The 115,343-nt window shown below is 45.0% G+C and carries 96 protein-coding genes and 1 other annotated feature (1 of these 97 running past the window's edge); of the genes, 71 read left to right on the top strand and 25 right to left on the bottom strand.

What is annotated here, in order from left to right:
- Nucleotides 1-157: 157 nt before the first annotated feature.
- Complete coding sequence (locus tag ACFQ0C_RS23260; protein WP_379370062.1) at nt 158-2,329, bottom strand: DNA topoisomerase III; 2,172 nt, start codon at nt 2,327-2,329, stop codon at nt 158-160.
- Nucleotides 2,330-2,437: 108 nt separating this feature from the next.
- Here ACFQ0C_RS23260 and ACFQ0C_RS23265 point away from each other — a divergent pair, with 108 nt between their 5' ends.
- The gene (locus ACFQ0C_RS23265) at nt 2,438-4,018 is read left to right on the top strand and encodes a diguanylate cyclase (RefSeq protein WP_379370064.1); all 1,581 of its coding nucleotides are present in this window, start codon (nt 2,438-2,440) and stop codon (nt 4,016-4,018) included.
- Here the strand turns inward: ACFQ0C_RS23265 and ACFQ0C_RS23270 are convergent.
- The gene (locus tag ACFQ0C_RS23270) at nt 4,001-4,840 is read right to left on the bottom strand and encodes an AraC family transcriptional regulator (protein WP_258213413.1); all 840 of its coding nucleotides are present in this window, start codon (nt 4,838-4,840) and stop codon (nt 4,001-4,003) included. The genes ACFQ0C_RS23265 and ACFQ0C_RS23270 overlap by 18 nt on opposite strands.
- Nucleotides 4,841-4,981: 141 nt before the next feature.
- Here ACFQ0C_RS23270 and ACFQ0C_RS23275 point away from each other — a divergent pair, with 141 nt between their 5' ends.
- Both ACFQ0C_RS23275 and ACFQ0C_RS23280 read left to right on the top strand, forming a co-directional pair.
- Entirely contained in the window at nt 4,982-5,983 is a 1,002-nt protein-coding gene (locus ACFQ0C_RS23275; protein ID WP_379370066.1) for a Gfo/Idh/MocA family protein, read from the top strand.
- A gap of 64 nt (nt 5,984-6,047) precedes the next feature.
- The gene (locus ACFQ0C_RS23280; protein ID WP_258213411.1) at nt 6,048-6,983 is read left to right on the top strand and encodes an aldo/keto reductase; all 936 of its coding nucleotides are present in this window, start codon (nt 6,048-6,050) and stop codon (nt 6,981-6,983) included.
- Between the two features lie 154 nt (nt 6,984-7,137).
- Here the strand turns inward: ACFQ0C_RS23280 and ACFQ0C_RS23285 are convergent, their stop codons facing one another.
- Complete coding sequence (locus tag ACFQ0C_RS23285; RefSeq protein WP_379370069.1) at nt 7,138-9,309, bottom strand: cellulose biosynthesis cyclic di-GMP-binding regulatory protein BcsB; 2,172 nt, start codon at nt 9,307-9,309, stop codon at nt 7,138-7,140.
- 64 nt (nt 9,310-9,373) lie between these two features.
- A complete protein-coding gene (locus ACFQ0C_RS23290) occupies nt 9,374-10,252 on the bottom strand; it encodes a GGDEF domain-containing protein (protein ID WP_379370071.1) in 879 nt (292 codons plus the stop codon).
- 239 nt (nt 10,253-10,491) lie between these two features.
- Here ACFQ0C_RS23290 and ACFQ0C_RS23295 point away from each other — a divergent pair, with 239 nt between their 5' ends.
- From ACFQ0C_RS23295 to ACFQ0C_RS23360, 14 genes are all read left to right on the top strand, one after another.
- Complete coding sequence (locus tag ACFQ0C_RS23295) at nt 10,492-12,048, top strand: response regulator (RefSeq protein WP_379370073.1); 1,557 nt, start codon at nt 10,492-10,494, stop codon at nt 12,046-12,048.
- Between the two features lie 5 nt (nt 12,049-12,053).
- Nucleotides 12,054-13,835: a sensor histidine kinase gene (locus ACFQ0C_RS23300; RefSeq protein WP_379370075.1), complete on the top strand. Its 1,782-nt coding sequence runs from the start codon at nt 12,054-12,056 to the stop codon at nt 13,833-13,835.
- 802 nt (nt 13,836-14,637) lie between these two features.
- Complete coding sequence (locus tag ACFQ0C_RS23305; protein WP_379370306.1) at nt 14,638-15,606, top strand: ABC transporter permease; 969 nt, start codon at nt 14,638-14,640, stop codon at nt 15,604-15,606.
- A complete protein-coding gene (locus tag ACFQ0C_RS23310) occupies nt 15,600-16,460 on the top strand; it encodes a carbohydrate ABC transporter permease (RefSeq protein WP_379370077.1) in 861 nt (286 codons plus the stop codon). The genes ACFQ0C_RS23305 and ACFQ0C_RS23310 overlap by 7 nt, the downstream gene beginning before the upstream one ends.
- An 84-nt stretch (nt 16,461-16,544) precedes the next feature.
- The gene (locus ACFQ0C_RS23315) at nt 16,545-18,116 is read left to right on the top strand and encodes an extracellular solute-binding protein (RefSeq protein WP_379370079.1); all 1,572 of its coding nucleotides are present in this window, start codon (nt 16,545-16,547) and stop codon (nt 18,114-18,116) included.
- Nucleotides 18,117-18,309: 193 nt separating this feature from the next.
- Nucleotides 18,310-19,146, top strand: coding sequence for a phytanoyl-CoA dioxygenase family protein (locus ACFQ0C_RS23320; protein ID WP_379370081.1), 837 nt, complete (start codon nt 18,310-18,312; stop codon nt 19,144-19,146).
- Nucleotides 19,147-19,229: 83 nt separating this feature from the next.
- Nucleotides 19,230-20,000, top strand: coding sequence for an SDR family oxidoreductase (locus tag ACFQ0C_RS23325; protein WP_379370083.1), 771 nt, complete (start codon nt 19,230-19,232; stop codon nt 19,998-20,000).
- Between the two features lie 21 nt (nt 20,001-20,021).
- A complete protein-coding gene (locus ACFQ0C_RS23330) occupies nt 20,022-21,044 on the top strand; it encodes a LacI family DNA-binding transcriptional regulator (RefSeq protein ID WP_379370085.1) in 1,023 nt (340 codons plus the stop codon).
- 289 nt (nt 21,045-21,333) lie between these two features.
- Complete coding sequence (locus ACFQ0C_RS23335; protein WP_379370087.1) at nt 21,334-22,056, top strand: class I SAM-dependent methyltransferase; 723 nt, start codon at nt 21,334-21,336, stop codon at nt 22,054-22,056.
- 53 nt (nt 22,057-22,109) lie between these two features.
- Nucleotides 22,110-22,973 (top strand): carbon-nitrogen hydrolase family protein, encoded by an 864-nt coding sequence (locus tag ACFQ0C_RS23340; protein ID WP_379370089.1) that lies wholly within the window; start codon nt 22,110-22,112, stop codon nt 22,971-22,973.
- 17 nt (nt 22,974-22,990) lie between these two features.
- Nucleotides 22,991-23,656 (top strand): GNAT family N-acetyltransferase, encoded by a 666-nt coding sequence (locus ACFQ0C_RS23345; protein ID WP_379370308.1) that lies wholly within the window; start codon nt 22,991-22,993, stop codon nt 23,654-23,656.
- 101 nt (nt 23,657-23,757) lie between these two features.
- The gene (locus tag ACFQ0C_RS23350; protein ID WP_379370091.1) at nt 23,758-24,408 is read left to right on the top strand and encodes a superoxide dismutase family protein; all 651 of its coding nucleotides are present in this window, start codon (nt 23,758-23,760) and stop codon (nt 24,406-24,408) included.
- 162 nt (nt 24,409-24,570) lie between these two features.
- Complete coding sequence (locus tag ACFQ0C_RS23355; RefSeq protein ID WP_379370093.1) at nt 24,571-25,641, top strand: DUF3900 domain-containing protein; 1,071 nt, start codon at nt 24,571-24,573, stop codon at nt 25,639-25,641.
- A gap of 87 nt (nt 25,642-25,728) precedes the next feature.
- A complete protein-coding gene (locus ACFQ0C_RS23360) occupies nt 25,729-26,226 on the top strand; it encodes a DUF1572 family protein (RefSeq protein WP_379370095.1) in 498 nt (165 codons plus the stop codon).
- Nucleotides 26,227-26,278: 52 nt separating this feature from the next.
- Here the strand turns inward: ACFQ0C_RS23360 and ACFQ0C_RS23365 are convergent, their stop codons facing one another.
- Nucleotides 26,279-27,988: a vWA domain-containing protein gene (locus tag ACFQ0C_RS23365; protein WP_379370097.1), complete on the bottom strand. Its 1,710-nt coding sequence runs from the start codon at nt 27,986-27,988 to the stop codon at nt 26,279-26,281.
- A 34-nt stretch (nt 27,989-28,022) separates the two neighbouring features.
- Nucleotides 28,023-29,324, bottom strand: a complete 1,302-nt coding sequence (locus ACFQ0C_RS23370; protein WP_379370099.1) for an AAA family ATPase — start codon at nt 29,322-29,324, stop codon at nt 28,023-28,025.
- Nucleotides 29,325-29,584: 260 nt separating this feature from the next.
- On the opposite strand from ACFQ0C_RS23370, the gene ACFQ0C_RS23375 reads away from it, so the two are divergent.
- The 6 genes from ACFQ0C_RS23375 (at nt 29,585) to rpiA (ending at nt 35,666) form a co-directional block, all read left to right on the top strand.
- Nucleotides 29,585-30,061, top strand: a complete 477-nt coding sequence (locus ACFQ0C_RS23375; RefSeq protein ID WP_379370101.1) for a glutathione peroxidase — start codon at nt 29,585-29,587, stop codon at nt 30,059-30,061.
- A gap of 255 nt (nt 30,062-30,316) precedes the next feature.
- Complete coding sequence (locus ACFQ0C_RS23380; RefSeq protein ID WP_258213393.1) at nt 30,317-31,996, top strand: sensor domain-containing protein; 1,680 nt, start codon at nt 30,317-30,319, stop codon at nt 31,994-31,996.
- A 121-nt stretch (nt 31,997-32,117) separates the two neighbouring features.
- Nucleotides 32,118-32,960: an ATP-dependent sacrificial sulfur transferase LarE gene (gene larE / locus ACFQ0C_RS23385; protein WP_258213392.1), complete on the top strand. Its 843-nt coding sequence runs from the start codon at nt 32,118-32,120 to the stop codon at nt 32,958-32,960.
- Between the two features lie 19 nt (nt 32,961-32,979).
- Complete coding sequence (locus tag ACFQ0C_RS23390) at nt 32,980-33,975, top strand: 2-hydroxyacid dehydrogenase (protein ID WP_379370310.1); 996 nt, start codon at nt 32,980-32,982, stop codon at nt 33,973-33,975.
- Between the two features lie 186 nt (nt 33,976-34,161).
- A complete protein-coding gene (locus tag ACFQ0C_RS23395; RefSeq protein WP_379370104.1) occupies nt 34,162-34,956 on the top strand; it encodes a class I SAM-dependent methyltransferase in 795 nt (264 codons plus the stop codon).
- A 26-nt stretch (nt 34,957-34,982) separates the two neighbouring features.
- The gene (gene rpiA, locus ACFQ0C_RS23400) at nt 34,983-35,666 is read left to right on the top strand and encodes a ribose-5-phosphate isomerase RpiA (RefSeq protein WP_379370106.1); all 684 of its coding nucleotides are present in this window, start codon (nt 34,983-34,985) and stop codon (nt 35,664-35,666) included.
- A 481-nt stretch (nt 35,667-36,147) separates the two neighbouring features.
- Here rpiA and ACFQ0C_RS23405 read toward each other — a convergent pair whose 3' ends face one another.
- Both ACFQ0C_RS23405 and ACFQ0C_RS23410 read right to left on the bottom strand, forming a co-directional pair.
- Nucleotides 36,148-36,498: a hypothetical protein gene (locus ACFQ0C_RS23405; protein WP_379370108.1), complete on the bottom strand. Its 351-nt coding sequence runs from the start codon at nt 36,496-36,498 to the stop codon at nt 36,148-36,150.
- A gap of 250 nt (nt 36,499-36,748) precedes the next feature.
- Nucleotides 36,749-38,911, bottom strand: a complete 2,163-nt coding sequence (locus tag ACFQ0C_RS23410; protein WP_379370110.1) for a HelD family protein — start codon at nt 38,909-38,911, stop codon at nt 36,749-36,751.
- 203 nt (nt 38,912-39,114) lie between these two features.
- On the opposite strand from ACFQ0C_RS23410, the gene ACFQ0C_RS23415 reads away from it, so the two are divergent.
- The 5 genes from ACFQ0C_RS23415 (at nt 39,115) to ACFQ0C_RS23435 (ending at nt 51,209) form a co-directional block, all read left to right on the top strand.
- Nucleotides 39,115-39,327, top strand: a complete 213-nt coding sequence (locus tag ACFQ0C_RS23415; RefSeq protein ID WP_379370112.1) for a hypothetical protein — start codon at nt 39,115-39,117, stop codon at nt 39,325-39,327.
- Nucleotides 39,328-39,355: 28 nt separating this feature from the next.
- A complete protein-coding gene (locus ACFQ0C_RS23420; protein ID WP_379370114.1) occupies nt 39,356-40,051 on the top strand; it encodes a response regulator in 696 nt (231 codons plus the stop codon).
- Between the two features lie 5 nt (nt 40,052-40,056).
- The gene (locus ACFQ0C_RS23425) at nt 40,057-41,520 is read left to right on the top strand and encodes a sensor histidine kinase (RefSeq protein ID WP_379370116.1); all 1,464 of its coding nucleotides are present in this window, start codon (nt 40,057-40,059) and stop codon (nt 41,518-41,520) included.
- Nucleotides 41,517-42,656 (top strand): hypothetical protein, encoded by a 1,140-nt coding sequence (locus tag ACFQ0C_RS23430; RefSeq protein WP_379370119.1) that lies wholly within the window; start codon nt 41,517-41,519, stop codon nt 42,654-42,656. The genes ACFQ0C_RS23425 and ACFQ0C_RS23430 overlap by 4 nt, the downstream gene beginning before the upstream one ends.
- 399 nt (nt 42,657-43,055) lie before the next feature.
- Nucleotides 43,056-51,209 (top strand): S-layer homology domain-containing protein, encoded by an 8,154-nt coding sequence (locus ACFQ0C_RS23435; RefSeq protein WP_379370121.1) that lies wholly within the window; start codon nt 43,056-43,058, stop codon nt 51,207-51,209.
- Between the two features lie 146 nt (nt 51,210-51,355).
- On the opposite strand, the gene ACFQ0C_RS23440 is transcribed toward ACFQ0C_RS23435, so the two are convergent.
- The gene (locus ACFQ0C_RS23440) at nt 51,356-52,036 is read right to left on the bottom strand and encodes a DUF1232 domain-containing protein (protein ID WP_379370123.1); all 681 of its coding nucleotides are present in this window, start codon (nt 52,034-52,036) and stop codon (nt 51,356-51,358) included.
- A gap of 132 nt (nt 52,037-52,168) precedes the next feature.
- On the opposite strand from ACFQ0C_RS23440, the gene ytaF reads away from it, so the two are divergent.
- The 6 genes from ytaF to ACFQ0C_RS23470 all read left to right on the top strand — a co-directional run bounded on the left by ytaF (nt 52,169) and on the right by ACFQ0C_RS23470 (nt 58,305).
- Nucleotides 52,169-52,804, top strand: coding sequence for a sporulation membrane protein YtaF (ytaF, locus tag ACFQ0C_RS23445; RefSeq protein ID WP_379370125.1), 636 nt, complete (start codon nt 52,169-52,171; stop codon nt 52,802-52,804).
- 290 nt (nt 52,805-53,094) lie between these two features.
- Nucleotides 53,095-53,679 carry a hypothetical protein gene (locus ACFQ0C_RS23450; RefSeq protein WP_379370127.1) on the top strand — a complete coding sequence of 195 codons (585 nt, stop codon included), beginning with the start codon at nt 53,095-53,097 and terminating at the stop codon, nt 53,677-53,679.
- Nucleotides 53,680-53,744: 65 nt separating this feature from the next.
- Nucleotides 53,745-54,527, top strand: coding sequence for an SDR family NAD(P)-dependent oxidoreductase (locus ACFQ0C_RS23455; protein WP_379370129.1), 783 nt, complete (start codon nt 53,745-53,747; stop codon nt 54,525-54,527).
- A gap of 283 nt (nt 54,528-54,810) precedes the next feature.
- Nucleotides 54,811-57,069, top strand: a complete 2,259-nt coding sequence (locus tag ACFQ0C_RS23460; RefSeq protein ID WP_379370131.1) for a DNA topoisomerase 3 — start codon at nt 54,811-54,813, stop codon at nt 57,067-57,069.
- Between the two features lie 310 nt (nt 57,070-57,379).
- Nucleotides 57,380-57,787, top strand: a complete 408-nt coding sequence (locus ACFQ0C_RS23465) for a DUF4395 domain-containing protein (protein WP_379370133.1) — start codon at nt 57,380-57,382, stop codon at nt 57,785-57,787.
- 32 nt (nt 57,788-57,819) lie between these two features.
- Nucleotides 57,820-58,305, top strand: a complete 486-nt coding sequence (locus ACFQ0C_RS23470) for an SRPBCC family protein (RefSeq protein WP_379370135.1) — start codon at nt 57,820-57,822, stop codon at nt 58,303-58,305.
- Nucleotides 58,306-58,614: 309 nt separating this feature from the next.
- Here the strand turns inward: ACFQ0C_RS23470 and ACFQ0C_RS23475 are convergent, their stop codons facing one another.
- From ACFQ0C_RS23475 to ACFQ0C_RS23495, 5 genes are all read right to left on the bottom strand, one after another.
- Nucleotides 58,615-58,842 carry a hypothetical protein gene (locus tag ACFQ0C_RS23475; RefSeq protein WP_379370137.1) on the bottom strand — a complete coding sequence of 76 codons (228 nt, stop codon included), beginning with the start codon at nt 58,840-58,842 and terminating at the stop codon, nt 58,615-58,617.
- Nucleotides 58,839-60,056, bottom strand: coding sequence for a Ger(x)C family spore germination protein (locus ACFQ0C_RS23480; protein ID WP_379370139.1), 1,218 nt, complete (start codon nt 60,054-60,056; stop codon nt 58,839-58,841). The genes ACFQ0C_RS23475 and ACFQ0C_RS23480 overlap by 4 nt, the downstream gene beginning before the upstream one ends.
- 189 nt (nt 60,057-60,245) lie before the next feature.
- Nucleotides 60,246-61,346 (bottom strand): GerAB/ArcD/ProY family transporter, encoded by a 1,101-nt coding sequence (locus ACFQ0C_RS23485; RefSeq protein WP_379370141.1) that lies wholly within the window; start codon nt 61,344-61,346, stop codon nt 60,246-60,248.
- Between the two features lie 49 nt (nt 61,347-61,395).
- The gene (locus ACFQ0C_RS23490; RefSeq protein ID WP_379370143.1) at nt 61,396-62,505 is read right to left on the bottom strand and encodes a GerAB/ArcD/ProY family transporter; all 1,110 of its coding nucleotides are present in this window, start codon (nt 62,503-62,505) and stop codon (nt 61,396-61,398) included.
- Nucleotides 62,502-64,085 carry a spore germination protein gene (locus tag ACFQ0C_RS23495; protein ID WP_379370145.1) on the bottom strand — a complete coding sequence of 528 codons (1,584 nt, stop codon included), beginning with the start codon at nt 64,083-64,085 and terminating at the stop codon, nt 62,502-62,504. Before ACFQ0C_RS23495 ends, ACFQ0C_RS23490 begins: the two co-directional genes overlap by 4 nt.
- Nucleotides 64,086-64,273: 188 nt before the next feature.
- On the opposite strand from ACFQ0C_RS23495, the gene ACFQ0C_RS23500 reads away from it, so the two are divergent.
- The gene (locus ACFQ0C_RS23500; protein WP_379370312.1) at nt 64,274-65,161 is read left to right on the top strand and encodes a GerAB/ArcD/ProY family transporter; all 888 of its coding nucleotides are present in this window, start codon (nt 64,274-64,276) and stop codon (nt 65,159-65,161) included.
- Nucleotides 65,162-65,587: 426 nt separating this feature from the next.
- Here ACFQ0C_RS23500 and ACFQ0C_RS23505 read toward each other — a convergent pair whose 3' ends face one another.
- Nucleotides 65,588-66,928: an N-acyl-D-glucosamine 2-epimerase gene (locus tag ACFQ0C_RS23505; RefSeq protein WP_379370147.1), complete on the bottom strand. Its 1,341-nt coding sequence runs from the start codon at nt 66,926-66,928 to the stop codon at nt 65,588-65,590.
- A 245-nt stretch (nt 66,929-67,173) separates the two neighbouring features.
- Between ACFQ0C_RS23505 and ACFQ0C_RS23510 the strand changes: the two genes are divergently transcribed.
- From ACFQ0C_RS23510 to ACFQ0C_RS23570, 13 genes are all read left to right on the top strand, one after another.
- On the top strand, nt 67,174-68,253 hold the full coding sequence (locus ACFQ0C_RS23510) for a CobW family GTP-binding protein (RefSeq protein ID WP_379370149.1): 1,080 nt from the start codon (nt 67,174-67,176) through the stop codon (nt 68,251-68,253).
- 59 nt (nt 68,254-68,312) lie between these two features.
- Nucleotides 68,313-68,783, top strand: coding sequence for a Fur family transcriptional regulator (locus tag ACFQ0C_RS23515; protein WP_379370314.1), 471 nt, complete (start codon nt 68,313-68,315; stop codon nt 68,781-68,783).
- 914 nt (nt 68,784-69,697) lie between these two features.
- A complete protein-coding gene (locus tag ACFQ0C_RS23520; RefSeq protein WP_379370151.1) occupies nt 69,698-70,795 on the top strand; it encodes a sulfate ABC transporter substrate-binding protein in 1,098 nt (365 codons plus the stop codon).
- Between the two features lie 20 nt (nt 70,796-70,815).
- Nucleotides 70,816-71,652: a sulfate ABC transporter permease subunit CysT gene (gene cysT / locus ACFQ0C_RS23525; RefSeq protein ID WP_258213371.1), complete on the top strand. Its 837-nt coding sequence runs from the start codon at nt 70,816-70,818 to the stop codon at nt 71,650-71,652.
- Between the two features lie 99 nt (nt 71,653-71,751).
- Nucleotides 71,752-72,639 carry a sulfate ABC transporter permease subunit CysW gene (cysW, locus tag ACFQ0C_RS23530; RefSeq protein ID WP_258213370.1) on the top strand — a complete coding sequence of 296 codons (888 nt, stop codon included), beginning with the start codon at nt 71,752-71,754 and terminating at the stop codon, nt 72,637-72,639.
- 6 nt (nt 72,640-72,645) lie between these two features.
- Nucleotides 72,646-73,707: a sulfate/molybdate ABC transporter ATP-binding protein gene (locus ACFQ0C_RS23535; RefSeq protein ID WP_258213369.1), complete on the top strand. Its 1,062-nt coding sequence runs from the start codon at nt 72,646-72,648 to the stop codon at nt 73,705-73,707.
- 92 nt (nt 73,708-73,799) lie between these two features.
- The gene (locus ACFQ0C_RS23540; RefSeq protein ID WP_258213368.1) at nt 73,800-74,609 is read left to right on the top strand and encodes an alpha/beta hydrolase; all 810 of its coding nucleotides are present in this window, start codon (nt 73,800-73,802) and stop codon (nt 74,607-74,609) included.
- Between the two features lie 82 nt (nt 74,610-74,691).
- Nucleotides 74,692-74,895: a YezD family protein gene (locus tag ACFQ0C_RS23545; RefSeq protein ID WP_379370155.1), complete on the top strand. Its 204-nt coding sequence runs from the start codon at nt 74,692-74,694 to the stop codon at nt 74,893-74,895.
- 29 nt (nt 74,896-74,924) lie between these two features.
- Nucleotides 74,925-75,506 (top strand): NADPH-dependent FMN reductase, encoded by a 582-nt coding sequence (gene ssuE, locus ACFQ0C_RS23550; protein ID WP_258213366.1) that lies wholly within the window; start codon nt 74,925-74,927, stop codon nt 75,504-75,506.
- Between the two features lie 183 nt (nt 75,507-75,689).
- Nucleotides 75,690-76,010 (top strand): RNA-binding protein, encoded by a 321-nt coding sequence (locus tag ACFQ0C_RS23555; RefSeq protein WP_379370158.1) that lies wholly within the window; start codon nt 75,690-75,692, stop codon nt 76,008-76,010.
- Nucleotides 76,011-76,047: 37 nt separating this feature from the next.
- Nucleotides 76,048-77,256, top strand: coding sequence for an LLM class flavin-dependent oxidoreductase (locus ACFQ0C_RS23560; protein ID WP_379370160.1), 1,209 nt, complete (start codon nt 76,048-76,050; stop codon nt 77,254-77,256).
- A 36-nt stretch (nt 77,257-77,292) separates the two neighbouring features.
- A complete protein-coding gene (locus ACFQ0C_RS23565) occupies nt 77,293-78,069 on the top strand; it encodes an ABC transporter ATP-binding protein (protein ID WP_258213363.1) in 777 nt (258 codons plus the stop codon).
- Between the two features lie 40 nt (nt 78,070-78,109).
- Nucleotides 78,110-78,973 carry an ABC transporter permease gene (locus tag ACFQ0C_RS23570; protein WP_258213362.1) on the top strand — a complete coding sequence of 288 codons (864 nt, stop codon included), beginning with the start codon at nt 78,110-78,112 and terminating at the stop codon, nt 78,971-78,973.
- A 62-nt stretch (nt 78,974-79,035) separates the two neighbouring features.
- Here the strand turns inward: ACFQ0C_RS23570 and ACFQ0C_RS23575 are convergent, their stop codons facing one another.
- The 6 genes from ACFQ0C_RS23575 to ACFQ0C_RS23600 form a co-directional block, all read right to left on the bottom strand.
- The gene (locus ACFQ0C_RS23575; RefSeq protein WP_379370163.1) at nt 79,036-80,253 is read right to left on the bottom strand and encodes an MFS transporter; all 1,218 of its coding nucleotides are present in this window, start codon (nt 80,251-80,253) and stop codon (nt 79,036-79,038) included.
- Between the two features lie 129 nt (nt 80,254-80,382).
- Complete coding sequence (gene pyrH / locus ACFQ0C_RS23580) at nt 80,383-81,165, bottom strand: UMP kinase (protein WP_379370165.1); 783 nt, start codon at nt 81,163-81,165, stop codon at nt 80,383-80,385.
- A 205-nt stretch (nt 81,166-81,370) separates the two neighbouring features.
- Nucleotides 81,371-82,360: a tryptophan--tRNA ligase gene (trpS, locus tag ACFQ0C_RS23585; protein WP_379370167.1), complete on the bottom strand. Its 990-nt coding sequence runs from the start codon at nt 82,358-82,360 to the stop codon at nt 81,371-81,373.
- A 112-nt stretch (nt 82,361-82,472) separates the two neighbouring features.
- Nucleotides 82,473-82,731 (bottom strand) — a binding site (T-box leader).
- Nucleotides 82,732-82,794: 63 nt separating this feature from the next.
- On the bottom strand, nt 82,795-83,958 hold the full coding sequence (locus ACFQ0C_RS23590) for a M20 family metallopeptidase (RefSeq protein ID WP_379370169.1): 1,164 nt from the start codon (nt 83,956-83,958) through the stop codon (nt 82,795-82,797).
- 100 nt (nt 83,959-84,058) lie between these two features.
- Nucleotides 84,059-84,247 carry a hypothetical protein gene (locus ACFQ0C_RS23595; RefSeq protein WP_258213357.1) on the bottom strand — a complete coding sequence of 63 codons (189 nt, stop codon included), beginning with the start codon at nt 84,245-84,247 and terminating at the stop codon, nt 84,059-84,061.
- A gap of 431 nt (nt 84,248-84,678) precedes the next feature.
- The gene (locus tag ACFQ0C_RS23600) at nt 84,679-84,864 is read right to left on the bottom strand and encodes an aspartyl-phosphate phosphatase Spo0E family protein (protein WP_258213356.1); all 186 of its coding nucleotides are present in this window, start codon (nt 84,862-84,864) and stop codon (nt 84,679-84,681) included.
- A gap of 168 nt (nt 84,865-85,032) precedes the next feature.
- Here ACFQ0C_RS23600 and ACFQ0C_RS23605 point away from each other — a divergent pair, with 168 nt between their 5' ends.
- The 4 genes from ACFQ0C_RS23605 to ACFQ0C_RS23620 all read left to right on the top strand — a co-directional run bounded on the left by ACFQ0C_RS23605 (nt 85,033) and on the right by ACFQ0C_RS23620 (nt 90,521).
- Nucleotides 85,033-85,179, top strand: coding sequence for a hypothetical protein (locus ACFQ0C_RS23605; protein WP_379370172.1), 147 nt, complete (start codon nt 85,033-85,035; stop codon nt 85,177-85,179).
- 169 nt (nt 85,180-85,348) lie between these two features.
- The gene (locus ACFQ0C_RS23610) at nt 85,349-87,139 is read left to right on the top strand and encodes a copper amine oxidase N-terminal domain-containing protein (RefSeq protein WP_379370174.1); all 1,791 of its coding nucleotides are present in this window, start codon (nt 85,349-85,351) and stop codon (nt 87,137-87,139) included.
- Between the two features lie 39 nt (nt 87,140-87,178).
- Nucleotides 87,179-88,951, top strand: a complete 1,773-nt coding sequence (locus ACFQ0C_RS23615; protein WP_379370176.1) for a stalk domain-containing protein — start codon at nt 87,179-87,181, stop codon at nt 88,949-88,951.
- 841 nt (nt 88,952-89,792) lie between these two features.
- Nucleotides 89,793-90,521: a phosphonate ABC transporter ATP-binding protein gene (locus ACFQ0C_RS23620; protein ID WP_258213350.1), complete on the top strand. Its 729-nt coding sequence runs from the start codon at nt 89,793-89,795 to the stop codon at nt 90,519-90,521.
- A gap of 183 nt (nt 90,522-90,704) precedes the next feature.
- Here the strand turns inward: ACFQ0C_RS23620 and ACFQ0C_RS23625 are convergent, their stop codons facing one another.
- Together ACFQ0C_RS23625 and ACFQ0C_RS23630 are read right to left on the bottom strand one after the other, a co-directional pair.
- On the bottom strand, nt 90,705-91,682 hold the full coding sequence (locus tag ACFQ0C_RS23625) for a YpdA family putative bacillithiol disulfide reductase (protein WP_379370178.1): 978 nt from the start codon (nt 91,680-91,682) through the stop codon (nt 90,705-90,707).
- A 99-nt stretch (nt 91,683-91,781) separates the two neighbouring features.
- Nucleotides 91,782-92,351 carry a class I SAM-dependent methyltransferase gene (locus tag ACFQ0C_RS23630; protein ID WP_379370316.1) on the bottom strand — a complete coding sequence of 190 codons (570 nt, stop codon included), beginning with the start codon at nt 92,349-92,351 and terminating at the stop codon, nt 91,782-91,784.
- 235 nt (nt 92,352-92,586) lie between these two features.
- On the opposite strand from ACFQ0C_RS23630, the gene ACFQ0C_RS23635 reads away from it, so the two are divergent.
- The 12 genes from ACFQ0C_RS23635 to ACFQ0C_RS23690 all read left to right on the top strand — a co-directional run bounded on the left by ACFQ0C_RS23635 (nt 92,587) and on the right by ACFQ0C_RS23690 (nt 106,212).
- Nucleotides 92,587-93,405: a phosphodiester glycosidase family protein gene (locus ACFQ0C_RS23635; protein ID WP_379370180.1), complete on the top strand. Its 819-nt coding sequence runs from the start codon at nt 92,587-92,589 to the stop codon at nt 93,403-93,405.
- Nucleotides 93,406-93,614: 209 nt separating this feature from the next.
- Nucleotides 93,615-94,148, top strand: coding sequence for an NfeD family membrane protein (locus ACFQ0C_RS23640; protein ID WP_379370182.1), 534 nt, complete (start codon nt 93,615-93,617; stop codon nt 94,146-94,148).
- Between the two features lie 48 nt (nt 94,149-94,196).
- On the top strand, nt 94,197-95,714 hold the full coding sequence (locus ACFQ0C_RS23645; RefSeq protein ID WP_379370184.1) for a flotillin lipid rafts scaffold protein FloT: 1,518 nt from the start codon (nt 94,197-94,199) through the stop codon (nt 95,712-95,714).
- 283 nt (nt 95,715-95,997) lie between these two features.
- On the top strand, nt 95,998-97,056 hold the full coding sequence (locus tag ACFQ0C_RS23650; protein ID WP_379370186.1) for a Bug family tripartite tricarboxylate transporter substrate binding protein: 1,059 nt from the start codon (nt 95,998-96,000) through the stop codon (nt 97,054-97,056).
- 74 nt (nt 97,057-97,130) lie between these two features.
- Nucleotides 97,131-97,592 carry a tripartite tricarboxylate transporter TctB family protein gene (locus ACFQ0C_RS23655; protein WP_379370188.1) on the top strand — a complete coding sequence of 154 codons (462 nt, stop codon included), beginning with the start codon at nt 97,131-97,133 and terminating at the stop codon, nt 97,590-97,592.
- A gap of 10 nt (nt 97,593-97,602) precedes the next feature.
- On the top strand, nt 97,603-99,129 hold the full coding sequence (locus ACFQ0C_RS23660) for a tripartite tricarboxylate transporter permease (protein ID WP_379370190.1): 1,527 nt from the start codon (nt 97,603-97,605) through the stop codon (nt 99,127-99,129).
- Between the two features lie 106 nt (nt 99,130-99,235).
- The gene (locus ACFQ0C_RS23665; protein ID WP_379370192.1) at nt 99,236-100,840 is read left to right on the top strand and encodes an ATP-binding protein; all 1,605 of its coding nucleotides are present in this window, start codon (nt 99,236-99,238) and stop codon (nt 100,838-100,840) included.
- A gap of 1 nt (nt 100,841) precedes the next feature.
- Complete coding sequence (locus ACFQ0C_RS23670) at nt 100,842-101,549, top strand: response regulator (protein ID WP_379370194.1); 708 nt, start codon at nt 100,842-100,844, stop codon at nt 101,547-101,549.
- Nucleotides 101,550-101,717: 168 nt separating this feature from the next.
- Nucleotides 101,718-102,278: an NUDIX hydrolase gene (locus ACFQ0C_RS23675; RefSeq protein ID WP_258213341.1), complete on the top strand. Its 561-nt coding sequence runs from the start codon at nt 101,718-101,720 to the stop codon at nt 102,276-102,278.
- A 169-nt stretch (nt 102,279-102,447) separates the two neighbouring features.
- Nucleotides 102,448-103,455: a 2-oxoacid:acceptor oxidoreductase family protein gene (locus ACFQ0C_RS23680; protein ID WP_258213340.1), complete on the top strand. Its 1,008-nt coding sequence runs from the start codon at nt 102,448-102,450 to the stop codon at nt 103,453-103,455.
- Between the two features lie 46 nt (nt 103,456-103,501).
- Complete coding sequence (locus ACFQ0C_RS23685) at nt 103,502-105,808, top strand: thiamine pyrophosphate-dependent enzyme (protein ID WP_379370197.1); 2,307 nt, start codon at nt 103,502-103,504, stop codon at nt 105,806-105,808.
- Between the two features lie 101 nt (nt 105,809-105,909).
- Nucleotides 105,910-106,212 carry a hypothetical protein gene (locus ACFQ0C_RS23690; protein WP_379370199.1) on the top strand — a complete coding sequence of 101 codons (303 nt, stop codon included), beginning with the start codon at nt 105,910-105,912 and terminating at the stop codon, nt 106,210-106,212.
- Here ACFQ0C_RS23690 and udk read toward each other — a convergent pair.
- Nucleotides 106,130-106,789: a uridine kinase gene (udk, locus tag ACFQ0C_RS23695; protein ID WP_379370201.1), complete on the bottom strand. Its 660-nt coding sequence runs from the start codon at nt 106,787-106,789 to the stop codon at nt 106,130-106,132. The genes ACFQ0C_RS23690 and udk overlap by 83 nt on opposite strands.
- A 243-nt stretch (nt 106,790-107,032) precedes the next feature.
- On the opposite strand from udk, the gene ACFQ0C_RS23700 reads away from it, so the two are divergent.
- The 3 genes from ACFQ0C_RS23700 to ACFQ0C_RS23710 all read left to right on the top strand — a co-directional run bounded on the left by ACFQ0C_RS23700 (nt 107,033) and on the right by ACFQ0C_RS23710 (nt 110,374).
- Nucleotides 107,033-107,425, top strand: a complete 393-nt coding sequence (locus ACFQ0C_RS23700; RefSeq protein WP_379370203.1) for a hypothetical protein — start codon at nt 107,033-107,035, stop codon at nt 107,423-107,425.
- Nucleotides 107,426-107,579: 154 nt separating this feature from the next.
- Nucleotides 107,580-108,920 (top strand): MFS transporter, encoded by a 1,341-nt coding sequence (locus ACFQ0C_RS23705; RefSeq protein ID WP_379370205.1) that lies wholly within the window; start codon nt 107,580-107,582, stop codon nt 108,918-108,920.
- A 56-nt stretch (nt 108,921-108,976) separates the two neighbouring features.
- Nucleotides 108,977-110,374 carry an MATE family efflux transporter gene (locus tag ACFQ0C_RS23710; RefSeq protein ID WP_379370207.1) on the top strand — a complete coding sequence of 466 codons (1,398 nt, stop codon included), beginning with the start codon at nt 108,977-108,979 and terminating at the stop codon, nt 110,372-110,374.
- 510 nt (nt 110,375-110,884) lie between these two features.
- On the opposite strand, the gene rarD is transcribed toward ACFQ0C_RS23710, so the two are convergent.
- On the bottom strand, nt 110,885-111,775 hold the full coding sequence (gene rarD / locus ACFQ0C_RS23715; protein ID WP_379370209.1) for an EamA family transporter RarD: 891 nt from the start codon (nt 111,773-111,775) through the stop codon (nt 110,885-110,887).
- Nucleotides 111,776-112,071: 296 nt separating this feature from the next.
- Here rarD and ACFQ0C_RS23720 point away from each other — a divergent pair, with 296 nt between their 5' ends.
- The 4 genes from ACFQ0C_RS23720 to ACFQ0C_RS23735 form a co-directional block, all read left to right on the top strand.
- Nucleotides 112,072-113,409 carry an ABC transporter substrate-binding protein gene (locus ACFQ0C_RS23720; RefSeq protein WP_379370211.1) on the top strand — a complete coding sequence of 446 codons (1,338 nt, stop codon included), beginning with the start codon at nt 112,072-112,074 and terminating at the stop codon, nt 113,407-113,409.
- 85 nt (nt 113,410-113,494) lie between these two features.
- Nucleotides 113,495-114,373: a carbohydrate ABC transporter permease gene (locus ACFQ0C_RS23725; RefSeq protein WP_379370213.1), complete on the top strand. Its 879-nt coding sequence runs from the start codon at nt 113,495-113,497 to the stop codon at nt 114,371-114,373.
- 4 nt (nt 114,374-114,377) lie between these two features.
- Nucleotides 114,378-115,193, top strand: a complete 816-nt coding sequence (locus ACFQ0C_RS23730; RefSeq protein WP_379370215.1) for a carbohydrate ABC transporter permease — start codon at nt 114,378-114,380, stop codon at nt 115,191-115,193.
- A 53-nt stretch (nt 115,194-115,246) separates the two neighbouring features.
- Nucleotides 115,247-115,343, top strand: partial view of a sensor histidine kinase gene (locus ACFQ0C_RS23735; protein WP_379370217.1) — the start only. Its footprint extends 1,649 nt past the window's final position; the window shows 97 of its 1,746 coding nt (coding positions 1-97); it begins with the start codon at nt 115,247-115,249; the stop codon falls past the right edge of the window.

A 115,343-nucleotide genomic window follows, 5' to 3' on the forward strand; every position in this document is an offset into this window, starting at 1 on the left:
ATGGTTCTTTGGGCTATGTTTCACCGGATCAATACGAGGCCATGTATTACAAAAAGGTTGTGTGATATCTCTTATTTGAGTGTCTACTTTCTTGACAGAGATCCACAATTGTTGTTAACTACCAGCTTAAAGAAAAGAGGAGCGGGCGAAATTCGCCTCACTCCTCTTTTTGTTTTTGCAGCGCTGCCTTTAATGCTTCTTCCAAGCTCGAGCCAATAGTAGCGTTATCGCTAAATTGCTTGATCATCTGGGCGGAGTTTCGTTTGGCGGCTTTTCCGCCCTCCCGCGGCCCGTCGGTAAGCATTTCTATAACATTACAATGGCGGCATTGCGCGTATTTGCCTGCCTTGCCTGTGTGTATTTCCATCTTTTTATGGCACTGAGCACAACGTTTGTTAGACAGCTGAGGCTCAGACGCTCGCTTGTAGCTGCATTCACGATCAATACAAACCAGCATTTTTCCCCGTTTGCCTTTGATCTCCTGCAAGTTTTTGCCGCATTCCGGACATTTGGAATGAGTCAGATTATGCGGCTTATATTCGATGCTGCTTTGCTTCACAAGCCGTACCATATCGGTGGTTTGTCCGCGGATGGCTTGAATGAAATCCTTCATGCTGCCTTTGCCTTTGGAGATGCGTTCCAACTCTTGCTCCCACTTGGCGGTTAACTCCGGGGAACGCAGTGCGGGTACTACAAGCTCTATTAACTGCGCACCTTTGCCTGTTGGCTGAAGTGTGTTCATTTTCCGTTCAATGGTATCGGTAGACAGCAGCTTTTCAATGATATCCGCACGAGTTGCTGGAGTACCTAGACTATTCTTTTCCATAACTGACAACAGAGCAGCTTCTGTATAGCGTGACGGCGGCTTAGTTGCGCGCTTGTCCAGGCTGCAGCGGGCTTCACGAAGCACATCACCAACCTTTAGAACGGGCAGCGCTTGCGTACCGTGTAGCTCATCCTCAGATTGTCCGTCAGCATCGCTATCGGCCGAATCCGATAAGCTGGAAGCAGATGAACTATCCTGCCCGTACACAGCCTTCCAGCCGGTATCTTTTGTAACGCGGCCCTTGGCATAGAAGCTTTCTCCAGCAAGCTCAACCGTAACAGATGTTTCATCGTAGCGGAAAGCGGGGTAGAACAAAGCGATAAATCTGCGAGCTATCAAGTCGTACAGCTTGCGCTCATCAGCGCTTAAAGTATGGAGCAACGGTGCCTGCTCAGTAGGGATGATGGCATGGTGATCCGATACTTTGCTGTCATCGGCGATCCGCTTGGTGACGGACAAAGGCTTGCGCAGCAGCGGTTTAACAAGGGCCGCATAAGGCTGTACACTGATGCTGTCCAGTCGTCCCTTTAAGGTAGGAATCATATCCGTGGTCAGGTACCTGGAGTCCGTTCTTGGATAGGTGACCAGCTTGTGCTGCTCATACAGCTTTTGCAGTACATTGGATGTCTGCTTGGCAGAAAAGCCATATTTGCGGTTGGCATCCCTCTGCAGCTCCGTCAAGTCGTAGGCGAGTGGATGCGGTTCGCTTTTCTCTGTAACTCTCAGCTGTGTAACTTTAGCTTGGGCACCCTGAATCTTCGCAAGCAGTGTATCGGCAGCCGCTTTGTCGAACAAACGACCGTCCGTCTGCTGCTTGCCTCTCCACATCGCTTGAAAGCCTCCTAATTGTGCCTTGAGAAGCCAATAATCTTGCGATTGAAATGATCTGATTTCCTTCTCGCGCTCCATCATCATGGCAAGCGTAGGAGTCTGTACTCTGCCGGCAGCAAGCTGCGCATTGTATTTGCAGGTTAGTGCACGAGTAATGTTCAAACCGATCAGCCAGTCGGCTTCCGCACGACACACAGCGGCTTGGTACAAGGCATCATAGTCTCGACCTGGCTTGAGCTTGGCAAATCCATCCAGAATGGCTTTGTCCGTCTGTGAGGAGATCCAGAGCCGCTGGAATGGCTTGCGCCACCGGATCAGCTCCATAATCCAGCGTGCAACAAGCTCGCCTTCACGTCCGGCATCAGTAGCGATTATCAGCTTGTCTAAATCGCTTCGCTGGGCAAGCTGTGAAATGGCGCGAAATTGAGGTGTTGTTTCTTTAATAATTTTAAGCTTCATTCGTTCTGGCAACAGTGGAAGATCTTCAAGCTCCCAAGTTTTATATTTTGTATCATAATCTTCGGGCTCCGCTAATGTGACTAAATGGCCGAGAGCCCAAGTGACGACATATTTAGGTCCTTCTATAAAGTGCTTTGACTTCTGATGGCAGCCGAGCACGCGTGCTATTTCCTTGGCAACACTCGGTTTTTCTGCAAGTACTAGTGATTTCATACATACTCCTTATATGGTTTTATTTAACATTGTTAAGATCTTTGTCTAAAACTTTTCTAATAAGTTTTTGCTATGATGAGGCTTATATACAGGAGAAGAGGTGGTTCTATGCTGTGGGGATTATTTGTTAATCTTATTGCAAATTTAGCGTTAGTTACAGCGTTTTTATTTTTCTCAGACCGTTTTTTAAAACACAGTGAATCGAACCGGGTCCTATCCAAATATAAGCTGACGGTGGGGGCTGCGCATGGTTTATTCGGTATTTTGTTAATGTTTTTCAGCGTCCCCATCGATTCAAACACTTTTCTGGATTTCAGGCAAATTGCCATTATTGCAGCAGCACATTTTGGAGGCTTTTACGCTTCATTAATATCAGGAATCCTCATTGCAGCAGGCAGAATTTCATTGTTTGGAGGCGTAAATGTATCATCCATGACTGCAACAACAACGGCTCTAATAATGGGCATCGGGAGTGGACTGATCTCACAATATGTTCAAGATTACTGGAAAAAGTGGTATTTGTCCATTTCCTTATGCGTTATCGTTATTTGCGGCAGCATGGTATTCCTTCTGGGGAATGATCGTGTATTGCAAATAGCGCCCTTTTTTATAGCGTTAATCGTTGTCGGAGGTCTGTTCACGGCTTATTTAATTCGCTATTTATGGAAGGCCAATCAGCTTGTGCAGCAGGTGGAGCAGAGTGAAGCACGCTATCGTCAATTGCATATTTTACATGAAGCCATCTTACATTCGGCTACTGAAATGGCGATTGTAGTTACGGATGTGCAGGGGCGAATTACGATATTTAATAGTGGTGCTGAACGGATGCTTGGATACCAGGCTGAAGAACTGATTGGTAAGCATACGCCGGCCCTGTTCCATCTGGCAGACGACCTTCAAGAGCAAGTGGAAGAACGGAACATGAGTATGCAACAGGAGGCAAATGCTTTTGAAGTACTTATTGCAGAAGCCAGACATGGACAAACAACAGAGCGTGAGTGGACCTATGTACTAAAAAATGGAGATCCCATTAAAGTTGACTTAATCATCAGTCCGGTGAAGGAAAACCATGATCATATCCTCGGGTTTATGTTTATGGCAACCGATATCACATTAAAGAAACAGTCGGAGGAGCGGCTCTTGAGAGCGAACGAAATGCTTCACCAATTAACGCTTTTGGATGGATTAACCCAAATCCCGAACCGCAGATCCATGGATGAAAGCTTGTCAGCTTGCTGGGAGATGGCAACTCGCAGCTCACAGCCGATATCGCTCATTATGATCGATATCGATTGCTTTAAAAGCTATAACGATACATATGGACATCTTGGTGGAGACCAATGTCTAAAGCAGGTGGCAAAGACTATCCAAAGTACAATTCGAATAAATGATTTGGTTGCACGTTATGGTGGAGAAGAATTTGCCGTAGTGTTACCGTCAACCACCTTGGAGGAAGCAGAAAAGCTGGCGGAAGAAATCCGTGCCCGCGTTGAACAGCTGCATATTCCACACAGCGGCTCTGTATCCTGCGGCTGGGTCACAGTTAGTCTTGGGGTCAGTTCGATTCTTCCTCACTCAGGTGTTCAGTCCGAGCAGCTCATTTGTACGGCGGACAAAGCTCTTTACCAGGCCAAACTGGAGGGAAGAAACCGGGTGGCCAAGGAACATACGTTAATTTTTCCAGTATAAATCCCTGTAGTCGGAAGGTGTCATGCCTTCCTGCTCCAGAAACCTCTTGTTAAAATAGCTTGTGCTAGGGTAGCCGGAATCCAGTGCAATCTGTCGGATCGTAAGCTCCCGCTTCTCCAGAAGCCATTGTTTGGCTAATTGCAGCCTGCATAGGGTGACGAAGGTCATGGGAGACATTTGAGTTACTTTACGAAAGAGCTTGCAAAAATAATAGGTGCTGACCTCCGCTTTCCCCGCCCAATACTCCAATTCAAAAGGCTTGCAAGCATCCTGCTGGATTTGTGGAAGCAAATGCAGAATTCGATTGAAGGTTTCTTCATTTTTATTGGTAGACAATGGCTCTGCTTGATTGACGAACTCGGCAATGACAGAATAGGTAAGCGTTGAGAGTCGTGTCAGCCTGTAGAACGTGTTCTCCTCCGCCTCCAACAACAGCTCATGATACGCTTGCACCAATGGCTTCCACTGACGAACGGTCCACAAATGGGATCGGTGAAGTCCTCTCTCCAGCAAATAATCCTTCAGCTTTGAGCCGTAAAAATGCATCCACCGAACCTCCCAAGGATCATCCTGACTGGAATAATAACGCTGCTTTTGCAGTGGGAAATATAAAAAGGCATCTCCAGCTTGCAGGCTGTAGGTTTGATTTTCTGCGACTAAAAAGCCTTTGCCTTTTACAACCATATGAAGGCTGAAGTTGTTCAAAGCATTTTCCTGACGGTCCACTGAATGCCAAGGAGCATCCTGATACCAACCAACGGATTCCGGCAAACAAAAAAAGGCATGATCAGCCAAGGTCGGGAGTGTGCGCTGGCGCTGCATGATCAAAAGAACCTCCTCCGTAAAATGATGACAATATTGTTATATCCTTGCGCAAAAAGCTTCTATATTCATATTAAATATTGTTTTCTATAATAGCAATATAGTCTTACTTAATATATTTCATAAGGAGTTGGAGTTGTAATGGAACAACGGAAGATACGCTGGGGGGTCCTTGGCTGCGCAGGAATCGCGAAACGTGCGGTAATCCCGGGTACCAAGCAGTCGGAGACAGGCGAGGTTGCGGCTATTGCGAGCCGAGATGAGAGCAAAGCGATCCAGACGGCACAAGAATTAGACATTCCGGTTGCTTATGGAAGCTATGAAGCGCTGTTAAACGATGACAGTATTGATGCCATTTATATCCCTTTGCCTAATCACTTACATAAAGAATGGACAATTAAAGCAGCGGAAGCTGGCAAACATGTGTTATGCGAAAAACCGATTGGCTTAAACGCTGCGGAAGCTGAAGAGATGAAAGCAGCTTGTGAGAAGGCGGGTGTTAAGCTTGCAGAGGCGTTCATGCACCGTCATCATCCCAGGTATGCCATGATTAAAGAAATTATTAAGTCTGGCGAAATAGGCCAAATTCGCGGAATTCACGGAGCATTTACATTTAACAGCTCACAAAATCATGGCAATGTCAGATTTAACGAGTCCATGGGTGGAGGCTCGCTCTATGATGTTGGTGTATATCCGATCAGTGCAGCACGGTTTCTGCTTGAACAAGAGCCGGAAGCTGCTACTGTACACGCCTTTTTCTCACCGAAACATGATAATGTCGACATGATGGCTTCCGGTCTGCTGGAATTTCCAGGCGGTGTAGCGCTGACTTTCGACTGCGGTATGTGGGCCGCGAGCCGCAATGTACTTGAGGTTCTTGGCACAGAAGGGCGTATTGAATTGCCATGTGCGTATGTATCCCGATTGAATGAGGAAGATCATTTCTTTGTAACTGTGAAAGGTGAACGCAGGGAAGTAAAGGTGCCTTATATTAATCAATACTCTCTGCAGGCGGATAATTTTGGACGCAGCATTTTGGAAGGTACTCCACAGCTATTTGACGGGTCCGATGCAATTCTTAATATGAAGGTAATTGATGCTTGCCTTAAATCCGCTAAAGAACGCAAACGTGTAGAAATCTAAGAATCTTGTGGGCATATAGAACGCTCGCTAATATACCAACCCAACTTAAAGGAGTGTTGAAACAATGAATACAATTCGTGTACAAGGCTTGGAAAAAACGGTAAGCTGTCTTATTCAAGGCTCAGACTTCTTTACACATGAGGTTTATGACAAAGTATGTACGGTATTGGATCAATTTTTTGCAATGGGTGGAAATACCATTGATACTGCGTTTAATTACCGCGGAGGCCAGAGTGAAGAGACAATCGGAAGATGGATGCAGGAGCGGGGCAATCGCAAGGATGTAGTCATCTTGACCAAAGGCGCGCATCACGATGCAACCGGACCGCGTGTTAATCCAACAGCGATCGCAAGCGATCTTGCAACAAGTTTAGGTAGGCTGCAAACCGATTATGTGGATTTGTATGCCCTGCACCGCGATGACGTCAATATTCCGGTAAGTGTCATTATAGATGCGCTGAATGAACATATCCGCGCTGGCCGCATTATTGCAATTGGAGCTTCCAATTGGTCACATACAAGATTGCAGGAAGCTAATGACTATGCAGCAGCGAATGGGTTAACCGGCTTCTCCTTCAGCAGCCCTAACTTAAGCTTGGCGAAACCAAATGAGGCAAGATGGGCAGGCTGCATATCTGCTGATACAGAAACCTGCGCATGGCATGAGAAAACTCAATTGCCGCTGCTTTCATGGTCATCACAAGCAGGCGGCTTTTTCACCGGCAACTTTGCCCCGGATAAGCTGGAGAATGCAGAAATGGTTCGTGTATACTACAGTGACGCTAACTGGGAGCGCTTGCGCCGCGCTGAAGAGCTTGCCAAGAAGAAGGGAGTCAGCCCTATTCAGATCGCGCTTGCTTATGTGTTGAATCAGTCATTCCCTAGCGCTGCCTTGATTGGTGCCCAGAACAAAGCAGAGCAGGAGTCCTGCCTGGAGGGCTCTCAAATTAAGCTTAGCCCTGAAGAGGTGCAATGGTTGGAAAATGTACAGCTCGTTTAAACCTTATTCGTATTGGGGATAACGAAAAGTTATAAGCTGCTGAACGCTCATTCTTAATGCAAAACGCCACTCTCAACTATAGACTGCATGATGCAGTTTAGAATTGAAAATGGCGTTTTTTTTGGATGGATTCTAACTTGTTGAATTCCAGCTATTAGCGGCGTTTACGATTCAGCCATAATAAACTAATGGTGAGAACCACTATTAGCAGAAACGTGATGGGAAATACATAGGGATTAAAGCTGCCGCCACTGTTGTTGAAGAAGATTCCCGTGTTTGGATTTTGAGACTTAGGAGGAAGAGGTTCTTCTTTGACTGGAAATGCATGCACTTTATTTTGATTATCGATTATTACAAAATTACCGGTTATTTTGTTGCTTTCGACTGGGCTTGTAAGAGCAGTGGTAATGGATGCTTCACGCTCAGCAGATGCAGCAGACATAATCAATAAGCTGTTGTTCGGATTAAGTGGTGAATGTGTTATTTGAATAACCGCTGAGTTGTTTTGCAGCTCACTTAATAATTGGACATCACTCTCATGAGAAAGTATCTGATCATCCTTAAATTGAACCTGGCTGCCAGAAAAGCCATTCATAAAGTCAGGCAAGCTTTTGGATGTACCCAAGTAAATAATGTTAAGGTCTTTAAGAAGTTCTTTTAGACCGGGTGTCGAGGTTTTAATCAACACTAATTGATTATTATTTATTTGTGCATTTCTGCCAATCATTCCAGCCAGCGTCAAGGCCATGCTTAATTCGTTCGTTCCTGCTTGATCCGGCAGCAGCAGAGCTGTTTGATCCCAGTGTCCATTTACAACAAATGGGTAAGGGAGTGATTCCAGTCTCGGGGTTTGCCTCTGAGCCGGGATATAAGTCAAGGTAGAGTTCTTATCAATTACTGCCCAGTTTCCAAGGTAGCTAGTACTGTTGCAGTAATTTTTAACGTTTTGATTTTGCGCATCATCACTATTATTTTTGGCTTTTATAAATTGAAACACTACGTCAATTTCGAGTGTCCTGCTAGAGCCGATTATGCTTGGCTCCAATACCAACTCAAGCAGCCCTGAATCAGCTGTAGTTTCGGACAGACGCTGACTTTCAACAGGAATGCCATTGAGTTTCACCGATACAACGGATTGTTTCAAATCAATGGATTTGGAATGTTTGAACAGCAGCTTAAGCCCGGCTCCATTATCAATGTCCCAATTACCTGGAATGGGATAATAGATCCGCACATTTCCTTGCTCTGCTCCTTCTATCGTAATATTGTTATAACCCATCTTCTCCAAGGTTACAGTGTATGGATTTCCAATTTTCCAATCAGCAGGAGCTTCTTTTTTGCTCACCTTTGCTGGAATGACAGAAACATTGCCTTGTAGTTGAGAAAATAAGGTTTCGTCTGTCAAGATGGTTGCAGCATTGGATAGTTCCTCAGCATTTCCTGTAACTGTCAGCTGCGTATTTGCGGCATTCCAAGGAGAAGGCGCTACACCGATTACCCCTTGCCATTGGTTTGCTGGAGAGCCAGTGAGCTTGCGTAATGCTTCTATTGCAGCTTGCCCTCGATCCTTCCAGTGGTCCGAACGTCCATACCAGATCACATTATTATCGCGTAAAAGCGTGTCTGTAAGCTCTGATTCGGAATATACAGGAAACTTAATCCGTTTGTCCGATGCTAAGGAGGAGAAATACTGCGCTAGCTGGGCGACTGAGGTGAACTCGTTCTGATCTATATTATCAGGCACTGCAATAATGGACTGCAGCGGGTTCGTGCTCCCCTTTTCCAAGAAAGGACTTGGGTATGTAGTCAGGTCTGCTTTATCATAGCTTGGAATTAAATTCAGGTTGACTCTGCTGTTTTTAAGGATAACCGTCCAATTTGCTGTATTTTGAGGATCCACACAAACATTATTGGCTATTTCCATGTGCGTCTGTAAAGTTACTTTGTGAATGCCCGATTTAAGTCCCAGCTTGGAAAAATCAACCCGCCAAAGCGTTTGTTCTTTATTAGACTCATCGAGGGTAACACTGCCGATTGGAAGATCATTAATCAATACGGTTAAGGAGGAAGCTTTAGGAAGAAGTGTTGGTGAATGGCCATAATATAAATCCAAGTAGGAGCCCGCGGCAGCGGCACGCCCTTTGCCAATTTCAAAATAGGATTCGTCCCGGGCATTCTCTCCTCTTATGACTCGATCGTCAGCAAATAGGGGGAAGTTTTCCGGGGTGGCCTGTGCTTGTCCATATACACTAATCGCATGAATAGGAGTAGCGAGCATCACACAAGCCATAAGAATACATAAGCGTGCTAGCAGCTTTAGCTTCATTTATAAGTCCCTTCCTTATAGCTTTTTACGAAATGGGTACGGTCCAGGCCGCTGTATTGTAACACTAAACACTTATTATTAAATCAAGCTTGGCCTTATCGTAAATCTCTTGAAAGTTCATACCGTCCTGCGGACAAACGGATCGCCCATAGCGCAGTCTGGCTCTGACTGTTCCTTCGCGTCGAGGTCTGGACAACAGTAAGGAATTAAATTTATCATCCATCCATTCAATAGAGATACTTATATTCATCTGCTCGGATCCGGTTAAGATAACTCCGAACAGGCCATCACCCAAATACCCTTTACAATCAACATCGCGCATGACATCACGGATCAGCTCAGCAATTCTGTGTACCAGCATCTGTGATTGCTCATGGCCGTATTCATTTTTGAACTCTTGAAAGTATTGAACTTCAATAAGCATTAAAGTTAACGGTCGCTTAGCGCGCAACCCGCGAAATACTTCTTCTTGCAGCTTTCCCATAAACCTGGTGGAGTCTGCAAAGCCCATCACCGTATCCAATTCAATGGTTCCGTCAAAGGGGTGCTGCTCATCGAATTCGCCTTCAGTATGGTTGGCCCCGATAGTTCTCATCGCATTTGATTTCGAGCGGACATCATTCCTGCTAATTCCACCCACAAGCGCGTAGAAAGGAAAGATGATTAGCCAGACGATATCATTCCATCCGATTTGGTAATGAGTTTTGCCCATGTAAAGCAAGTACAAGGTGTAGCACCCGTATAGGAGAACTACTACCAGACAAGCGATCAAAGCTTCATTGATTATACGGAGATAACCGAATACTCCTAAGGATAAAGCTAGTATAAACCACACGTAGTTGACCGGGTATAAATGGCGTGTGAAGTATACATAAAGAGTCAGAAATATAACAGCCAGCAGTTGAACAAAAATATTCGCATACATCCGCCCCGACAAATTCATCTTTGTTGATCCTCTCCACTTATAATAACTTTTTCTCCATAGTTATTCCTATTTCGACATAACTAATATTCCCCGTTATCTTATCAATTCCTTTTTATAGAAATCAAGCTATAGTCAAATTTATTAGTCAATTTTCGTACTTTTTAACATGTTTTATGTATAGGTGCCCATTAAATGCCTATGGTATGATAATTGAACAAATAATGAAAACGGTTACTCTATATCAGGGGGCTGAAAAAATGAAAATGAATCCTTTGACCGTGTTGGTTGTTGACGATGAACTGCCTCTGAGGGAGGAACTGCGTTTATTTCCGTGGTCTGCTTGTTCGGCTGAGCTCGTTGGAGAGGCGGAGAACGGGGCGGAAGCATTGGAGCTGTGCCGCAAGCTGTCTCCTGATGTGGTCATTACAGACATAACCATGCCCATAATGGATGGAATGGAACTGTTCAGGAGCATTAAGAGTGAATTTCCGCAAACCCAGGTCATTCTGCTTACTTGTCACAGCGATTTCGAATACGCGAGGGATGCAATAAAGCTTGGAGCTTTGGAGTATCTCATTAAAATTTCACTGTTGGACAGTGAGCTGGAGCAAGCACTGAATAGAGCCAGGCAGGCGATTGACCGTGACAGGAACCATCGCCGAAGCGAATTGGATAAGCAGCGCTGGCAGCTGTCTATGCTGCTTTCGCAGCCTGGAGCAGGGGCTTTGGTACTCGATGTATTGGGTCCACTATTTAAAAGCTGGAAACTTGAATTTCCGCTGCGTTTTATTCGCATTCATCTCAATGTAAGAGCAGAGAACGAGATGTATGTACATCATGAGCTGCAGCTTGCATTAAGTGAGTGGGAGACCGCTTCACGTACTTTTTATCGCTGGATTCCTTTAGGAAATACGGATTATTTGTTATTGTGTCATTCACCTATTCACGAGCAAGCTCCTCTCCTGCATGAACAAGTTAAAAGCATACTTGCAAGTTTACAAGACGAATTGGATCACCGGCTAACCTTTGTAAGCGAAGCGGTACGCTTGTTTGCAGTAATTAGTGAGGTGATACAGGAACCGTCGAGTTTATTGCCAGAAATAAACCGTGTCCGGCTGCCTTCAGCAGCATTTTTCTATGATAGTACTGAAATTTTGTATAACGATACGTTGGAGGGAAGCGGAGCCAATGCTCCAATGAGCGAGCAGATAAAGAACATGCTGCTGGCCCAAATTCGCGAAGCTGCAGCCTGCGGGAGAGATGAGCTTATTCATTTTGTGCGGACCGGGTTCACCGATTGGGCCAATGGATATCGTCCTGATCCCAAGGAACTGAAGCAATGGTTATTGGAATCATCGAAAGAACTGTTTAAGAATAAGGGAACTGAGCAAGGGACTTATGACAAGGTACTGCAAAGGATTGCTGTGTCGAGAACTCTGGCTGAGTTGACGGCAAGCATGATCCGTGAGCTGGAGACGGCTGATGGTGCGAAGAGCAGATGCCGCAAGGAGGTTGCGATGGCCAAACAGATGATTGCCCAGCGGCTAGCGGAGCCGATAACTTTGACCTTGATTTCCGAGGAAGTTGGGCTGAGTTCCTTCTATCTTAGCCGGTTGTTTCGTGAGGAAGTAGGGGAATCGTTTAACGAATACATTACTCGTCTGAGGATAGATAAAGCGATAAGCCTTCTGCAAACAACTTCAATGAAGGTTTATGAGGTCGCAGAGCAGGTAGGAATACCAAGCTACCGTTACTTTTCCGTGTTGTTCCGCAATCGAACTGGTGTCTCGCCAACTGATTTCAAGAAAGGTTGAACGGTATGATAAAAAAAGCTTCCAAATGGTTTAAGAGCCGCAGTATTGCGATCAAATATTTTATATTTTTATTTACGGGCTCACTTGTTTTATTCGGTCTGCTGGCTTGGAATAATTTGCAGGATGCCGAGCAGCTGTTCCGTAAGCAGGTGCTTACAGATGCAAAAGTCATAATTGATCGCACAAACTTATATTTGGATGCCTATCTGGATAATGTTCAAAATATATTGCTGCTTCTATCAACTCGGGATGATTTGCTGGACGAAGGGAAGGAGCAGGAAGCTATCGAAGTGCTCCGCAAATATGCAGAGAAAAACAGTACTTTGTATAAAACCTTATATTTGGTCCGGGCGGACGGCAAGGTTATGTCTAATACTCAGGTTTACTTTGATATCATTGGAAATCCTCACTTATCAGCGCTATATAAGCAAGCTAAGAGCAGTTACGGCATTATAATCAGTGAGCCCTATGACTCTCCCCTCTCAGGAAAAACCGTTGCTTTCATATTACCTATAACATCCAAATCAGACGATGAAGTAAAAGGAATGGCTGTCATAGAAATCGATTTGATCAGGCTTACTAATATGTTGGCACAATTTATGAATACGCGGAATCAGACGTTCGCCATTGTCACCAATAAAAACAATGTTGTCAACACGTTCGATGCAAGCTGGCCGCTTTATTATTATGCACTGCTGCCTTATAATACGGCCGTGTTTCCTCCTGAATTGGAAAGCAGCTTTGTTTCCCGGATCAGTGAACTGCCTGTTGGCATTACCGAGTTGAATGGAGCTAAGGGGAAGCTTGTTGCAGTAAAATCTGGAATGAACAAGCTGGGCTGGTACTTCATTGCATTTATTGAGGATGGTTATTTTTATCAAAATATTATTAGTCTGTACAACAACTACAAGACAGCTGCATTTGTGTGGGTAGTCATATTGTTGATCAGCACTTATATGATGAGTCGCTATGTTACGTATCCGGTGCGTACGCTGGTTGCTAAAATGGACCGAGTGCGCGATATGGAGGTACTCCCAAGCATTTCGGTTCAACGTGAGGATGAGATTGGCCGTCTGGCCAAAAGCTATAACGCCATGATGGAGCGTATTCATCATCTGCTTACTGAAACGAAGGAAATGGAGATGCGCAAAAATCAGTATGAGCTAAAAATGCTGCAAAGCCAGATTGCGCCTCATTTTCTATACAATACGTTAGCATGCATAAGCAGTTTGGCGAAACAGCATAAAACAGATGCGGTCCGGGATACTATTCGCTCGCTTGTCGGACTGTTGTCATTCAGCTTCGACAAAAGCAGCGAATTTGTCACATTGGAGGATGAGCTTGAAGGCTTGAAGATGTATACACATATTCAAAAGGTGCGTTATGGCGATAAATTCAATATTGAAATGGACGTGGCTCCAGATGCATTGTCATGCAAAATATTAAAGCTCACCTTGCAGCCATTAGTGGAAAATGCAATTTTTCATGGTTTGGCGCCTCAAAAGGTTCAGGGACTCATTCGTATCCGCGCCTTTGTACGCCGCGGAAAATTAATGATAATAATTCGGGACAATGGCCTTGGGATGAGCTCTCTACAGCTGGAGAGCGTATTCTCCGAACGAAGAAAGGCGCCAAGCAAACATCGGTTCACAGGTATCGGTATTATGAACGTGCAGGAGCGTATCCGCCTTCATTTTGGCGCAGAATATGGGCTTCGTATTGCCAGTGTACCGGGGGTTGGTACCCTGATTCGTATTGAACTGCCTGAACTCTCATTCAAAGAATAAAGCGTTTACAATAATTGATACACTTTCGCAAGATCACTGTATAGAACCTTGTGAGAGCGCTTGCTAAAATAAAGTTATCCCTCTTACACTAACCCACCCAAACCCTCCCTGAGAGGGAGGGCCCCAAGGGCTACCGCCCTCTGGACACCCGGAAAGATTGGGGGGAGAGTTACGTGATATGCTCCTTGGGTACGTTAGTGTAGGATCGCTTCCGTCCCTGCGGGACACACTTTCAGTTGATGCTCCAGCCTTTTAGATGTTCTTATCTCCCGAGATGCGTCAGCGATTCGATTGAATAAGCTTCATGGCGCACTATTTCTTTGCTAGTGGTGACATCCTATCGGTCTCAGGTGCTTATGAACACTATCCCTATGACTCAGTGACTTCTATGCACTATCCCAATAGCTCAGTGACTTATGGACATTATCCCAATGAGTCAGTGACTTATGAGCACTATCCCAATAGCTCAGTGACCTGTGGACACTATCCCAATGAGTCAGTAACTTATGAGCACTATCCCAATGACTCAGGATAAGAGGATCAATTGTTCCGGAAAACCCAAGGTAAAGTGTGTCCCGCAGGGACGAAAACGCTGTACGTAATTCGTTTGCAAAGGAGCGTCAACCGAAATTCCATCCCCAGCACTTAGAGGGTGTCCAGAGGGCAGAGCCCTTGGAGCCCTCCCTATAGGGAGGGTTTGGGAGGGTAAAAAAGAAAGGGTGTCCAGAGGGCAGAGCCCTTGGAGCCCTCCCTATAGGGAGGGTTTGGGTGGGTAAAAAGAAAGGGGAGCAAACCAGTGAGAATGAATCAGCAGTTGACGATGGATAGTTTATCGGCAGCAAAGCATAAGGAATCGAAATATAAGCTCCTCGGCAAAAATGTTTGGGCACATCGAGCTTTTTATTTCATGCTGTTGCCTGGTGTTCTGTATTACATTCTATTCCGTTACCTACCCATGTATGGGGTCATTATTGCCTTTAAAGATTTTAGTATATTGGATGGAATTTTAAGCAGCCCGTGGGCAGATCCTTGGTATAAGCATTTCACAACTTTTTTTAACTCACCTTATTTTGGCCAACTAATGATCAACACCTGTTTAATCTCGATCTACAAATTGGTTTTTGGCATGGTGCCGCCGATTGTAATGGCCTTACTTCTTAATGAATGCCGCAATCGTTGGTTCAAAACAGTGATTCAAACGTTGACTTACATGCCGCATTTCCTCTCTTGGGTCATTATTTACGGTATTTTGATTGCCTTGCTGTCCCAAAGCTCTGGGTTATTCAATCGGTGGATTGAAGAAAGCGGTGGCACCTCCATTGGCTTTATGACCTCTTTGGATTATTTTCGGGGCATTCTGGTCGGCTCGGAAATCTGGAAGGATCTCGGTTGGGGAGCTATCATTTACTTGGCTGCTATGACTGGAATTGATCCGACCCTATATGAGGCGGCAAGAGTGGATGGGGCAAGCCGCGTGAGAATGATTTGGCATATCACTTTGCCAGGAATTCGTAATGTCATCGTGCTGCTGCTGATTTTAAAGCTTGGTCACATCATGGATGCGGGCTTCGATCAAATCTATATTTTGTACAATATTCAAGTGTATCAAGTAGCGGATATTTTAGACACATGGGTGTTCCGTACCGGTCTGCAGCAGTTGAACTTCAGTCTGGGTGCGGCAGTAGGCTTGTTCAAGTCGGCAATAGGCTTATTCCTGGTGTTAGGCTCTAATCATCTGTCTAAAAGATGGGGGGATGAGGGAGTATGGTAAGAGGAATGGAAGACCGTTTAATAAATACGGTTGTTTATATAGTACTAGGAATAGCGGGGTTAGCTGCAATTTTTCCACTGATGTATGTTGTATCCGTTTCCATCACACCTTTTTCCGAGGTGTTAAAAAATGGCGGCTTCATATTGATACCGAAATCTGTGACATTTACTGCTTACCAAAAGCTGTTTAGCGAATCGAACATTCCACAAGCGTTCTGGATTACCATTTTCATTACGATCGTTGGAACAATAATCAATCTGATATTGACAGCGCTGATGGCTTATCCGCTTAGTCGCAAGAAACTGCCGGGGCGTAAAGGGTTCCTTCTCCTTGTAGTGTTTACGATGTTGTTTAGTGGCGGCATTATTCCGACTTATTTAATTGTTAAAGCTTTAGGATTAATTGACTCGGTCTGGGCGATGATTTTACCTAATGCAGTGTGGAGCTTTAATGTGCTCATTATGAAAAGCTTTTTTGAAAATCTGCCTGACGAGTTGTTCGAATCCGCAAGAATGGACGGTGCGAAGGAGTTTCGCATATTGCTGCAAATTGTTATTCCATTGTCTGTACCTTCTTTGCTAACGATAGGCTTGTTTTATTTGGTTGGGCATTGGAATGAATTTTTTCAAGCCGTTATGTATGTGACAGACCGAACTTTGTTCCCGCTTCAGGTTGTTATTCGTGAGATATTAATGCTCACCCAGCAGCCAATGGATAATGCGGAGAATATGCTGCCCACCGAGACGATGCAGATGGCATCCGTAGTTATCGCCAGCTTGCCGGTCATAATGATCTATCCGTTTATTCAGAAGCATTTTACAAAAGGTATGCTGTTAGGCTCTGTGAAGGGTTGAACGACGGAACCGTCGCTCCGGACTGCAGCTGGAGCCAAGGCACCGCTTCAATATATAAAATGAAATATAGGGAAGGGGATTCCAATGAAACAAAGAAAAGCAATTACGCTTTCAATGGCGTTTCTTATGATTGGGGGTACAGTGCTTGCAGGCTGTGGCGGCGCAAGCACTGGGACTACGCCTGGACCTGCGGCAGCACCTGCTTCCAAGGATGCACCGGCTCCAGCTCCAGCTCCAGCTGCTGCCAAAAGCACAGGCCCCGTGAAGCTGAACATTATCGAAACCGGAGGTGGCCTGCCTTCACCGGATCAAGATATTATTAAGCAAGAGCTGGACAAAGCACTGGGAACGGATATTAATCTGACTGTGTATGCGTCTCAGGATGACTACAAAAATCAATTGAACGTCCGCATGGCTTCAGCCAATTTCCCTGATCTGTTTGCTGTCGACAGACAACAATTGAAGCAATTTACCGATCAGGGGCTTCTATTAGATCTTACAACCTATATGGATAAACTGAAGCCCGTTAAGGATTTTATCGGTGAGGATAGCTTGAAAAAAGGGACGATGAACGGTAAAGTGTATGCCATAGCGAAGTCCCCGCAAATCCCTTATGATACGTATTTTATACGCAAGGATTGGTTGGATAAGTTGGGTATGAAGGTTCCTGCTACAACCGACGAGCTTCTGGAAGTGGCCAAAGCATTTGCTGACAAGGACCCGGACGGTAATGGCAAGAAGGATACATTCGGTATTACAGGAGGCAAGTTAGGCGCGTTCTATACGATTTTCGGCGCTTACGGGGTTGGCTTCGATGCAGGCTACCCGAGTCTTTATGTAAGAGATAACAAGCTGGTTAACGCCTTATTCGATCCGGGCATGAAGGATGCACTCGCATTTATTAAAAAGCTGACCGATTCAGGTGCAGTCGACCCTGAGCTATTGGCCAACTCTGGGCTGCAGCATCAGCAAAAAGCTATTAAAGGGCAAGCAGGCATCATTTATATTGACTGGCCGAACATGACCAAAGAGCAGTTTGATGAGCAGATTAAAGCCGTTAATCCGAAGGCTGAATGGATTCAAGTGGATGCAGTTAAAGGTCCGGGAGGGCTGAAGTTCGCAAGCGCTTGGGATATTGGTAAGACGCCTGCTTTATATGCCATTCCAAAGGCTTTGGAGAAAAATCCTGAAAAGCTGCAAAAAGTGTTCGAGCTGCTAAATTACGTTTCTGGTAAAGACGGCTCTCCATTGGTGCAGTATGGAGTGAAAGGCAAGCATTATAATCTGGACGGAAATAAAGTGATTCCAACAGATTTAATGGGAAAAGAAGGCGGATATTTCTGGCTGTACCAATTTACTGGACGCCCGGAAATGGAGTATTTGCAAGTGAAGTTCGCGAAGCAGACGCCGTTCATTGAATTTGCTAACAAGCAGCCAAGGATTCAAGCTTTAAACGGATTTGTCGATTATCCTAACGGGTATAACGCAGCCGACGCTACCCGATATATCGAAGAAGAGCTGGCTAAGTTCATTTATGGCAAGCGGCCCTTGTCCGAGTACGACAGCTTCTTGAAAACATTGGAGACCTCGATGAATTATAAAGCTTATTTGGACGCAGCTGAGAAGCAATTGAAGGATCTGGGTTATTTAAAATAAGTATGTAAACGAAGATGAAATTCAATCATACAATGATAGCAAAGGGGAGGTTACCTCCCCTTACTCAGAAAGTATAGAAGGCAGAAGCGGGAATTAGGGTAAGAATGGAAGAATATTTATGAGGAAGTCAAATTTTTTTGGAAGTTATTTTACACGAGTAAATTATTAATATTAACAGAGGAGAGATGTTCCTATGTCCAAAGAAACACCTGGATTCAATATCCCTGAATTAATGAAAGAGTTTAATGAGCAAGGCTATCTACTGCTTCGTAATGTATTGACTCCAGAGAAGGTGGATCGGCTTAATGCGGCTATTGATGAGGTTATAGAACAGGAGCAGGAATCGTTGGCGCATAATATTTACAACAGTGTGGAGCGTCATGAGGAGATTGCTTCTTTAATTGATGAACCGACGCTGTTGCCGCTGATGGTGAACCTGCTTGGGTTTAACATTCAACTGCATATTTCCCATCTTACGATCCGCAAACCTAACCCGCAGGATGTTGCTACTGAATCGCATAGCTTTATTAATTGGCATCAGGATGGACCGCACCCGCAATTCCCGCGCATTCATGATATTACCTCAACCTATTATATCAAGACCTGCTACATTTTAAGTGATATGTCTGAGCCGAACCGCGGCAATACGAAAATTATTCCGGGCTCCCATAATAAGCCTTTTACGCCTGACAAACAGGATGTACGAGATTCGGTATCAGGGGAGGTGCAGGTGTGCGGCAAGCCTGGTGACGTGTTTGTATTCGCTCAAAATTTATGGCATGCCGGAGCGCCTAATCATTCAAGCTTCACCCGCAGGCAGCTGTTTCTCGGCTACAGCCCAATATGGATGCGTCCAATTGACTACCGAACTGCTTCAGAAAACTTGTTAAAGAATGCGACTCCTATTCGCAAGCAGTTATTAGGTGTGATAGATGACAATCCGTTTAAATATTATGTTCCGAATGAATCTATGGTACCATTAAAGCAGTTGTATCTCGGGGATGCAGGTAAAGGTGGCTATGCACATTAACATCTGATAAAGGCTGCTTTTTCGTCCCGTCCTGCCAATTTATGAAGTATTGTAAGAGCTTACTAAAGGAGCGTATTAGAGGAATGGGCAATCATAATGAAAAAGCTGGAAAATGTGTCGGCAAGCTGGCATTGGTTACAGGGGGTTCACGAGGTTTGGGGCGCTGGATATGTGTTGAGCTGGCACGGCAGGGAGCGCTAGTGGCGGTGAATTATGCCAATAACAGTAAGGATGCTGAAGATACGGTACGGCTAATTGCCGAAGCAGGTGGTATCGCACAGGCATTTCGCGCCGACATAACCGATGAGACAGAAGTAGACCGGCTTATAAAGCATGCTGAGGAGCAATTTGGCCGCTCTGTTGATGTGCTGGTGAACAACGCGACAGGACCCCAGCCGATGGTTCCAATCGAAGAGGAATCTTGGGAAACTTATTTGGCTCAGCTGGAGTTTTTCGTTAAGGCTCCGCTGCTGTTAACCAAGGCTGTGCTTCCTGGCATGAAAGCTAAGGCGGCAGGCAGTATCATTAACATCGGAAGTGAGGTGGTACAGCTGGGAAATGCACGGTTCTCCAGCTATGTTACCGCCAAATCCGCGATGATCGGTATGACACGCTCATGGTCTAATGAGCTGGGCTCCTTCGGCATTCGCGTCAACCTGGTAGCGCCCGGCTGGATTCCGGTCGAACGCCATGAAGGAGCAGATACGGAAGACTACCAAAGCAGCGTGCCGTTAAAACGAATGGGTGAGCCCTCCGACATCGCTGCAGCCGTAGCCTTCCTGGCATCTGACGAGGCTAAATTTATAACCGGGCAATGCTTGTCTGTCAATGGCGGTAAAACGTTCGGAATTTAAAAAAGTCAGGTGGCAATAAGTATGGCAACCAGGCAGCAGGTGGCAGACCGCGCCGGAGTATCCGTCGCGGTTGTATCTTATGTATTGAACAACAAGAAGCTGGTCAAGGAAGAAACCAGGCAGAGGGTTCTGGAAGCAGTCCGCGAGCTTGGCTATCGGCCTAATCTGGTAGCGCGAAGCTTGAAAACGAAGAAGTCCAACCAAATTGCTGTGCTTGTACGTTTTCTGGGCAATCCGTTTGAGGCAGGCATTCTTCTCGCTATCGAATCAACAGCTAAAGCTAGCGGGTATTTCGTGTTTTTTCAAACTTATGAGGAAGCTCAGGAAGAACAGCTGAAGGAGCTGTTTATGGGGCGGGTCGATGGAATTATTTTGTTAGGTCAATTTCTTAGTTCAGAGACATTGGATTATTTTATCTCTAGAGGAATTCCTATCGTATCTATTACTCGTCCGTATACGGAACTAAATGATCGGGATATGGATATCCGCAGCCAATGGATTGATATTGATTGGCATGGAGCGATGCGTGAGCTAGTTCAGCATTTACGGCAGCAGGGTCATGAACGGATTGCTTTCATGGCTGACAGCGCCGGCATACATCATTATGAATGGCGCTTTAGGGCGTGTATCGAGGCATTGAACAGCGCAGGCCTTAGATTCGAGCCAGCCGACAGGCTGAACGGCGGGGGACGCTTTGAGCAGGCCTATGCCGAATTGGCGCAGCGACTCTCGCTCACAGGCAGCGTTAAGCAGCTGCCTTTCACCGCGCTCATATGCGCCAATGATTTGATGGCCGCAGGCTCCTTAGCTGCATGCCGCGACCATGGCATAGCGGTGCCTGAGCAGCTGGCGATTGCAGGCTGCGAGGACATCTTGATGTCAGCGCAAACGAATCCGCCGCTGACCGTGCTCCGCTATCCCCGTCCGGAAGCAGCTGAGGCCGCCACGCGGCACTTGCTAGAGCTGATGGATGGGAAGAACAGCTGTTCATCATCAACGCTGTTGAAAGCTGAGCTGGTTATCAGAGGCTCAACAGCCCCATAGATTTATACAATCGGAACAAACCTTTAACCTTACTCTAAAAGGCTGATTCACAAAGTCAAAGCAGGCTTTATGAACATTTCCTTTTAGCTCGTGGAATAAAGGTTTGTTTTGCTTTGTGCGCGCTTGTGCTTATTTCGCTGATATCCGTTCATTGCCGGAAGCTTGGCGGAGAAAAACTGCGTTGTTGTCCTGTAATTAAGGCAGCAGCATAGTTTTATTCGATTATTGATGGTATACTAGCTGCACAAAATAGTTATGATTTGTAATTGGAAAAGAGCTGATACGCAAGATGAATCCTCGTGAGCTGTTTGGCAATATCGATATTTATTTATTCGATCAGCTGCTTAAAGGTCGAATGAATCCGGAGCAGCGAATCCTTGATGCGGGCTGTGGTACAGGTCGCAATCTTGTTTATTTTTTGCGCAGCGGCTATAAGGTGTACGCTGTTGATCACTCCGAAGAAGCCATATTGGAAGTGAGAAAGCTGGGAGCGAAACTAGCGCCTGAATGGTCAGATGAGCAGGCTCAGGTGGAAAACGTGGAGAAGATGAGCTTTGCTAACGACAGCTTTGATGTTGTAATAAGCAATGCTGTTTTGCATTTTGCAGAGAACGAAGCGAAATTTCAACTAATGGTTCATGAGCTTTGGCGCGTGCTTCGCCCCGGAGGTCTATTGTTCGCAAGGCTGGCTTCGACTATCGGCATTGAGGATAAAGTGGAACCGCTAGGAAATCAACGTTTTAAGCTGCCGGATGGGAGCGAACGTTTTCTTGTGGATGAAGAAAGATTGATGCGAATGACGGATAAGCTTCAAGGTATTTTTCTGGAGCCACTTAAGACAGTGAACGTCAGTAATCAAAGGTGCATGACTACCTGGTGTTTGAAAAAACCGCATATTTTATTTTTTGAACCGATTGAAGAACTGCGCACAGATGTTCATAAGGAACAGGGAATAAATCCGGAGAAGGATGACGCGAAGGAGCAAGAAGTGGAAGGAGAAACAGTTTCGTAAAAAAATATTCAATCAACTTAATCCATACTAGCGATGATAGCAGGAGGCCAAATATGAAATTAAGGGTATCGGCAGTCCAGTACCATTTACATACTATTCAAAGCTTTGAGGAGTTTGCAGCTCAAGTCACTCATTATGTAAAAACCGCAGAGGAATTCGAAACTGATTTTGTGCTGTTTCCTGAGCTGTTTACGACTCAATTGATGTCCATTGGCGGTGGGAGAAATCATCCGGACGCATTAACTATTGAGGAATTACCGGAATTTACGGAGCGTTATAAGCAGCTGTTTACTGGCCTTGCTCAAAGCACGGGCATTCACTTAATTGGCGGGACGCATATTATTGAAGATCAAGGCAGCTTGTATAATACTGCTTTTCTGTTTTATCCCGATGGTACGGTCGCCGAGCAGCGGAAGCTGCATATTACGCCTGCGGAAGTTAAGGGATGGAATATGGCTGCTGGAGAAGCGCTTCAAATATTCGATACAGTCAAAGGTCGAATTGCGATTCTTATTTGCTATGATATTGAATTTCCTGAGATTGTTCGTATGGCAAGGGCTCGCGGCGCAGACGTCATTTTCTGCCCGTCTTGTACGGATGACCGCCATGGCTTTCATCGAGTCCGGTATACTTGTCATGCACGGACGATTGAAAATCAAGTATATGTGGTGACGACAGGCACGATAGGCTCTTTGCCAACGGTTGATTTTATGAGAGGCAACTATGGTCAAGCGGCTGTCATTACGCCCAATGATGTTCCGTTTCCTCCAGGCGGTATTCTGGCAGCAGGTGAAATCAATCATGATATGATTATTACCGCGGATCTGGATATAAGCTTGCTGCATCAGGTGCGGGATAAAGGCTCTGTTACTACCTGGCGCGATCGCCGGACGGATTTATATACAGATTGGAGCTAAGTCCAGTGTCTGAATATATGTATAGCAAGGAATTGTATGTATTTGAGCTGGATCAGCCTGTAAAAGCACGGGTCAGATCGTATACAAGGGAAGATTTTCCTGATCTTATATCCATTCAGCAGCAAAGCTTTCCGCCTCCATTTCCATCGGAGCTTTGGTGGAACGAAGAACAATTGAACAACCATATCACCCTTTTCCCCGAGGGGGCTTTATGTGTGGAGATCGCTGGCAAGCCGGTTGCCTCCATCACAGGGCTGCTGGTGAATTTTGACCCTGGACATACGGAGCATACTTGGGAGGAAATAACAGATAGCGGTTATATTCGGAATCATAATCCAGCTGGCGATACGCTGTACATCGTAGATATTTGCGCGATCCCCGCTTACCGGAAGCTGGGACTAGGCAAGCTGCTCATGCAGTCTATGTATGAAGTGGTGATTGCGTTGAATTTGAAGCGTTTGTTGGGTGGCGGGAGAATTCCGGGTTTCAGTAAATATGCCGATACGATGACGGCCGAACAATATACAGCTGCTGTAGTAGGAGGAAGTCTCAAGGATCCTGTGCTTACTTTCCTGCTGAGATGCGGTCGAATGCCAGTTAAACTGGTACGAGGTTATCTCGATGATGAAGAATCATTGAATTATGCGATGCTTATGGAATGGCGCAATCCTTTTTACAAATGAACTTCGAAGTCAATATTAATTCCAATGAGGTTTAACTCTTCTTCAAAAGGAAACAATGGTAGTTGTTAGTTTGAACCATTACCTTTTGGAGGATCGAACAGATGAACAAATTGATTAGTCAAGGAGCTCTAGGCATCAGCTTCATGCTGCTGCTATCTTCATGTGAGTGGGGAGCCACTCAGCCTACAGTAGTAACTCGTGGTTCTTCAGCTACAGCACAGCAGCCACAGCATCATGTAAGCGATAGTCAAGGAACTCCAGCACCCACAGCTTCAGCCGAAGCTGCTGCGAAAGAACCTGCACCCGTTGTGAAACGGATTGACATTATGGACAGCAAGGGAGCCAAGGTGGGTACAGCAGCATTGTCTGAAGCAGTTGAGGGAGTTAGGCTGCAGGTTGAGGTATCGGGTCTCCCGCCAGGTGTTCACGGTATCCACATTCATCAGACGGGTGTTTGCACTGCGCCGGATTTCAAATCGGCCGGAGAACATTTTAACCCGGAAGGGAAAAAGCATGGCTTTGAAAATCCCGAAGGCTACCATGCCGGAGATCTTCTTAATCTGGAGATCGGCTCCGACGGCAAGGGAAAGGCGGAATTGATCGACAAGAAAGTTACGGTGGTCAAGGACAAAGCCAATTCACTATTGAAGCCGGGCGGTACCGCTTTGGTTATTCATGCAGATCCTGACGACTACAAAACAGATCCTGCCGGAAACTCCGGAGCGCGGATTGCCTGCGGTGTGATTTTGTAGGTCTGAGGGGTAAACCCGTTTTTGCCACCAGCGAATCATTGCCGCTTTTTTGAACCTGTGTTACGATGAAAGAGAACCCACCTTGGAGGCTGTTCGTGGCCTATGGGGTGGGTTTTTACTGTCATTCCAGATATTTTCATACGCATAGGGGAGCTATAAATAATGAAGTTCGCAGTTGAATACATTTCATTTTTCGTTATTCAGGTTGATGGGGAGGAAGGGCAGGGAGGCAAGCGCTGCAAGCATTACCAGACCTTGGATGGGGATGACTATACTGAAAGCGAGTTAAGCTCGTTTCTTGGCGGAGAGTTTACGAAGACCGCTAAGCGCGCGGCAGAGCGCAATCCTAAGGCGGAGCAGGTTCCGACCAAGATCGGACGATTTGCCGTTGAGCCGGGCTATGAGCTGGACAGCAATCCTAACTACAATTTATTTGCGCGTTTGCGCACCGCGGAAACCATGGACTTATACATGGAGTATGCTGATTCGTTAGTACAAGCCTATATGGACACAAGCGCGATACGCGGCGGAGCGGTATTTATCGTTCGGGCCAAGCATGAGAAGCTGTTTGATGAACCTTTTATTTTCGTGCTGAAATGCGACTTTGAACAAAAAATTGCCCGGATCACCGATGAACGAAGTCTGTTAAATAAAGTGGAAATGGCGATTAATGCCAAAAATATGAAATCGATAATGTACCCTCATATGCCAGAAGAAGGCACACTGGAGCCTTGGGAAATCAAAATTCACCAATCTTCGCATGCGCGCTATTTTGAAGACTTTTTGAAATATGTAGAGTATGAAAAATCGATGCCTGAGATCATGAATGAGCAGGTTCTCGGCTTTGTTCATCAATATATTGAGGAAGTTTATGAGAATAATGCGGAAGGGCGGGAGAAGGAGCTAGAGGAAGTGGAGCTGTGGGCTTGCAGCGAGCAGCGGCAGCTTCAAGAAAAGTGGTCTCATGAGCAGGTTATGGAAGCTTCATCCGTAATGATTGAGCAGAAGCCTGATATTGAAATGAAGCTGAAGGTCGGACATATGTCCGTAAAAGCTCTATTGGCGGACTTTGGAGACCGGCTGCATATTGCCAAAGTTGACGATCGTTATGTAGTTGTAATTGAAGGCGAAGATTTAATGTTTGACAAGGGAATTTTGCCCGTAGAGCTGCTTCAACCGGAGCCCTTACAGCAGATTGTGGACAAAATAGTTCGAAAATCCGATGAGGCTTAAAAAGGATTCCTTCCAAGATAAGTGGAATTTGTATATGGTTAACCAATTGTCCATTTGATCGATTTTACGTTGAGAGGGATGACTTGTGTGGGAAATTTATTTGAAGTGGTAAAAGCGAATTGGGAAACTAAACTGAATGATATTCAGCAACGGATGATTGCGGCAATCAGCCAGTTGAACGATGAGCAGCTGAATTGGCGTCCAAATGAAGAAAGCAACAGCATTGCAAATCTTATTTTGCATATAGAAGGAAACATCCAGCAAAGGATCGAAGCTACCGTGTTGGGTGGTGTGGACCGTCGTGACAGGGATGCGGAATTTGATATTGGTGTTCATGCTAGTGGAGAAGAATTGCTTCAACGGTTTAACAAGTCCTTCGATTTATTGAAGCAGACTGTTTCAACTATTAGCGAAGAGCGGCTGTTGGAGACCGTAGAGGTTCGAGCCAGACAAGTGACGGTGTTCGATGTGCTGAACGGATGTGCGACTCATTTCTTGGAGCATTTGGGTCAGGTGATTTATTTGGCGAAAATCCAACTAGGCGAGCGATACCAGACGAGTTCAATCCCCAGGAAAAAGAGTTAATGCGGAATAAAAAACAGGTGCCTATCCCTTGCAGGGATCTGCACCTGTTTTTCTATCTTTTGCGAAAAACATCAAGCAAAAGCCCATTCTTGTCTGTATCCTGCGACTCCCATGTGGCAGCGAAGCGAACTTGATGAGATACGCCAAGGATGTCGTATTGATTTACCAAGTGTCTGCGAGCGCTGCCGATAATAAGCGAGTGCAGCCGCACTTGCTTGCGCGCACCGAGTTCGGCCAATTGCTGCCGAACTGCGGCGCTTATGGTCCCGATGCCATCGGTGACCATTACGAAATCGGCATCCGCGAAGCGGGGATGCCCCTCCACAAGCTCGATGCCGCGGCGTATCGGCGCATCGAAGTGAGTGCCGCCGCCGAAGGCGAGCTGCGTGAGCGCGTAGAACGCGGGCCAGTCCGGCTTGCGCCAGTAGAGCGGCTGCTCTACGAGCTCACCGCGCGCGCCGAACAGCAGCAGTACGAAGTCGCGGCGCTCCAGTAAGCTGAAAGCGGCGAAGGTGGCAACAAAGATTTGCGCGACCCGCAGCTTGCTGCCGCGCATGGAATGGGAAGTATCGAGCATACAGATAACCGGACCTCTTTGAGGTTCGTCTGTAAAGCCCGATATGTTGTAAGTGAGCAGCTTGCGGTCCAGCCATTTTACCGCAAAATACATCTCATAGTCTTCATCAGCCAGCAGACTAGCCTCGCTTGCCAGCATATGCGAGATGTCGCCGGATTGGCGAAGATCATCGTAGGCTTCCGGAATATGAGGGGAGCGCATTTTTTTGCTCTGCACCTTTAAGTGCTGCAAGTTGCGGCCAACCTCCTGCAGAAAGGCGATCAGCTCCGGATGCCTCTTCAGCTTGTCTATCCATTGCAAGTAGTTATTGAATTCCTGCCGGTGCAGCCTGCCTAAATCACTTCCCCATTTGCGGTTAGCTATACGCTGGCTCGCTTGCAGCAGCTCATGAACGTTTAAGCTTTCGTGATCCTCACGGCTTAAGCTTTCCTTCAGGGAGCGGCTGAGCCATTGCCCCAGCTGCTCCTCCAGCTGGCGGAATGTTTCCCGCTCGCGCTTCGTAAAGCGTTCAAGCTGCCGCTCGCGCTGCTCCAGCTCGGCCTCCGCTTTCTTCAGCTTCTGCTTCGCTTTATCCCGCTTGAGGAAATCCGTACGCACCTCCTCCCGGAGAACCTGGATTCGCTCCTTCAGCTGGATGATCTCCGCCTCAACGAGAGGACGAGAATCCAGTCCAGCCTGCTTATCTTCGACATTCTGCTTTCCCTGCTGGAGAGTATAGCCGACCAGCTTCAGCTTCTCAATCTGCTTCTCTGTCAGATGCTCGTTAATTTGCGAGCTATCCTGGCCCTGCATCTGTTTTTTCTCATTCAAGCCAATAGTTAGCAGCTGCTCATCCTGCTTGCGCCGCGTTACTTCTTCAGAATAGCTGGCAGTCAGCCACATCAATGCCTTTAAAGCTGTTTTAAAGGAGGCATTAACTTCTCCTATGGTTCTAGGGTGAATGGTTAAGTAAAAAAACTGTTTGCGCAGCTGCCCAATCAACCACCGGTGGAAGGGAGCGGCATCCTTCGAACGGTCAATTTCCGGCTTAGGCAAATAGAAGCACATGAAAAAGTCGGCAAATAGCTCTACAGAAAACCAAGCCGTGGATGCTTGCACCTCACGGACCCACTCCTGTGCGGTACGGGAGGAATGGACATAGCCGTCAAAAATGTAGCGGTCAATTCTCGCGCATTGTATGATCATTTTCGTTCACCGCCACTATACTGGATGGGTTCAATTAAAGGGTGTAATCGTAGTGTATGCCTGGTATCTCCCGGTCAAATAGCGTTCGGTACAGCCCTTGAATAGTTTGCAAAATACGCTCGCCCTGGATACGAAGATGGGTGTATTTAACCGCATATTGGTCCGTGTGCATCAATAAGAAGTTTTGATTACGTATATATCCAGGCAAATCCTTCTCTCGCTGCTGCCACTGTACTAGCTTGCCGCGCAGCTGTCTGGCGGATTCCTCAAGCTCAGTCCGGCAATCCTCCAAACGCTCCTTGGTCTGTTCTTGTGTGTCCTTGCTCATCCTGGCGCCGACTTCCTTCTTGAATTGAAAGGAATGAAGCTCATCCTCCATATCCAACCATCGTTTGGCAGTCTGATCATAAGTACTTAAAGGAAGCTCTCGCTCCGATTCCTGTTTTAATGCGTCTTGAAACCGTTTCTGAAACATTTCTTGAAGTACGGTCAGGTCCTCTGGAAAATCCCATAGCATATGCGGGGTGTAAACGGTATCCCACACATTCACAATATTGCGTCCATTTAGAGCTGCAGAAGTTTTCCAGACATGCCCAATCTTGCGCCAGCGGCGATCGGAGAGTGCAAATTCCTTGGCTTCCATCTCTGTTTTCAGTTGGTAGAGCATATAAATGAGCGGTTCAGGAATAGTTACCTGTTCAGCTGCCAAACGGACCGCCTGTACATCCTTTGTAGAGATCAGAGCGGGGAGCGGTTCTGTGGGAAGCTGGAACATCCGTTCATAGCTGGACATTTGCTTCAAAACGCCGACCTCATAGCGGATAAGAAAGCGGTCATAGAGTGCGGTCAACTGTTCGTTTTCCTCAGGCAGCTCATTAGATGCAGCCATGAGGAATACAAGGGGGACGTTTTCCTTTTCACGGCCATTGAAGAAAATGCGTTCATTAAGAATAGACAGTAGGGCGTTGAGGATGGCACTGTTCGCCTTGAAAATTTCGTCCAAAAAAGCAAAGTCTGCCGAAGGCAAATAACCGCTTGTTTTCCGAACATATTGATCCTGTTTAAGCTGCTGCAAGGATACCGGACCGAATAGCTCATCAGGCGTTGTGAAGCGGGTCAGTAAATAGTCGTACCATTGTCCGCCTCCGCATAGCTGGGAAACGGCTCTTGCCAGCTGGGATTTTGCCGTGCCTGGAGGTCCGATTAACAATACATTCTCATTGCTCATCAAGCCAAGCAGCAAAAGTCTGATCAGCTCTTCGCGCTCAAGAAAACGGCTTTCCAGCAGCTTGAAGGCTTGCTCTAATTTATTTTGTATGGTTTGAATTTCATTCATCACATGTAATCGCGTAAGCCGGTTCTATATATAAACCGATACGCTAACCCCCTGGTTTCAAAATGAGTAATTTTTAAAGCTATTGTATCAAAATTGATCTGCATATACGAATCGAGGGGGCATTTTTATTACAAACACTTCCATGGTATGCTTAGGAAGCTAAAGGATAGCTTATCTTTCACAAGTCCTTTTTGTTAAGTTGACTCAAATGGCAGTGCAGTGTTAGTTTCATTCCAGCAAAACACGAAGGAGGTTTTTTGATGTCATCTATTTATGATATTTCTGTGCAAACCGCAGACGGTAGAACCAAGGCTTTAAACGACTTTAAAGGGAAGGTTCTGCTGATTGTGAACGTTGCGTCCAAATGCGGCTTTACCCCTCAGTATGCAGGTCTGGAAAAGCTGAATCAGCAGTATAAGGACCAAGGTCTTGTCATTCTGGGAGTTCCTTGCAATGATTTTGGTGGTCAAGAGCCTGGCACAGCCGAAGAGATCCAGCAGTTTTGCAGCATGAATTACGGCGTAACCTTTCAGGTTGTAGCCAAGGTTGATATTTTGGGAGACAACAAGCATCCATTGTACAAGCTGTTGACTGAACAGTCAGAGCCTCAAGGCGATGTGAAATGGAATTTTGAGAAATTCCTCATTGCCAAGGATGGTTCGATTGCTGGGCGCTTTTCGAGCAAAGTCACACCTGAGGATGCAGAATTAACAAATGCGATCGAGAAGCTTTTGTAATTGAACGCTGCTATTCATTCTGGGAAAATCCAATAATTTTACAAGTCATTCCAATTAAAAGAACCGTCCGATGAGTAATTGTCGGGCGGTTTTATTCAGTTCAATTAGTTTTAAGTTTAATATGCCATAATTCGACATTTTACTAAATTTTAATTATAAGTTGTGGTATAATATACCAAACAATTATATACTCGTAAACTTAGCATTGCACTTATTGGAGTTGCCACCTTTCGGAGCAGTTGGGGAGAGAACATCATGGATGAATCAGTAATGTTGGCAGCGGTTGCGTCACACCCTTTGTTTATGTTCAGTGGTGATGGTGTCATACTGCTCGACTCACAAGGAAACATACGTCAAATGAATGAAGAATGCTGCAGATTAACAGGAGTGGAGTCAGGTTATTGGTTGAACCATTCGATCAATGAGCTGTTGGATATGCAATATATGGATTCCTTCTCACGTCATCTTGACGGAGCTTTACAAGGGAGATCCAGCAATATGGAAGCGGATATTCGCCATCGCGCCGGGCATACCATTCAATTAAGCCTGCGGTTTATTCCAGAACAGACGGAACAATCGAATTTAGCTTATGTTGTCTTGAGGGATGTTACTGAACTTAAACGATCGGTGCAGCTTATTGAACATATGGCATACCATGATACATTGACAGGCTTACCTAACCGGACGTTGTTTCAAATTCAACTGGCTCAGATGCTTGCTGCCGCGAACGCAAATTCAGAGTCAGCGTCTTTTGCTATTCTGTTGATTGGATTGGATCGGCTTCACATCGTTAATGACTCGCTTGGGCATAACTGGGGGGACCTTCTGCTTAAGCAGGTTGGGGAGCGGCTTCAGCTGATGTTAGGCAGAGACCACTCCGTCAGCCGTATTGGAAACCATGAGTTTGCCGTTATATATAAGCGCTTTGCGGATACATCGGAAATTGTCGAAAAGACGAGGCTGCTTCATCAGCATTTAATGTCGCCTTTTACTGTTAGAGACCGGGAATTTGTTGTTGTCGGCAGCATTGGCCTGGCTGTGTTCCCAACAGATGGCACGGACATGGATAGCCTCATGAGACATGCGGCGTTAGTTCAAACAGCAGAGAAAGAAAATGGGCAAGGCATCTACCAATTGCAGCAAGATGATGTTACTACGGATTCGCTCCAGCGACTTGAGCTGGAATATGATTTGCGAAAAGCTTTGAAGCGTGATGAATTTGAACTGTACTATCAGCCTCAATATAATATTCAGACCAATCAGTTGATTGGCATGGAGGCGCTGATTCGTTGGCATCATCCTGAGCAGGGAATGGTGCCGCCTGGGAAATTCATACCACTCGCCGAAGAGACGGGACTTATCGTCCCTATTGGCGATTGGGTGCTTCGCACAGCCTGCTTGCAAAATAAACAGTGGCAGGACGCAGGAATGCCGCCGCTCACGGTCTCTGTTAATTTATCTTTGCGTCAGTTTCAGAAGCATAATTTAATTGGCGATATCGTAAAGACGCTTAAGGAAACAGGACTGGATCCACGTTATTTGGAGCTAGAGATTACAGAAAGCATGGCGATGGATAATATCGAAAGGGTTATTCGTAAGCTGAACGAACTTAAGGATTTGGGTATTCGCATATCGATGGATGACTTTGGAACTGGCTACAGCTCCTTGCAATATTTAAGGAAAATACCGATACATAAGCTCAAAATCGACCAATCTTTTATTCGCGACATAACTAAAGACCCTGATAACGCAGCAATCGTAAGCACAATCATTGCAATGGCCAATCATCTGAAGCTAGAGGTTGTGGCAGAAGGCGTGGAAACATTGGAGGATTTGCGGTTTTTACTCAATAAGGATTGCCGGCATGCACAAGGCTACTACTTTAGCAAACCTTTGCCCAAAAATCTATTTGAAGAACATTTTAGACAACAATGATTGTGAGTAATTACTATTTTAGGTTGTTTGGCGAACAGCCTCTTTTTCTATCGGGAAAAAAGGACTATAATGAAAACGTCAATGAAGCAGCACTTAGAAGAAAGCTTCAGGAGGGATATATATGGAAAGTATTGAACAGAAGTATGAAAAGCTAGGCAGCATCCTGAAGTCAATGGACCGGGTTGTCGTTGCTTTTTCAGGCGGAGTGGACAGCGCTTTCCTGTTAAAGGCAGCGTTAGAGTTTCTGGGACCTGAGCGAGTATTGGCCATTACGGCCGATTCGGAAACTTATCCTGTACGGGAAAAGGAAGAAGCTATCGCTCTGGCAAAAGAGCTGGAAGCTCCACATGTGGTCATTCATACCAGCGAGTTGGACATTCCGGGTTATGCGGAGAATCCAACGAATCGTTGTTATTTTTGTAAAAATTCGCTGTTTGATCATTTGATTCCCATTGCCAAAGAACGCGGCTTCGAGCATGTAATATTTGGCGCCATTGCGGATGATCTCGGTGAGCATCGTCCAGGTTTGCAGGCTGCACATGAGCAAGGTGTTCGTGCGCCTCTGCTTGAGGCTGGTATTAAAAAATCGGAAATCCGTCATTTGTCCCGCCAATTTGGATTGCGGACTTGGGATAAGCCGTCATTTGCTTGTTTATCATCAAGAATACCTTATGGCGAAGCGATCACTGCTTTAAAATTATCGATGATCGATCAAGCTGAAGATTTCCTTATTCAGCTAGGGTTCCGTCAAGTCCGTGTACGTCAGCATGATAACCTGGCTCGGATCGAAGTTCCTGCAGCAGAGCTGGCGGAAGTTATTGCCGTAGCTGAAACCATACATGCCAAGCTCAAAGAGATTGGATATGCTTACGTTACGATGGATTTAAAGGGTTATCGTTCAGGCAGTCTCAATGAGGTGTTGAGTGCCGAACAGCAAGCGATTAGTGCTGAAGCGGTAAAATAATCATCTACTAGTTGGAGGAATAGACGTGTCGAGTAAACCGAAAGTACTCATTAACCGAAAGTTGCCGGAAGCTATTATTTCTTATTTAAATGAACATTGCGAGTGCACGGTTTGGGATGGCGAGGGAGTGCTTCCACGTCCTCAATTGCTGGAAATGATCAAGGATTATGAAGGTTTGTTTGTAAACAATGAGCAGATTAACGCTGAATTGCTGGAAAGAGCCCCTAAGCTTCGCGCAGTAAGTTCTTCTTCCGTGGGTTATAACCATTTTCACATTGAAGATATGAAAGCAAGAGGGGTAATCGGAACACATACTCCTTATGTTTTGGACGATACGGTTGCAGATCTCGTATTCTCATTAATACTAAGCTCAGCCAGAAGAGTAGCAGAGCTGGATGCCAAAGTGAAGCAGGGTAAATGGCAGCGCGGCACGCTTAAGGAAGATGAATGGTTCGGTATGGACGTTCATCATGCTACTCTCGGGATTATTGGGATGGGCAGAATCGGAGAAGCGATTGCTAAACGCGCGGTACATGGCTTTGATATGAATCTTGTCTATTACAACCGCAGCCGTAAACCGGAGGCGGAGGAGCGCTATGGTGCCCAGTTCCGTTCACTGGAGGATGTGCTTAAGGAATCCGACTTCGTCGTCCTTATGACACCGCTCACTCCTGAGACTGTGCAGTACATACGCAAAGAACATTTTGAACTGATGAAGCCGACGGCGTTCTTTATCAACGCTTCACGCGGCCAAACGGTTGACGAGCAAGCGATGATCGAGGCGCTGCAGAATGGAACGATTCGCGGAGCTGGCCTTGATGTTTTCGAGCAGGAGCCGGTTTCACCCGATAATCCGTTGCTTAAGCTGCCAAACGTTGTTACGCTCCCGCATATCGGTTCGGCTACAACGAAAACCCGCTATGACATGGCGATGCTAGCAGCACAAAACCTGGTAGGCGCATTAACAGGCGGCAAAGCTTATGTTGTACAGGAATTGAAGGAATTAGTTAGGTAGATTCTCTTTTAATAAACCCTCGTCTAACGCAAAAGTCTATAACGGACTTGCGGCAGACGGGGGATTTTTCGTATATATATCCATAAAAAGGATATGGCAAGCGGTTCACGAATATATAGGTTAATTTTATAAAATAATGTAAGAAAACATAATAATCAAAGATAATCAAAGTGGAGGTGTATACTCATGGAGGAAAATAAATATAAAAATACGGTGCATCTGTATGATCTTGACCCACGTAATATAGTGAATGATGACATAAACTTCTATATTAACTATGCACATCGAATTAATGGAGAAATTCTTGAAATTGCTTGTGGGACGGGTAGAGTAACTTTGCCGTTAGCTCGCGCCGGATATAAAATTACAGGTATAGATTTATCTGAAAATATGATAGATGTATTGAACGAGAAGCTGTTGAAGGAAGAGATAGGTACAAGAGAGCTAGTCGAGGTATTTATTGCTGACATGACCAACTTTGATCTCGGCAAAAAATTTCCGTTAATTATCATACCATTTCGAGCATTCCAATTACTAACTGAAATGGATCAGCAAAATAGTTTTTTTGATAGGGTTAAGGAACACTTGACAATGGACGGTATATTTATAATCAATACCTATAAACTGTCAGGACGATTAGATGATAGCTGGGTACGACCAGAGAAAGAGGACTGGGTGGTTGAAGATCCAAAATCCAATACAAGAGTAAGGAGGACTCATATACAACGAGCTATCGATGTGAGTAAACAAATAAATTACCCAGAATTGATTTATTACGTTGAAGAAGCCAGTGGAAGAATTAATAAATACGTTGAAAAGCTGGCTATGAAATATTATTACGAAGACCAATTAAGAGAACTGCTTCAATTACAAGGATTCAAAATAGAAGAGGAACTTGGATACTATGATGAACGTTCTATAAACGAAGGACCTGAGTTAATTTTTGTATGTAGCCAGGCACTCACTGAAAGCCGTACATAATAAGTAATAATAAGGATGTGAATATTATGAACTCCAAAAAACTTGCCGCTGAGAAAGCTGTTGAATTTATTGAAGACGGCATGACCGTGGGGCTGGGTACGGGATCAACAGCCTATTGGGCGATTCAAAAAATCGGCGAAAGAATTAAGGAAGGGCTAAGTATCCAGGCAGCAGCTAGCTCAGTCGGTTCTGAGGACTTAGCCAAGCAATTAGGAATTCCTTTAATCCCACTGGCTAATCTAGATTTAATTGATATAACTATTGATGGTGCGGATGAGGTAGATAATAACTTGAACTTAATTAAAGGTGGGGGAGGGGCTTTACTAAGAGAGAAGATTATCGCTTCAAACAGCAAGAAATTTATAGTTATAATTGACGAATCCAAACAAGTAGATCAACTGGGGCGATTTCGATTACCTGTTGAAATAGTCCCGTTTGCGTCCAATTTGACAATAAACAAATTAAGAGAATTGGAATGCGATCCACAAGTACGAAGTCTTAACAACAAACCCTATATTACCGATAATGGAAACCTAATTATTGATTGCGACTTTGGTAAAATACCGAATCCCGAAGCATTAAATGGTCAAATCAACCTGATTCCAGGTGTTGTTGAGAATGGGCTGTTTATTCAAATGGCAAGCTTAGTTGTAGTGGGATTTAACGATGGGTCCGTAAAAGCTTATCCTGGCCAGGCAGCTCGAACTTAAGGCGTGAGTATTTCAGGCGCTTATAATGGTGAAAGGGCTGTTCCAAAGTAGCTTTAGCTGCTTGAACTGCACCTTGTCAATTAGACAGTATATAAAATGAAGTCAGTTAAGCGGTCTTTGTCCTGAATTCCGTGGGACTGAGGCCGTTTAGTTTAGTTTTGCCTGCAATCGTTCGTAATTGTAAAAATGAATGGTAGTCATCAATGTCGCTCTGCCAGCTTGCATTGGTTTCCTCTGCCTGCAAGAACAGATCTTCAAAGTTTGCTTTCATTCCAGAGGAGAATAGAATTTTTGGACGGATATCAGTGAGAAAGGAAATAGATGGAAATCCTCACGTTAATTCAGCCTGGATATCGTTTGAAAGCAATTTAACTGGAAAAAGTACATCTAAAATAGGTAATATTGGAGGTATTAGCATAAATACTTAGAATTAGCATGAGAAATTCCAGTTATAGGGCTGGAAACGCTATTTTCGGAGCAATTAACGTGACATTTTCCTTATAAATGCGGTGGAGTTCGCTAGGCTGCCCTGCAATGCTGTAACAGAACCGCGAACCCCGAACCATGAACCGCAAACCGCAAACCGCAAACCGCAAACCGCAAACCGCAAACCGCAAACCGCAAACCGCAAACCGCAAACCGCAAACCGCGAACCGCGAACCGCGAACCGCGAACCCCAACCCCAACCCCGAACCCCGAACCCCGAACCCCGAACCGCAAACCGCAAACCGCAAACCGCAAACCGCAAACCGCAAACCGCAAACCCCGAACCGCGAACCGCGAACCGTGAACCGTGAACCGTGAACCGCAAACCCCAAACCCCGAACCCCAAACCCCAAACCCCAAACCCAGGATTAGCACGTAAAAGTGACCTTATCTCTGCATTTCACTGTGCATACCCGAGAAGGGGCTGCCTCATAGGGGTAAACCCTATGTAAATCCCATAAAATGTGCAAAAGAACCCTCACCATAAAAAATGCACCCCTAGAATTTCATCGGATAAACCATAGGATAACCATGGGCTTATTCCAATGTCTATTCTAAGGGTGCACTCATGGATTGGGCTCGAATAGAAGGCTCTCTTAATGGCCGTGTAAACTAACGAAGTCGCCTTCAATTGAAGCAATTAATGGGGACGGCGTATCATCGTACCATAGCTGAAGCGAATGCAAGGCTCGGGTACAGCCCACATACAGCAGCTTCGCATCCTGCTCAGTTGCTGTGTAGTTATTCGCGTCAACGTCGGCAACGATTACCGCGTCGAATTCGAGACCCTTGGCCATGAAAGCCGGCACAATGGAGATCCCGCCTTTATAATGCTGCTGGCCCGCAGCAATCAAGTTGACCTGCATCCCTTGGCTGCTCAGCTGCTTATAGAGCGCTTCACAACGCGCTTCTGTGCGGGCAAGAACTGCAACAGTCGAAGCAACGCCAGACTGAAGCTGTTCAACAGCCGCTTTCAGCGAAGAGATCAGCTCGGCTTCTTTCACCTGCACAAGCTGAACAGGATCGCCGCTGCGGAATACCGGGACTGCCAAAGTTGCAGGCTCCTGTATGCCATTCTTCAGCACTTCATTGGCGAAGTATATAATTTCCATCGTTGAGCGGTAGCTGCGGTTTAACTGGAAATAAGCTGTTTTGCCATCCTCGAATACGTCGGTAAATTCCGACCAATCGCGAATTCCTTGATAATCGTGAATGCCTTGGGATAAGTCGCCTAATATTGTAAATGATTGATTCCTCGTATGCTGGCTTAACAAGGCAATTTGAAAAGGAGAGAAATCCTGAGCTTCATCAATAACGGTATGATCGAAGGTCAGATCGCCATGGATGCCATGAAATTTGGAACGAATATAAAGCAGTGGAGCCATATCCTCAGGCTGGACCAGTTTCTTCTTCAAGTAAACCTCTGTAGAAGCTATCAGCTCAGGAGGGAGCTCTGCATGAAGCTGCTCGGACAGAAATGATGGCCGGGCGCTACTTTTGAACAGCTCCTTGTAAAAGCTGAATGGCGTATATTCCGTCCATAGCTTGCCAAAGTCGCGGAGCCGTGCGGAGCCTTTCTTTTTATACTCTTTTTTCACATGCGCTTCCCATACTTTATCCATTTCCATTTCCATCCAACGTTTGATCCGCGCTATTACTCGCTCACGGCGTTTCATTAAGGGCTCGTGTTTATTTTCTACATCATGCCATTGACGTATCGTTTGTTTACTTAGCTTGGCTCCGTCCCATGGGCTAAAGTCCGAATTGGGAACTGCCGTAGCTTCATATTGCACTAGAGCCTCGTTCAGCCAGTGCATGAACTTGATGGAGCCTTTCCAGCGTCCTGGTGCATGATCATCCATTAGTGGGCGGGAGCTCCCGGTTTGAAACCAGTAACGAAGCCTTTCGGCCGGGTCGGCGAGCTTCATTTCGTGATCCAGCAGATCAAGCGCCCAATCGGAGAAGGTTGTTTGTTGAATATGCCCGACACCAAGCTCAGGTAGAACACCGGAAATATAATCAAGGAACATCCGGTTTGGCGCAAATATGATCATTCGTTCAGCCTTAACCTGATCCCGGTATTGATAAAGCAAAAAGGCGAGTCTATGCAGCGCCACTGTCGTTTTACCGCTTCCGGCTACACCTTGAATAATGATGGCGCTGTTCTTGACCGCCCGAATAATAGCATCCTGCTCAGACTGTATCGTGGATACAATATCGCGCAGCTTGTTGTCCTTATTTTCGCCTAAACGATACAGCAAGAACTCATCAGTGACGGCCATGCTATCGCTGTCCCGGTTAAACGTGTCAACGACACGCTGTAATATTTGCTTGCGGATAACCAAATTTCGTTTTAAATAAACAAGCCCCTCAACTAAACCGTCGGGGGAATCATATTCAACAGGGGCCATGCCACCTGTAAAGGAGTAGAATAAGCTCGCTACAGGCGCGCGCCAATCAATAACCATGAGTTCAAGGGAGGGATCTTTCTCAACGCCAACCTTTCCGATGTAAAGAGGGGAAGGCGCGTTTTGACCTGTTTCATGAAAATCCAGTCTGCCGAAGTAAGGTTCAACTTGTGCTACTGCTAGATTGTGGCGTCGGGTCTCACGAATCGAATCAAGCACCTGTTCGGTATGATCGGTTCCTGTGTAGGGCGGAATGTCTCTAAGCACGGTCAGCTGTCGGTCAATTTCCGAGAACGTTTCTTCTAATCGTTGCATTTCTTCCTTATATGCGGTTTGCACACTGGTTTCCAAGAATAGTACCTCCGTTCATTCTTTAGGTATTAGATTTTGCAGAAGAATAAATATATCATAACAGGATTGGGAATTGCAACCATAAAAAGGGTGTGGAAAGCTTATGAGTCCTGTGGCGTTTATAAATTGTCCTCTGGAGTGCTATTATATTACTATAGGTACTATAGAGAGACTGATATGTCCAATAAGGAGTGTTTGATATTATGAGAACAGAGAACCAGATTAAAAGAAAGCTGAATGAATTGATCATGTCGAAAAAGTCGTTGGAATCGAGAATGACGGCTTTACTGGAGTCAGAAGAGCAGCAAAATTCAGAGGCGGCTAAATCACTTCGTGTGCAAGCTGAGCAGGTGGAAGAATCCATTACTTTACTGGAGTGGGTATTGGATGAGCCAATAGGGAAATATCACGCATAGGCTGCTGGAATGGAGAGAAGTGGAATTTATGGATAAGAAGAAAATTCTGATCATCGAAGATGAAGAAGCCATTGCGGATCTTCTTGCCTATGGTCTGAATAAAGAAGGTTTTCATACGGTAACAGCGAGCAATGGAGCAGAAGGGCTCCGAAGCCTGGAGCAGTTCAAACCAGATCTGCTGCTGCTGGATTGGATGCTTCCCGATTCAAGCGGGCTCGAAATTTGTAAGAAAGTTACGTCGACAAACAATATTCCAATCATTATGATAACTGCAAAGTCGGACATTACGGACAAAATATTAGGTTTAGAGTTTGGAGCCGATGATTACATAACCAAACCGTTCGACTTACGGGAAGTCATCGCCAGAATTCGAACCATCTTCAGAAGAATAACCCAGGCTAACAGCCCTTCTCAGGAGCAGCTAGACAATAAAATCCGGTTTCTTGATATTGAAATTACAAAGGATGAACGAGTAGTCAAGAAAAATGAAGAAATCATTGAGCTTACCCCCAAAGAATTTGATCTCCTAATCACTCTTTACTCATATAAAGGTAAAATTTTTACCAGAACCGAGCTGTTGGATTTTGTTTGGGGCTATGAATATGCGGGAGATACAAGAACCGTTGATATTCATGTCCAAAGATTGCGTAAGAAATTAGATGCCAATGACTGGATCACAACGGTTTTTGGTGTTGGCTATAAATTTGAAAAACAGGTGGATTAACTTACATGATCCCGACAATTAAAGTTAAATTTCTAGTAGGTTTCTTCATCATTTTTTCCGTATCTCTCCTTCTGCTGAACCATTTCGTCGTCCAAATCATTGAAACGAGCAACGAAAAAATCATTACACAGGACCTGGTTAGTTTAAAGAAGAACAGCAGTGTGTATGTTAAGCAAACTTTTATGATTAATCATTACAATAATGATGAGATCTATTTTCAGCAAATGGCCAAAGAAATGGTCGAGGACTTACATCATGTAAGTTCCAGTGAAGTCAGTGCTTATACCGTAAGCGGTGATAGGATATATACGTCCAATGACCAGAAATTTATGAGTGGAATTGATGAAGATTTAAAGAATGCTCTCAACGGAAAGACGGCCTATACGATCTACTATACGAACAGCGCGGCTGAAGTTTATTATTCGTATCCTGTTGTGATGGATGGGAAAAAAGTGGGTATATTGCGGTTTGCCAAAGACTTCTCATTACTTCACGAGCAAAGTAAACATATATTAGATTTTACATTTTATGTCACTATAGCGATCTTTGCTGTCGCATTTATATTTTCCTATATTTTATCAAGAAACATTACCATACCTATCGTTAAGCTTACCCAGGCATCCACCGAAGTGACCAATGGAAATCTGAACATACGTATCGCATTTAAACGAAAAGATGAAATAGGCAAGCTCGCAAATAACTTTAGTAAAATGATTGAAAAAATCAAGATGCAGATTGGAAAAATTGAAAATGACAGGGACCGATTGGAAGAGCTAAACCGCCACCGAAAGCAGTTTTATGACAATGTTACTCACGAATTAAAAACGCCGCTCACCTCGATATTGGGATACGCAGAGATGATCCAAGAAAATGGACAGGATGACAAGGTTTTTTTCGACAAAGGAATGAATCACATCGTAGACGAGAGTAAAAGGCTGCATGAAATGGTAGTGAGCCTGTTGGAGCTTTCCAAGGAAACGACGGCTCAGGAAGCATTTGAATGTATCGAGGTTGGTCGAATTTTGCAAGATGTATGCGAGGGCATGTCCTTTAAGGCCGAGAGGTATAAAAAGACCATTCAATCCACGGTGGAAGAGTCTCTGTACGTTTACGGCAATGCGGACAAGCTTAGACAGGTTTTTATCAACGTTATCGATAATGCTATCAAATACGGTTATTCCCAATCGGATATCTCTGTACAGGCTCATCTTTTGCATGATTTCGTTCAAATAACAGTCATCAATAAGGGGGAGGAAATGAAGTCGGAAGACCTGATTAACGTTTTTGAACCGTTTTATCGGGTGGATAGACGTTTGTCCAAGGAAACGGGCAGCCGCGGTTTAGGTCTTTGCATTTGCAAGGCGATCGTTATCGAGCATGGAGGAAGTATTCATATCATGAGTGAAAATCAGGAAACGAGTGTTCATATACAATTACCGTACAGGGTGCTAAAGAGGGATCCGGTATGATCAAACAGATACTCAAGTTCATTGTACCTTATGTTATTTTCGGCTTAGTGGTGTCAGGTTGTTCTGGAGAGCTAAAAACTAAAACGATTATCATTCCTGATTCACAGGAAAGCAACCCGATTCAGACGGTAAACGAAGATTTTGTGGTGAATAAAATATATAAGCTTATGGAAGAAGATACTTCTAATGGAGACATACTTGGATGGGCGGATAAGGAACAGGTGCTGGGGGTATTCGGGAGAAAGGATAAGGAGCGCAGCCTGGAGCGTATAGATTATTCCTATAATTCTCGTCAAAAGCTGATCAATATAGCAGCAAATACGGAAGTTGAAAATGTATCTCCGAATGGAGTGTATCTTGTTAAGACAGTTGCAAATGAAGACGGCCAACGAAAGCTATTGCTCCATAATCTCACGGATAACAAAGAGGATGTAATAACTGAAATTGTAAAAACCAATATAAGAACGAATCCAGTTACCTGGTCGAATAACAGCAGATTTGTTGCCTCCCTGCAGTGGGATCGGAATAAAGCAGAAACTAAGCTGATAATTTATGATGTGATCAGTCGGAGTGCAAATGAATTATTATTTCCCAATCGTAACGAAAGGGATATGATATACAATGTTAAAGTTTCCGATGATGGAAAAAGCGTATTGCTGATGAAATTTGCGGATGGGCAGACTTATGTTGTATATGGAAAATTGGTCGGCAACGAAATGGCAAATCAATACGAGCAGCCTGTAAATAGTGAGGGAAGCTTTGATTTTATCAATGATGATCAGATCATGTTTGTCGGGCAAAAGGGTACTCTTTATTTGTATGATATCCGCAATGCCAATACCACGATTTTACTAGATCAAATTGGCAGCTTTGGACTCTCAAGCGACAGGAAATATATCGCTTTTTCCAAGGGTAGGGAAAGTATTTATGTTGCTAAATTACAAGGGAATACGGTCGTAAATGAAATAGAGATTTATAAAGGAATGATTCCGTTTCAAATGAATTGGAGTAAGGATAACAAGAAGATTTTAATATACGGCTGGAGATCCTATGGACCTCTTCCTGTTGCAGTGCCTCGTCCCGCATTAACGTCTACGCCGGAAAGAAATGGACCTTTCATCATTGAATTTAAATGAACCAAAGGTTGTGATGACTTGGAAATCATAGCCACATTTCACATCCGAAGGCAGCCGCTGTAGGCAGCTATAGTTGTTGATGTAATTACAATTACAGGACTTATTCTACCGTAATGGCTAGAATAAGTCCTTTTTCCTATTTGTGGAAAATAGAGTCACTGGAAAGTCATCATTACCATTCTTGTTAGCCGTATGACTGAGTCATGATTTTATATGTCTTACAGCTCAATTCAGTCCAAACAGGAAGGTAACGAATACTCCTTCACGAATACGAAGCGAATAAAGGAATATATAAAGACGTAGAAAGTTCCGAATCAAAGGAGGGATGAGAACTTAGGAATCTTGTATGGCTAGTTCTAATCGTTTGTTTTTCGCTATTTTCAAAGAAAGAGGGATAGAATGATGAAACAATTGACTGCCTTTTTACTTGTCGTTAGTCTGCTGCTGCAGCTCGCCGTTCCGCCTGGTCAATCCTTTGCAGCAGCTCCTTATAGTGAGCCTAAGGATAGCCTGATTGCTGCAAATGGAAGAAGCATAACGGAAAAAGTGGGAGAGCTAGTTTCAGCTGTAACCGGCAGCGTGTACGGAGGAGCATCCATGCCGGATAAAGCTCCTGCAATAGAGGCAAGTGTGATGAAGGCGGTATACCTTCAATCCGGGCCCTTGCCGCCTGTTTTATTTCCCTTAACGCCGTATGTGACTACTGAATCCGTTGAGGTTGCCGGAACGGCTGCATTGAACGGCATTGTCAGGCTGTTTGCAAGCTATGAGGGCACAACTTCCGTGGAGATTGGGGATACGGTTGCATCTGAAGTTTATGGACCGAATATAGGTCGCTTCAAGCTGAAGATTCCGTTTCCGCAGGAGGGTAATTATGAATTGACGGCATCCGTTGAGGTGAATGGGGAAGTGAGCGCAGCTTCAGGAGCGCAGCGATTTATTGTTGACCGAACCCCGCCGGCAGATCCATGGTCAATTGAATGGTCCAATGTGACATACAACTCTATTGAGCTGAAGTGGGATCACCCGATGATCAATGACCCTAACCAGCCCGGCTCCTATATCGAGGATCCTACTGTTGACCATTACATAATCGAGAAAGATGGGCAGGAGGTAAAAACGACTTCGGAACGCAACTATTTTGAAGGTAATCTGGGAGAAATGGAAAAGCTCCTATACAGAGTCCGCTCTGTAGATAAGGCTGGAAACAAGTCTCCAGGAACAGACCAATGGGTGGCAACGTTCCATAAAAATGCGGTGCGAATTGCTAAAAGGCCTGATCATGCAGAATATTCGCACATGTTTTGGAAACCAACCATTAGCAAGGACGGGAGCACAGTTGCTTATATTGGATCATTAAATCCTCAGTTTCGCGAACATGAATTGTTCGTGTACGATATGAAATCGGGTGAAACGGAACGGATTGCCGCTATGCAAGAATACTTGGTCGAAACGGAGCAGCTGTTTGATCTAAGTCCGGACGGACGGTATATTGCTTATTCCGAGTTTTTCGAAAAGGAAGATGGAGCAACAGCTTATACCATTGTAATCTATGACCGTGTCACCAAAAGCAAGGAGAGACTGCCTAAATCATTTAGCGGCTCAGCAACCTCTATTTCCATGAGTGACGACATGCAATGGATCACGTTCTCCTCCACAGCTGACGACATTGTAAGCCAAGATACGAATGAATACGGCGATGTGTTTCTTTATAACCGCTTCAGCGCAGATAAGAAGATTGTACGGATTTCGGTATCGGCTGATGGAATTCAAGGGAATGATTACAGCACAGGATCTGTCATTACTGACAATGGCCGGTATGCTATGTTCCTCTCTTACGCGAATAATTTAACTCCGGAAGCAACTAAAAGTATGGTGAAGCTGTTTATTTATGATACATCAACAGGGAAGCTAGAATATGCCCCTTTCATTAATAATGGACAAGAAAGTATGGTTTGGGATGTGAGTCCTTCTGCGGACGGCAGATACATCGTGTTCACTTCCGCTTGGCAGACGGAAGATATGAGACTGTATTTCATGGATCGGCAAACCGGAAACAGTGAGATCGTAATTTCATTTCCGAGGAATGAAGATATCGGGATAAGAAATCCTCGACTGAGCAGTGATAACCGTTATATAAGCATGAACTATTACAACTATAACCCTGAGAGCAGACCAGGACCTTATGAAGCGTTCGACTCTCAATGGGGCTCCGTTCGTTATGACCTTACTAACAAGGAGTTTAAACGAGTGGGCAATCGAGCAGGATCTACATACGATACTAGTATGTCCGGCAACGGCTCTATTGTGGCATTCACATCCAGCCACTCTGATGTATATGCGGTATGTCTGGAGGCTGAGGAGTTATGCAAAACCAAGCCGCAGCAGGAGGATGAGATACTCAGGCCAGGCTGGTCAGCCACGCCGTCAGTCCATGGCTTGCCTGTCATGGGCGGCAGCTTTACTGTACGTGCTTACAGTCAGGCAGGTAAACAGCTTGAAGCTCTTGTCGACTATAAAGTCGAGAACGGCAGCAGCATAGAAACGAAACAATTGACACTTCCGATGAACGAGACTGTTGGAACTCCAGAGCAATATACGGCCAATGTTCAGATTCCGGCTGGTACGATGGAGCTGTCAGCGATACAAATCAGGTTGAAACAGCAGCCTTCTGTATCTGTCCAGCTTGATTCATTGCCGCAGAAAGTGGCCGGCAGGTTGAAGGTAACGGTAAACTCGGAGTTTTTGGATGCACTTCAAGGAGCTTCGGTGCTGCTTTGGAGTAAAGGGAAAAACGTGGGCAACAGCAGCAAACTGACCAAGCCATCGGGGCAATCCGGGTATTTGGAGGCAGATGTTGATTTGGCCGAAGGTTCCGATTACCGTTTAACGATCGTAGATCCCGCCGGACAGAGCTTGCTTTCACAAGAAGGTGTAGCTGTGGTTAGCGGTAAGGAGATTCGTAAAGAAGTGACGGTAAACCCGCAAGCGGAAGTAAAGGTAAAGCTGCTTTCGGGACAATTAGAGGTTTCCAATCAATATGTTGAATTTTATAATTCGCAGGATCAATTATTATTTACAGGACTAACTGAATATCACGGACATGTAAGTTTGAGAGGGAATTATTATGCAGGCGACATCATTAAAATACGGCCTGCGGTTCGACCGCCTTATGCAGTGCCGCAAACGGCTTCCGTGCGCCTTCAACCGGGTTTAAATGAACAAACTATCCAGATTGAGAAGCTGACTAAAGGAAGCTTGGCTGGGATCGTTACCGACGCCAAAGGAGCTCCTCTAAGTGGAGTGAAGGTGTTACTGCAAGGGAATAATGCCCAATTCGAAGTGGAAACGGACGAATCGGGAACATACGCAATCGAGGCGGATGTAGGGAGCTATGCGAGCAGCGCCCATACAACAAAAGGCATACCGTTGAAAACGTTGGAGATCAGTTACTTTTATGTAGGAGCAGGAGAACAATTAAGGTATAGTCCGATTCTTTATAATAATGATGCCGGTATGTTGACTATTGATGCAAAGATGAAGCCTGTGGATGGAGATTGGCAGACTATCAATATTTCCGATTGGAGAGAGTCTGTTCATTACGGCTTTACAATTGAGGGATCAGGCAAAAATACATTCCATTCAGTCGGTCAGGTAGAAGGAAACCGCGTTAAAGTAAAAGGTTCGGGAGGCTCGGTTGCGAATGTTTGCTTGTCTGGCAATGAGGCTGGACTCTCCAGGTCTTGTGATGAAGTTGTACTGGATGAGCAGGTAAGCGGAACAGCGGAGCTACGATTGGTGGAGAAAGGAAGAATCCAAGGTGCGATTGCCGGAGCAACCTCAACTTCCAATTACCGGGGTGAACTTTATCAAAAGCTGGATGGCGGGTATATGAGTTTCCGTCGTTACATCAATTTGGATCGGAACGGGAATTTCTGGACTTCGGTACCGCAAAGCGGCGATTATAGGATCACCCTTGCAGGAGCTAAAACCAATCTTGAGCCGTGGCAAACTTATTCGATCGATGTCACTGTCAAGGAAGGTGAGCTCAAGGACCTTGGTCCTGTAGCGATCCCACGGTCCGACGATTTATTTCAAGGAAAGAAGGGCAACGGATTAAGTACAGAAGAGCTGAAGGCTATGCCTGGCGATACAGTCACGCTGCGTGGAAGCTACAGCCTTACGGGCATTAACTCCGTGGACGATGCTGTTCTTGCCATAGGGATTCCTGCTGGAACTCAGCTTTTGACGGACAGCGTTATGCTAAACGGTATCCAAGTAACGCCAGCAGTGAATGGTGGGACAGCAGATGTAAGGATAGGAAGTATCGTAAATGGCAAGGAAGGCTCGTTCAGTTATAGACTTAAAATTGACAATACCGCAGCTTTCGATGTGCACGCAATGGTTCGTATAAATTACAAGCGGGCTGGCAAAGCCGCGGATGAGCAACTCGGAGCCTCATTTATAAGAATAGGAGACGTGTCGTTGGAAGCGCCTGAACGGTCTGTGGGGAACTCCATCAAAGTAACTGGGCGTGCTCCGGCTGGACAAAAGGTAACGGTTCATACAGATGAACAGCTAGTCGGATACGCGGAAGCGACACCGGGCGGGATCTGGTATGCCAACATAACCTTACCGACAAAAGCAGTCGATAAAGTATGGGGAGAAAGCAGCAGGTACAGACTGACCGCACAAATTGAATCGCCTCAAGGTATCAAACAATCCCAACCGGTTATTGTATCGGTTGATTCAAATTATGCCGCCATCACGAAGTTCACAATGAGACAAACCGATGGCAGAGTGCTGAGCTTCAACCCAGGCCAAGGAGTCGCCAGATTTCCCTATGTTATTGTTCCGGGCATGACGATGTATTTTTCGATTGACTTTAATCAGCCGCAGAATGTGTCTAACGTTAAAGTTACAGTGGGAACGATAGAGGCGAAGGCAGCCTGGAATGAATCAACCCAAGCCTTCGAAGCGTTGTTCGTTCCGCCCTATTCACTAGGCACGGGCATTTTCGTCACTTATGATGAGAAACCGAAGGAATATCAAACAGGACCGGTTCCTTCCCAATCGGACTGGGAGACTTCACGCAGCAATCTTCCGGATGTTTGGCGCAATGCTACTTACGAAGTTATCGAAGATGAAGAAGTCCCGCAATGGAAAGGGGCTGCCGGTAGCGATGATGGATTCTATCATTCCAAGCCGATGAAAGTGACGTTGGATAATGAAGGGAAGGATACGCTGTTTGTTCGTTGGAAGATGAAGCCGGTTGCTAAGCCGGATCGTGGAAATACGGGACGAATTCCCTATTATGATTATTCGATGGATTGGAATGAAGCGGCTGGCATGATTACCATCAATGCTACAGTGCCTGTATCGCTGTTAAGTCCGCAGCAGCAGAACGAGTTCGCTCAACAATTCGGCTCCAAAGGCAGCCAGGATTATGTCGTTAACTCTCTGCAGTTCATCGTTTCCAATGGAAAAGCTGCAAAAGCACTCCCGATTGGTCCGTTGAACGGTCTAAGGACTTACGTAATGGACGGCCTGTCTTTAGCCAAGTACGCGGACGAATTGATTAAATTTCAGGATTACGTAATCAATAGTGAGTGTCATGTACCGACCGTTAATAATTATATTAAAGCAACCGATCTTCTTTTTGAGCAAGCTTCCAGAAATTTGGTTGTCAAAAATACGATGACGGGTCTAGGATTAATTGCCGGAACGTTAACGTTGGCAATACCGCCTGTAGGTGCTTTTGTGCTGGGAAGTACATTCAAGCTTATCGGTGATATCGGCATGAACAGTTGGAAAGAGAATTTAGACCAATTAAAGGCGGATTTTGAGAAGGACAAAAAATGGCGCGACGACATGGCTGCTGCTGGTGCCATCGATCGCTGCAAGAAGAAAGATGATGACGATAATAAAAAGAAACGTAAAGAAGATGATAAAGTTGCAGAACCGACATGGATTTGGGATCCAAGCGGCTATGTATACGAAACGCTGTCTGAAAACAGAGTGGAAGGTGTGACAGCTACACTGCTGCAGCAGGATGATGACAGCAAGCAGTGGCAAGTATGGGATTCAGCATGGTTTGGCCAGCAAAATCCTCTTGTTACCGACCGTCAAGGCCGGTATGGGTGGGATGTTCCGGAAGGCAAATGGAAGGTGCTCTATGAGAAGGAAGGCTATTTACCTGCAGAAAGCGCGGAGCTAACCGTATTGCCTCCACACTTGGATGTGAATATTCCTATGGTATCGTTGCAGGCTCCACAGGTTACCGTTATAGATGCGGTGTACGGGGATGGGGTTCAAGTGGGCTTTACGAAGTATATGTTAGACGATACTCTAACCGATGCTTCAATCCGAGTGCAGACGGCTGACGGGGACATTATTGCCGGTACAGTCGTTCCTGTCGATCCGAAGACAGATGGCATGCAGCAAACCGTGGCCAAACGATTCCGCTTCATCCCGGATCCCAATGACATTAAGTTCAAACAGGGCAATTCCTACAAGGTTGTCATTGCCGCACAATCGCTAAGCTATGCACAAGTGGCGATGAAAGAGGATTACATTGCGGATGCGGTTGTTGTAAAAGCGGCCAACACAGCCCCAACAGAAGCGACTTCTGGCTTGAGGGCAGCTGGCGGAAGCAGGCAAATAGCGCTGGAATGGCAGGCTATAGACGGAACTGATTTCAAAGCCTATAAGCTTTATTGGCAGCCCAAAGCAGGTGGGGCAGCAGGCTCGAAGGTAATTGCTGCGAATCAAACCTTTGCCGTTCTAGATGGATTGGAGCGCAGCAAAGCCTATGAACTGAAGCTTGTGACGGTTGGCCGCAACGATGTGGAATCTGCCGGTGTAAGGGTAACAGCTGAAACGGCTCAGGAGGAAGCAGTGGTAGTGGATACTACCGCACCTGCTACAGTAATGGGGGCCCGAGTAACGGCCGAGTTGACGGCCCTGACTCTTACATGGGCGGATCCCGCAGATAACGATCTGCGTAAGGTGCTTGTTTCATGGAAGAAGGACGACGATACTGGCTTTAGTATTCCGGAATATGTAGATAAAGGTGTTCAATCGATCCGTATCAGCGGTCTACTCCCAGGTACCGTGTATAAAATCCATTTAACAGCTGCGGATACGTATTGGAATGAATCGGATGTAGTGGAGCTTACAGCCCGTACCATGGATACTATAGCTCCTGGCAATATTACTGCGCCTTCAGGTGTTGGAGGAGCTAAATCTATTGCACTTAGCTGGAATGATCCGTCCGATGTTGATTTTAAGCAAATTCTTGTTTCCTGGAGAAAGCAGGGGACAACTGAGGCGTTTAGCAGTCCGGTTGTTATAGCCAAAGGTGTTAACAGCTACATCATTACAGGGCTCGGTGCGGCAACTGAGTATGAAGTCAAGCTTGTGGCTGTCGATGAGAGCGGCAATCAAGCTTCAGGTGTGACAGTAACCGCGCGTACACTTAGCGAAAATAGTTCAAGCTCCGGACGAGGCGGCGGTGGCGGCAGCGCAGTCCCGGTTGATACGACAAATCCGGGTACAACGGAAAATACAATAATGGTTGATGTTACGGCTGATCCTCAGCAGTGGAAAGGTTTCGACGGCCGTATCGGGTTGGATATTCCTGCGGGTGCATTTGCTAATGGACATAAGCTGACAGTTCAACAGGCCGGTGAAAATGAAATTGCGAAGCCGGAAATGAATAATCAATACAGCGGCGTATTTCGGTTGATGTTGGATTCTGGAAGCTTGGCGGAGCCGCTTAAGCTGACATTGAAATATGATGCCAATAAGCATCGTGACTTTGATGAACGTAAGCTGGGACTGTACCGTCAGGACGAAGCTGATCCAACGAAGTGGCACTATGCGGGTGGAATATTCGATTCCAGATCCAGTTCGATTTCAGCAACGATCGGTCGGCTTGGTACCTATGCGGTCATGGATTATAATAAGTCATTTGCCGATCTCGTCGGACATTGGTCGAAGCGGGATACCGATGTTCTCATATCCCGCCATATTGTTGATGGAATGACGGCAGATGAATTCCAGCCGGATCGTCCGGTCACGAGAGCACAATTTACGAAGCTTCTCGTAGAGATGACTATGTCCCAAGAGATAGTCACTCCTTCTGTCGGAAGCTCTGTCGAACAAGAGTCATTCGCTGATGTACCGGTTGGCGCATGGCACTATCCATACATTACAGCAGCGAAGAAACAAGGACTTGTGCAGGGTGGTGAGGACGGCATGTTCCGTCCCGAAGATCCATTAACAAGAGAAGAGCTTGCAGTACTGGTTGTACGCGCATTAGGTCTTGAGGCGCAAGTGAAGGAGCTCGAAGCATCGGGTTCATTGCCGGGCTTCACTGACGGAAGAGATATCGCATCATGGGCCGCAGCTTATGTCGAGACAGCACGCAGCCACAAGCTGATCGACGGTGTAGCGGATGGTGTATTCGGACCGCAAGCTACGGCATCACGTGCTCAAGGCAGCGTTCTGATCCTACGGGCTATGAGCAAGCTAGGATTGATAGGTCAATAATACATTTCGAACGGAGACATCCTCTTTCTAAAAGGAGATGTCTCCGTTTGTTTATTTTCTTGTCTGCAAGCTGTCTAATAGGTTGCAGTAAAAAAGAAGCCAAGATAAACGGATCTCGTTGTTTATCTTGACTTCTTTCTTCCATATCAAACGTTATTTTCGTGAGACTGTTCTTTATCATCCATAAGTGCAAGCCGATTTAATACAATTTGAACTGCAATGGCATCGTCCAGATAGCCTATCGGAAATACGTAATCAGGTATGATGTCAGTGGATAAAATAAAATAAAGCAAGGCACTTCCGATTATGGCTTGTCTTTCCGATGTAAGCTCACTTTCGCAAAACAATACATACATTTGCCTCAGCCTGTCAATAAAAGGACCGGCACTGTTCACACTTTCCACTTTCGTTCTAAAGTCCTCAAGAATGGTTCTCCGTCCTTCCTCCGTCAACGCATATTGCTCGTATTTGATCAGCTCTTTCCGAACAAGCTCAGTTGTAAACTGAGCATCGAACAGGTTGTAAGAAAGGAGAACCTCGTTGATGCTGTCTACGGATGCATGAAAGTCCGAATGCTGATCAACCTGTCTGGTACCGATGTCATATCCTGCGATCTGAAATAATTGTTCCGTTGAAATGCCAAGATGAACAGCAAAAAGCTGTAAATGGTCCAGTTTGGCGTTTTGCTTCCCGCTAATAATTCGTGAAATTGTTGCTGTATCAATTCCGGTAAGCGAGCTCAATTTACGCATTGACAATGAACGTTCTTTTAGTAATGACTTTAGGGTAGCACCAAGGTCTCTTTGCTTTTGATTCTCATATATCATCTATTATTCACTCCTTGTTAGTTATTGTTGATCAAGGGTGTTGAGTTTTCTCAACAATTCTTGAGATGGATATGCACTTTTTCTCAACATCGTCAATACAATGACAGTAACAATACAGAGGAGTGAACAATTATGGCATGGTTTCTGATTCTGGGTTTTGCGGTTTCATCGAGCCTGGATAATCTTGGTGTTGGCATATCCTATGGAATTAGGGAAATGCGCATCCGTTTTTTATCAAATCTGGTTATGGCTATCATTTGCTTTCTTTTTAGCGAAATAGGGATTTTAGGCGGGCAATGGCTTTCCAATGTTCTGCCAGGAATATTTCCAGTCTTGGTAGGGGCGTTGTTATTATTCATCATAGGAATTCGTATCATTTTATTAGCAGTTCCACGTAAGAAGAAGATATCCCTCACCAATGGCTTGGGACAGTCCGAAAGCAAATCATTAAAGGACATTTTACAAAACCCTGAAACGGCCGATACTGATAAATCTGGAGAAATCGGAATAGGTGAAGCTCTGATTCTCGGTGTCGTACTATCTGCGAATGCTGTCACAAATGGTTTAGGAGCCGGACTGCTTGGATTGTCACCATTGGCGATCTCCTTAACCGCTGCTATCGGCAGTTTCATAACCGTGTGGTTTGGTGTTGCTGTAGGCCGTAAAGTGGCGGGAATTCATATTGGTTCTTTCAACTTGGGCCAATTTGGTACGATGTTGAGCGGCATCATCCTTTTATTAATCGCATGCAATTCATTTTTTAATTGAGGCAAGTTCTGTAGTTACTTGTCTAGATATTTTACGATGCTAGGGTGCTCGTTATGACAAAATAGAAGGTGCTCCTCTTGTGGGCACCTTTTTTATTTCTGGATCATTATAAATACTTTCATGAATTCAATGAGCAACGAGGCCTGCAATTACGAATCCATTTGGCTTGAAGCCTTTTAGATACAATTTGTTTACAAGTTAGAGAAGTTTTATTAACATCTATGATCAAAAATAAAAGATGTTCACAAGGAACAAAGAGCTGGATCAATGATAAGGAGAGAGATGAGCAAATGAGAAGAGCAGTGATTACATTATTGAGTTTTACTTTGGTTATGACTATGGCCGCTTGCAGCAGCAATCCAACTAACAGCAGCGGTGAAAAAGGAGGCAAGGGGAGCGGAAGCTCTGAGATAACGGAACAGCAGAAAGGCGCTCAATCCCAAGCAGACGAAAAGATTTCATCAAGCGGAGCCCAGAATGATCTATCTTCAAAAGATAAAGCATCGCTTGAAGACAAAGCTTCACAATCCGTTGGAGCTGCGACTGAGAGCAAATCGCAACCGGAATTAAAGGGTGAAGCAGCTGAGAACAAACAACAATCTCAAGCTGCAGGTGTAACTAATGAAAGCACGGTCCGAACACCGCAACCTGTAGAAGCAGCGACACCTAATAAGGCTAGACCAATGCCAGCCGTAGAACCTGTACCGGAGAGCAGGCCTCGTCAAGCACAAGTAGTTGAACCTTCAACGGTGGCCAAGCCTCAGCCCCAGGCGTCTAGAGTGGAAGCTGTGACTCCAGAGATCAAGCTGCTGCCAACTTCACCTGGTGACCAGCCTGCACCCGAAGTTAAACCACAGCTACAGCCTTCACAGTAAGAGACTCTCGCCTTTCTGATGAAAATGGAGTAATCTAGAGGTAAATCAGGAGGGAGTGAGTATATTTGGATTTAGGGTTAAAAGGAAAGGTTGCTCTTATTACCGGAGGAAGTAAAGGGATTGGATTTCACACGGCTCTAACATTAGCGAAGGAAGGTGCCAATGTAGCCATTTGCGCCCGCAATGAGGATGATTTGCAGAAAGCTGCCGCGTACATTACCGAGAATACAGGTAAGGAGGCATTGGTTATTCAGGCGGATATGACCTCGCAGGAGGAATGTGAGCGGGCCGTAGCCGAGACTGCAGCTAGGTTTGGCCGATTGGATATTTTGGTCAACAATGCAGGAACCGCTGCCGCTGATTCGTTTGAAAAAGTAGAAACAGGAACATGGACACATGATCTTGACTTGAAATTATTCGGTGCGATCCATTGTTCTCGTGCAGCTATCCCTCATTTTCGTAAAGCAGGTGGAGGGGCTATTGTTAACTTGGCTACTTCTGCAGCCAAAACACCATCGGCCTCATCCTTACCTACTTCTGTAAGCCGTGCTGCCGGTTTGGCGCTTACCAATGCTATGAGCAAAGATTTGGCGGCTGACGGTATAAGAGTTAATGCAGTATGTATAGGTACGATACGTAGTGATCAGATTGAGAAAATGTGGAAGAAGATGGCGCCGGATATGACTTGGGAGCAATTCGCCACGGATCCGAAGCATGCTATTCCGCTTGGTCGAATAGGAAATACAGAGGAAGCGGCTAATGTTATCGCTTTTCTAGTATCTGATGCAGCTTCCTATGTAACAGGAACCTCAGTGAATGTTGATGGAGGAAAAGGCGCGGCTCTTTAAGCTGGATGAATTTATTGCTGGCAGACTTTTCTGCTAGAGGTTACATATAAACAGACAAAAACCTTGCCGTTTGACGACAGGGTTTTTGTCTGTTTATATGTAACAAGCAAGGTAATTAAATCGGCAAGCTTTCTTGGATTGAACAGTTCAAGTACTGCTGATATGATTGAGATAGACCAGACTACCCATTGACATAACCGGGGATTAGATTAAGCTATAGCATACATGGATTGAATTGAAATCAAATAAGCGGTATTTTTATGTATGAGGGGCGAACGTATTATTGAAGACATTAATTATTGCTGAAAAGCCTGATATGGGGCGCAATATTGCGGCCGCTATTGATCCTAAGGCCAAAAATTTCCGGACATATATAGAAGGAGAGCAATACATTATTACATGGGCCATTGGGCATCTGATTGGCTTGGCCGAGCCGGATGCTTATGCCGAGAAGTATAAGAAATGGAATTTTCAAGATTTACCGATCATTCCAGATCACTTCAAGCTGGTGCCCAATGCCAAAACGAAGGATCAATTGAAAGTCATTGCCGATTTGGCCAAGCGCAGTGAAAGGCTTGTTAATGCCTGTGATGCGGGACGAGAGGGGCAGCATATTTTTTCGCTCATTCAGAGGCATTTGAAATTGCCGCAACCGGTAAAAAGGCTGTGGATTTCCGATTTGACACCGGAGACTATTCGCAAAGGCTTTGCCGAGCTTCGGGAAGGTGCGGAGTACGAGAATTTAACTAAAGCGGCCCGTGCCAGGAGCGAAGCAGATTGGCTAATTGGGATGAATGGCTCGCGGGCTTTTACTACCAAGCATCAGGTGCTGCTGTCAGTTGGCCGTGTGCAAACACCGGTACTGGCGATATTGTATGATCGTCAAAAGGAAGTCGAAGCGTTTAGCTCCAACAAATTTTATGATGTAGAAGCGATTTTTACACAAGAAGAAACCGAATATAAAGGGATGTGGCAGGGGGATAGATTGACGGATCCTGAGAAGGCCCAGGCCCTTGTAGATAAATGCAAGAAAAAGCCTGGCACCATCGCCAGCTACGAAGTAAAGGATACGAAGGAATATCCTTTTAAGCTGTATGATTTGACACTTTTGCAGCGGGAAGCGAATGCGAAATTCGGGTTTTCAGCAAAAAAGACGCTGGATGTAGCGCAGGCGTTGTATGAGAAGCATAAAGTTATCAGCTACCCGCGGACCAATTCAAATTACGTTAATGAACAAAACATTCCCGAGATGCATCGAGCGTTGGATCAGCTTCGCGGTACCTCTTATGACGAGCTGGTGGCTGGGGCGGAGAAACGTTTTGTGCATAAAAATAATAAAGCGGTTTGCAATCCGGCCAAGGTCGAAGATCACCATGCTATACTTCCTACGCATAAAAAGGCTGGCGGATTATCGGCGGACGAGCAGCATATTTATGACTTGGTTGTAAGAAGGTTTTTATCCCATTTCTATCCAGCAGCGGAATATAAGGTGCATACCGTACTAACTTCTGTTGAAGAGGAGTCGTTCAAAAGCACGATCAAACAGCTGCTCTCTATCGGATGGAAAGTAATATATGCCGATCAAAAGAAGGATAAGCCTAAAGCAAAGGGCAAGGCTGAAAAAAATGAGGATGATGACCAAGCCGCCGAAGAGGAGATTAGTACGCCCTTTAGCCTGAAGGAAGATGAAGGTGTACAATGCTCTAAAATAGCTGCCAAAGAAAAGGAGACGCAGCCGCCTAAGTCATATACGGAAGGAACTCTGCTGAAAGCTATGGAGGGCGCAGGCAAGCAGGTTGAAGATGAGGAGCTTCGCGATGCGATGAAGGATTCCGGTCTTGGCACACCTGCAACGCGCGCTTCGGTTATCGAGCGGCTCAAGCATGTAGGCTATATTGTGATGCAGGGGAAACGAATTGTCATTACGCAGAAGGGGCGCATGGCAGTGGAGCTGATCCGCCAAGCAGGCGTCGATCTGTTGACATCGCCGGAAATGACCGGCCATTGGGAGCGCAGGCTTAATGAAATTGCGCGTGGTTTGGCTTCGGATGACACGTTCATGGCTAACGTGAAGAAGTTCACGAATCTGATCATCGACAAGGTTCGCATCCAGTCGAGGGCGGCGAAGCAAGCCTTCGAAAGCGAGGCGCAGCCGGCGGCAGCTGCGGCTAAGCGTGCGCCGCGTAAGCGCAGCGCTGCTTCGGGGGATGCCGAAGCAAGCGAGGGCGACGCAGCCGCGCCCGCGAAGCGCACGCGCGCCAAGCGTAGCAGCGAAGCTGCGGAGGCGCCAGCCGCAGCCGTGCGCACGCGGCGAGGCGCCGCTGACGCCGGCGAAGCCGCCACCGCGGCAGCGCCGCAGCTGCGCAGCGCCGGGCGCGTGCCTGAGCCGGGCGGCGCTGCGCGCGTCGGCATCGCGGCCTGCCCGCGGGCGGGCTGCGCGGGCAGGATCATAGCCGGCAAGCGCGGCTATGGCTGTACGGNGGCGCTGCGCGCGTCGGCATCGCGGCCTGCCCGCGGGCGGGCTGCGCGGGCAGGATCATAGCCGGCAAGCGCGGCTATGGCTGTACGGAATACAAAGCCGGCTGCGGCTTTGTAATCTGGAAGGACAGCTTCGGCGCAGACCTGTCGGAGCGAGATGCCCGTCAATTGGTAGAGCAAGGAAGCAGCTCTGCAATGACCTTGACCGACGATGGAGGCGGCGTTGTGCAGGGAAGGCTTATCTTAATAGATAAGAGCACCGGGAAGGTTGCGCTTGAGCAGGCATAAGCGCAGTGATGGACAATCTCTTCATTTAAGATGAAGGTTTCAAATCTATAGCGTTTGATCATAATGAAGGAGGAGGCTAAGCAAAAATGCGTGAAATTCCTGTACCGTATGTTCGGGCGAATCAAGCTGGAATTGTGCTTTTTGTTGTTCTGGCCATCGTATTGCAGCAACCGGTGTTTATCGCCGCAATATGGGCAATTCAAGCAATTGGATTATGGAGAGGCTTTCGAGCTAACTTGATTGTCAGATTGGCAACACCGTTTTTAGCCTCACGTGTGGCAGGAGCCCAAACGGAATCAGCAGAGCTGCTGCGATTTAACAATTCCATTGCCGTTATCCTATTAACCATTTCCTTATTTTGTTTTTGGGTGATTCATTCTGCTGTTGCTGGATACATTGCTGCCGCTATGGTGGCTATTGCCGCACTGATTGCAATTTGTGGCTTCTGTGTCGGCTGTTTTCTTTACTACCAGTTTAAAAAACGTTTGCGTTGAAAATTCACTAATCGGGAAGGATTGACGATCTGATGACATCACCGATTTGTTCTCCAGACCTTTCATCTAGACCATTTACTCTGAAAGTAGAGCGTCTGATGGCTGCGTCGCCTGACGTACTCTTCAAGGCATGGACCAAGCAATTCGACCGTTGGTTTGCAGCACCGGGTTCAGTGATCATGCAGGGTGAAGTCAATACGGTCTTCTTCTTTGAGACCATTTACAAACATGAGGCGCAAAGCGAGGCACAACGTCATCCCCACTATGGAAGATTTCTTAGACTTGAACAAGATCGTCTTGTTGAAATAACATGGGTTACAGGAGCTGGAGGAACAAAGGGAGCTGAGACGGTAGTCACCGTTGAGCTGGAGCCTAATAGCACCGGTACGCTGCTGCGTCTTACACATGCAGGATTCCCGGATGAGGAATCGAGGGACGGTCACGAATATGCTTGGCCGTTTGTGCTTGAGCAATTAGATAAGCAAATGATCGCAAGTACGAAACGAAAATCGTCTTGAATTGATGCTGCCTTTTATGAGAGAAGGAGTTACTTTGCGATTTATTGACCAAACGGCACGAGTAATGATAAACATCATTCGAAGCAAATCGAAGAGTTTATAAAGGAGCACATATTTCATACGACTTACGCTTGGGTTTAAAGTATTTGATCTTTTGATCGAGTACTTTTTTTATTTTCCGAAGGAGGTACAAAGATGGAATGCTTTAAAGAGTTTACCGCCAATGTTAATTGGATTGAGGGTATTGTTCGATTTTTTCGTGATACTGCAATGTAACAAGGTAGTGCTGCTTCATTCGCAATCACCGGTTTATTTTTCAAGAAACTTTCCCAGTGGCTTATAAATCGCGTCCACCATCTGGGTGGGTCCCGGCATGTCCGGATTGAAAACAAGCAGGATGGCAAGCAGCCATCCGATTATCGTTATTGCTGCAAAGGTCACTTTCTCCTTTTTCAGATGTTGATTCATTTTCGGCCATTCATACATAGCAATGAGAACCGCGATGACCGTTATCACCATTATGGTTGCCCATCTCACTTTTTCTTCACCTCTTTTTCTGGTCTAATCGCTCCCTCGGTGGACAAGCCCGGTCGGAGTATTTTCGCTTTCGCTTCAATGTTCACTTCAATTTCAGGGAATATTTCGTCCCAGCGTTCCTTTGCCTCTTCCCATTGCTTCGGGTATTTACGATGAAAAGCGTCTGCAAAACCGAAGATGTCCGCCTTGAACTTTTTTTGTCCTTGATCAAGAGCCATCTTAATGCGCTTTTCGATATCTTCTTTCAAATCATTTTCTATTTTATTTACAAATTTTGGATTCATCAAGTTCAGATTGGTTGTATTTTGGATCACATCGTCTTCCGTTTCAATTCTGACCGTCATGGTCCATTTTTCATCCTTAATTTCCGGAATCAGCTCCGTTTTACTGTGCAGCAATCTCGTGGATACATGACCATCTGCCTCCTTTGGCGTAACGGTAACGATGGCTGATTTGATCTCGTTCCTCAGCCACAGCAATCCCCTGGTCACCTTATCATCGATCCGTCCGACCATTTTATCTTTCTTAAACACGGCAGTTCCAATAATGTAGGGAATCGTTTGTTTTTCCTTCTTATCCGGCATCGGCGGCAATATTTCAACCCAAGGCAGGGCAATTGTACCCGCATCACCTGCCAGCATTTGCGCCAAATCTTTGACCGTTGTTTGCACCCCGATTCGGGTTTTCGCCATTTCCCGAAGCACTTCCGACGAGCTTCGTTCAAGCGGGGGGAACAATCCCATTACAGCCTTTGCTTTTCCTTTGCAGACAAGCACATCAGCGCGTTCGCGGGGTTCCGGATCCCGCATCAAAAAATCAATATGCTCACGAATTCCTTCCTTCGCCATTTTCTCGCCGATGACGAATACTTCGCCATGCCCCCAGAAGATTTTGCGCGGAAGCTTCTCTTGTAGCTTGGCAATCGCATCAGCAATCGTAGTTCCTTCCTCGGATCTTACCAACGTTTGTTCTGTACTGCCACCACCGCCACTGCCACTACCACTACCTGCCATGCCCCCCCCGCCCCCCGACGCTCTCGGAATAAACACTTGAACGGAAAGTTCGATGGTCTTATCATCCTTTTTATCAATCCCTGTTGCCAAAACCAGTGCCAAATCATTGACTTCTGTTCTGTCCCAGCAGCCAGTGAGCATCATCAGGATGATTAAGAGCGAAACTATGAGGAGCACTTTTCTTGAAAAAGAGGCATTCATCTTTTAGCTCTCCCTTTTTTATTGAATTTATTTTGTATGGAAGCGATGAATAATAGTAACGTTGGAACGGCTAATTACATGGATAATATATAAAAGGTTATGGACGTAACTTATGCAACTGGTAGGCTTAAACACGACAAGAAATCCAACCCTTGGTTGGACCTCGGATCTACCAACTGGTTACCGGTGCTAGTTAGCTCTTTTTCTGTTGAACTTTTGTTGTACGAAAACGATGAGTAACAGCAACATTGGAATAACTGCTTTTATAGAGATAAGATAAAAAAATGCTGACGTACGGAAAAAATAGGACAGCTCCTGCAAGTTGGGTGCTACCCAAATACTGATTGGCACCAATAGAAAACCGAGTGGAAATACAATCGGTCGGTAGTCGGACAGATTCAACCATTGCGAGGTGATAAGAACAAGCACATAATAAAACATTGAAATTTTAACAAACGCACCCAGCACCCAAAACGCCATCACGAGCGACTCCATATGTTCAAGAAAGTCGGCAAGGCTGATGTATCGTGCCGCGATCATCACCGGATAATTGAAACTACCTATAATTGTTCCGAATAAGAAAAGAGCTACAATACTTGTAACCACCATAGTAAGCATCACTGCAAACACCGAAATCATTCCCCACTTCATTCCTTTTTCCCGATCGGTCAAGAATGGGAGCAGGAAAGTAATGTCAATGAATTCAACGAACCAGCTTTGTGCTGGAATAGAACCCATGAGGGAGGGTTTAATTCCCTTCTCCATCACCGGAAACATATGGTTCGGTTTCAGGTCCGGAATGAGCAGAATACACATCAATAGGAGAAAAATAATGATAACCGGAACGAACATCTGGGCGGACCTTCCCAGCACTTCTACACCGCCCCGCACAGCAAAAGCGCAGACCAGTACCATACTACTTGTGACCACGACGATCGGGGTTTCAGGAAGAAAAGTACCAACTAGGAACTCCCCGTATTGCCTGATGACGAAACCATTATCATGCACATAGACGAAAAAGTAGACGAACCCAAGAATCTTTCCTGGGATCTGACCGAGGATATGTCCACTGTATCCGATGATGCTCTCCTTCGGGTACAGCTTATTCAACTGATAGGCGATAAACACCATAAGAATCCCCATTAAAGAAGCCCAAATTGGCGATAGCCACATATCTCGCCCGGCATGTGTCGCCATGATCGTCGGCACCGAGATAATAGCTGTTGCGATTATCGTCGGATACATCATGATCGCCATCTGGAATGCGGAAATTTTGCCTTTTTCGATCATCTTTTTTTCAACCCCTAAGTTAATCTGAATCCCAGCAAACGAGACGTGGTCATCCCTTTTGTTTCCCTTTTTTCTGTTGAGCTTTTTTTTGTGCGAAAGAGCTGAATAACAGCAACAGGGGGATAACGGTTTGTATGGATATTAAATAAAGTGCGCCTGAAGTACTGAGAAAATGGGTCAGTTCCTGCAGGTTGGGTGCTACCCAGAGGCTGAACAGGACCAACAAAAAACCGACTGGAAATACGATTGGTCGATAGTTGGGGAGATTCAACCATTGTGAGGTGCCAAGAACAAGCGCATAATAGAACACTGAGATTTTGACGAACGCACTCGTCACCCAAATTGCCATTACGATCGACTCCAAATGTTCAAAAAAGTCAGCAAGGCTGATATACCTTGCCGCAGTTATCACCGGATAAACCAAAGCGCCTGTAACTCCTCCGAATAAAAAGAGTATGGCAAAATTGGTAAGCACCATGAGAAGCATTACAGTAACCACCGAGATCATTCCCCATTTCATTCCTTTTTCCTGGTCAGAGAGAAATGGGAGCAGGAAAGAGATGAGCATGAATTCACTGAACCAGCCCTGCGGTACAACAGAACCTAGAAAAGAGGGTTTCAGTCCATGCTCCATCATCGGAAACATATTTTTCGGATCTAAGTCCGGAATGAGCAGAACAATAAGTAATAAAAAAAGAATCGTCACACCTGGCATGAAAAACTGGGCACACCTTCCCAATACTTCCACGCCGCCCCGTACCGCGAAAGCACAAACCAGAACCATACTTCCCAGAACCATGACCATTGGGGTTTGAAAAAGAGTCGTGCTCACGATGAGCTCTCCATATTCTCTGATAATGATGCCATTAATGTGCAGATAAAAAACCAAGTAGATAAATCCGATGAGCTTTCCCGGAATCCGGCCGAGGATATGTTCACTGTATTCAACGATGCTCTCCTTCGGGTAGAGCTTATTCAACTGATAGACGATATACACGATCAGAAATCCGATAGAAGAAGCCCAAATCGGTGATAGCCACAGATCCCTCTCCGAATGTTTTGCCGTGATAGACGGCACCATGAGAAGAGCTGTTGCCAGTACTGTCGGATACATCATAATACCCATCTGGAATGCGGAGATTCTCCCTTTTTCAATCATCCTTTTTCATCCCCTTTGGTCGGATCCGGTTTCTGCCCGGGAGATTGCCGATACTTGTTACCTTCTCCTGTTAAGTGCGGACGGGTGTTTAGCATCCATAACGGAGCACGAATCAGCACATCTTTCATATCGCGGCCTTTCATCGGGGCTAACGGACTCAGATACGGAACACCAAAAGAACGCAGCAAACAAAGATGAATGACGATTACAATGACCCCGAGCATCAGGCCAAGCAATCCCAGCACACCCGCAAGGAGCATAATGGGGAAACGCAGCATCCTTAATGCGATTCCTGCTGTGTAGTGAGGGATCATGAAGGAGGCGGTCCCGGTAATTGCTACCACCATGACCATCGGCGATGAAACGAGACCGGCTGAGGTTGCCGCTTGACCGATAACAAGGGCGCCAACGATGCTAACGGCTGCGCCAATTTGCTTGGGGATTCTGGCACCTGCTTCACGCAGAGCCTCAAAAGTAATCTCCATCAGCAAAGCCTCAACGAGTGCCGGAAATGGAATCTCTTCCCGTGACTTTGCAATGCTGAGCAGGAGAGTGGTCGGAACCATCTCTTGATGGTACGTAAGGATAGCAACATAAGCCGAAGGAACCAGTATGGCAACTAAAAAGAACAAGTAACGCAACCAACGAATAGCGGTCCCAATCATGAATCTTTGGTAATAATCATCAGGTGTTTGCATTAACGAAAAGAGGGTAGTCGGTGCAACCAGGATAAAGGGAGTACCGTCCACCAAAATGACTACTCGACCTTCCAGTAAGCCCGCAGTGGCTACATCAGGCCGTTCTGACGTCAGGAGCTGAGGAAAAGGGGAATAAGGATTATCCTCAATCAGTTCCTCAATATACCCGCTTTCGAGCACACCATCGATATCAATTTGCTGCAGCCGATTCGTAACTTCTTCGATCAACGTATAGTCTGCAATTCCCTCTATATAGGCAATGACGACCTGTGTTTGGGAATAGCGACCGATTTTCAACGATTTCATTTTTAGCATCGGACTCTTAATCTTTCTTCTTAAGAGAGAGGTATTAACCGCTAAGGTTTCCGTGAACCCTTCGCGTGGTCCCCGAACGGACGATTCGGCCATCGGCTCTTCAACCCCGCGCTTTTCCCACTTGGCCAAACCTAAAGCGATACCCTGCTGTTCCTGATCGACGAGGAGCACTGGGTTTCCGTTTGAAATTTGTTCAATCACATCGACAACCGTTTTTACTTCCTTCTTGTTGGAAACAGAAATCTTCGTTCGAAGAATCATATTCGTATTGCCTTGTTCCGCGGTTATCTCCTGCATGAGCGGGGCAAGTACATGCTGATCGATCAAATCTATGTTGGATAGACCTTCTATATAAATAAGTACTGCTTTTGTTTTCCCCGCGATCAAAAAGTTGTGGATGATGACATCCGTACAATTCGCATAGATGGAATACAAAACTTGCAAGTTTTCATTCAAATCCGTGGAGAGAATTATTTGTTCTTGGCTAGAGGCCTGTAGTTCGTTATTCGATGGTTTATGCGAACTAGATCTCAATAGACTTTTTATTAATGTATTGACAAAGCGCATGGCTTATCCCCTTACCTCATTTCAATCCATTTTCACCCAAATACGCATCTTCTATAACCTCCTGAACTTAACTTTTTATTAATGATACTCCTGAATTTTATTGTAAATTATGGGAATACTCTTAAAATTATCCTGGAGAGGAGGTGAGAAAGTTGAATGAGAAAGGTAAAATATCCGGTTAAGAGACGATTGTTGAATACAGTCAACACATTATCGGGGTGATACCTGGAAAAATCCTCGGAATCATATTTCTATTATTTTATTTGCATATAAATGGCACGATTATTAGGGAGTACGGGGAATTTATTAGTTCTTCTTTTCTTGTTAAAACCCCGATGGTGGTGATTTTAGGAGGTATGGTTTTAGTCTGTTCCTTCGCAGTACGAGGCGGTTTAGAAGTGATTGCAAGGTGTGCTGAACTCGTAGAACAATTTCTTTTTATACCCTTGGCAGCAACCATCATGATGCTTATTCCTGATTTGAAAATAAAAAACATGTTACCTGTTATGGAGCATGGCATCATGCCTTCCATCAAGGGGGCGATTTTATCAAGCAGCTTTTACAGTGATTTTCTGCTTATCACATTCTTACTACCCTTTTTAAATGATCAAAATAGAGGTATAAAATGGGGGTTATATGCTGTGCATCTTGTAGTCCCTACTTTTATACTGTTCGATATTATCCCTCTTTTATTATTCGGTGGAATTACTGGTAGTATAACTTACCCAATGGTAAGTGCTATACGGTATATAAGTACTGCCCAATTTTTTGAACATCTTGAGGCGATTGTAATGGCTATTTATGTTGGAGGTATATTTATAAAAATTTCAGTATCCTTTTATGCCGTCACTCTCGGGACCGCCCAATGGTTAAATATTTCTGAGTACCGTCCTATTGTATTACCCATTGGCTTTTTGCTGATAGTGATCAGTATTTGGTCTGCCGCTAGTTTACAGGAATTAGCATGTTTTTCCGCAACAACAAGTCCTTTTTACATGCTTTCCGTACAAACGATGGTGCCGTTATTGTTACTAACAACTGCTCTGATACAAAAAAAGAATAAGCATGGGTTATGAACGTCAAATCCTCAACTTTTTTCGTCCCATAGCGATTACCTTTACAGGCTATGCTTGGCCACATTGCTCCCAATTATGGAGACAATTATTTATGATTTGAGTGATGTGAGTTAGACAAACAACCGAATTCGGTTGAAAATGGTGGCATTTAACTGTGTTATTGCAGCCAAATCCGCTGTTTACAGTTGCGCGCAATGAAAGCGGAACGTGAATGCCTTATTTGTATGAAAAGACCCTCCATCGTAGCAGCTACGGAACGACGATGCCTTATTCTGCTATTTTTAGCTTTATAGACCCTGATTTGCTGAAATATGGTACTGTTTGTTCCGCTAAGGTCACGTTTCCATGCCAAAAACCAAAAATAGCGCATCGTCGTTCCGCCTACAGACGGCTCCCCGGTTCCTTTTCAGCCTATAAAGGAGTCACCTAGGAATCCTCAGCGGCTTCTACCGCAATATAACAAGGCTGTGCTGCCTCATTGGCATGTTTACTTGGAAATAACCATAAATTCGGCGTATCCTCAATATTAGAGATAGAAAGCTGAAATCTCTCAGGGGGGAAATGACTGCTGCGCAGCAGTATGTTGCTTCCATCAACTCGGATTACTTCAACAGGCAGTGCGTTATCTGGCTTCCCGTTGCGAATAATTTGAACAGCTTTTACTGTATCTGAAACTTTAACGCGCTTTTGAAAATAAATGATAATTTGCTCTGCTCCAATACGTTTGGCACATAATGGAACGGGAGCCTCGTCATACATATATTTGCCCAAATGATATTCGTAAGCAGTCCACGTTGAATAACCCAGCTTGACTGCATTGGAGGCAAAATCATTTAACCAGGTCCGACTGCGCCTCATTCGTTGAAGAGAGCCAATATCTGCCTGCACCCCAATCGGAATATGCGGATGAATGGCTCTAATTTTCGCGGCAAACGGCTCGTAATGCTTGCAGTAATCGGGTTTAAGAAACGGTCGCATCCAATCCGGCCAATGGGTTTGAATAAAATGTACATCAGGTCTTACCGTTGAGATCATTGCTGCAGCATCAAGTCCCTGAAATTCCCGCAGCTTTTCGACCGAATCAGGACCAGCGTGAATACCAAGTGACCAGGTTGCAATTCTAATGTCGGGGCGGGCCTCGCGAGCTCCACCTGGAGCATTAAATAGCTCAAACAAGAATCGGTTTACAGTCCAAACTCTGAATTCGATCCATTGACGATACAGAATGGGATTGTTTTTATAATAATTCGGATTGGAGCGATGTTTGAAATCCGGTATCTCGGAGCCATATTGCTGTTTAAAAGCGGCTCTGGCGTAGGGACCCACGTCTCCGTAAACTCCGTTGGCAAGGCCGTTCCACTCAGGAAAATAAGGCTCCGCCACTTCCAGGCCATCAAAGGGATACTTCCGTATCAGCTCTGCAAGAGCCAGTTTCTTCCAAGCAGTATATTTATAGCTGAATGGTGAAAAGCGGAAGTAGCCATCGTTTACAGGCTTAAGCAGCGCCATCTGCCAGTCCGGCCAGTCCTTTGGCAAATGATCAGTTGTATAAGCGCCATTGCCTAATACCATCGCCCACACAGCCATACCTCTATTTTGCAGCTGTTCAATCAGCTTCTGATTTACCTTCGTCTCATCGGTCACAAAGTAATGGATTACCCGGTACCCTGCGAGCTCCAGCTCATCAGCAATGCTTTGCTCAGAACGGTTTAGATAATAGGGGAACGACGGGTCGATTTGAATTGAGGGTCCTAGAAGACGGTTCATGGTATCCTCCTGCAATAGTTCATTAATAAAAGCCATTAGAGTTAAAATGCGGCCACCACTATGCATTTATGTTGTATTGTATCAAATTAGAAGGCTGCTGTTTGAATTGAGTATATAATTGTAATAATTACTTTTAAATTGACATTTGATCAACACATGACTACAATTTTCTACATATAAGTTATTGTAAATATATGAAGAAGTAAGTTTTGCTAAAAAAGCAAAACTCCAAGGAGAGGACCACAATGAAACAAGCTGTACCTGTGCATATTTTATCCGGTTTCTTGGGAAGCGGCAAAACAACTTTGCTAACACAAGCGCTGGATTACTACAAGCAAAGCGGTAAAAAGCCGGCTGTACTTATGAATGAGCTGGGTGATGTGAATCTGGATGGAATGCTTGTTGAAGAAGGCGTTCCTATGACAGAAATGCTGAGCGGCTGTATTTGCTGCACGATTCGCGGTGACTTGGGGCTGGAACTGAGAGAATTGATTCAGGAGAATTCACCTGATGTTATTTTTGTTGAATGTACCGGAGCTGCAAATCCTATGGAAATGTTGGATGGGGTCACCGATGCTTCTTTGCTGACTGAGCTTGAACTCAAATCTGTGATTACCGTAGTGGATGCAGCTCAACTACTGGAGCAGCACCGGAAGGGTGCCGGGAAAACATACCGGCTGATGCAGGAGCAGATTCGCTGTGCCACTCATCTTATTTTAAATAAAACAGACTTGATAGCTCCGGCAGATCTAGGCGAGCTCGAAATTGTGATCCGCGGATGGAACGCTGTCGCTCCAATTACTGCAACGGTACGCTGCCATATCGATTTGACATTGTTCGACCGATTGGAGGGGGAGCCGGGAGATCTTGTTAATCGTTCCAGTAATCTGGATCATTCAGAGTCAGACCACACAACCTGCTCCCACGATCATGAACATGGAGCGGTATGTACAGATCCTGGCCACCATCATGAACATGAGGGAGATAGTCATGTAAACCACAAGGAAGCCGTGACGCATCATTCTCACGATCATGTTATGGTGTATACTCACTATTTTAAAGCCCCTATAGATAGTGAACTGTTTGAAGCACTTGTTGGAAGGCTTCCTGCCAATGTATATCGTGCCAAAGGAATATTGCGCTTCTCAGATACAACAAGTCCATTTATGTTTCAATATGCTTACCGTGAAATGGATTTCGTTAAAATAACGCCTAAGGAAGAGCTCCCTAGCGTGGCTGTTTTTATTGGAGAGCATTTCTCCAAACAGCAGCTGGCATTGGAGTTAGAGGCTCTGGAGAAGGCGGTTGTAGAGCAAAAAGATTGACTCTCATACCTAGATAGGGCATTATTAAACTAAAGAATGCATAAATTGAGGGATAAATGATGGAAAATCATAGTCATAATCATGAGCAGAGTATACAAGAAACCGTTCAAGATATGGTCAAAGCAATGGCATCCAAAGGGTGGAGAATAACCGATCAGCGCAAAAGCCTGGCAACCCTCTTTGCAGAAGCCGAAGGGTACTTGTCACCCAAAGACGTATATGATTCGATGCGCCCCAAATATCCGGGAGTCAGCTTTGATACTGTGTACCGTAACTTGCGGCTTCTGAGTGAAATGGGTGTGCTGGAGCAGTTTTATTTGAATGATGGACTTAAGTTCCGCGCAAGATGTCAATCTCACCATCATCATCATATGATCTGTATTCAATGTGAAAAAACGGTTACTTTTGAATTTTGTCCAATGAAGCATGTGCCCCATCTGCCTGAAGATTTTGAAATCATGAATCATCGGTTTGAAATTTTTGGTTATTGCAGTGATTGCTCGAAACAGCCTCATCCTGCAAATAACTAGAGCAAAATGGTGAGAACCAAGGCCTCCGTCAGGAGGCCTTTTTTAAATTATTTGAAGTATAAAAATTTTTAGCAGCACTAAAGTATGTAGAATGATTGACACCTACCTACCTTACATAGATTAAAATATCGTTAAAGCTCAGGATCTTTAATGTACTAACCACGATCAAGGGAAAGGATTCTTATTATTTGGACAGGTGCGAACCCTGGTAAGAGCCTAGAAGGATTGAACGGAACAGTGAGTTCCTTTATTTGATTCCATGCTTCAAATAGAAGGCGATAGCGGAAGACCAACTTCCGTTATTCGGATTAAATGGGGTCAATACACGCAAAAACAGAGAGATAACGGAACTAGCGGTTCCTTTATCTCTCTGTTTTTTGATCTTTCCAGGTGATAACGGAACAAGTAGTTCCGCTGATGTGAATAAAATCTGCAGCTCCTGGCACAAAGCTTTTTTTACATCGCTTAAATGAGTTAAAGCACAGAGTAGAACTAAAGAGGGAATGGGTGTGGAGTGGGGGAGCGATAGCGTCCGCCCTGCTCATCTTCGGAGACTGCTCGGGTATGCAACCTACCTATGAAGCTCGTGTTCCAACCGGTGCAAGCCTGCAATTCAAAGGAACATGACTTCAACAGCGGCTTAAATCCTTACCATACATCTCTCCAAATGCAACAAACATAGAGCGTATTACAAGGACGCAACAAGACGTTGTGTAGATTGTAATTTATTACAAAAAAACGATTGACACCTTTCGAAGGCGATGATAATATACTGTTTATAAAACATAGTAAACACATCGGAATAAGATTAAATCAACCGGACCACCGGAGATCAAACCAGGGATAACATCCTGATTATCGGATGCGAGTACTAGTTATCATGAGAACCGTATATTTGAGGGGAGAAATATTACATGTCAAATACAAGCCTATTGAATTGGAAAAAGTGGTCCGTGCTTAGTCTCGTTAGTTTATCCTTATTAGGTCTATCCGCATGCAGCGGTGGAACAACTGCACCGGCAGCATCCGGAACAACTTCGGGTGCCGCTCCTGACGCTAAGCCTGCGACGGCTGCTGCAAAGCCTCCAGTTGAACTACTCAATGTATCTTACGATCCTACTCGTGAATTATACCAAGAATACAATAAAGCATTCTCCGCCTACTGGAAGGATAAAACAGGTCAAACCGTTACGATAAAAGCGTCTCATGGCGGTTCCGGTAAGCAGGGCCGTTCAATCATCGATGGTCTAGAGGCTGATGTTGCTACTTTGGCGCTTGCCTATGACATTGATGCGATTGAACAAGCGGGATTAATCCAAAAGGATTGGCAAAAGAAATTGAAGCAGAATAGTACACCATACACATCCACAATCGTTTTTCTAGTTAAAAAAGGAAATCCTAAAGGCATCAAAGACTGGGATGATTTAATTAAACCAGGCGTGCAAGTAATTACTCCGAATCCAAAAACATCAGGCGGAGCTCGTTGGAACTACATAGCGGCTTGGGGCTATGCTGATCAAAAGTTTGGAAAAGATGAAGCAAAGTCGAAAGATTTTGTCACTAAGCTTTTCAAAAATGTACCTGTACTTGATTCCGGGGCTCGTGACTCCACAACAACATTCGTACAGCGAGGTATCGGTGATGTTCTAATTGCGTGGGAGAATGAAGCTTACCTGTCTATCAATGAATTCGGTAAAGACAAATATGAAATTGTAACTCCATCCTTAAGTGTATTGGCAGAACCACCGGTTGCTATTGTTGATAAGGTAGTTGATAAAAAAGGTACACGTGAAGTAGCGCAAGCCTACCTTGAGTACCTGTACACAGAAGAAGGCCAAACGATTGCTGCAAAAAATTATTACCGTCCGCGTTTGGAATCGGTAGCCAAAAAATATGAAAGCCAGTTTGGTAAAGTAAACCTGTTTACGATTGATGATTTCGGCGGTTGGACAAAAACGCAAAAAACACATTTCAGCGATGGCGGAGTGTTCGATCAAATTTATAAACCTTAAGAGTCAGAGGAGAGAAATCCATGGCAAAGGCTTGGAAAGAGCGCAGCATTTTACCCGGATTTGGTTTGACAATGGGCTTTACCGTGTTGTATCTCAGCTTAATTGTCCTGTTTCCGTTATCCGCCATTTTTATTAAAACCTCGGGACTTACGTGGGCTCAATTCTGGCATACAATCACCGATACCCGTGTAATTGCGTCGTACAAAATCAGCTTCGGTACGGCGCTCGGTGCAGCATTAGTAAATACAGTGTTTGGATTTATCGTGGCTTGGGTTTTGGCGAGATATACGTTTCCGGGTAGACGCTTTATTGATGCGCTAGTGGATCTTCCTTTTGCGCTTCCGACAGCCGTTGCAGGTATCGCCTTAACGACCATATATTCGAAGAATGGATGGATAGGCAGCTTTCTTGAACCACTTGGTATCAAGGTTGCCTATACTCCGCTCGGTATCATGCTGGCACTGACTTTTATTGGTATTCCGTTTGTAGTACGGACGCTGCAGCCGGTTGTACAGGAGCTGGAGAAAGAGATCGAGGAAGCGGCAGTCAGTCTCGGTGCACAGCGCTTGCGAACTTTTGTCCGAGTAATCTTTCCCCAGCTGCTGCCAGCCTTGCTGACAGGATTTACGCTTGCTTTTGCCAGAGCGGTAGGTGAATATGGCTCCGTTGTATTCATATCCGGCAATATGCCAATGAAAACAGAGATTGCCCCGCTGCTTATAATGACAAAGCTTGAGCAATACGATTATGCCGGTGCTACAGCGATTGCGCTTGTCATGCTCGTGATTTCATTCCTCATGTTGCTGGTTATCAATTACTTGCAGTGGCGTGCCAATCGATTCAATGCATCCGTATAGCATATGCTTACTTAGTAAGCTTCGCTAGAGTGAAATTCAGTAAATGCTAAACGCTAAGGAAGTAAACTTTCCTATGGAAAGTTCTCAGGAGGATCCTCAATGGCCGGATATGTGGCGACCGTGAAAGCAGGTTCGGTAGCGGTAGATAGACCCAAACATATTACTGAACCGACGGTAGTAAAATGGATTTTAATAAGCATAGCCTTACTTTTTCTTGGATTATTATTGGTGCTGCCTTTAGTTTCCATCTTTGTGGAGGCATTCAGGAAAGGTACTGAAATTTATTTTAAGGCGTTAGTTGAACCGGATGCTGCATCAGCAATAAGGCTTACCTTGTTAACAGCAGCCATTGCTGTACCACTGAATGTAGTGTTTGGAGTTTGTGCAGCATGGGCTATCACGAAGTTCAAGTTTAAAGGAAAAAATTTGCTGATTACTTTGATTGATCTGCCTTTTGCCGTATCACCTGTTATATCCGGTCTTGTATATGTTCTGTTATTTGGTGCAAGAGGCTGGTTCGGTCCTTGGCTTGGAGAGCATGATATCAAAATAATTTTTGCTTTACCGGGAATCGTGTTGGCTACGGTGTTCGTTACCTTTCCTTTTGTTGCAAGAGAGCTTCTGCCTTTAATGCAGGCACAGGGAGTACAAGAAGAGGAAGCTGCCGTAACTTTGGGGGCCAAAGGCTGGAGAATTTTCTGGAAGGTAACTTTGCCTAATATCAAATGGGGTTTATTGTACGGAATCATCCTTTGTAATGCGAGAGCGATGGGTGAGTTTGGAGCTGTATCGGTCGTATCTGGGCACATTAGAGGTTCAACGAACACGATGCCGCTGCACATTCAGATTTTGTATAACGAATATAATTTTGCAGGTGCATTTGCCATTGCTTCTCTTTTGGTTTTACTGGCTGTAGTTACGCTGATTGTAAAGAGTCTTATTGAGTGGAAGCATGAAAGACAGCAGCACCAGTTGGAAGGGGAGTAAGGGAGCATGCATATTATAGCCAAACACTTGATGAAAAGCTTTGGCAGCTTTCAAGCTACCAAAGATGTAAGCTTCGAGATTGAAAAAGGTAAACTTATCGGTTTGCTTGGACCGAGCGGTGGCGGTAAAACAACCATTTTACGCATGTTGGCCGGGCTGGAGGATGCGGATTCTGGAGAGATTTTATTTCATGGAAATAAAGTGAACCACTTACCGCCGCAGCAGCGTGGAATCGGGTTCGTATTCCAGAACTATGCGCTCTTCAGGCATATGAGTGTTTACGATAATATTGCGTTTGGGTTAACGGTTCAAAAGCGTTCCAAGCAGGAAATTAAATCACGTGTCAGTGAATTGATTGAGCTTACGGGATTGAAGGGCTTGGAGAAGAGGCTGCCGCATCAGCTGTCCGGCGGTCAACGTCAGAGGGTAGCTTTTGCCAGAGCGATTGCTCCTGAGCCGCAGCTGCTGCTGCTCGATGAACCTTTTGCCGCTATTGATGCCAAGGTCCGCAAGGAGCTGCGCACATGGTTGAAGGAAATGATAAACCGGGTAGGAATCACCACAATATTTGTTACACATGATCAAGAGGAAGCGGTCGAGGTGGCCGATGAGATTATGATCATTAACCAAGGAATTCTTGAGCAGAAAGGATCGCCGATTGAGATTTATCAGCATCCCGAGACGCCTTTTGTAGCAAGCTTTATTGGGGAATCAAACCAGATAGAACGAATTTCAGATTTTAGAGGCTTTGAACAAACCGAACATTTTAATTCCAAAGCTATCATTCGTCCAGAATTTGTGGAAATTGGGTACAAAAATGAAATAGCCTATCTATCGGCTGCTGAGATCGGTACAGTGAAGAACATCTATTTCCGGGGGACGAATTGGCAGGTAGAGGTTGAAGTCAAAGGGCAAAAGCTGTACGCATACCGTTCATTGGAATTGGAAACGTTAAAGCTGTCTGATCCCGTATATGTGTTAATCCATCGTGTTTACCTGTTCAATGGTCAGAATCACCGAACGATAGAAAATGGCCTGAAAATTGATCCATTACCTGTGCACATATAAACTTTGCTTATGATGCAGGCTTGCTCTGGCAAAACTTAGACGCCGCTCCTGTGGCAAGCTTGCTTCAAAGCTCTCAGAAAGGAAGAGTTGCTATGGAACACCAGATTACGATAAAAAGCGATGATGCCGAACTTGCTGCGACTCTGCATTATCCCACATCCACGGGCTCTAAAAACCCAATCATTATTATAGCGCATGGCTTTGTCGGGAATAGAATTGGCGTGGACCGGTTGTTTATTAAATCAGCACGTGAATTTAGTGAGCAAGGCTATATGGTTCTACGCTTCGATTTTGCAGGCTGCGGAGAGAGTACTGGAGACTACGGTTCTGGTGGACTTGATGCATTGATTGATCAAACGAGAAGTGTGATCGACTATGCGTTAGGAATAGATTGCGTGGATCCTGCTCGTGTTATTTTGCTTGGTCATAGTCTGGGTGGTGCTGTAGCCATTCTAACTGCTGCGCGTGACAAAAGAGTCAAAACATTAGTACTTTGGTCGGCAGTTGCCCATCCATTTAATGATATTGTTAAAATTACCGGGAAAAAGCTATATGAGGATGCTGTACAATTCGGAAACGCTGATTACTTGGGATATTCATTTAAGCCGTCCTTTTTCGAATCATTGCCAAGACATCAGCCTTTTGAGCAAACGAGAAGGTTTAGCGGGGATGTCCTGCTTGTGCATGGTACGAATGATGACGTGATTCCTGTCGATTATTGCTTCTTGTATCAAAAGCTTTTTTGGATGAGATCGCAAGGGCAGTGCGACAAAGAAATCATTTTCCAAGCGGATCATACGTTTTCGACAAATCAATCTTATCAACAATTAATTGGAACAACAAAAAATTGGCTGAATTCATTAGAAAAGCAAAAGAGCGAGTGGCATGATTGGACGATATAGTTTTTAAAGGAATGAAGTTAAATTTTTTTAAATCTTAATCCGAGTATACACATAGGAAATATGAAAGCGTGGAGGGATCAATATGGCCAAACCATTAGAAGTAGATGAAATTTGGACAAAGAGAATTCTTAGCTCAGTGAATGGCTTAGAATACGGTACGGTTCAAATAGTTGTTCATGATGGAAGAATTGTCCAAATTGAACGTACTGAACGCAAGCGGTTTGAATCGGAGGTTGCGTTGCGTGACCGTGATTCTTTGGACGGCAAACAAGTGAAATCGAAGTAAAACTATAAATCATAATGGAGTGTTGTCAAATGGCTCGTATTGTTATTATTTCCGGCAGTCCTTCGGCTTCTTCAAGACTTCAAGGTGTATTGGATTTTGTCCAGCAAGCGGGTGTTCAAGCAGGTTTGGATGTTGAATGGGTGCAGGTCAGAGACTTGGCTCCAGAGGATTTAGTATATTCCCGCTTCGATAGCCCTGCTATTATTGAAGCTAATCGTGTAATTGCCGAAGCGGACGCGGTAGTAGTTGCGTCACCTATTTACAAAGCTTCCTACACAGGCGTTCTCAAGAGCTTTCTAGATCTGATTCCCCAAAAAGGTTTGGAAGGGAAGGTAGTTCTTCCTCTTGCGATTGGCGGAACGATAGCTCATTTGTTGGCGATAGACCATGCATTTAAACCCGTATTATCGGCATTAGGTGCACATCATATTTTGTCCGGAGCTTTTATTCTGGATACACAGGTGCAGCGTTTGGAAAATGGCAGCTTCCAGCTTAATGAGGAGATTGCACAAAGACTGTCACAAGTAGTAGAAACATTTATTCAAGAAGCTTCATGGCGTGCAGAAAGGAATCAAACTACCGGCCTATCCCAAGACGTTGCGCTTACATAGGGAAGGTCGGGGAAGCCGAATAAGGAATTTTAAATAGATTATTGTTATATAAACTGACCGTCTCAACGGAGGTTCTGTATAGCTGGAGCTTGCTCTGGCTTTATAGGACTTTTTTTTATACTATCAGAATTTATAGTTTCAGCGGGGCTAATATTCTGAGACTACTTTAAGGAGCTGATGCAATTGATTCCAAATAATAACGTGGATCCGGCATTATCAGAGTCAGAAGTACAGCATTTGCCTGATATTCAGTTCGTCAATTACTGTTACCAAACATTCGGCCTAAACAGAGGGATCTACAATACAATTGATCAATGGTTATACGATTTTGGATTCAGAGATATAGTGGGCCGGCGTGAATTGACGATTGCTTTTTTGAATGATGTTCAGAAAAAGAACGGGAAAGAGCGAACAGGTACTATTTTACGTTTTGGAAAAGGAGGCTTGACCAAACAGCTGTATGATTTTATCCATTTTCCTCAGCGCATTTTTTTTAAGGATTAATCCGACAAAACATATATGAATAAAAGGAGCGGTTCGTATGAGCAAAAATGGTAATGGCAATGTTGAATTTGGATGGTTTATTCCTACAACGGGTGATGGCAAATACATTGGGGTAAAGCCTGAGAGGGAATCGACCTCAGAGTATATGATTCAAGTTGCGCAAACGGCGGAGAAAGCAGGCTTTACATTTGCCTTGATTCCTACAGGGGGGTCATGCATTGATTCTTGGATCGTTGGTTCAGCGATTGCAACCCATACGCGAATATTGAAGCCTCTTGTAGCGATGCGCCCCGGATTAATAGCACCTGTATTGGCGGCAAGAATGGCCGCTTCGTTGGATTATATATCCAATGGACGTGCATTAATCAATGTTGTTACCGGAGGGTCTCCGCAAGATCTAAAAGCAACTGGAGATCCATTGGCCAACGATCATGACGACCGCTATGAAAGGACTTTGGAATTTTTACAAATTGTTAAGGGTGTATGGAATGGCTCCAAACAGAGTGGTGAGCGATTTCTGGCAGGTAGTCAAAATTATCAGGAGTCGGAGCCAGTTAACTTCAAAGGGAAATATTATGAGATTGAAGGCGGAGCCAGTCTTCCTGCACCCGTACAGAACCCGCATCCGCCCCTATATTTCGGAGGAAGCTCGCCTGCCGGTAAGCGAACTGCTGTAGAAACAGCTGATGTTTATCTGATGTGGACCGAACCGCTTGATTGGATTAAGGAACAGATTGCCGAAATGGAACAGCTGCGGGCTAATTTGAAGACGGAGAAGGGTATCGATCGTGAGCTGAGATATGGCTTGCGTGCTCAGGTACTCGTGCGTGAAACGGAGGAAGAGGCTTGGCGGGAGGCTTGGGATATTATAAGCAAAATAGACCGCAAGGCGATAGAGCAATCAGGACAGCGGTTTACACAAACAGATGCTACCAACCAGAAGCGTCAGAACGAGCTTCGCGAGCTGTCCAAGGAGAATGATTATATTTTGGGGCCTAATTTATGGGCGGGAATATCCCTTGTTCGCGGCGGTGGCAGTATGCTTCTGGTAGGTACACCGGAGCAAGTATCGGATCGACTCCTTGAATATATTGATGCGGGCATTTCTTCGTTCGTCTTGTCCGGTTATCCGAATTTGGAGGAAGCTGAGACGACTGGACGACTGCTGCTGCCGGAGATCAAACGTAGATTGTCGGAGCGGGCTGCTGGCTCGCAGCACATAGACTTTGTAGAAACTATTGCCTGACAGGCCTGATAGAGACAAAGGAAAGGAGCGAAGTTGATGGCGGACTATACGATAGAAATCGACCAATTGAATAAAACATTTCGGACACCACAAGGACCCGTACAAGCATTAAAGGAAATTCGGCTTCATGTGAAGCCAGGTGAGTTTGTTACAGTAATTGGTCCCAGCGGTTGTGGAAAAAGCACACTGCTCAAAATTATTGCCGGCCTCGATACGGATCATAACGGCCAGGTGCTGCTGGAGAAACACCGGATTGATCGGCCAAGCATTGAGAAAGGATTTATCTTTCAGGAGCATCGGTTATTTCCATGGCTAACTGTTGAGAAAAATATTGCGGCAGATTTACCGCTTAAAAATCCGGATGTGCGTAAGCGCGTGGATGAGATGATAGAGCTGGTAAGGCTGCAAGGTTTCGAGAAAGCTTACCCACGTGAGCTGTCGGGAGGGATGTCGCAGAGGGTGGCAATTGCAAGAGCGCTTATGCGCAACCCGAAGGTGCTGCTGCTCGATGAGCCGTTTGGTGCTCTTGACGCGTTTACACGTTCCCATATGCAGGAAGTATTGTTGGATATTTGGGTAAGAAACAAAACAACGATGATTTTGGTTACCCATGATATTGACGAGGCGATCTTTCTTGCAAACCGTGTGGTCATTATGAATGCACGACCGGGAACTATTCGTAAACTTGTACCTATCGATTTACCTTATCCAAGGAAGAAGGCAAGCTCGTCATTTCAAGAGCTTCGGCATCTGGTACTGAGCGAATTTGAAAAGGTGGAGGAGCTTGAGCTAATTGACAGCTCCGGTATATAGGTACCACAACAACTAACCATTATCCCATGAGGTGAAAAAAATGAATAATTCTGAAGTGCTACAAGGGCGGCCTGCTGTAATTGCCAAAGAGACCAAACCGGCAATTTCCGTACCGGAGGAACCGGGGAAATCCAAGCAGCGGGAGAGGATGAGGACCATCATCCGCGGTAGTATACTTCCTGTGACTGTTCTGCTCGTATGGCAAATTATCGGATCCACCGGTTTGGTTACTAAGACAATTCTTCCGACACCAGTTGAAATTACAAAATCCTTCATTGAGCTGCTTGTTAGCGGAGAACTATACAAACATTTACAGATCAGTTTATTTCGAGCGGCACTGGGCTTTCTTCTAGGAGGAGGGCTAGGTTTATTATTCGGAGTACTGGTTGGGTTGTTTAGACGGTTTGAGGATAGTTTAGACCCAAGCATACAAATGCTGCGAACTATCCCTCATCTAGCCATTACGCCATTATTTATATTATGGTTCGGATTCGGGGAATTTTCCAAAATTTTGCTGATTGCTAAAGGTGCCTTTTTTCCCTTGTACGTAAATACGTTTCTAGGTATTCGAGGCGTTGATTCCAAGCTGTTTGATGTCGCACGCGTCCTGGAGTTCAGCAGGTTTAAGCAAATTACGAGATTGGTTTTACCTGCTGCTTTGCCGAATGTGCTGTTGGGACTGCGGCTATCCATAGGGGTTGCTTGGCTCGGATTGGTTGTAGCAGAACTTATGGGCTCGAGCGAAGGGGTAGGTTATCTTATTTTGGATGCCAGACAATTTTCACAGACCTCTATTGTGTTTGTCGGCATTGTGATATTTGCTTTTGTAGGAAAGGGATCGGATTCAATTGTCCGGTACTTTGAGAAAAAATTATTGAAATGGCGGGATAACTTTAACGGATAAACCGATCATAGAGACCGCTCACACTAATGTGAAGCGGTCTTTTCCGGTTGAATGGATGTCTCTTAAGCTATTGACTTTTGTTTGCCGGGCCGAATGGCTAGTAGAGCCAGCAGAGCAGCAACAATACCAGTTCCACTGACCGAATAGAACAGTGAGCGGCTAGATATATCCATAAGAATTGAGGCGGCAGGGGGGCCAGCGGCAACTCCGATAAATCGCATGCTGCTGTATAGGGAAGTAATGGTGCCGCGCTGTTCTTTTTCAATACCTTCGGTGATCAACGCGTCCAGACTAGGTAAAGCCGCACCTACGCCAATACCGGTCAAGCTTAATAAAAGCAGCAATAATATCAATGAGGACGGATTCAGCCATCCACACATTATTAAAGCTCCGCTCAATAACACAAGGCTCCCCAAAGTGATCCATTTCATTAAAAGCTTGTTTTCCCCTATGATTTTTCCGGTAATATAAGAGGATAAGCAAAGAGCAGCAAGTGGAACGGCAAGTAAACAGCCCTTGTATACACCTTTTATCCCGTATTGATCTTCCAATAAATTGGACAAGTAAAACAGAGCAGAGAACACAACAAACATACAAATACCGCCTATCGCAAATACAGCTATAAGCCAGCGTCCTTTTTCTCTGAATATAGCTTGAATCGACTTCCAGAATTGAGGGAATTTCATAATCGAATTGGAGTTTTCGGTTTTCGGTACTTTTACCAAAAAGCCTACTAACAGGATCGAAATCAGACACAGTACAGGGATAGCATAAAAAGGGGCATACCAGCTGATGATCGCGAGTAGTGAACCGAGAATAGGGCTAAGAACCTTGCCGAATGTATTGGAAGTTTCGATAATGCCTAAACCGGAGCTAATATCACTTTCCTTCTTAAACAAATCTCCAACTAAGGGTAAAACGATGGGGGCCGCACCTGCAGCGCCTATTCCTTGAAGAAGTCGGCCCCATATAATTAAACTGTACCCATTACCCGAGAAGAAAGAAGCCATCCCGCATATGGCTCCTCCAGCCCCTGCCAGTATCAGGCTTGGAATCATCACTTTTTTGCGTCCAAAACGATCGGATAAGTAGCCTGCAATGGGAATAAGCACTATAGCAACCAGGGAGTACACGGTAATGATGAGGCTGATTTGAAATGAGCTGACCTGCAGCTTATCGGCAAGCGCCGGAAGAATCGGAATGAGCATAGAATTCCCCAATGTCATTATTAAGGGAACGGAGGATAAGGAGACTAGCGCTCCAGTTTTTCCAGTTTCCATACGGAAGTTAACCACCTCTGCTGACTGTTCGGTTTGAAAGTCAATGCTTCCGGTGATCCGGTCAAACATTGTCAATAATCGTAAGATTCTCAAATCGTTGTTTTACTATACAACCTAATTTACTTGGGATTATGGTCTGGACGATATTTGCTTAGTGTCAGCAAGGGTTCCTTTAGATGCCATTTGGATAGGAGCCCCGTCAAAAATAGCGGTTCCTTCCGTTTGACCTTCACAGATAGCTTTCATGGCACCCGTCTTGTCGAAATTAAAAACAAATACCGGCAGTTTAAAATCTCTTGCGAGAATAAAAGCCGATTGATCCATAACTTTGAGATTTTTGTTCAATACTTCATTATAGGGGAGGGAAACATAAGTGTTTGCGTGGGGATTCGTTCTGGGATCGCCATCCATCACTCCATCTACTCCTTGTTTGGCTACGAGGATGGCATCGCAATTCACCTCAAGGGCTCTTTGAACAGAAGGATAGTCAGTTGTTACATAGGGCTGTCCATTACCGCCGGCGAAAATTACGATGTATCCTTTTTCCAAATGATGAATAGAGCGCAAGCGTATATAAGGCTCGGCTACAGCACTTACTGGTATGGAGGACATAACCCGGACTTCCTTGCCGGTTTTTTGCTTAAGTACACCCCGCAGCATTAAGCTGTTAATAACGGTTGCCAGAGTGCCTATGTTATCAGCTTCTGCCCGTTCTATGCCCCAATAATCTGCCATGTTACCACGGAAAATATTTCCTCCGCCAATGACAATCGATACCTCGATGCCCATTTCGATAACCGAGAGTATTTCCTTGGCGATATGTTCCAGGCGTGCCGGATCAAATCCAAATTCATTACTGCCTGCTACAGCTCCACCGCTGAGCTTAATCAATATTCGCTTATACTGAATCATAATTACATTCGCCTCCAGTTCTTATTCGTAAATTAAAAAGAACTAAAGCACAAAGTGCCTTAGTTCTTTCATAATAAATAGGAATAGGGGAGAGGGATACGATTGGCTTTGCAGGTATGTTTATGAGCTTCATCGTCCTCACTCCTTGGTTACAATTTCATTTATTTCCCTTTAGAATACCGTAAATTGAAATAACTTACAATATCTAAGAAAAATAATTGATTTTCATTGCCTCCCGTACTTCTTGCATCGTTTCTTTAGCTGCTGATCGGGCTCGTTGTGTACCTGCAATAAGGATTTCGTCTACATGCTTGGCATTTCGGCTGAAAGTATCGCGTCTGTCCCGCATGGGATCAAGCAGAGCATTAATTCGGTCGGCGATCTTCTTCTTGCAATCCTTGCAGCCTATTGTGCCCTGTGAGCAGCTATCATAAATTTCGCTAGCCAGCTCAGGAGAAAACGCTTGATGATAAGAATAGACGGTACAAATTTCGGGATGCCCCGGATCATGCTTTTGAATACGAGCAGGATCTGTTTTGGCCCTTTGAATTTTCTCGCTGACCTCATCGCAAGTTGAATCCAATAAAATGGCATTGTTTAAGCCTTTGCTCATTTTAGAGTTGCCGTCTAATCCCATAAGTCTGGGTGTTTCACTAATTAGCGCCTGAGGTTCGGGGAAAACTGGAGCATATAACTGATGGAAACGTCGAATAATTTTACGTGTCTGTTCGATATGGGGCAATTGGTCTTCACCAACCGGGATAAGCTCTGCTTTGCAAATAGCTATATCTGCCGCCTGACTTACCGGATAACCTAGAAAGCCATAATACATTTGGGTATAGCCTCGTTCGGTCGCCTCCGATTTGATCGTTGGATTATGCCTTAGGGAATTGACGGTCACAAACATGGAGAAGTATACCGTTAGCTCAGCAATTTCGGGAATCATGGATTGAATGTACAGGGTTGATAGATTCGGATCGATGCCGCAGGCCAAATAATCCATAGCTACGTTTCGCAAATTTTCACTTACAATTTCAGGCTTTTCATAATGGGTAGTTAATGCTTGCACATCGGCCAATAAGACAAAGCAATCATACTTATGCTGCAGTTCAACACGTTTTTTTAAACTCCCGACGTAATGTCCAAGGTGCAGCTTGCCGGTAATTCGGTCTCCTGATAAAAGTCTTGGTTTCATGAGATTGCCTCCTGTTAAATGTAAATTTGATATAACATTTGTAATAACAGTTCCACCACCAGCCATCGTCCATGGACATCACCTCCTTAAAAAAATGCAAAAAAACCTCGCCGCAAAGGACGAGGTTATCGTGGTACCACCTTAATTCATCTCTACTAAGAGAGATGCACTTTTATGTACGGAAAGACAGATTGATGCTTTCGATACAGCTCTCCTTGTTAACGGCGAGAGATCCCGGCTTCACCTACTTATCGTTTCGGCAAAGCAACTCCGAAGTCCATTCATACGTCGGCCGGAAAACGGTTTACACCAAGCACCGTCTCTCTGAATTCCGGAAACAACGACTACTTACCCTTCATCATCGTCGATTCAATATTTAAATATTATAGGTTATCGGTCAGGGAAGCGTCAAGATATTCTCTGTTGAGTATCGGCTAAGTTGACTGAGTGAATTCATCTTTGATATCGCTCAATAAATTTGGATTTACTATGACATCATAAGCTGTGTTGGCGAGCACCTTGGCTCCGAGCAGCATACCTTTGAAAGCACGGTCTGTCATAGCGAAATCACGAAATTCCTTGGTGTGAAGCAGATGCTTCTCATCTGTAACCTTGATATAAGGATGGATTGTCGGACATCTTCTTGAGACATTGCCAAGGTCAAGCGAGCCGTGATCCTTGCCGATTTGAATTTCATCTTCTTTTATACCCATAACCAGAAGATTTCGAGTGAATTGATCAGACAAATGCTCATTGCTTATAAGCTCGTCGTAAGAATACTCGTAATTGGATGTTTTGACTGTGCACCCGGTTTGAAGCGCAGCTCCTTCGGCACAGCGCAATACCTTTTGTACAGTTTCGTCGGTGTAAGGCCGATTGGCCGAACGAATATAAAATTGGGCGACTGCATAGTCAGGTATAATGTTAGCCGCAGTACCGCCTTCCGTTATGATACCGTGAATACGTACATGGCTTTGCAGCTGCTGCCGCAGATGATTAATCGATTGGAATAGAAGCAGAACAGCATCTAATGCATTCACTCCTTCATAAGGGCTTGCTGCAGCATGGGCCGCTTTACCAAAAAACTCAAATTGTATGGCATCCATCGCTAGCGATTGTCCGGATTTCTCATAAGCATAGAATGGATGAGCCATTAAGGCAAAATCAACATCATCGAACAAGCCTGCCGCAGACATAGGCACTTTAGCGCCTTTGGTTTCTTCAGCAGGGGTACCATAAACGCGAATAGTACCGCCAATCTCGTCTATTACTGATTTCAGACCTATCGCAGCCGCTAGACCCATTGTACAAATTAAATGATGTCCACAAGCGTGACCTAGCTCAGGGAGTGCGTCATATTCACACAGAAAGGCCGCCACAGGACCGGGCTTAGCACTTTCATAGGTTGCAATAAAGGCAGTGGGCAAATCCAAAACAGGGCTTTGTATGCTAAAGCCATGACTTGTAAGCTCCTCTTTGAGTCTGGCTGACGCTAACCACTCTTCGTGACCAAGCTCCGGATTTTCTCCAATAAACCGAGATAGTCCTACTAGTGCGTCTGTATGCTCATCTATGGTAGTCGCAATTCTTTGTTTCATGTTTGATGGACCTCCTAAGGGTAAGCATGGAATATGTTTAATTATATACAAAAAAACCGCTACTGCTCAATTTGAGCGGTAGCAGCTGTGTTGTGGCATTTTATTGAATCGTTTTGCGGTTAGCTTCATGTATAATTTGATCTTCTAGAGAACGCTTTATTTTGCTCATGGCGTCAACTTCAAGCTGGTGGTTTTCACGGAAACGGACACCTGTTAAAGCAAGCGCCTCATTTATCGTTAATTCGACTGAAATCGTTTTTCCCTGTTGGTTCTGAGTCTCGTGAGTCATATTATATCGCTCCTTTACATGATCATTCTGCTGCACCAAGATAGGGGATTTTAGCTACGAGTGAAGGGCGTAAGTTGTGAAAAACCTTGATATTGCTTGATTTCAATATAACATACCATGTAATGTATTGCAAGGGCAAAAGCAGTAATTATATGGTTTATTTTTAATAGTTATCGAATTTCCAAAACCTCATGAGTCCGAGAGACGAAACAAAAAAAGCCATATCGTTCATGGGTGAAGACTGGGTGGTGAAGTAACGGGGGGAGGATGAAAGGGAAGTGCAAGAAGATTAAGGGGGAGTGGGTTTCTGATCTTGTCCCAAAAAGGATATCGCCAAGACATAAATGCATCTGCATTGAAAACTTCGAATAAAAGCTTTTCTTAAAAGTTAACCATTTACTGATCTGGGCAAGTGAAGCTTTGTGTGGGAGCTACATATCCGGGTACTTGTTCAGCATGCGCTGCATGGCAATGACTAAGTTATCAATTTCTTGGCTTAATTCGATGACTTCTGGTGCCAGAAAGCTTCCCTTCTGCTCGACTAATTTATATAACTGATTTTGCATCCGTTCCATGTCTAATCGAAGTTCTATATTTTCTTTTATGTAGTTACCCAATTTATACAACTCCATTCAGTACATATTCAACGGTATCAAGCAATTATAATACGAATCAATCATGAAAAATGTAGCTTTTTGTCGAATCAAATGTAAATTTTATGTGACAAATGCCGAATAATAGAATTTTTACCTGAAATACTAAGTTAAGGGGAGGTGATCCAATCGATGGATGTAACAAAAGCAAATTCCAAAAAGAATCCTAATTATAAAGAAAATAAATTTACAGAAGAAGAAGCCGTTATGCATGCAGACAAAGCCGCAGAGCGATCAGCCAGCTTGAATCAAATTCCGAAGCAGTCGAATCCGCAGTAGAGTAAATCCTAACCAAATTGCCATACTACCGCCACTTGTGTGGCGGTTTTTGTCGTCTTTATATAGACTTGTCGATTTATTGCATGGTACTATTTCATAGAGGTATGCCGATTGTTTTTATCCTATTAATTATTTATTCCATTAATTATGTACATAAAGGAGACTCAAAATGTATCGATTCCTTAGCGCTTCTGTGAAGCCTGCTATTCTGTTGAGCACAGCGCTGACAGCCTGTTTAATTATGCCTATGTCGTCGGAGGCGGTATCCGTTACTACCAACCAGCTCAAATTGTACGCTGAAAAAGCTCAAGCATCTTTAAATGGGGTACAAATTAATTTGGATGAGCCTCCTTCAATCATCAATGACCGCTTTTATGTGCCGGCGAAGTGGCTTGCGGATACATTGAACCTTTCGTTGGAGTGGGACAGCCAAGAGGAAAAGATCAAGCTGCTGACTCCCCGAGCTTTTATAGAATTCGATGCACCGCATAATACAATCAAAGTAAATGGGATCTCCATTCCTTTTGATACGGTGGCAGTAATACGAAACGACAGGCTAATGATTCATTTATCCTGGCTTGCCCAATATGCGGATATACCTTTTCAATATAAGGAAGAGTCCAAAAGTGTGGTTATGAACTATATAGGAAAGCCCTATGCTCCCTATCCGGAATCTATACTTCATAAGGATGATTCTCAGCCTAATTCGAAGCCGGCGGCAGTATTTGCCTTCGGCAAACCAACATACCGTCTTGGAGAACCTATAGAATATATCGATTTGAGCTATGACCCGGATGCTGAGGGATTGCCCGAATATGACTGGAAAGGCAAACAGGAAGCTTTTTTCCAACCCGGTGTCTATACCGTAACATTACAGGTCAGTGATCGACATGGGAACCGCAGCGAACCGTTCTCCAAATCAGTTACGGTGGTGAATGAGCCATTTGTCAGCAAGAATGATTATCCATTTTATTTCAAACCGGCCGGTACATTGGTAGAACTGAAGAAAGATTGGTTGAAGGGACTGCAAACAGCTGCGGATTCGAAGATTCCTGTAGTAGTTCGTCAGCCAGAGGACAAGAAGCTCATAGTTGGCAGCAGTGTCAATCCTATAGTACAGAAGGGATTTCTATACCAGGATTCCTTTAAGCAGCGTGCGCGATTATCATTGCAATACACCAATGGGCGGGAGAAGCCAGCTCAGTTTGCGATTGTTCTGAGAAATGACAGCATTGAAAAGTCTGTACATATCACGACTACCCGAAAAGCGGAAGCGCAAGCTTCCATCTACACTCCTATTCTTGCGCATAAGACGGCAGAACAATTTCTTATTAGCGGTGCTTTGAATGATGAACTGTCAATTGAGCCTGGAAGGGCTGTGTTTTATACAATCAGCTCGGAAATAGCGCCAGGACAAGGCTTCAACGGGATTTATGATTTGGAAACCGACGGCGAGGTGACAGTGTCCTACGTGATGATGGAGCCAGGTGAGACCTTATATAATCTTGGAGCTTACACGAACAGTGGACAAACAACTGCTGGCAGCGGATCTTATCCTGTAGCAGAGGTTTCTTGGCAGGTTGAAGCCAAAGATATGAAAGCTCCCACTGCAATAGGGATTGGAGACTCGGCAATTGAGCCCATTATCAAAGGCATTGACGCAAGGACCAGGAAGGAGCTCACAGTCCAGGGACTCGGGAGCATTCGCTATCGCATCCAACTGAATGTCGGTGATAAAACGACGGTAGCCCTTCACCCGCGATCGGGATTTTTTCACGGAGCTATACGTGTCAATGGCAACACCATTCCTGTTCCAGCCGGTGGTTTAACATCAAATGACATTTTACTCTTGCATAGAACGCAGGGAACAGAGAAAAAGGTCGATATCGAGCTTATGGCCACCGAAGGCAGCAGTGCTCCACTTGATCTGGTAATGATTCCACTTAATAAAACCAAGTGATTTGATTTTATTCCAACAAAAAGGAGTATTTGAGCGAATATGTTTTTGTGCAAAAAACTGACTATAGGTTTAACAGCTCTTCTGGTTTGTTTGCTATCTTTATCTACTGCAGCAGCATCAGCGGCAATACCGGTACCGCAAAGTAAATCCTTTCTTTTATATTTTGGGAAGAACGAGGCCTACATTAATGGATCTAAGGTGATTTTAGAGGCTCCAGCAATTGAACTAAAGGACAAAGCTTATATTCCTGCCGCCATACTGCAAGAAACTTTAGGGATTTCTGTTAAATGGGATTCTCCAAGTGGAAGCGTTCAGGTTACAACTCCGTCTGCTTTTCTTTCCTTTCAGTTATCAGGGAAAAAGCTATTTATTAACGGTGCTGAAGAGGATTACAGTAAAGCTGCCTTTATCCAAAATGATCGTCTGTACATCGGGTTGGATTGGTTGAAACAATATGTCGGTTATAAATTAACCGTTAATAAAGAGCTTCAGCGAGCAGAACTTGTATATGTCACTTTGCCTGGTTATACAGGTTTTTATAACGACACGATGCCTAACGCCAAGCCAATAGCCAAATTTTCAGTAAACAAAGAGCGGTATCGATTAGGGGAACCGATCTATTACACTGATCTTAGCTACGATCCCGATGGTGATGCGATAACGAAGGTTGACTGGACGGGTAAGGCCGATACCATATTTGAGCCGGGTTTATTTAAGGTATCCTTGAAGGTTACTGATAGCAGGGGAACGGAAAGCAGCGTTTTTTCACGTAATGTTGAGATTATTAATGAACCGTTCCTCGATCCATTTGAACATAAAGTGTACTATGAGCCGGTAGGGACCTTCGTTAAGGATGAGGAGGCGACTCTGCGTAAATATTTACGCGGTATTCCTCAGCTGCCGAATGTTACAAGTCTGTCGGTAGAGCGGCCTTTGATTGTAAGCGATAGCCCGGAAACGTTCGAAAAGAAGGGCTTTTTGTATCAGGAAAAAGTAAACGGAAAAGCAAGATTGTACGCGGATCATGTAAACGGTATGAAGGAAAAGGTACAGTTTGCCATTGTCGCTCGCAACGCCAATCCGAATGCGCCTGTACGAATTACAACTACACGACAAGGAGAGGTCTATCCATCGATTTATGCAAATCTGATCGGAAATGAAGCCTCGATTGAATTTCTGCAAAGCGACATGGCTCCCGAAACGATAGTAGTAGAGCCTGGACAAACTGTTTATTATAAAAAAATGCCTGAATTTTTCCCGGACCAGGGGATGAATGTCATCTATGATGTGGAAACGGACGGTGAGGTTTATTTCTCCTTTGTTGCGATGGACGCAGGGGCTGGACTAGATACAATCGGAACGTATAAACAATTGGAGTATACAGGTAATGTAAGAGGGACGTTCACTGGTTCAGATGTTAGCTGGAACGTTGATGCCAAGTCGTTTACGAAGCCTTCCAGTTTAGCTATTGGAGATGGTACAAGCGATATGTTTGTAACAGGGAAAGACTTCTTTACCAAACAGGACTCCTTAAACTTAGGTAATTATGGTGTGGTATATAAAATCCATGTGGATCGTCCTCGTAAAATGTCAGTGCTGCTGCTGCCGCGCGGCGGTGTATTCAGAGGACCGGTAGAGGTGAATGGCCGAATTGTTCAAACGCCTCCTTCCGGCGTCATGATGGACTATGAAGGTTATACCATATTGGCCCGGACGGATGGCACGGAGCCATCCTTGGACATTGAATTTACTCCTGCCGCTGGATCGGCATTCCCGGTGGATGTAATTTTCTACCCGCTGGAAGACAAGTAAACATCAAGAGTTGGTGGGAAGGGGCTGTCTCTCATTTTTTGAGACAGCCCCTTCTTGGCTATAACCAGTGAAATGTGGTCAGTTTTCAAAGCGTGCTAAGCCCTCTCTCGGGTTCGGGGATCGGGAATCGGGATCGGGAATCGGGATCGGTAATCGGGAACGGTAATCGTGGATCGGGAATCGGGATCGGTAATCGGGAACGGTAATCCTGGATCGGAAGTCGGTAATCGTGGATCGGAAATCGGGAACGGAAATCGGGAACGGAAATCGGAAGTCGGTAATCGGTAAACGGGGTTCGGAAATGGGTTACGGCATGCAAGGTGACCTTACGAGCCCTACCCGACGCTAATAACAGGAAAACGTCCTGTTAATTGATCCGGAAAATAGCATTCCTAGCCCTATAGATGGAATTTTGCATGTTAATTCTGCGTATTTTGACTGATACCGTCCATATCACCTATATTAGAGTTAGTTTTTCCAGTTAAATTGATTTCAAGCGAAATCCAGGCTGGATTAACGTGATGATTTCCATCTATTTCCTTTCTATTGGGAGCTGCCGATTTTAGATTGCTGATGATACTGACTGCTGAATATGGGCTGCAACTGCAATTGGTGTTAACAATAAAACGGTTGCGGACAAAGAGAGCAAAGCCTTAAGACCTGGTCGGTGCATGAAGCTGACTCATCCTTTCTGGTTCCTTTATAGGTTTACTTTGCGTTGTTAGATGGTTTGTATGTATCGATTTTTGCTTCATTTGCTTATTTTGGTTTTTTGTGGAGCCAAGATGTTATATAATACAAGATAGTGACCGATTAAGGCTGGAGAGGAAGAAGCGACCGAATGATTATTGTACGTAATTTATCGAAATCATTTCCGCCGGATCATCAAATTTTATCCCGGCTAAGCTTTCAAGCGGACGAAGGCGAGCTTATCGCTTTGATAGGGGGGAGTGGCAGCGGCAAAACTACCTTGTTTCGTTGTCTGTCTTTGAAGGATAAATGGGATGAAGGCCAGTACATATACGATGGTAAGGATATATCAGGAGTGGGCGGCCTTGAGCAGTTCAAATATCGTAAGGACTGGGCATTTCTTGAGGAAAAGCCGAATTTGAACCCGCGCAAATCTGCATTGAAAAATGTATTGAGCGGATTGTTCTTCCATAAAGCATGGTGGCGTATTCTGACAGGTACTACTTCGAGTGACGATCATATGACGGCTATGGATTATTTGGACAAGGTGGGCCTGCTGGAGAAAGCTCACGAGCCCATTGAGAAGCTGAGCGGCGGGGAGAAACAACGTGTAGCCGTTGCGAAAGCGTTAATTCGAGGAGCTAAAGTTATTTTTGCTGATGAGCCGGTATCGGGTCTTGATCCTGAAGCGGCAATGCGCGTCCTTGAGGATTTGAAGTCCATTTGCGAGAAGGACAAGGTTATCATCTTTTGCAGCCTTCATCAAATTGAACTGGCCGAGAAATTCGGTTCGAGGATATGGGGATTGTCCGGTGGACGATTAGTAGTAGATATTGCAGGAAGACGTTTGACGCATCGTGAAAAAGAATTAATATTTTAAACCATAGAGGCTGTCCCAAAAATCGTTTCTGGATTTTCGAACCCCACTCTAATGGGAAATTATCTACGAAAAAGACGCTTCCATCCCCACTTGCATAGTGGTTTTGGAGGCGTCTTTGTACTTTGTTTGGGACTGACTCATTCACTGACAATCTTTTGGGACATCTCTAAATTGTGATCCAAACTACAGGGACGTCTTGGTGATATGACGGGCAATCATGCCGCCGTGGAGCCGTCCGGTTTCGATGAAAACTTCATTGGCATTGCTTCCGGATGCGGCAACTCCTGCGATAAAAAGACCAGGGACGGTTGTTTCCATAGTTTCCGGATTGTGGACAGGTGCTGTAGAAGCTTCGTTCATTAGGGCGCCAGCTTCCAGCAGCATGGTTCTGTCAGGGCGGAATCCGGTTAGAGCAAGAACAAAGTCATTATCGAGCTCCCGTTCGTTGCCATCATGTGCTATAGTGACTGTCCGTTGTCCGATCCGTACCACTTGGGAATTGAACAGCATAGTAATCCGGCCTTTATTTACCATAGCCTCAAACACGGGTAGTACCCAAGGCTTAATATTGGGTGAGTAAGCTCCCCTACGATATACTACTGTTACTTCGGCGCCAGCTCGCAGCAAGTCCATCGCCGCATCGATGGCGGAATTGTTGCCACCTATAATGGTCGTCCTTGTGCCGCTATAGGGATGTGCCTCACGGTAGTAATGCGTCACCTTGGGCAGCTCTTCTCCCGGTATACCGAGCAGATTAGGGTGATCGAAATAACCGGTAGCTACGACTACATTGCGGGCGTAAGCAATAGAGGCTTGTCTGAATTGATCAGACAGGCTTAACTCGAACGAGCCGTCAGCTTTTTTCTGTATCCGGTGAACCGTATGATAGGGCTTAATTCGGAGCTTGCTGCGCAATGCAGTATTCCGATAGTAATGCAGCGCTTCCAAGCGTGAAGGCTTCTCGTTTGGAGTTGTAAAGGGAATACCGCCAATTTCGAGAAGCTCGGGAGTGCTGAAAAATTGCATATAGGTCGGGTACAAATATATCGAATAGGCGACGCATTGCTTTTCGATGATTAATGGATGGACGCCCAGTTTTTCCAGTTCAATTGCTGTAGACAATCCACAGGGCCCGGCCCCGATTATAATTACTTCCTCCAAAAAAACACCTCGTTTGTCGATTACATTAAGGAGCCCATGCTCCTATGTAAATAGTAACCGATTCCTGTCAGGGATTCCACTTTTCCGTGTTTAAAGATCTTAAGGTTGATTACTTTTCGTGGGGTCTTGGTCTTTCTTCTTGCAAACATATACAAAAGCTGGAGGAACGTTAAGCAATACAAAATGGATCGTTTGGATATCAAAATGGCGGCTTAACTGCTTCTTCATTTGCAAGGAGTACTGAAAAGCGACAAATAATCCATTAGGTTTAAGAGAGGCTACAACCTGCTCCATTATTTCATCGCGAAGTCGCTGTGGGAAATTAGCGAAAGGAAGACCGCTTATTACGCAGTCCAAATGCTCAAGGCCCAGCTGCTGGACGGAGCTGCTCAAAGCTCTTGCTTCTGAGTACGTGGAATACTCGGGGTATTGCAGCGCCAATTGTTCGTTAAGATGGCTGTCCTTCTCAAATAATAGTACGCGAGTACCCTTAACGGCTGCATGGTTAATTGCTTCTGTAATGACACCCGTTCCAGCGCCTAACTCGGCCACACTACAGGTATCCTGCCAAGAGATGGCTTCAATCATTTTCTTTGCAAGAAACCGTGAGCTCGGGGTTACGCTGCCTATTGTTTTGGGAGTTCTAATAAATTTATATAAAAAAATCATTTTATCCAAGGCTGATGTTTGGTTTAAACTCAAACTAATTTCCCCCTTTTAACAATTATATTAATTCTATCATAGCGTATATACATTAAAACAACCTAATTTTTTTATAAAAAAATCCTTTTTATGGGATTTCTCATTCTATTTTTATATAAACTCTATCATGATTTTCTGTTATGATTCATAGAAATACTACTAGGATATGAAATGATGTACTACTCTAGAAGGAGGTTCTATCATGTCGGGGCGAAGCATGTTCACTTATTTGAAATCTATGAAATGGTTAGCAAAACCACGTTTCCAGCTCCTGTTGGCAGGATTTTTAATAGGCAATTTGATAGCCGTGTTTCTTACCGCACTACCGCCCTCATCTCCCTATTATTATCCCAAATATTATACATATCATGAAATGAAGGCATCCAATGGAGTCAAGCTTCATACGCTGAATACCGTCCCGCAAAATATTGCCTTAAAGCCGATAACGAGCAATGTAACCCTTACTGATGAAACAGGTATAAACGGGGGTTTTTTCTGGAATGGAGATTTACTCAGTATTGCGGTTGTAAATGATCAGCCACTCAAAGGACAACAGGAAGATTACGGCTCCGGCTGGTACAATATCGACTTGCCCAAAGGAACCTTGGTTTGGGACGAGATTACGAGACGGTTCACTGTACAAGTTGTACAAGACGCACATGAACTCAAGGTCACCGATAAACAGCATTACTGGGCTCAAGGAGGAATCAGCATGTCGCTGCAGGATGATTCTCATTGGGATTTGCAGGCAATTTCGGAGGATATGCCGGCCTTTGATGAGCAGCGGCTGCGATCGGGCGTTGTTTATGATAAACAGCAAACGATTTGGCTTATTGTAACCGATACTCCTAGCACAGCGGAGCAATTTCGAACAGCTGTAGTTGAGATGATTGGCAGAGGGAATGTTGTAGACGGTGTTTTTTTAGATGGAGACGGTTCTTCACAAATGCGGAGTATGCAAAAGCAATTAAAAGGCGATGCACGTGAAGTGTATCAAATGCTCGCTTTGAAGCAAAAATAAACTATCGTTTAATTAAAGCAAATAAATACATATGTAAAAATGAACGAATTCCTATAGCGAAAAAGGCGAGCTGCTGTCACATTTTCAGCAGTTTTTTTGCTGTCCGCGGCATAGGAATTTTAGAAAAAAAGGAAATGATTTGCAACTTTGTTGCTTTATAAAGCGTATAGGTAAGTGTAGTCATAATGTTTTCAGACGGAGGAACGCTCATGCTGGAGCTGTATTGGGGATTATTAATCACGGGAGTGCTGTTTGCAATTGTAACTGTAATTTTCGGTGATTTGCTAAGCAATGCGCTTGACGGCATGCTGGATTTTCTGTCAGGGGAACATTTGCATGCCTTTCAGCCGATGGTTCTTCTGAGTGCAATTACGGTTTGCGGAGGCGCAGGTATTTTGTTGACGCGATATACTTCAATGGGAACTTATGCTGTGTTGATGACAGCTATTCTAGTTTCTTTGGTTGTCGCGGTTCTAGTCTATTTTCTGTATATTAAGCCGATGGAAAACAGCGAGAACTCGCTAGCCTACTCCATGAAGGAGCTGGTTGGTAAAATCGCTGAGGTTTCTGTTCCGATACCGGCGCAGGGCTACGGGGAAGTGGTGGTTAAAGTGGGTGCAGGCAATACAAACCACATTGCTGCCAGCTTTGAACATGTAGATATCCAAACAGGAGCTAAAGTCGTTACTGTCGAAGTAGTGGATGGTACGCTTTACGTGGCTTGTTTAGATAAGCAGGTGTAAGTAAGAGTTCACCCAGAAATTGACTAACTTATAAAGGAGACATGTTGAATGCCGGATTCTTTGCTTATTCCCGCTATTGTGGTGGGGGTTATTATTGTGCTGGGGTTAGCCTTCTGGGCACGCTACAGAACGGTTAGTCCTGATGAAGCGATGATTGTGACGGGAGCGTTCCTGGGCTCAAGAAATGTAATGACCGATGAGTCAGGAAGAAGTATTAAGATTGTCCGTGGAGGTGGAGCGTTCATTCTGCCTATTTTCCAGCAATCCCAATTTTTATCCTTACTTTCCCATAAGCTGGATGTGTCCACACCTGAGGTTTATACCGAACAAGGAGTTCCAGTAATGGCTGACGGGGTCGCTATTATTAAAATTGGCGGTTCCGTGGAGGATGTCACAACGGCAGCCGAGCAGTTTATGGGCAAGCCAACCGAAGCGCTTAAGGGGGAAGCCCAGGAGGTGCTGGAGGGTCATTTGCGCGCAATTCTTGGCTCGATGACCGTCGAAGAGGTGTACCGCAACCGCGACAAATTTGCGCAGGAGGTCCAAGGGGTTGCTGCGAAGGATCTGAAGAAAATGGGATTGCAAATTGTCTCATTCACCATTAAGGATTTGCGCGACAAGCATGGCTATCTGGATGCGCTGGGCAAGCCGCGAATAGCTGCCGTCAAGCGTGACGCCGAGATAGCGGAAGCGCAAGCAGTGCGTGATGCGCGTGTGCAGAAGGCGCAGGCCGAGGAAGACGGGCAGAAGGCGGAGCTGCTGCGTGATACGAACATCGCGGAGGCGGGCAAGGATAAGGAGCTGAAGATAGCCTCCTTTAAGAGGGAGCAGGATCAGGCCAAAGCGGAAGCGGACCAGGCCTATCACATCCAGGAAGCACGCTCCAAACAAAGCGTGGTCGAGGAGCAGATGAAGGTCGAGATCGTGCGCAAGGAGCGGGAAATTGACCTGGAGGCGAAGGAGATTCTGCGCCGCGAGAAGCAATATGACTCCGAGGTCAAGAAGAAGGCGGACGCGGACCGTTACGCCGTCGAGCAGGCTGCGGAGGCGGATAAGGCGAAGCGTCTGCGCGAAGCCGATGCGATGCAGTACCGCATCGAGGCTGAAGCTAAGGCGATGGCCGAGCAGAAGCGCCTCAACGGGTTAGCTGAGGCGGACGCAGAGAGAGCCAAAGGTACGGCCGAGGCGGATGTCATCCGACTGCGCGGCTTGGCGGAAGCCGAAGCGAAGCAGAAGCTTGCCGAAGCATTCGAGAAGTTCGGCGAGGCAGCGGTGCTGGATATCATCGTCAAGATGCTACCGGAATTGGCGGGGAAAGTGGCAGAGCCGCTTAAATCCATCGATAAGATTACAGTGGTTGACACTGGACATGGAGAAGGTGCTGCGCGCTTAAGCAACTACGTAACTTCTTTAATGGCTACTGCGCCCGAAATGCTGAAAAGTGTAAGCGGAATTGACCTGGATAAGCTGGTTAAAGGTCTTATTAATCGTGGCGATGACAAGCCAACCAAGGCCCCGGCTCCACAAGCTGAAACCATCGTAACACCGTTGAAGCCGGAAGCATAATCAAATACATGATTCGAATAAATGAGCCTGGAGCGAAGCAATTGTTTCGTTTTCCAGGCTTATTTTTTTTGCAGCTTCGTAGTTTTCCTTTTTAACTATACCTCATCAGTCGCTTCCGAATCCATCATTTATCTCGTAAATTATATGAACAAAATGAGGTTTATGCGCAGTATTCAACTTATGGAAATAAGCTATTCGATAAAAACGGTTTGATGCTACAATGATTTTGCTCGAGACATTGAAAGCGCATTCAAGCTTATATAAAAATTTGGGAGGTCGTTTTATGATCCAATTATTGACTCGTCAATCTCTGAAAGTAGCTCTAACCGGTCTGCTAGCTGTAAGCCTTACTGCCTGTGCCAGCAATGCGCCCAAGACGGATGGTGCTGCCGCACCTAAAGCAAATGATGCACCTGCTGCAAGCGCATCCAAATATCCCGACAAGCCGATTTCTGTAGTTGCTCCGTCTGGAGCAGGCGGCGGCTGGGACTTAACGGCCAGAACGATAGCTAAAGTATTGACAGAAACTAAAGCCGTCAATAAACCAATTACAGTTGAGAACAAACCCGGTGGGGGAGGAGCAGTGTTTCTCGCCGAGTATGCAAGCGGTAAAAAGGATGATTATAAATTGTTCGTAAGCTCACCGCCCATTTTAATCAACAACTTGAAAAAAGAAGCTAACAGTCCATACGGCTATAAAAATTCAACGCCTTTGGCGCAGTTGACTAAAGATTTCGGAGCTATCGCTGTATCAGCGAATTCGAAATACAACGACCTGAAATCTTTATTGAACGATTTGAAAGCGGATCCTACGAAATTAACAATCGCAGGAGGCTCCGCTCCGGGCTCCATGGACCACTTGGTAGCCATTCTACCCGCGTATAAATTCGGCATCGATCCGAAAAAAGTGAAATACGTTTCATACGACGGCGGCGGCGAAGCGCTAACAGCGTTGCTTGGCGGTAATGTGGATGTAATTGGAACCGACGCTTCTTCCTTGGACCAATATGTAAAAGCGGGCAAAATCAAAGTGCTGGCAGTAGCTTCTGCACAACGGCTTGGAGGCAGCTTGAAAGACGTTCCGACTATGAAGGAACAGGGCGTGGACGCAGAATTCAATATTTGGCGCGGCATTTTCGGTCCTAAAGATATGAGTGCAGACGCCAAGAAATATTGGGACGATACTTTGAAAAAGCTTAACGAAAACGACGTATGGAAAAAAGAGCTGCAAGCGAACAATTGGGAAAGCGATTTTAAAAATTCGAATGATTTCAATACATTCCTTGGTCAGCAAGAAGTTATGATCAAAGACATGCTAACAGCATTAGGTATGCAGAAGTAAAGCTAGGCAACCACTATGAAAAACAAGGGAGAACAAAGCTTCTCCCTCGTTTTTATTAAGCAGGGAGGATTATCGTGAATAAAACATTTGACCGCTATGCCGGAATTGTATTCTTGGCCCTTGGATCATTGTTCGTGGTCGAAAGTCAAAAGATTACGGCAAGTGCCTATGGAAGTAACGTCGGATCGAACATATTTCCGCTAGGCTTGGGGATTTTCCTGGCACTGATGAGCGTTCGGCTTATATATGAGACGTTTCGATACAAAGATACCGGAAGGGATAAGGAGAAGCTGGATTACAAGAGATTCGGCATTATTTTCTCCGCAGCTGTATTATATGCGTATTTCCTTGAGGATATAGGATTTGTCATCGCTACCTTTTTGTTTCTAATGATCGGTTTTCAAACTATGCAAAGAGGGAAAATTTGGCCCTCCATTATTATTTCAGCATCATTTTCGTTTGGCGTTTACTATCTTTTTGTCCATGTCATGGATGGAACGCTCCCAGGATTTCCATCATGGTTAGGCTTAGAATAGGGGGTAGAACATGAGTACTATTGATTATTTGTTACATGGACTAAGCACTGCAATGCAATGGCATAACTTATTATTTGTTTTTTTCGGCGTATTAATCGGAACGGTTGTAGGAGTTCTGCCTGGTATCGGCCCCATGAGCGGGGTCGCACTTCTGATTCCTATTACTGCAACGATGACGTCTGGTTTAAGTCCTGAGGAATCGGCTACAAGCTCCATAATTTTGTTGGCCGGAGTTTATTATGGGGCGATGTACGGGGGCTCAACGACTTCGATTTTATTAAATACACCTGGGGAGTCCTCATCTGTAGTGACAACCCTGGACGGTTATCAAATGGCTAAACAGGGAAGGGCAGGAGCTGCGCTGGCCATCTCTGCAATCGGATCCTTCGTGGCTGGTATTGTGGCTATGGTCGGGCTTATTTTTCTGGCGAATCCTTTATCGGCAATTGCTATCAAGTTCGGTCCGGCCGAATATTTCTCTTTGATGCTGCTGGGACTTCTAGCTATAAGCGGTTTGGCTGGTAAGTCAATGACCAAAGCATTGATGATGACGGCCTTCGGACTCTTATTGGCAACAATAGGGATTGATAATGTTTCGGGCTCAGCGCGTTTTACTTATGATATTCCGGAATTATTTCAAGGCCTGGAATTTTTAACGGTTGCTGTCGGTATGTTTGCTTTGGGAGAAGTGTTCAAAACGATTTTGGAAAAAGATGAAAATGGCGAGGAAGTTGCTAAAATCACGAGGGTCATGCCGACCAAGAAAGACCTTAAAGACAGTGCAGGCCCAATTACAAGGGGCTCATTGCTTGGTTTTTGTATCGGTCTTCTGCCAGGGGCAGGAGCGATATTGGCGTCGTTCTTCTCCTACATTGTTGAGAAAAAAATCAGCAAAAATCCGGAGAAGTTTGGTAAAGGAGCCATTGAGGGTGTAGCTGCGCCGGAATCGGCTAACAACGCCGCGGCAGGCTCAGCGATGATCCCGCTGCTAACTCTTGGTATTCCCTCCTCAGGCACAACAGCAATCATGATGGGTGCTTTTATTATGTATAATATTCAGCCAGGTCCATTGTTATTTCAGGATCACCCGCAATTAGCGTGGGGTGTTATTGCCAGTATGTTTGTTGGAAACCTGATGCTTTTAATTCTTAACATGCCTATGGTTAGAGTATTTGCGAAAGTAATCGAAACGCCAGCTAAATATTTACTGCCATTAATTATTGTTTTTTCAGTGTTTGGTGTCTATGCCGTTCAGTACTCTACATTCGATTTGATGATGATTATGGGATGCGGAGTTGTAGGTTACTTCCTGTCAAAAAACGATTTTCCGTTAGCACCTCTAGTTTTGGGACTCATTCTGGGACCCATGATGGAGAACAATATGAGAAGAGCGTTAACTATTTCCAACGGAGACTTTATGATTTTCCTGCAAAAGCCGATATCTCTTGTTTTCCTCATTATTGGCCTTTTGTGGCTGGCTATACCGTTAATCCTGAAGATGAAAGGCAAAAAAGTACTTGTCAATGAGGAAGCATAACTATAATGCTGCCTGGCCCCGTCTCCGTTATGCTGCGGGGTCGGGTGTTTTCTTGTTATTGGGGTTCTGCTACAATGTTACCAACATCTAAGTGGGAGGAAATCCGGTGCGTCTGCAAACAAAGCTGATTCTGATCATCTGCTCCTTGTTATTTCTAGTAATTTCCTTGCTGTGGGCAGTGTTTCAATATATGCTGGTTAATGCACTTGAGGAGCAAACCGGCATACGTGCTTTGGCCGTTGCTGAAGCGTTTGCCGCTATGCCCGAAGTAAGCAAAGCATTCTCGGATCCGGATCCTTCCAAAGCCATTCAACCTATCGCCGAAACGGTGAGGGTAAAAACAGGAGCGGAGTATATTGTTGTCGGCAATCGCGAAGGTATTCGTTATTCCCATCCCTTAACGGACCGGATAGGCAAGGAAATGGTGGGAGGCGATAATGGTCCTGTGTTGGAAGGGCAATCCATCGTATCTGAAGCGATGGGCTCTCTGGGACTGTCGCTGCGCGGCAAAGCGCCTATTCGGGGGGATAATGGCGAGGTGATCGGGATCGTGTCCGTTGGCTATTTAATGGATGAGATTGAGAAACGGGATGATGATTACCAGCTGGAAGTAATGTTGATCTCCTTAGTTGCCTTAATTATAGGCAGCAGCGGAGCCATTATGATTTCACGGGGAGTTCGCCGCTCTATTCATGGACTTGAGCCCGAACAAATCGGTATGTTATATATGGAAAAGCAAGCGATTCTTGAATCGATCCGCGAGGGAATTCTATCAATTAACAGCAAAGGGTTTATTACGATGGCCAATAAGCAAACGCTGCGAATGCTGGGCCTACCAGAGGATACAGATATTACAGGCCGATTGATTGATGAAGTTGTCCCGACGACTCGTCTTCATGAGGTAATCCAGACGGGGGAATCTCAATTCGATCATGAGATGATCTTTGGCGAGCATGAAGTTATTGCCAATCGGGTACCTATTATGGATGAGCATCAGCAGGTTATAGGAGCAGTTTCGAGCTTCCGAAGCAAATCAGAGCTGTATCGGCTTGCAGAAGAGCTGTCCCAGGTTACCAGGTTTGCCGAGGGGCTTCGTGCTCAAACCCATGAATATTCTAACAAGCTGTATGTGATTTCCGGGTTGATTCAATTGGAATCATACCAAGAAGCTATAGAAATGATTACCCGTGAATCGGATGTGCATCAAAATTTAATCCAATTCATTATGCGAGAAATTCCCGATCCGGTTATCGGTGGATTATTAATAGGGAAATACAATCGCGCTCAAGAGTTGAAGCTGGTTTTGGAAATCGATAACGAAAGTACTTTTCGTGATGTTCCGGCAACAATTGATCGGGATATGCTAGTAACTATAATTGGCAATTTGATCGATAACGCAATGGAAGCCGTAATTGAATGCGAGCGGGCCGTGGAGAAAAAGGTTAAATTGTTTGTGACTGATGCCGGTAACGATCTGATTATTGAATGTGAGGACAGCGGCTGTGGAATTTCAGATGAGGTGGCCACACGTATTTATGAAAAAGGGTATTCGAGTAAACAAGGCGAGCGGCGCGGCATCGGGTTGGCGCTGGTCCGGCATGCCGTAGATAAGCTTGGAGGCTATATAACCCATCAACCAAGTGAACAAGGTGGAACTGTGTTTACAGTGGTGCTGCCCAAAATGTCGAAAGATCGGGAAGAGGAATCCTGAAATGACTAAAGAATTACATGACCTGATTCGAGTGTTAATTATTGAAGATGATGAACGAATTGCTGAAATTAACCGCCGATTTGTTGAGAAGGTCTCTGGCTTCACAGTAGTTGGAATAGCAACAGACAGGCCTCAGGCGATAACTCTTCTCGAAGTTCTTGAACCGGATTTGGTTCTTCTTGATATCTATTTTCCTGATGCTAACGGATTGGAGCTTCTCCAGCATATAAGACAGCTCGATCGTCAGCCTGATGTCATTATGATTACTGCAGCGAAGGAAGTGGATGCAGTAAGGGCGGCCATTCGCGGTGGTGTGTTTGATTTCATTATGAAGCCGCTTTTGTTTAATCGTTTGCAAGAAACACTGCTTCGTTTCAAGGAATACCATAGAACGTTGGAGAGGCTGCATACGGGACCAGGCCAAGTGAACCAGGATGAGGTTGACCAGCTTCTTCAGGGAACAAGCAAGAAGGAAGCCGTGATTACTTATTTACCCAAGGGGATTGATAAGTTGACACTTGATAAAGTAATTCAAGCCATGAATGACATTATTATTCCATTAACCGCGGAGCAGGCCGCAAGGCTTATTGGAGTGAGTCGTTCAACCGCTCGTCGTTATTTGGAGCATTTGGTGTCACAAGGCCAGCTGCGCGCTGATTTGTCCTATGGAGATGTGGGGCGTCCGGAGCGTGTATATAGAAAAATGTAAAGTTGCTCCCAGCCTTCTTTGGCCGGGAGCATTTTTTTTCCAGCGGATTAAGAAAGTACTAGAAAGATCGATTCAAACAGGCTATCATTGGAGGTGCACAGGTTAGTAGCTTACATAAAATACTAATTGAGATTGTTTTACTATTAGCAGAGAGGGATGAAGGGTCAGATGTCGGTAAATTTTTGTTCGTCCTGCGGTCATTCGATGGAAACACGCAGTATGGACGGCGTCGAACGGCGCGCATGCACAAATTGCACTTCGGTTCACTGGGGCAATTACAGCATTGGTGTAGGTGCTCTTGTTGTTAAGGACAATAAGGTTCTTCTTGTACGCCGTGCGCAAGAGCCCGGTAAGGGGAATTGGACAAATCCAGGCGGGTATATTGAGCAGTTGGAGCCGATAGAAGAGACCATCGTCCGGGAAGTTCTTGAGGAGGCTGGGGTACATGCCACAGTTAAAGGAATTGTGGCTGTGCGTGATCAGCCGCGTGCAATCCACAATGTTTACATTGCATTTGAAATGCAATATGTAAGTGGGGAACCCATTCCTGATGGCTACGAGGTGGATGAAGCGGGCTTCTTTTCACTAGAGGAAATGAAGTCGATGAAAGTGGCGAGTTTCACCCAATGGCTGGTAGATATCGCATTAAATGGTCAAAGTGACGGTTTGTTGGCGGACCGTGAACCCATCGTGCCTTCGCCAGGAAATGGCTTTTTCCGGATTCCTTAAGAAAAAAAATTTTTTACTATAGAGGAATTTGTCGCTCAATTCAGAATATAATAATACATTTGGTAAATTACTTATTTGTTTGAGCCTGGGTTGTCCTAATAGGGATGACCGGCTTCTTCAAATAAAGACCAATTACTCGCAGCAGTTTATTCTCGAAAGGAGTTGTGCAATGGTTACATTACCGAAAAAAAATGAGCTCGGTTTTTTTGAAATTCGACTGGAATCCATAGGGGGTCTTGGAGCCAATCTGGCCGGCAAAATGCTGGCAGAGGCCGGAGTCGTCGGTGCCGGGTTAAATGGAGTCAGCTTCTCGTCATATGGATCCGAGAAGAAGGGCTCAGCAGTTAAGGCTCATATCCGTTTTTGTGATATTAACACAAACATTCGCGATACATCGCCTGTTGAAAGACCTCATGTCGTAGGTATTTTTCACGAGTCTTTGTCCAAAACCGTCAATGTAGTCAGCGGTATTTATGAGGATAGCCTGGTGTTGGTCAATTCGACTAAATCTCCCGATGAATTGAAGGAGAAGCTGAAGATGAGAGGCGGCACAATCGCTGTTATCGATGCTATCGGAATTTCTCTGGAAGAGAAGAACCGGGTTAACATGGCTATGTTGGGTGCATTATTCCGGCTTTGTCCTTTCCTTGATCCTGAAATCATGAAGAACGTTATCCGTAAATCATTGGAGAAAAAGTATCCGCAAGCCGTGCAGCCGGCATTGAATACCTTTGAAAGGGGTTACAACGAAGTTAACTTTCAAACCTTCGTGCTTCCAGAGGGTGAAGAAATGCCATCCTTTATTCGTCAAGATACGCCTGTGCTTGGTTTTGCAACGCAACCAATGGGTGGTGTAATCGTAAATCCAGGGAACAGCATTCTAAAGGATTTAAGCATTTCACGTGCTGGGATGATGCCTAAATTCGAGGATGACAAGTGTATTCATTGTGCCGCTTGCGATAATGTATGTCCGGATTTCTGTTTTGTTTGGGACGAGCAAGCAGACAAGAAGGGCCGCCCGCAAATGTTTCTTCAAGGAATCGACTATCAGTATTGCAAAGGCTGTCTTAAGTGCGTGCAGGCCTGTCCAACGGAAGCACTCTCTAGTTTAAGAGAACCAGATGGTTACGCAGATGAACATCGTGTGCCGCACAGATTCGACTTAGCCGTAAAGTAAGAGCCCACAATTCTCAACAAAAGCAAACTGAAAGGTGGAATTCCAGTTGGCAATCGAGATTAATAAAGAGATTTCTCACGGTACGGTGGAGCAACGTATTGTTTATGAATCCGGTAATGAGATGGCTGCCTATGCAGCGCACCAAATTAATTATCATATAATGGGGTATTTCCCGATTTCTCCATCAACGGAGGTTGCCCAATTTCTGGATTTGATGAAAGCCAATGGACAGCATGATATTAAGCTGATTCCGGCGGATGGAGAGCATGGTTCCGCAGGCGTTTGTTACGGAGCTTCTACAGCAGGTGGACGGGTGTTTAATGCAACAAGCGCAAACGGTTACTTGTACATGCTTGAGCAGATGCCTGTACAATCCGGCACTCGGTTCCCAATGGTAATGAATCTGGTGTGCCGTTCCGTATCAGGTCCGTTAGACATTCACGGTGATCATTCTGACTTGTATTATGCATTGAATACCGGCTGGCCGATCTTAATGTGCCGTGATCCGCAAGCCGTCTATGACATGAATATTTTAGCGCTGAAGCTGGCTGAAGATCCTGAGGTTCGACTGCCTGTACTGGTCGCTTCAGACGGTTACTTCACGTCACATCAGAAGCGTCGAGTGCAAACGTTTGCAAAACGTGAAGATGTGCAGGCTTTTGTCGGAGCACAGCCTCCGATGGGTTTCCCGGACACATTGGATCGGAACAATCCCATCACCGTAGGCCCTTACATGAATGAGCCGGATTATATTAACAACTGCTACCAACAATCTGTAGCCATGTACAATGCAGAGCATGTATACGATCGGATCCGTAAAGAGTATGCCGAATTAACAGGCCGCGACTATCCGATTCTGGATCAATACAGAATGGAAGATGCAGAGGTTGCCGTATTCTTGATGAATTCAGCTTCTGAAATTATTAAAGACGTTGTTGATCAGCTTCGTGAGAAGGGGATCAAAGCAGGGTCGATTGCACCGAATATGATTCGTCCTTTCCCGCAAAAAGCGATTGCTGAAGCATTAAAACACGTTAAAGCAGTAACCGTTTGCGATCGTGCGGACTCTTACGGCGGGCACGGCGGTAATATGGTTAATGAGATCAAGGCTGCTTTATTCACATTGGGCAACCATACTACGATGGTTATTAGCCGTATTTATGGACTTGGCGGTAAAGACTTCTACAATGAAGACGGTCACCAGATGTTCCAATTTGCAATTGATGCCGTTGAAAAGGGCAAGGTAGAAGTACCCTTTGATTATTACGGACACACGCCAGGCGATCCTGAGAAGAAACCTAAGCGTGTACTGAATCCGATGAAATATGAAGACCTGAACACCGGTTTGATCACCGTTAAAAAGGATGAAGAAACAGGTAAGCTGAACGTTCGCGTTCCGCCACTGAGAGCTTTGACGAAAAAGCCTAAAAGAATTGCGCCAGGACACGGAGCATGTCCGGGCTGCGGTATTTTCTCTGGTCTTGAGCTGTTCTTCAAAGGAATAGAAGGCGATATCGTTGCACTGTTCCATACGGGATGTGCGATGGTTGTAACAACAGGTTATCCTTATTCAGCTCATAAAGCGACTTATATCCATAACCTGTTCCAGAATGGTGCAGCTACATTGTCTGGTGTTGTGGAAATGTTCTGGGAGCGCAAGCGCAGAGGCGAGCTGGATTCCTTGAATCTGAAGGATGACTTTACATTCGTTATGATTACAGGCGACGGTGGTATGGATATTGGTATGGGACCGGCGATCGGTGCAGCATTGCGTAATCATAAGATGATTATTTTGGAATACGATAATGAGGGATACATGAACACAGGAGCCCAATTATCATACTCAACTCCAATGGGACATAGAACTTCTACTTCCAACGTTGGTTCCAAGCAAGGCGGTAAAGTGTTCCACCATAAGGACACAGCGCAAATTATGGCTGCTACACATATTCCCTATGTATTTACAGGCTCTGAAGCATTTCCTCAGGATTTGGTTCGTAAAGCAGCCAAAGCCCAATGGTACGCTCAGAACGAAGGACTTGTATTCGGAAAAATTTTGATCGCTTGTCCATTGAACTGGTTATCAGAGGATGAACAGGGCTCTAACATCGTGGGTGCTGCAGTTGACTCCTGTTTCTTCCCGCTCTATGAGGTAGAGCATGGTGTAACGAACATAACCTACAATCCGGAAGAGAAGAGCAAGAAGGTACCTCTTTCTGATTGGCTAGTAACGATGGGCAAAACTAAGCATATGACCAAACCGGAACACGAGGAGACTTACAAAATGTTCGAGACGGAAGTTGAACGCCGCTGGAACATGCTAAAAGCAAAGCATGCCAATGAGTTCCTATAGAAATCGGTCAAATAGCAACAGACGCTTGAAATAGAAACAAGGTACCATCTCCGATGGAGAGGGTACCTTTTCACCTTTTTACAGGAAGTGGGGGAAAGCAATTGCCTTTCGTGCTGAAGCATAAGGAATCGAACCAGCTCTTTACCTGTACTTTGGTTAACGGGTATAAGCTTGCTTATTACGGTACTAAATACTGGGATTACGAAGATGATGCGGCAGAAGGACAGCAACCGTTTCTGGAATCTCAATCCATTGAAGATAGTGAATTATGGGAGCTTCTGGAGCTAACGGAAAATCAACTTAAAATGTGCAATGTTAAGCTTAAGAATGATCCGCGGCTGTCCTTATACTGGGATGAAGCAAATCGTTCGATTCGTGTAGATGCTTCTCAGTCAGAATCGTGAGCAGGTTAATGCCGACTTCATTATGTCCGCCCTCGGGGATGATGATGTCGGCATATTTTTTGGAAGGCTCGATAAAGGCATCGTGCATTGGCTTTACGGTAGACATGTATTGGTCATATACCGATTGAACAGAGCGGCCTCTTTCTTGTATATCACGCAGTACGCGGCGTAAAATCCGCACATCCGGATCCGTGTCTACAAATACTTTTATATCCAGCAACCTTCGAATGGGCTCATCCGACAATACATGCAAACCCTCCAAAATAATAATTGGATTTGGAAGAAGCTCGAGGGTCCGGGCAGAACGCGAGTGATTAGAGAAATCATACGTAGGTGATTGTGTGCGGGTCAACTGCTTTAGCTCGATTAACTGCTGCAGCAGCAAATCATTGTCAAAGGCAAGTGGGTGATCATAATTGATTTTCTCACGCTCGCTAAATTCCAAGTTACCATGGTCTTTATAATAATTGTCCTGTGAAATAAAAGTGACCTGATCACTGCCAAGCTTTTCGATGATGGAACGAGCTACGGTAGTTTTACCAGAGCCGGTACCACCTGCAATACCGATAATAAGCATAATTGTTATTTGATCCTCCTGCTGAATGCTGCGATTAAGCTTCAATTCAAGTATTGTAGCATAATCACAGCGGGAACTCTAGATTGGAATTGTGGCGGACAGGCATAGTTTGTGGTATGCTCTTGAACAAGCAATCCCATCCTGCAAGCTGTATGCCTTACGAAGCCAGCCTTCTATGGAAAGCTCTGTAAAAGCTTATGAGGTTAGTTTCGCTACAACGAAACTCTCAGGAGGTAATCTATCATGAATGAAAATTTCATTGCTATTAAGACATATCAAGGCGAGCTGAAGCTTTCTCATAAAAAGGGAGATTTCGGCATCACGGTGTCAACTAAGGAATTGATTTACCAAAAGCCTCACGCCAATTATCACATCAAGCTGGAGGATATTATCAGTATTGTTCCGTTCGACAATTCTAATGTAAAAGCTATTACCTTTCATAACCGCCGCTCCTCCGGTGAGGAAATAATTAAAATGTCCTCCGGAAGTTCACATTACCGTATTTATGTTCGCAGTGTAGTCCTTCATAACCGCAGTGGAATATTCGCAATGGGGACAGCTCAATTTATACTTCCTATCCATAACGAACTGCTAATGGCAATCTCCAAATATGGCGGTTTAAGTGCAGTTATCTGAAGAATAGCATCCCAAAGGTACGAATTACGCTTGTTTCCTTCATAGGGCAGGCGTTTTTTATTGTGCACATTTACCAGGAATTATGATAATCTGGATTTATTGCGTGTAAAAAAATTACATATTAGAAACGCAAAAGAAGGGAAGAGGATGTACGATGGCAGTTGAAGCATCATCAGTAGTTCGCGTAGCGGCTAAAAGCAAGCTTCCGGTTATGATCAGTATTGTACTGGCTATGCTGGTTGCATCAATGGATACAACCATTGCTAATACGACGATGCCTGTAATCGCCAAAGAACTGGGCAATTTCAATTTGTATGCGTGGAGCTTCGCCTCATACATGATTATGTCTACAGTCATTGCACCTGTGGCGGGAAGAATATCGGATTTATTCGGTCGTAAAACTATTTTTGGTGCAGGAATTATTTTATTTTTGCTTGGATCCATATTATGCGGCTTTGCCAATTCTATGGTGCAGCTAGTTATTTATCGGGCTGTACAAGGGATAGGTGCAGGCGTAATGATGCCGTTTCCTTCAATTATTGCAGGTGATTTATTTGCTGTAGAGAAGAGAGGCAAGATTCAAGCTCTATTTACAGGAATGTGGGGATTATCAGCTATATTGGCTCCTATGCTTGGCGCGTTTTTCGTTGAATATGCGAATTGGCGTTGGATCTTTTTTATTAACATTCCGATTTGCCTCGTTTCGTTCATTTTGTTGTCGGCTTATAAAGAAGTGTATGAACCGAAAAAATCAAAGGTAGATGTATTGGGGGCATTAATTTTTGCCGTTGGGATCAGTTTGCTTCTGTTAACTACAATTGTGGAGCAATACACATATGCTTATGGTATAGCAGGTATTGTCGTAATGGTCGGTTTCTATCTGTATGAGAAAAACCATGAGTCACCTATTGTTCCTTTAACCTTGTTCCAGAACAAGCCCTTTGCCTGGATGAAGGTGAATACCTTTTTGGCTTGTGTCTCCTTGTTTGGAGCTTCCAGCTTTTTACCCTTGTTTTTGCAAGAGGAAGGATATTCTTTGTTTATTAGTGGGGTGGCTCTGCTGGGGATGTCATTCGGATGGATGGCTGTATCGGTGCCCGCCGGGAAATGGATTATGCGTTACGGTTATTCAAAGTTAATTATTGCGGGGAATATTCTCTTGGTGGTCTCGGGATCATTTCTGCTTATGTTGAAGCAGGGCTCAGGTTTCTGGTTTGCCTTCTTTGCAATGGTAGTTCAAGGATTAGCCTTCGGCTTGATTTTTACGGTTTCTACCATCGGTTCCCAACAGCTTGTCGAGCCTCATCAAAAAGGGGTTGCGACTTCGATTCAATTGTTCTCCTCCAACATAGGAACGGCAATTGGGGTAACGATTATGGGAGCCATACTGGCTAAAGCAAGCAGCTTTTATGCCGGGTTTGAGCATTTATTTCTATATGGATTTATCGTCTGCTTGTTTGCTTTCGCTTCATCCTTTATGATTCGTAAAGTTTAATATACCTGATGTTTGAAGGGCAGCTTAGGCTGTCTTTCATTCTACATAAAGGAGAGATGAGCATGGCCTATAAGATGAACACTTCACTAACAGAAGGTCCAATCGGTAAAAAGTTGATTTTATTCGCGCTGCCAGTGTTAATGGGGAATGTTCTGCAGTCGCTAAACGGTACAATCAATGCTATATGGATTGGCAACTTTCTTGGTGAAAGCGCATTCGCGGCTACCTCTAATGCAAATAACATTATGTTTTTTTTGCTGAGTCTTGTGTTCGGTATCGGTATGGCCGCGACAATATTAATTGCTCAAAGCGTGGGAGCGGGGGATGAACAGCAGGCTAAACGGGTTGTTGGTACGAGTGCGCTCTTTTTTATTGGAATTGCGGTTAGCATTACGGTGTTGGGCTTTATTTTTTCGCCATTGATTCTTGAGGGAATGCACACACCGCCAGATGCACTAGCATTCGCAACAGATTATTTACGGATTATTTTTATCGGTCTATTGTTTATGTATGGTTATAATTTTGTGATGATGATCATGCGCGGGGCTGGCGATGCGAAGACACCCTTCTACTTTTTACTGATTTCAACCTTCCTGGATATAGTGTTGAATCCGTTATTTATATTCGGTCTTGGTCCTGTTCCTGCTCTCGGAATTGCCGGTTCTGCGGTAGCGACTGTGATTGCGCAATTCGTCAGCTTAGTTTGCTTGATTATATTTCTATATCGCAAAAAGCATTTCCTGCGCTTAACTCGTGCAGATCTGCCCTATGTCCGATTTGATCGCGCTATTATCGGGTCACTTGTTAGAAAAGGTGTTCCAATGGGCTTACAAATGCTAATTGTGTCTACAAGCGCTCTCGCTTTTATTAATTTGGTTAACAGTTTTGGCTCTGTTGCTACAGCAGCCTTCGGGGCAGCTATGCAGCTGTCCAGTTATATCCAGATGCCTGCAATGGCCATTGGAGGAGCAGTCTCTACGGTAGCGGCTCAGAATGTGGGTGCTGGCAAATGGGATCGAGTACATAAGACAACAATTATGGGCATTGTGATTAACTTCCTGATGACAGGTGTGCTTGTGGGCTCGATCTACTTGTTTAATCGTCAAGCATTAGGATTATTTCTGCAGGATCAAGCGGCAATAGAGATAGGAATGCGAATCAACTCTATAACACTGTGGGCATTCATACTATTCGGCATTACCTTTGTAGTATCTGGCGTTGTGAGGGCCACCGGAGCTGTAATGGTACCTCTGCTTACAACCTTTCTATCGCTGTGGTGCATACGGATTCCACTTTCTTATTATTTAAGCGCCAAATATGGTTTGGATGCGGTATGGTGGAGCTTTCCTATTGCTTTCAGCATCGGAATAATGTTATCTATCAGCTATTATGTGTGGGGCAATTGGCGCAACGCCAAGATGCTCGGGGATAAGCCGCAGCAAGCAGCAGGATGAAGGCTGGAGTGAAGATGGAGCTAATTGGTTAGCTAATAAAAGCAACGAGCGAGCATTCTTACTGTCTGTGGGGTTCGACCGACCGCCATGCAATGCCGCAACGCGCGTTTTAAACGGCTAGCGACGCGGTGTATGTACTATGAGGCTTTGAGGAGCTGAACGGAACGGAGATTTCCGTTATTCTATCCGCTTCCTCCAATATGAGGCTATAGCGGAAGTTGGAATTCCGTTATTACCGGAGAATAGGGGTATTATGCACAAAAACAGAGGGATAACGGAAAAGCCAGTTCCGTTATCCCTCTGTTTTTGTGGCTTTCCAGGTGATAGCGGACAAATGCTTCCGCTATTTTCCTTCATATCTGTGGATGAAGCGTTGTCTGAGATCCATGTGATACGGCAATTACACTCACCAAGCTGGATTCCCTCTCTATGTGCGCACACGTATGTGTTTACACATAAGAGGTCTTGTTAGTTGATTTTTCTCTGACATCTTTCCTTATTCCGTGCCTTCTACGCCGCATTAGTCACCATTTTATTTACTTTGGACTTTCTGAAGGTGACAAAGGAATAGACAATCAAGGCGAGCCAGATACACGAAAAGCTTATCAATTGGGCTTCGGCAAACGGTTCGTGAAAAATAAAAATAGCTAACAGCAAGCTTGTTGTCGGAGCAATATACTGGATGAATCCGACCATCGATAACGGCAGCAGCTTGGCAGCTTGAGCAAACCAGAATAAAGGCAAGGCAGTCGCCGCTCCCGATAGTAAAAGAAGTGCAAGCGAATAGCTGGATAAATTAGAGAGTGTGCCTGTACCGGAACCTTGAATGTAAAATAAATAGCCTAATGCAGCGGGAAAAACAATGATGGTTTCCCAAGTCAGGCTGAGCAGCACATCCAAGCCTGCTATTTTTTTGGCAAGGCCATACAGAGCAAAAGAAATGGCCAAAGAAATGGCAACCCACGGGACAGTGCCGTATTGAATGGCCATAATGAGAACACCTAGGCCTGCAAGTAAGATGGCAATCCATTGGCCTGCCGAAAGTCGTTCTTTCAAAAAGATGACAGCGAAAACAACGCTAATTAGCGGATTCATATAATAGCCTAAGCTCGTCTCGATCACATGACCATTATTCACTGCCCAAATGAAAAGAAACCAGTTGCAGCTTATGAAGATGGAGCAAAGCAATACGGCCGCTTTGCTTTTAAGATTCGGAACAACCGATTTAAGCTGCTTCCAGCGTTTGGCTGCAGTCACCAAAATAGCTACAAAGACTAAGGACCATACAATTCGGTGAGCAAGAATCTCCCAAGCCGGCATCGATTCGAAGAGACGCCAATACAAGGGCAATAGTCCCCACGAAAAATAAGCTAATATTCCATAAATAACTCCTTTTTTCATTTACACCTGACTCCTTCTTTAAAGTAAGTCTTAGTGTATCAAACTTACCGAAAGAAAGTAACCCTACCTTAGCAATTGATTACGAGAAGGCGGAAAATTACAAAAGGCAGAGGCCGCTTGAAGAATTTGTAAAGGAAATGATTACGCAAAATGTATCGGCAGATTTCTTGTTAAATCTGTTGTGTTCGCGTTATACATGTTTAATTTGCGTTATTTCAGGGGATTTTAAAATGGTTTAAGCTATACATAGAGATCGAGCAGACGATCGCAAGCATATACTAGGAGGGTTCTTACTAATGAAAATAAACAAAAAACGTTGGTTAACTGCTGGAGTGGCAACCATACTTGCCACAAGCATGCTGGCTGGCTGCGGTATCAGCACAACACCTGCAAAGCCAGATACAGGCAATGCAGCAGGAGGAGCAGCAGCCAAACCTTTTGATGGCAAGAAATTGACTGTAGTTACAGCCAATCATCCATGGGGAGAAGCCATTAAGCCGTTGATCCCTGAGTTCGAAGCCAAAACAGGCATGAAGGTAGAACTGCAAAGCTTCTTCGAGGATCAATTAACGCAAAAGCTGACCGTTCAGTTCACTTCAAGCTCAGCAACGCCGGATGTGTTCATGTACCGACCTTTGCAAGAAGGCAAGCTATTCTACAAAAACGGTTGGGTAGCAGCATTGGATGAATACCCACAAAAGGATGCGAGCTATGATTTCAACGATTTCTCCAAATCAGCTATCGGCTCGACAACCGTAGATGGCAAGCTAGCTGGAATCCCTATCATTACCGAACAGGAAATCTTGTATTACCGTAAGGATTTATTGCAAAAAGCAGGAATTGCAGTACCTAAAACATTGGACGAGCTAACAGCGGCTGTCAAAAAGCTTCATGATCCGAAAAATGAAATGTACGGGTTTGTAGCTCGTGGACAGCGCTCGCCGCTTGTAACGCAAGTATCCTCATTCCTGTTCTCTGAAGGCGCTGACTTTACAACGGGAGATAAAGCAACTGTAAATACGCCAGAGGCCATCAAAGCTTTCACAACATATAGCTCCCTGCTTAAAGACTACGCTCCGCCAGGAGTATTGAATATGTCTTGGCCGCAAGCTTTCGGTATTTTTGCTCAAGGTAAAGTAGCTTTTCTAACGGATGCGAACTCGCTATATAAAAATGTGACCGACAAGGAAAAATCAACGGTTGCCGATAATGTAGGCTTTGCTTTATTCCCATCCGGGAAAGCAGGCTCGAAGCCATACAACATCACTTCATGGGGACTAGCTATGAACTCCAAAACGGCCAACAAAGATGCATCTTGGGAATTCATTAAATGGGCGACAAGCAAAGACGTTGTTCTGAAAACTCAAAAGCTTGGCAACCCTGGCGCACGTGCTTCTGTGTGGGATAATGCTGAAGGCACATCAGGCTTCCCGGCAGAAATGGTTCAAGTTATTAAAGAATCCGCCAAAGGCGGCGTAGACCATGACCGTCCGGTATTGATCGGAGTTGGTGAAGCGCGTGATGCAGTAGGTGCTATCGTCTTGCAAGGTATGACCGGAGGCGATATTAAAGCAGCCGCAGACAAAGCGAATTCAGAGCTTCAAACGATCATGGATAAAGAAAAGGGCAAGTAAGCGGTGGAGAGAAGGATCGGTGCTCAAGCCGATCCTTTCTTTTTTCCAGAGACCCATTCGCAATAGAGAAAGGTAGGCCAAGGAAATGAATCATAGCTGGTTTGACCGCAACATCAAATGGATTTATACGATGCCGGCGCTGTTATTTGTTTTGATCATGATGGTATTCCCCATCGTTTACACATTTAGAATCAGCTTTTATGAATGGAGCATGTCTGCAACAACACCACCCAAATGGGTAGGATTGAGCAACTACACAACTTTATTAAGTGACGGACGCTTCTGGGACTCGGTGTTCAACACGTTTTATTTTACCATCGTTGCACTTGTACTGGAGACTGTACTTGCAATTGCAATAGCGATGCTGCTGTACCGGGAATTTCGCGGTAAAAACATTGTAAAAACAATATTTCTGCTTCCTATGGTGGCCACCCCTGTAGCGATGGGTCTTGTGTGGATGCTAATCTATGAACCGACTATTGGTGTTGCCAATTCGCTGTTGAAAGCTATGGGTCTTGAACCATTGTTATGGCTTGCCTCGCCTAATCAAGTAATTCCATCTCTAATTATCGTGGATGTCTGGGAATGGACGCCAATGATTGCTTTAATAGTAATGGCAGGCTTATCTACTTTACCGAGCGATCCGTATGAAGCGGCCGATGTGGATGGAGCATCAACCTGGCAAAAGTTCACCAACATCACACTGCCATTGTTAAGACCGACGATCGTTGTTGCCGTAATGCTTCGTCTGATTGATGTACTAAAAACATTTGATATCATCTACGCAACAACTCAAGGCGGACCGAATTTAGCCTCAGAGACATTGAATTTGTACGGGTATGTGCTAGGCTTCCAGTATTTCAAGCTGGGTATGGCGTCCTCTTTGCTCGTAATTTTCTTTGCTATTGTTATGGGTCTTACACTTGCTTTGATTTATGTTCGCAAACGCATGGAGGTGCAGTAACCTTATGAAAAAGAATGGTGCTCTAAGGTGGGTTTATCCTGTTTTGACGCTGCTCGTCATTCTGGTGTTTGCATTTCCGTTTATATGGATGCTTCTTGCTTCCTTTAAGACACAGGCTCAGATCATGTCAAAAGGGCAGTTTCTGTTCTTTACACCAACAATGAAAAACTACGTAAACGTCTTCGGTCAATATGAGTTTATGCGTTTTATTGTGAACAGCTTCATTGTAGCGGTAGGTTCTACAGCCGGATCTCTTTTGTTAGGCTTGCCTGCTGCTTATGCGATTGCCAGGTACAGGCTTCAGGGGCTCGGTTTGGTTATTCTCGTGGCGAGAATTGTACCGGGTATTACGTTCCTGATCCCATGGTTCATCTTATTTTCCAATCTAAAGCTGGTGGACACCTATCTGGCGTTAATTTTAAGCCATATGCTGGTCGGGCTGCCTTTTATAATCTGGATCATGATTTCCTTCTTTGAAGGATTGCCTACAGAAATTGAAGAAGCTGGCTTGATTGACGGCTGCACGCGTTCGCAGGTTTTTCTCCGTATTATTTTGCCGATTTCCGGACCAGGAATCATTACGTCGTCGCTTCTGTCGTTTATTTTCTCTTGGAACAACTTTATGTTCTCGATCATTCTGGCGGGAGACAAGACCAAAACATTGCCAATCGCTGTATTTAACTTTATGTCATACTCAGAAATCAATTGGGGTGCCTTGATGGCCGCGGCTTGCATAATAACACTGCCCGTACTTATAATAGCATTGCTGGCACAGCGTTATATCGTAAGTGGATTGGCAGCTGGAGCGGTGAAAGGATAACCATGCAAGGGCAAACTATACGTATACAGCAAGAATGGGGTGGAGTGGTTAAGATGGCAGCTAAAAAAAACACGTTTCGTAAAATGGTGCTGATCATCTTTCTACTCCTGGTCCCTATTGCCTGTGTGTATATGTATTCGCATCAAGTCA

The sequence above is a fragment of the Paenibacillus sp. GCM10027630 genome (genome assembly GCF_042676305.1).
Lineage (GTDB): Bacteria > Bacillota > Bacilli > Paenibacillales > NBRC-103111 > Paenibacillus_S.

Coding starts and splice junctions, on each gene's coding strand:
- ACFQ0C_RS23260 (WP_379370062.1), bottom strand. CDS start 2,329: ATGAAATCACTAGTACTTGCAGAAAAACCGAGTGTTGCCAAGGAAATA.
- ACFQ0C_RS23265 (WP_379370064.1), top strand. CDS start 2,438: ATGCTGTGGGGATTATTTGTTAATCTTATTGCAAATTTAGCGTTAGTT.
- ACFQ0C_RS23270 (WP_258213413.1), bottom strand. CDS start 4,840: ATGCAGCGCCAGCGCACACTCCCGACCTTGGCTGATCATGCCTTTTTT.
- ACFQ0C_RS23275 (WP_379370066.1), top strand. CDS start 4,982: ATGGAACAACGGAAGATACGCTGGGGGGTCCTTGGCTGCGCAGGAATC.
- ACFQ0C_RS23280 (WP_258213411.1), top strand. CDS start 6,048: ATGAATACAATTCGTGTACAAGGCTTGGAAAAAACGGTAAGCTGTCTT.
- ACFQ0C_RS23285 (WP_379370069.1), bottom strand. CDS start 9,309: ATGAAGCTAAAGCTGCTAGCACGCTTATGTATTCTTATGGCTTGTGTG.
- ACFQ0C_RS23290 (WP_379370071.1), bottom strand. CDS start 10,252: ATGAATTTGTCGGGGCGGATGTATGCGAATATTTTTGTTCAACTGCTG.
- ACFQ0C_RS23295 (WP_379370073.1), top strand. CDS start 10,492: ATGAAAATGAATCCTTTGACCGTGTTGGTTGTTGACGATGAACTGCCT.
- ACFQ0C_RS23300 (WP_379370075.1), top strand. CDS start 12,054: ATGATAAAAAAAGCTTCCAAATGGTTTAAGAGCCGCAGTATTGCGATC.
- ACFQ0C_RS23305 (WP_379370306.1), top strand. CDS start 14,638: ATGAATCAGCAGTTGACGATGGATAGTTTATCGGCAGCAAAGCATAAG.
- ACFQ0C_RS23310 (WP_379370077.1), top strand. CDS start 15,600: ATGGTAAGAGGAATGGAAGACCGTTTAATAAATACGGTTGTTTATATA.
- ACFQ0C_RS23315 (WP_379370079.1), top strand. CDS start 16,545: ATGAAACAAAGAAAAGCAATTACGCTTTCAATGGCGTTTCTTATGATT.
- ACFQ0C_RS23320 (WP_379370081.1), top strand. CDS start 18,310: ATGTCCAAAGAAACACCTGGATTCAATATCCCTGAATTAATGAAAGAG.
- ACFQ0C_RS23325 (WP_379370083.1), top strand. CDS start 19,230: ATGGGCAATCATAATGAAAAAGCTGGAAAATGTGTCGGCAAGCTGGCA.
- ACFQ0C_RS23330 (WP_379370085.1), top strand. CDS start 20,022: ATGGCAACCAGGCAGCAGGTGGCAGACCGCGCCGGAGTATCCGTCGCG.
- ACFQ0C_RS23335 (WP_379370087.1), top strand. CDS start 21,334: ATGAATCCTCGTGAGCTGTTTGGCAATATCGATATTTATTTATTCGAT.
- ACFQ0C_RS23340 (WP_379370089.1), top strand. CDS start 22,110: ATGAAATTAAGGGTATCGGCAGTCCAGTACCATTTACATACTATTCAA.
- ACFQ0C_RS23345 (WP_379370308.1), top strand. CDS start 22,991: ATGTATAGCAAGGAATTGTATGTATTTGAGCTGGATCAGCCTGTAAAA.
- ACFQ0C_RS23350 (WP_379370091.1), top strand. CDS start 23,758: ATGAACAAATTGATTAGTCAAGGAGCTCTAGGCATCAGCTTCATGCTG.
- ACFQ0C_RS23355 (WP_379370093.1), top strand. CDS start 24,571: ATGAAGTTCGCAGTTGAATACATTTCATTTTTCGTTATTCAGGTTGAT.
- ACFQ0C_RS23365 (WP_379370097.1), bottom strand. CDS start 27,988: ATGATCATACAATGCGCGAGAATTGACCGCTACATTTTTGACGGCTAT.
- ACFQ0C_RS23370 (WP_379370099.1), bottom strand. CDS start 29,324: ATGAATGAAATTCAAACCATACAAAATAAATTAGAGCAAGCCTTCAAG.
- ACFQ0C_RS23375 (WP_379370101.1), top strand. CDS start 29,585: ATGTCATCTATTTATGATATTTCTGTGCAAACCGCAGACGGTAGAACC.
- ACFQ0C_RS23380 (WP_258213393.1), top strand. CDS start 30,317: ATGGATGAATCAGTAATGTTGGCAGCGGTTGCGTCACACCCTTTGTTT.
- larE (WP_258213392.1), top strand. CDS start 32,118: ATGGAAAGTATTGAACAGAAGTATGAAAAGCTAGGCAGCATCCTGAAG.
- ACFQ0C_RS23395 (WP_379370104.1), top strand. CDS start 34,162: ATGGAGGAAAATAAATATAAAAATACGGTGCATCTGTATGATCTTGAC.
- rpiA (WP_379370106.1), top strand. CDS start 34,983: ATGAACTCCAAAAAACTTGCCGCTGAGAAAGCTGTTGAATTTATTGAA.
- ACFQ0C_RS23415 (WP_379370112.1), top strand. CDS start 39,115: ATGAGAACAGAGAACCAGATTAAAAGAAAGCTGAATGAATTGATCATG.
- ACFQ0C_RS23420 (WP_379370114.1), top strand. CDS start 39,356: ATGGATAAGAAGAAAATTCTGATCATCGAAGATGAAGAAGCCATTGCG.
- ACFQ0C_RS23425 (WP_379370116.1), top strand. CDS start 40,057: ATGATCCCGACAATTAAAGTTAAATTTCTAGTAGGTTTCTTCATCATT.
- ACFQ0C_RS23430 (WP_379370119.1), top strand. CDS start 41,517: ATGATCAAACAGATACTCAAGTTCATTGTACCTTATGTTATTTTCGGC.
- ACFQ0C_RS23435 (WP_379370121.1), top strand. CDS start 43,056: ATGATGAAACAATTGACTGCCTTTTTACTTGTCGTTAGTCTGCTGCTG.
- ACFQ0C_RS23440 (WP_379370123.1), bottom strand. CDS start 52,036: ATGATATATGAGAATCAAAAGCAAAGAGACCTTGGTGCTACCCTAAAG.
- ytaF (WP_379370125.1), top strand. CDS start 52,169: ATGGCATGGTTTCTGATTCTGGGTTTTGCGGTTTCATCGAGCCTGGAT.
- ACFQ0C_RS23450 (WP_379370127.1), top strand. CDS start 53,095: ATGAGAAGAGCAGTGATTACATTATTGAGTTTTACTTTGGTTATGACT.
- ACFQ0C_RS23465 (WP_379370133.1), top strand. CDS start 57,380: ATGCGTGAAATTCCTGTACCGTATGTTCGGGCGAATCAAGCTGGAATT.
- ACFQ0C_RS23470 (WP_379370135.1), top strand. CDS start 57,820: ATGACATCACCGATTTGTTCTCCAGACCTTTCATCTAGACCATTTACT.
- ACFQ0C_RS23480 (WP_379370139.1), bottom strand. CDS start 60,056: ATGAATGCCTCTTTTTCAAGAAAAGTGCTCCTCATAGTTTCGCTCTTA.
- ACFQ0C_RS23485 (WP_379370141.1), bottom strand. CDS start 61,346: ATGATCGAAAAAGGCAAAATTTCCGCATTCCAGATGGCGATCATGATG.
- ACFQ0C_RS23490 (WP_379370143.1), bottom strand. CDS start 62,505: ATGATTGAAAAAGGGAGAATCTCCGCATTCCAGATGGGTATTATGATG.
- ACFQ0C_RS23495 (WP_379370145.1), bottom strand. CDS start 64,085: ATGCGCTTTGTCAATACATTAATAAAAAGTCTATTGAGATCTAGTTCG.
- ACFQ0C_RS23505 (WP_379370147.1), bottom strand. CDS start 66,928: ATGAACCGTCTTCTAGGACCCTCAATTCAAATCGACCCGTCGTTCCCC.
- ACFQ0C_RS23510 (WP_379370149.1), top strand. CDS start 67,174: ATGAAACAAGCTGTACCTGTGCATATTTTATCCGGTTTCTTGGGAAGC.
- ACFQ0C_RS23515 (WP_379370314.1), top strand. CDS start 68,313: ATGGAAAATCATAGTCATAATCATGAGCAGAGTATACAAGAAACCGTT.
- ACFQ0C_RS23520 (WP_379370151.1), top strand. CDS start 69,698: ATGTCAAATACAAGCCTATTGAATTGGAAAAAGTGGTCCGTGCTTAGT.
- cysT (WP_258213371.1), top strand. CDS start 70,816: ATGGCAAAGGCTTGGAAAGAGCGCAGCATTTTACCCGGATTTGGTTTG.
- cysW (WP_258213370.1), top strand. CDS start 71,752: ATGGCCGGATATGTGGCGACCGTGAAAGCAGGTTCGGTAGCGGTAGAT.
- ACFQ0C_RS23535 (WP_258213369.1), top strand. CDS start 72,646: ATGCATATTATAGCCAAACACTTGATGAAAAGCTTTGGCAGCTTTCAA.
- ACFQ0C_RS23540 (WP_258213368.1), top strand. CDS start 73,800: ATGGAACACCAGATTACGATAAAAAGCGATGATGCCGAACTTGCTGCG.
- ACFQ0C_RS23545 (WP_379370155.1), top strand. CDS start 74,692: ATGGCCAAACCATTAGAAGTAGATGAAATTTGGACAAAGAGAATTCTT.
- ssuE (WP_258213366.1), top strand. CDS start 74,925: ATGGCTCGTATTGTTATTATTTCCGGCAGTCCTTCGGCTTCTTCAAGA.
- ACFQ0C_RS23560 (WP_379370160.1), top strand. CDS start 76,048: ATGAGCAAAAATGGTAATGGCAATGTTGAATTTGGATGGTTTATTCCT.
- ACFQ0C_RS23565 (WP_258213363.1), top strand. CDS start 77,293: ATGGCGGACTATACGATAGAAATCGACCAATTGAATAAAACATTTCGG.
- ACFQ0C_RS23570 (WP_258213362.1), top strand. CDS start 78,110: ATGAATAATTCTGAAGTGCTACAAGGGCGGCCTGCTGTAATTGCCAAA.
- ACFQ0C_RS23575 (WP_379370163.1), bottom strand. CDS start 80,253: ATGGAAACTGGAAAAACTGGAGCGCTAGTCTCCTTATCCTCCGTTCCC.
- pyrH (WP_379370165.1), bottom strand. CDS start 81,165: ATGATTCAGTATAAGCGAATATTGATTAAGCTCAGCGGTGGAGCTGTA.
- trpS (WP_379370167.1), bottom strand. CDS start 82,360: ATGAAACCAAGACTTTTATCAGGAGACCGAATTACCGGCAAGCTGCAC.
- ACFQ0C_RS23590 (WP_379370169.1), bottom strand. CDS start 83,958: ATGAAACAAAGAATTGCGACTACCATAGATGAGCATACAGACGCACTA.
- ACFQ0C_RS23595 (WP_258213357.1), bottom strand. CDS start 84,247: ATGACTCACGAGACTCAGAACCAACAGGGAAAAACGATTTCAGTCGAA.
- ACFQ0C_RS23605 (WP_379370172.1), top strand. CDS start 85,033: ATGGATGTAACAAAAGCAAATTCCAAAAAGAATCCTAATTATAAAGAA.
- ACFQ0C_RS23610 (WP_379370174.1), top strand. CDS start 85,349: ATGTATCGATTCCTTAGCGCTTCTGTGAAGCCTGCTATTCTGTTGAGC.
- ACFQ0C_RS23615 (WP_379370176.1), top strand. CDS start 87,179: ATGTTTTTGTGCAAAAAACTGACTATAGGTTTAACAGCTCTTCTGGTT.
- ACFQ0C_RS23620 (WP_258213350.1), top strand. CDS start 89,793: ATGATTATTGTACGTAATTTATCGAAATCATTTCCGCCGGATCATCAA.
- ACFQ0C_RS23630 (WP_379370316.1), bottom strand. CDS start 92,351: ATGATTTTTTTATATAAATTTATTAGAACTCCCAAAACAATAGGCAGC.
- ACFQ0C_RS23635 (WP_379370180.1), top strand. CDS start 92,587: ATGTCGGGGCGAAGCATGTTCACTTATTTGAAATCTATGAAATGGTTA.
- ACFQ0C_RS23640 (WP_379370182.1), top strand. CDS start 93,615: ATGCTGGAGCTGTATTGGGGATTATTAATCACGGGAGTGCTGTTTGCA.
- ACFQ0C_RS23645 (WP_379370184.1), top strand. CDS start 94,197: ATGCCGGATTCTTTGCTTATTCCCGCTATTGTGGTGGGGGTTATTATT.
- ACFQ0C_RS23650 (WP_379370186.1), top strand. CDS start 95,998: ATGATCCAATTATTGACTCGTCAATCTCTGAAAGTAGCTCTAACCGGT.
- ACFQ0C_RS23660 (WP_379370190.1), top strand. CDS start 97,603: ATGAGTACTATTGATTATTTGTTACATGGACTAAGCACTGCAATGCAA.
- ACFQ0C_RS23670 (WP_379370194.1), top strand. CDS start 100,842: ATGACTAAAGAATTACATGACCTGATTCGAGTGTTAATTATTGAAGAT.
- ACFQ0C_RS23675 (WP_258213341.1), top strand. CDS start 101,718: ATGTCGGTAAATTTTTGTTCGTCCTGCGGTCATTCGATGGAAACACGC.
- ACFQ0C_RS23680 (WP_258213340.1), top strand. CDS start 102,448: ATGGTTACATTACCGAAAAAAAATGAGCTCGGTTTTTTTGAAATTCGA.
- udk (WP_379370201.1), bottom strand. CDS start 106,789: ATGCTTATTATCGGTATTGCAGGTGGTACCGGCTCTGGTAAAACTACC.
- ACFQ0C_RS23700 (WP_379370203.1), top strand. CDS start 107,033: ATGAATGAAAATTTCATTGCTATTAAGACATATCAAGGCGAGCTGAAG.
- ACFQ0C_RS23705 (WP_379370205.1), top strand. CDS start 107,580: ATGGCAGTTGAAGCATCATCAGTAGTTCGCGTAGCGGCTAAAAGCAAG.
- ACFQ0C_RS23710 (WP_379370207.1), top strand. CDS start 108,977: ATGAGCATGGCCTATAAGATGAACACTTCACTAACAGAAGGTCCAATC.
- rarD (WP_379370209.1), bottom strand. CDS start 111,775: ATGAAAAAAGGAGTTATTTATGGAATATTAGCTTATTTTTCGTGGGGA.
- ACFQ0C_RS23720 (WP_379370211.1), top strand. CDS start 112,072: ATGAAAATAAACAAAAAACGTTGGTTAACTGCTGGAGTGGCAACCATA.
- ACFQ0C_RS23725 (WP_379370213.1), top strand. CDS start 113,495: ATGAATCATAGCTGGTTTGACCGCAACATCAAATGGATTTATACGATG.
- ACFQ0C_RS23730 (WP_379370215.1), top strand. CDS start 114,378: ATGAAAAAGAATGGTGCTCTAAGGTGGGTTTATCCTGTTTTGACGCTG.